Origin of the sequence: Rhizobium sp. RU36D (assembly GCF_900176345.1) — a bacterium.
Lineage (GTDB): Bacteria > Pseudomonadota > Alphaproteobacteria > Rhizobiales > Rhizobiaceae > Allorhizobium.
This window is the reverse complement of sequence record NZ_FWXU01000025.1, coordinates 1-90,958: the sequence shown is the minus strand read 5'-3', so window position 1 is coordinate 90,958 and position 90,958 is coordinate 1. Positions and strand designations below refer to the sequence as shown.

The following is a 90,958-nucleotide window of genomic DNA, read 5'->3' as shown; positions in this document are numbered from 1 at the left end:
AACACCCCAAATGCCCGGCAAAACAACAGCCGGGCCACAGAACCGCCGTCTGCAAAAACCAAAATCCCAAAAACTCGGCTTTATGCAACGGTCCCTCAAGGGGGGAGATCAGATTGGGGAAGCCGCTCGTCTTCTCGAAACGACATAGAAGCTCCATAATTGAGCGAGGGTTTAGCCTGAGAAGTTGGCGCCTTTGCACCATCCGAATTATGTGTTGAACGGCCGCCCCCAGCCGATCTCCCCCCTTGAGGGGGGTGAGGCATGGTCGGCGTAGCCGAGCAATCGATCCAGTGAATCGATTGCAATGCCGAACGTCCGGCAGGACAGAGGGGTAACATCCGCACTGTGCCCTACAGCTAGAGCCGCAACACGCTCAGTTCCGCAACCGTCCCTCCGCGAGGTCGAGCACAGAGCGCGCGGCGTCCATGACATTGGTGCCGGGGCCGAAGACGGCGGAGACGCCGTGCTCCAGCAGGTAGTCGTAATCCTGCCGCGGAATGACGCCGCCGACGACGACGATGATGTCGTCGGCGCCCTTGGCCTTCAGTGCCTCTACGAGCTGCGGCGCCAGCGTCTTGTGGCCGGCGGCGAGCGACGACATGCCGACGATCTGCACCTTGGATTTGATCGCCAGATCGGCAGCCTCATCAGGCGTCTGGAACAGCGGGCCGGCCACCACATCGAAGCCGATATCGCCGAAGGCGGAAGCGATCACCTTGGCGCCGCGGTCGTGCCCATCCTGGCCGAGTTTGGCCACGAGAATGCGCGGGGCGGCGCCCTTCGCCTGCTGATATTGCTTCAGCCGGTCTGATAGCGTCGCCATCTCCGGGTCGCCCTCATAGGCCTTGCCGTAAATGTCCGTCACGACCTGCGGCACAGCCACATGGTCGCCGAACACGGCGCGCATGGCATCGGAGATCTCGCCGACCGTCGCGCGCGCACGTGCCGCTTCGACGGCAGCGGCCAGCAGATTGCCGTCACCGCTGCGGGCGATCTCGGTGATGCGGGCAAGCGTTGTCTCGACCGTTTTCGGGTCGCGCTGGCGCCGGATCTGCTCCAGCCGCTTGACCTGGGAGGCACGCACGGCGGAATTGTCGATTTCGAGGATGTCGATCGGCTGCTCGTCATTGAGGCGGAACTTGTTGACGCCGACGATGATCTCCTCGCACTTGTCCACGGCGGCCTGGCGTCGGGTTGCGGCCTCCTCGATCAGCCGCTTGGGCAGGCCGGCATCAACAGCCTTGGTCATGCCGCCCATGGCCTCGACCTCCTCGATCAAGGCCCAGGCCTTGTCCGCCAATTCCTTGGTCAGGCTCTCCACATAATAGGAGCCGGCCAGCGGATCGACCACCTTGGTCACACCGGTCTCGTTCTGCAGGATGAGCTGGGTATTGCGGGCGATGCGCGCCGAGAAGTCGGTCGGCAGGGCGATCGCCTCATCAAGCGCATTGGTATGCAGCGACTGCGTGCCGCCAAGCGCGGCCGACAGCGCCTCATAGGCCGTGCGGATGACGTTGTTATAGGGGTCCTGCTCCTGCAGCGACACGCCGGAGGTCTGACAGTGGGTCCGGAGCATCAGCGAGGATGCCTGTTTCGGCTCGAACTCCTGCATGATGCGCGTCCAGAGCAGGCGGGCGGCGCGCAGCTTGGCGGCCTCCATGAAGAAATTCATGCCGATGGCGAAGAAGAAGGAGAGGCGCCCGGCGAAATCGTCGACATTCAGCCCCTTCTTCAGCGCCGCGCGCACATATTCGCGGCCGTCAGCCAGCGTGAAGGCCAGTTCCTGCACCAGCGTCGCGCCGGCTTCCTGCATGTGATAGCCGGAGATGGAGATCGAATTGAACTTCGGCATTTCCTTGGCCGTGCATTCGATGATGTCGGCGATGATCCGCATCGATGGTTCCGGCGGATAGATATAGGTATTGCGGACCATGAACTCCTTGAGGATGTCGTTCTGGATGGTGCCCGACAGCAGAGCGCGCGACACACCCTGTTCCTCTCCGGCGACGATAAAATTGGCGAGGATCGGGATCACAGCGCCGTTCATGGTCATCGACACCGAGATCTTGTCCAGCGGAATGCCGTCGAACAGGATCTTCATGTCCTCGACGCTGTCGATCGCCACGCCCGCCTTGCCGACATCGCCCTCTACGCGCGGATGGTCGCTGTCATAGCCGCGATGGGTGGCAAGGTCGAAGGCAACCGACACGCCCTGCTGCCCGGCGGCGAGGTTGCGCCGATAGAAGGCATTGCTCTCCTCGGCCGTCGAAAACCCCGCATATTGCCGGATCGTCCAGGGGCGGCCCGCATACATCGTTGCGCGCGGCCCACGGACAAAAGGCGCAAAGCCCGGCAGGCTGTCGAGATGCTCGATGCCCTCCAGATCCTTGGCCGTATAGAGCGGCTTGACAGCAATGCCCTCAGGCGTGTGCCAGGTCAGCGTCTCCGGCGAAGCCTTGATTTCCTTGCTCGCCAGAGATTCCCAGTCGGCGATGGTTTTGTTGGTCATCGGTGCGATCCTATCGTGAAGGCTGCGCTTTTCGGCGGTTCGCCGAGGGAGGTCTGTTAGACGGAGTTTCGGCCCCGCGCTATTCTTGAAGGCTCAATCGGAGCGCCTGGCCACAAAGAAGGCTCGGTATGGTCTGTAATCGCGGTACTCCTCTCTGTCCTGCCGGACATCTCCCCCACAAGGGGGGAGATCATTTCAGCGAAGCCGCTCGGCCCTACTCGCAAGGTTGAAAAAGAGGCAGGTGCTTGCCGCACATCGATCTCCCCCCTTTTGGGGGAGATGTCCGGCAGGACAGAGGGGGGCATCCACACACAAAACCCACCCGTGTATGTCGCCCGCACCCTCACCCCTCGAACTCCATGATCAACTCGTCCACCGCCAGGCTCTGCCCGGCCTTGGCGGCGATCTTTTTCACCACGCCGCGGCGTTCGGCCTTCAGGATATTCTCCATCTTCATCGCCTCGACGGTGGCCAGCGGCTGGCCGGCCTCGACAGTGTCGCCTTCCTTGACCGATACCGAGGTGATCACGCCCGGCATCGGGCAGAGCAGCATCTTCGAGGTATCCGGCGGCGCCTTCTGGGGCATGAGGCGGGCAAGCTCGGCGACGCGCGGACTGCGTACTCTTGCGGATGCGTCCATGCCGCGCCAGCGCAGCCGGATGGCCGCACCCTTCAAGTCAATCTTCACACCCACCGGCTGGCCGTCGACCGTGAACACGGCATGGCTCTGGCCCGGCAGCCAGCTGCCTGTCACGGAAAGCGCGCCATCATCGCCGAAGGAAACCTCAGCGCTATCGGTGCCTGACGTGAGTGTGGTCGCGAACTCCTGGCCGGCCAGCGCCACCACCCAGTCATGGCCGACCTTGCGGCGGTGGTTGTCGATCGTGCCGGATATCTTGACCGCCCGCTCCTGGATCACCTGGTTGATGACGGTGGCGATCGCCGCGAGCTTCCGGGCGTCCGCTTCTGTCGGCGCAACGCCGGTGAAGCCTTGCCTGAACTCCTCGGCAATATAGGCGGTCGTGATCTTGCCGGAACGGAAGCGGTCCTGGTTCATGACAGCCGACAGGAAAGGCAGGTTGTGGCCAATGCCCTCCACCTCGAAATTATCGAGCGCCGCACTCATGGCGTCGATTGCGGTCAAACGATCGGGAGCCCAGGTGCAGAGCTTGGCGATCATCGGGTCGTAATACATCGAGATTTCGCCACCCTCGAAAACGCCGGTATCGTTGCGCACCACGGTGCCGTCGTCGAGCGTGCCTTCGATGGGCGGACGGTAGCGGGTGAGGCGACCGATCGAGGGCAGGAAGTTGCGATAGGGGTCTTCGGCGTAAAGCCGGCTCTCGATCGCCCAGCCCTCAAGCTTGACGTCATCCTGGCCGAAGGAGAGCTTTTCGCCCGAGGCGACGCGGATCATCTGCTCGACCAGATCGAGCCCGGTGACCAGTTCCGTAACGGGATGTTCCACCTGCAGGCGGGTGTTCATCTCAAGGAAGTAGAACTTGTTCTGCTTGCCGTCGACGATGAACTCCACCGTGCCGGCGGAATGGTAGCCCACGGCTTTTGCCAGCGCGACGGCCTGCTCGCCCATGGCCCTTCGGGTCGCCGGGTCGAGGAAGGGCGAGGGGGCCTCCTCGATGACCTTCTGGTTGCGCCGCTGGATCGAACATTCGCGCTCGCCGAGATAGAGCGTGTTGCCGTGCTTGTCGCCCAACACCTGGATTTCGATATGGCGCGGCTCGGTGACGAATTTCTCGATGAAGATGCGGTCGTCGCCGAAGGAGTTCTTCGCCTCGTTGCGCGAGGACTGGAAGCCTTCCCGGGCTTCCTCCGCATTCCAGGCAATGCGCATGCCCTTGCCGCCGCCGCCGGCAGAGGCCTTGATCATCACGGGATAGCCGATCTGATCGGAAATCTTCACCGCCTCGTCGGCATCGGCAATCAGGCCCATATGGCCCGGAACGGTGGAAACACCGGCCTCGGCCGCCAGTTTCTTCGAGGTGATCTTGTCGCCCATGGCCTGGATCGCGCCAACCGGCGGGCCGATGAAGGTCACGCCGGCTTTTTCCAGGGCTTCGGCAAAGGCCGCATTTTCCGACAGGAAGCCATAGCCCGGATGGACAGCATCGGCGCCGGTCTGACGGATCGCATCCAGGATCTTGTCGATGACGATATAGGACTGGTTCGACGGCGCCGGCCCGATATGCACGGCCTCGTCCGCCATCGCCACATGCAGCGCGTTGCGGTCGGCATCGGAATAGACGGCAACCGTCTTGATGCCCATCTTCTTGGCCGTCTTGATGACCCGGCAGGCGATTTCGCCACGGTTGGCGATGAGGATTTTCTTGATCATCGGACGGCTGTTCCCCGGTATTGACGACGGTTTCTGAAGACATGGGCCACGATGGCCGCGTGAATGAAGAGGGCGCTGGCCAAGCCGAGCGCGTGGTGAGCCACGGTCACGCCAGGCGCGGCGGACACCGCAATCAGTGCCCAGATGCCGACGGGCAGGAAGAGGACGGCGGCAGTGACGAGGCCGGGATTGTACATCCGCATCCGGATGGCCGGGGCAAGGTGCACCAGAGCATTGACCAGCGTCAGATAGATGCCGATCAGTCCGAAGCCCGCGCCAAACAGGGCGGCGAGCCAGAGCGAGAGCGCATTGATACCCCAGACGCCAGGGACATTGATGACGAAGATGGCCGCGTCGGACAGGACGGTGTGGCCCTCGCCGATTTCTGAGTTGATAAACTGCCCGAAGCGCCCGGCGTCATGCTCCTCATATTGATGCAGCATATACACAGGTAGCTGAAGGAAGACCGCGATCATTGCCAGCGACCAGCCCGACAGCAGCAACGGCGTGAGGCAAAGCAGGAGAATGCCGGCAAGCATGCCGCCATACACCCAGTTGCCATAAAGCCGTTGCAGCATCGCTTGCCTCCCGCCCATCCTCTATCCCGCCAAAGCCTGTCGCGATCCTTCAGATGCGCTTTTCGCTTCAGTCCTTGTTTTTCTCGGCATGTCGTGATCGCAAACCTGCGACACACGTTTGCGCGACCCTATTCCCGCGCCTTCTTCTTCACGCCCTTCGCCACGCTCTGCTCGTCCTTCACCTCGCCAAAGGCTTCCGGGAAATTCTTGCGCGCCAGCGGTTCGTTGAGCTTCAGCTTGGCGAAATAGGATTGCGGATCAAATCCGCGTTCGGCGGCAATCACCTCGCGGCCGAACAGCCGGCAGAGGCGCTCGCCATCGAGATTGCCGCGCTCGAAGGGTTCGGTGCCGAAGAACTGCCAGAGCGCCTGGACAAAGCCGATATCGGCCAGCGCCACGCTCGGATCCATGGTGCGGTGACGCGGCCAGTTCGTCACCGGCGTCACCTTGGGATTGGCGCGGCGGATGGTATATTGCCACTGGGTTCCGGGAAGACCCAGGGGGAAGCCCTGGTGTTTGGGCATCAGCGGTTCCTTGGCCATCGCGTCAAACCTCGAACACGTCGTCGAAGGCATCCGGAAAATTCTTGCGCCCGACCTTCTCATCGATCCTCAGCAGCGCCTCGTAAGACGTCGGGTCGAAGGGATGCTCGGCCGGCACCACCTCGCGGCCGAACAGGAGGTTCAGTCGCCCTGCATCGAGATTGCCGCGTTCGAAGGGCTGGTCACCGAAATGGTGCCACAGCGCATGCAGGAAGGCCGCATCCACCTTGGCCTCAAGCGTGCCGGGGCGGGCGAGCCGGGTCAACGCCTTGAGCGGCGTTGCCCCTTTCTCGTTTGCACGACGGATGGTGAAGTGATGGCCATGGCCCGGCAATCCCGAGGGAAAGCCCTTGTGTTTCGTCATTTCGGGCGGTCTGGCCATCCCTTGGTCTCCTCAAGCCTTGGCGGCGATCTTGTCTTGCGTCTTCGTCTCGAAATCGGAGGCGTCGTGACGCTCATGCAGCTGTTCGGAGGGAGCTCCGTTGGCCTTGTTGACGATGATGCCGCGTTTCAGGGCAGGGCGCGCCGCCAATTCCTTGGCCCAGCGCAGAACGTTGGTATACTTGCCCGTCTGCAGGAAGGTGCCGGCATTGGGATAGGACTGATCCAGCGCCAGCTTGCCATACCAGGGCCAGATGGCCATGTCGGCGATGGTGTATTCATCGCCGGCCACGAACTGGCGGTCGGCCAGGTTGCGGTCCAGCACGTCAAGCTGGCGCTTGGTTTCCATGGCATAGCGATCGATCGCATATTGGATCTTGATCGGCGCATAGGCATAGAAATGGCCAAAACCGCCGCCGACGAAGGGAGCGGAGCCCATCTGCCAGAACAGCCAGTTCATCGCCTCGGCTCGGGCGCGCGCATCCGTCGGCAGGAAGGCGCCGAACTTCTCGGCCAGATAGGTAAGGATCGAACCGGATTCGAACAGCCGGATCGGCTCGCCGCCATCCTTTGGCGCATGGTCCATCATGGCCGGGATCTTGGAATTCGGGTTGACCCCGACGAAGCCGGAGCCGAACTGGTCGCCATCGCCGATCTTGATCAGCCAGGCATCATATTCCGCGCCGGTATGGCCCGCCGCCAGAAGCTCCTCCAGCATGATCGTGACCTTCTGGCCGTTTGGCGTGGCCAGCGAATAGAGCTGCAGCGGATGCTTGCCGACCGGCAATTCCTTGGTGGTCTGCGCGCCAGCGGTCGGCCTGTTGATGCTGGCGAACTGGCCGCCATTGCCGGCTTCCCAGGTCCAGACCTCGGGAGGCAGGTAGCCGGCGGGGAAGTTGTTCTCGGGGGATTTGTCGGTCATGAAAAACGTGTCCTTGGATCGTGAGGTTTAGCGCGCTTCGCGAGCACGTGACCCTAACATAGGTCGGTGATAGCGATTTACGCGTTTGCCACAATTCCTTTTGATGCAGCATTCAAAATTATTCAGCGGCCTCCGCCGGTGGCTTGGCGCCGGGGGAGGCTCCGCCAACGATGAGGGCCTTTGCGCTGATATACTCGTCGATGTCTTCCCAACCCACGGCATCGCCAAAGGGAAGGATTTCCCAGCGGCGGCGCTGCTCAGGTGATGCCGCATGAAGTCGCGGATACCACCACAAGGGCGCCTCGATCCGGCGACCGTCGGCCATTTTGAAGGTGATGGCGTGGTCGTCGACATCGACGCCGGACACCTGCAACTGCCTGTCATCAATGTCCAAAGTAGTCATGCCATGCCTCCAGAAACAATTGCCGGTTCTCGGCGACGACCTTCAGAATATCATTCACTTCGTGAGCGGCGAAGCCGGCCTTTCGAGCGACCCGCAAATCCGACAACCAGACCTTCAACTGCTTCCCGTCCTTCAGGACGTGGATATGCGGCGGTTCTCCGATTTCCTTGGAATAGAACAGGAACCGATGTCCCTTCCACAAAAGTAGGGTCGGCATGCCGCCCACTCCTCACAACGGTATCGTGTCGTGCTTCTTCCAGTGCGTTCCCACCTGCTTGTTCCGAAGGCTGGCAAAGGCGCGGGCGATCCGCCGGCGGGAGGAATGCGGCATGATCACCTCGTCGATGAAGCCCCGTTCGGCGGCCTTGAAGGGATTGGCGAAGTTCACCTCATATTCCCGCGTGCGGGCTGCGATCTTTTCCGCGTCGCCAAGCTCGGAGCGATAGAGGATTTCGGTCGCGCCCTTCGCGCCCATCACGGCGATTTCTGCCGTCGGCCAGGCATAGTTGATGTCGGCGCCGATATGTTTTGACGCCATCACGTCATAGGCGCCGCCATAGGCTTTGCGCGTGATGAGCGTCACCATCGGCACGGTCGCCTGGCTATAGGCGAACAAGAGCTTGGCGCCATGCTTGATGACGCCGCCATATTCCTGCGCCGTGCCGGGCAGGAAGCCGGGCACATCCACCAGCGTCAGGATCGGGATCGAGAAGGCATCGCAGAAGCGCACGAAACGGGCCGCTTTCCGCGACGAGTCGATGTCCAGGCAGCCGGCCAGCACCATCGGCTGGTTGGCCACCACGCCCACGGTCTGGCCTTCCATGCGGATGAAACCGGTGATGATGTTCTTGGCAAAGGCCTCCTGCAGCTCGAAGAAATCGCCTTCGTCGGCCAGGGCGTAGATCAGTTCCTTCATGTCATAGGGCTTGTTGGAACTGTCGGGGATCAGCGTATCCAGGCGGTTTTCGAGGCGCGCGGGATCGTCGTGGAACGGCCGCACCGGCGGCTTCTCCCGGTTGCTGAGCGGCAGGAAATCAAACAACAGCCGCACCTGCTCCAGCGCCTCGATGTCGTTCTCATAGGCGCCATCGGCGACAGAGGATTTCTTGGTGTGCGTGCCGGCGCCGCCCAGCTCTTCCGCGGTGACGATCTCGTTGGTCACGGTTTTCACCACGTCGGGGCCGGTGACGAACATGTAGGAGCTGTCTCGCACCATGAAGATGAAGTCGGTCATGGCCGGCGAATAGACAGCACCGCCGGCGCAGGGACCCATGATGACGGAGATTTGCGGCACGACGCCCGATGCATCGACATTGCGCTTGAACACATCGGCATAGCCGGCCAGCGAGGCGACACCTTCCTGGATGCGCGCGCCGCCAGAATCATTGAGGCCAATGACGGGGGCGCCGTTCTTCAGCGCCATGTCCATGATCTTGCAGATCTTCTGCGCATGGGTTTCCGACAGCGAGCCGCCGAGCACGGTGAAATCCTGGCTAAAGACATAGACCTGGCGACCATTGATCGTGCCCCAGCCTGTCACCACGCCGTCGCCGGCGATCTTCTGCTCCGCCATGCCGAAATCCACCGCCCGGTGGGTGACATACATGTCGTATTCCTCGAACGAGCCTTCATCCAGAAGCACGTCGATGCGCTCGCGCGCCGTCAGCTTGCCCTTGGCGTGCTGGGCGGCAATGCGCTTTTCGCCGCCGCCCATATGGGCTTCTCGGCGGCGTTCCGCGAGCTGGTCAAGTATCGTGTGCATGGGGCCTCCCCTGGCGGTCTTTCTCTGCTGACCCGAAACTGCCTTTAAACCCGACGACTTGCAAAGAAAATGATTGAACGCGCATGTTTGCGGATTTATAAAATTGCAAACTCGAAATTGCGAAAAAGCGAATGGCGACAGGCAAGCTCTTCATCGGCCGCAAGGTTCGCGATCTCAGGCTCGCGAGCCAGGCCACGCAGGCGCAATTTGCCGAGAAGATCGGCATCTCCACCAGCTATCTCAACCAGATCGAAAACAACCAGCGGCCGGTCTCGGCCGGGGTTCTGCTGGCGCTGGCGGAGAAATTCCAGATCGGCATAGCGGAGCTTTCCTCCGGCCAGAACGACCGGCTGCTGTCGGCGCTGACGGAGGCGCTGAGCGATCCCCTGTTTGAAAGCTATTCGCCGGGCCTGCAGGAACTCAAGCTGGTGACCCAGAACGCGCCCGGCATGGCGCTGGCGCTGATCCGCGCGCACGAAGCCTATCGCCGCAGCAATGAGCAGCTGGCAAGCTTCGACGACCGCATGGGCGGCACCACGCCGCTGGAGCCGACGCCCTATGAAGAAGTTCGCGACTTCTTCCACTTCGTCGACAACTACATCCACGACATTGACCGGGAGGCCGAAGCGCTGGCCGGCAGGCTCGGCATCGGCGATGGGGAAAACCATCAAGCGCTGACAGGCTATCTGGAAAAGACCCACGGTGTGAGGGTGGTCAGGGGTGATCCGGCCGACGATGCCGTCAGGCGCTTCGATCCGAAGGCCCGCATCCTCACGCTGAGCCGCTATGCCTCCGCGCCGACGCGAGATTTCCAGATCGCCCTGCAGATTGCCCAACTGCATGCGGGAACTCTCGTCGACAAGCTGGCCAGGGGTGCCGGGTTCCGCTCGGAGGAAGCCTATGAGATCTGTCGCATCGGCCTGCACAACTATTTCGCAGGGGCGCTGATCCTTCCCTACGGCATCTTCCAGCAGACGGCACGCGAGCTGCGCCATGACCTGGAGCTGCTGGCGGCCCGTTTCGGCGCCTCGCTGGAACAGGTCTGCCACCGCTTGTCGACCCTGCAGCGGCCGGGCCAGAAGGGCGTTCCGATCTTCTTTGCCCGCATCGACCGGGCCGGCAACATCACCAAGCGCCACAGCGCCGCGCGGCTGCAATTTGCCCGTTTCGGCGCTGCCTGTCCGCTGTGGAATGCGCACCAGGCCTTTGAAATGCCCGGCCGGATCATCCGGCAGCTGGCTGAAACGCCCGATGGCGTGCGCTATCTCTGCCTCGCCACCCAGGTCAACAAGGGCGTTGGCGGCTTCCGCACAGCCCAGCCGAGCTATGCCCTGGCCGTAGGCTGCGAGATCTCCTATGCCGACCAGTTCGTCTATGCCGATGGCCTGGAACTGACCAACCGTGCGGCCTATGACCCGATTGGCATCTCCTGCCGCATCTGCGAGCGCCCCAACTGCGCCAGCCGCGCCATCCCGCCGCTGAAACGCAAGCTCGTGGTCAATCACGATATCCGCCGGGCGACCCCGTACCGGATCGAATAGCGGGCGGCCGTTTGCCCCGCATTTTCGACCGCAGTCAAAATCATTAGTATTGACTCATTGAATAGTCGACGCTAATGATTATCGCATGATTGAAACAACCGCCATCAATACCGTCATGCGCGCCCTGTCGGACCCCACCCGGCGCAGTCTCTACGAGCGCCTTGCCGGCGCCGAGGAGATGAGCGTGGTGGAACTGACCCGCGACAGCGGTGTGACCCAGGGCGCCGTGTCCCAGCACCTCAAGACCTTGAAACTGGCGGGTCTCGTGGCGGAGCGACCCGAAGGCCGCAACACATACTACCGCGTGCGTCCGGAAGGGCTTCAGCCCCTGTTCGACTGGATGAGCCATTACGGCATCTTCTGGCGCGAACGCTTCGGCAATCTCAGAGCAATCCTGAAGGATATCGATCCATGACAGAGACAGCAGTATCGATGGCAGCCCGCGAGATTGTGGTGGAAGAGGTATTTGCCCATGCGCCCGAGGTTATCTGGCGGGCGCTGACGACGGGCGTGATCATCTCGAGATGGTTGATGCAGCCAGAAGGTTTCGAGGCCGTGGTCGGGAACCGCTTTACCTACAAAACCAAACCCGCCGGAGCGTGGGATGGCACTATTCATTGCGAGGTGCTGGAGGTCGTGGAGAACCGCCGCTTTTCCTATGCCTGGCGTGGCGGAGACGTGGGCAACAGCGGCTATGGTTCGAGGCTCGACACGGTCGTGACCTTCACGTTGGAACCCGCCGGTGAGGGCACCCGCCTGCGCCTCGTCCATTCGGGCTTCGAACTTCCAAAGAACGAAATTGCCTTCACCAACATGGGCAATGGCTGGAAAGTCATCATGCCACGACTGGCTGGCGTGGTGGTCGAGACCGAGTAAATCCTGAAACGGAGAAGAATGCGATGTCGAAACCGTATCGCGGGGGCTGTGCCTGTGGAGCACTCCGTTACGAAGTAGGGGGCGAGCCGGTTGCCATGGTGGAGTGCCAATGCCGCCAATGCCAAAGGGACAGCGGAACTGGTCACGCCTCAAATCTTGCCTTCATGGGCGCTCAGGTGACCATAGATGGCCCGCGCAACACCTGGGACATGGTGGGGGATGGTGGCACCCGAAAGAGCCGCGCCTTTTGCCCGACCTGCGGCTCTCCCGTTTATACCGTCTTTCCTGACATGCCGAATTTCATTGCCGTCCGCGCAGCAAGCCTTGACGAGCCAGAACGCTATGCTCCGCAGATCGTGGTCTGGGCCGATGCCGCGCAACCGTGGGACCGCGTGGATGAAGCTCTGACCAAATTCGATCAAATGCCGCCCGCGATGGCCTGAGCGTCCGCAACCACACGAAACCGCACCGACTTTACAAAAACGTCGCGCGCTCCTCGCTGACGACCTCCTGCAGGAACTGCACCACGGTGCGCACCCTGAGCAACGCGCGGGCATTCTCGTGATAGGTTGTCCAGTAGGCGCGGGCGATGGAGATGTCGGGCAGCACGCGGATGAGTTCGGGGTGCTGTCGCGCGATATAGGTGTGCAGGATGCCGATGCCGCCGCCCGCCCGCACGGCTTCCGTCTGGCCGATCGCGCTGGAGATCTCGAAACCGGCATCCCAGTTCCGCATCACCTCGCCGGTATAGTTCAGTGAGGCCGAGAAGATCAGGTCCTCGACATAGCCGATGCGGCGATGGATGGCCAGCGCCTCGATCGTCTCGGGCAGGCCGAAGCGCTTGGCATAGTCCCGCGCGGCGTAGAGGCCGAGCCGATAGTCGGTGAGCTTGGCCGAGACCAGCCGGCCCTGTTCCGGCCGCTCGATGGTGATCGCGATATCCGCTTCACGTTGCGACAGCGAGAAGGCGCGGGGCACGGGCACGAGCTGGATCTTGAGGTCGGGAAATCGCTCGGTGAGACGACCCAGGCGTGACGCCAGGAAGGCCACGCCAAAGCCATCGGGCGCACCGATACGCACCGTGCCGGCCACGGCGCCATCGATCCGGCCAATCTGCGACTGGGCCGACAGCATTTCGGTTTCCATGCGCTCCGCCGCCGCCAGGAACACCTCACCCTCGGGCGTCAGCTCGCAGCCGCTGGTATGCCGCCGCAAAAGCGCGCTGCCGAGCGACTGCTCCAGCGCCGCCACCCGCCGCGACAGCGTCGCATGGTTCACCCCAAGCCGCCGCGCCGCGCCGAGAAACTGTCCGGCACGCGCGACGGCCAGAAACATGCGTACGTCATCCCAGTTCATGGCGCGGGTCTTTGCTTCATGGGAGCGCTCGGGCTTTGGTTTTGTGGCCGATTATCATTGCATGTTTCGAAATTTGCACAACGTGCGGCAAAAATGGCGGCAATTCACGATAGGATCAATGCCCCGGATGAACTAGCGCCGACATCCTCTGCTCGAAGTCGCTGGCGATATCCGACAGCCTGATCGCGCCGAAGCGCTGTAGCATCAGCGCTTCCGCTTCCATCCGGGTCTGTTCAAGCGCCGCATTGACGGCCTTTTCCACGAGACATTCGGCATGGTCGTCCGAGGGAACGAGGCAAAACATCGGTGGCCTGTCCAAGGCCTCGTAGACATCCAGCAGGCTGATCTGCTCCAGCGGCACGACAAGGCTCCAGCCGCCGCCATGGCCTTTTTCCGATTGCACATAGCCGCGGTCCCTTAGGCCCGCCATGGTGCGGCGAACCACGACCGGGTTGGTAGTCAAAATCGCGGCAATCGCCTCCGAGGTCATCACGGGGCTATGGCGACCCAGATGGATCAGCACATGCAGCATTCTCGACAGTCGGCTGTCTCCGCGCATCGATGGCACTCCTTGTTTTCCGCTGTATAGCCCTGATGTCATCACGCAACAAGTTAAGTTGCATGAGATTGACTCATCAGATATCGTAACTTAATAAGTTGCGAGACATAAAAGGAGTGATCTCATGGAATTTGACGTCGTGATCGTGGGCGGTAGCTTTGCCGGCTTGTCCGCAGCCATGCAGCTTGTACGCGGCCGTCGGCGCGTGCTTGTTGTCGATGCCGCCAAGCCGCGTAACCGCTTTGCCCACGCATCTCATGGATTTCTTGGGCAAGACGGCAGGCCGCCGGCCATGATCCGCCAGACGGGGATTGATCAGCTGCAACGCTATCCTGGTTTCGAACTGCGACAGGACGAAGTGCTTTCGGCAGAGCCGCTGGACAAGGGTTTCTCGGTGGCCTTGGCCTCCGGCGATAGGGTGACGGGCGCAAGGCTCATCCTTGCGGGAGGCGTAAAGGACTCACTGCCCGAGGTCGCCGGCCTGACGGAACGCTGGGGGCAGTCGGTGGCGCATTGCCCCTACTGCCACGGTTTCGAGATGGGTGGCGGTCCGCTCGGCATTCTTCTGACGAACAAGGTGGGGCTGCATCAGGCCCTGCTGTTGCCGGATTGGGGACCGACCACCCTGTTTCTCACAGAGGGGATGGATCTGGATGACGCCGAACGTGCTCGGCTGGTCAATCGCGGTGTTGCGGTGGAGACCACGGCGGTGGTTGAGCTCGTAGGGGAGGAGAGTGCGCTGAGCGCCGCGCGTCTGGCCGACGGTCGCCTGACGCCCATTGTCGGCCTGTTTGTCCAGCCGAAGACCAGTCTCTTTGGCACGCTGGCCGGCGATCTCGGTTTGGAGCTGGAGGATGGCCCGACAGGCGCATTTATTCGCGTCGATCAGATGGCGCAGACAAGCCGCCCGGGCGTGTTTGCGGCAGGAGATGCGGCTAGCGTCATGCACAATGCCACGCTGGCCAGCGGTTCTGGTGTCCGAGCCGCCAGCGGAGCGCATTTTTCGCTGATCCACGCTGAAGCCGAGGGCGAGCCAAGATTGTGCGCTCGCGCGTAGCAAAGGTTCGACAAACGGCAATCGTTGTTCGATTTCTGCACAACGGTTGCCAATCCCGCGACATTGCTTTGTCGCCGCCGTGGTGGGATTGTGCCTCCACCAATCAAAATCTGAGGAGGCACATCCATGCGTGAAATCGGCCATTTCATCGGCGGCAAGCAGGTCGCCGGCACCAGCGGGCGCACCGCCAATGTCTATAATCCCGCGACGGGCGAAGTCCAGGCGACGGTTGCTGTGGCAAGTGCTGCGGAACTCGACGCCGCCGTGCAGAACGCCAAGGCCGCGCAGCCGGCCTGGGCGGCGACCAATCCGCAGCGCCGCGCCCGCGTCTTCATGAAGTTCGTGCAGCTCTTGAACGACAACATGGCGGAACTCGCTGAAATGCTCTCCAGGGAGCATGGCAAGACCATTGAGGATTCCAAGGGCGATATCATCCGCGGGCTTGAAGTCTGCGAATTCGTCATCGGCATTCCGCACCTCTCCAAGAGCGAATTCACCGAAGGCGCCGGCCCCAATATCGACATGTATTCGATCCGCCAGCCCGTCGGCATCGGCGCCGGCATCACGCCGTTCAACTTTCCGGGCATGATCCCGATGTGGATGTTTGCCCCGGCGATCGCCTGCGGCAACGCCTTCATCCTGAAGCCGTCCGAGCGCGATCCGTCCCTGCCGATCCGGCTTGCCGAACTGATGATCGAGGCCGGCCTGCCGGCGGGCATCCTCAACGTCGTCAACGGCGACAAGGGCGCTGTCGATTCGATCCTGACGCATCCCGATATCGGCGCTGTTTCCTTCGTCGGCTCGACCCCGATCGCGCGCTATGTCTATGGCACGGCGGCGATGAACGGCAAGCGCGCCCAGTGCTTCGGCGGTGCCAAGAACCACATGATCATCATGCCTGATGCCGATCTCGACCAGGCCGCCCAGGCCCTGATCGGCGCTGGCTACGGCTCGGCCGGCGAGCGCTGCATGGCGATCTCGGTTGCCGTCCCGGTCGGCGAGGAGACCGCCAACCGTCTGATCGAGAAGCTGACGCCCATGGTCGAGGGTCTGCGCATCGGCCCCTATAATGACGAGAAGGCCGATCTCGGCCCCGTCGTCACCAAGGAAGCCAAGACCCGCATTCTCGGCCTGATCGATCGCGGTGTCGAGGAAGGCGCCAAGCTCGTGGTCGATGGCCGCAACTTCAAGCTCCAGGGCTATGAGGACGGCTATTTCGTCGGCGGCTGCCTGTTCGACAATGTCACGCCCGACATGGACATCTACAAGACCGAGATCTTCGGACCGGTTCTCTCGGTCGTGCGTGCCAAGAACTACGAGGATGCGCTCGCCCTGCCGATGAAGCATGAATACGGCAATGGCGTCGCGATCTATACCCGCGATGGCGATGCGGCCCGCGATTTCACCAGCCGCATCAATATCGGCATGGTCGGCGTCAACGTGCCGATCCCGGTTCCGCTCGCCTACCACTCCTTCGGTGGCTGGAAGGCTTCGTCCTTCGGCGATCTCAATCAGCATGGTCCCGATTCGATCAAGTTCTGGACCCGCACCAAGACGGTCACCAGCCGCTGGCCCTCGGGCATCAAGGACGGCGCCGAATTCGTCATCCCGACGATGAAGTGATCGACCAAGGTTCAGACGCAGATATTGGCGCCACCCTGTCGACAAGGCAGGGTGGCGTTGTCTTGTCTAACGTTCACGCTCTGCTAGGTTCGATCCTGGGGAGGGGCGAACATGGCGAAGCGCAAAATCCATACGGGTGGCTGCCTTTGTGGCGCCATTCGCTTCGAGGCCGATGCGCCGGCTGCGCGTCCGCACACCTGTTCCTGCAAGATGTGCCAACGCCACACGGGCAGCCTGACGGCGCCCTGGGTCGAATTCCCTAGGGATGCCGTCCGATGGGTTGGGCCGGCGGGCACCCCGTCAACCTGGCGCTCCTCCGATATCTCGTCGCGGGCGTTCTGCGGCACTTGCGGCTCCTCGCTCGGGGCCCTGGACGACCAGCCGACCATTGCGCTGCTCTTGGGCTGCTTTGACAAAAATAGCGCTGCAGATCTGAGGCCAACCTATCACTCCTATAAAGGCGGCAGGCCGAAATGGTGGTGCGTCGAAATCCGCGAGACCTGAAACCTTATTCACGGGAAATCTGCAAAGATACTTGAGCGGGTCACGGTCTCGTGATCACTATGTCTCTGCGCCCAGGGGGAAAAGCGACGCGCAGATTTGATTTCGTGAGGGATAGTGTATGCAACAGGATGTTTCGGAGCGTGGGGATCGTTTGTTCCGCGGTGAATTTCGCGGCAACGCCAAGGAATATTTCGGGATCTGGATCGTCAACGTGCTGCTGACCATCGTGACGGTCGGCATCTATTCGGCCTGGGCCAAGGTGCGGCGCAATCGCTATTTCTACGGCAATACCTTTGTCGCCGAACACTCTTTCGACTACCACGCCAAGGGCAAGCAGATCTTCATCGGCCGCGTCATCGTGTTCGGCCTGTTCTTCGCGGTCAACATCCTGACATCCATCGTTCCGCCGCTGGCCTTCGTCTTCCCGCTCATCATCCTCGCCGTGCTGCCCTGGCTGATCTCGCGGGGCCTGCGGTTTTCGGCGCGCGTCACCAGCTATCGCAATATTCGCTTCGATTTCGTCGGCAAACCCTGGGGCGCTTTCGTTGCTGTCATCCTCGGCGGATTGGTGGCCTTCATCAGCTTCGGCATCCTGGCGCCCTTCGCCAGCCGCTGGCTCTATCGCTACGTGTTCAACAACCTGCGCTATGGCGACCGTGCCTTCAGTCTCGATATCGCCGTTGGCCGCATCTATGCGGTCTGGATCCTGCCGGCCTTGATGGCCGTGGTGGGTGCCGTCATCGTCGGCATTGTCGGAGTGTTCATCTATGTCGCCAGCGCGCAGGGAATGCCCGAGGATCCCGGTGAAGAGGTCTTGGTTGCCTTGATGATAACCGGCATCTACGGCTTCCTGATCCTCGGTTTCATCGTCTATGCCGTCATCTCGATCTTCTACAAGATCGGCGTGCGCAACGTGGTCATGTGTGCAACGCTCCTGGACGGACGCCACCAGCTCTATTCCGACATGGGGCGGATGCGCTATTTCTGGATCGTGCTGTCCAACCTCGTGGTGACAATCCTGACGCTTGGCCTGATGCGCCCCTGGGCGGCGGTGCGCGAGCATCGCTACAAGGTCGAACATGCTGGCATCACAATCCAGGGCGATATGGGCGAGATCGTCGCATCGATGCAGGCGAGCGGCGCGGCGGCGACCGCCGAATATCTTGATATGGAAGGCTTCGACTTTGGCTTCTGAGGACGGCTCCATCGCGACAGGTCACTGGCACCCCCCAGGCTCCAGCCGAAGCCTGCCGGCCACCCTGGTCGCGTCGGGCCGCCGTCTCTCCGTCATGCTTGGCGACCAGCCGGAACCGGCGGTGGCGGGAGATCTAGCGCAGATCGAGGTTTCCGATCGCGTCGGGCGTATTCCCAGGCGCATCAGCTTTGCCGATGGCTCGATGTTCGAAACGCCTGATAACGATGCCGTGGACGCCTATCTCAAGGGTCACCGCGCCAACCGGATGGGCGTTATCCATGGGCTGGAGAAATTTCATCCCCGTCTCATCGGCTTCGCACTTGCGGTCTTCCTGCTGGCAGGGCTTATCTACCGCTATGCGGTGCCGGCGCTGGTCGAGGTCGCGATCTGGGTAACGCCGCCTGTCGCCACCGAGATGATGGCGTCCGGCACGCTCTCCTCCATGGATCAGGCGGTGTTTTCGCCCAGCAAGCTGCCTGAAGACAAACAGAGGGAACTGAAGACGAAGTTTCAGGAATTGGCCGCCAATGCCGAGCGCGGGCCGTTCGGCTATACGCTGAATTTCCGCAGCGGCGGCTTCATCGGTCCCAATGCCTTTGCCCTGCCAGACGGCACCCTTGTGATCACCGACGAACTGATCGAGATGGCTGATGGGGACACCGAGATGCTGCTCGGCGTGCTGGCCCATGAGATCGGCCACGTGGACCACGACCATTCGCTGCGGCAGCTCTATCGGGCGGCGGGAACGGCCGCTCTCATCATGCTGATCGCGGGCGATATCGGCTCGGCCGGCGAGGACATCCTGACCAACGGCGCGGCCCTCGTGTCGCTGTCCTATTCCCGCGATGCCGAAAGCGAGGCCGATAGGGCCTCGGTGGAACTGATGTCCAAGGCCGGTTACGATCCGACCGCGGTCGGTCGCTTCTTCGCGGTGCTGGAGAAAAAGCTGGGCGACAAGAGCGAGACCTCGATGTTCTCCACCCATCCGGGAACGCCGGAGCGCCGCAAGGCGATCGATGACTATGCGACGCTGCTGAAAGAGCGGCAGCAGGTGAAGTAGCACCGTCTTCGAAGATTGCCTCGGGAAGGTCACAGCCTGCGCCAAGCGACGCGAGCCGCCCGCCGGCAGTGTCTGCGAGTATTCAAATAAAATGTGATTATTTATACGCTCAATTAACTCAAAACGTCATAGTTTCTTGTTTGAAAGGCCGCCGGTTTCTTCCGGCGCTGCATGACGCTGTCGCCTTGCCCTGTTTCTGACATCCCGCCAGAACCGTTGTTCCATCGGCGCTTCGCGTTCTTCTCCAAGAAAGTTTTTCCATGTTGAGCCGCTTTTCCATCAAGGCCAAGATATTGTCCATGATCATGCTGCTGGGGTTCATTTCCCTGTGCGGCATGTCGCTCCTGGCCTATCGTTTCCATCAGGTCAATTCGGCCTATGCCAGCTTCATCCAGAACGAGACCCAGGCGGCCATTCTCGGCGCCCGCTCGTCTGCCGGTATGTGGACGGGCATCAACGCCATCTCCCGCGTCGCCGTGCTGGATGCGGCCTCGCCCGAATTCGAGACGCTGAGCGCCACCTTCGTGCGCAACTATGCCGGCGCCATGGAAAAGATGGTCGCCATCGGCAACATGGTACCCTCGCGCAAGCCGGCCGCGGCGGAAATCATCGCCAGCATGGAGAAGTTCAAGGCGATTTACGAAGAGATCGTCACCCTCAAGAAGGCCGGCAAGGACGCGGAAGCCCTTGAGGTGGCCAAGCGCATGGATACGCTCTCCGGCGACATCTCGTCCAAGTCAGGCGCCAACAACACGGCGATGATGGCGATGATCACCGAAGGCGGTCAGGCCCTGTCAGACCAGACCTCCTCGAATATTCAAAGCAGCCTGATCATGCTCGTCGCCGCGATCATCGCGGTCACCGCACTGGCCTTCTTCGTCGCCAGCGCCGGCATCACCAAGCCGATGGAGCGTCTGCGCCAGCGCATGCAGTCGCTGGCCAAGGGCGAAGCCCGGACCCCGGTGGAAGGCCTGGAGCGCCACGATGAGATCGGCACCATGGCCCAGACGGTTGAGATCTTCCGCAACAACGAAGTCGAGCGCGTTCGCCTGGCATCTGCCACCGAAAGCAGCCGCGAGCAGCGCGAGGCTGAGGTTGCGGCCGAAGAGGCCCGTCGCGCCGAAGAAGCCGCCCAGTTGCAGCAGGTGGTCACCGGTCTGGCCGGTGGTCTGCAGGCGCTGGCAGCGGGCGATCTATCCTACCGCATCGAAAAGCCCTTCGTTGCCAATCTCGATTCGCTGCGCAACGACTTCAACCACTCCGTCCAGAAGCTCTCTGAAGCCATGCGCGTGGTTGGCAACAACGCTTCGGCCATCAGCTCCGGTTCCAACGAGATCCGGTCGGCAAGCGATGACCTCGCCAAGCGCACCGAACAGCAGGCCGCGTCAGTGGAGGAAACGGCTGCCGCGCTTGAGGAAATCACCACCACGGTTCGCGACGCCGCCAAGCGCGCCGACGAGGCACGCCGCCTGGTTGTCGCCACCGGCGCTGACGCCAAGGGCTCGGGTGCGGTCGTTCACTCCGCAGTGGAAGCCATGCGGCAGATCGAAGGCTCCTCGGTCGAAATCTCCAACATCATCGGCGTCATCGACGATATCGCCTTCCAGACCAACTTGCTGGCACTGAATGCCGGTGTTGAAGCGGCTCGCGCCGGTGAAGCCGGCAAGGGCTTTGCCGTCGTCGCCCAGGAAGTGCGCGAACTGGCTCAGCGTTCGGCTAATGCAGCCAAGGAGATCAAGGCCCTGATCACCACATCGAGCGCCCAGGTCGAGGCCGGTGTGAGCCTGGTCGACAAAACAGGCAAGGCGCTGGAAGCGATCGTCTCCCAGGTGGCCCATATCAGCGACCACGTCCAGGCGATCGCCGAAGCCTATCGCGAACAGTCGCTCGGCCTGCAGGAGATCAACAACGCCGTCAACAGCATGGACCAGGGCACGCAGCAGAACGCCGCCATGGTCGAGCAGGCCACGGCAACCGCCCATAGCCTGGCCAGCGAAGCAGCCGAACTGATGCAGCTGCTCGGCCAATTCCGCCTGCCGGGCGACGCTCAGGCCGCACGCGGCTACTACGGCAGCGCCGCCCCCCGCTCGCGCGCGGCGTGATCCTGGGCCTGGTCCGAAACAAATAGCTGAAAGCAGAAAGGGCGCCGCGGGGCGCCCTTTCGTTTAATGACAAGGGATGCATTCTGCTCGAGTCATCCTCGGCCTTAAGCCGAGGATCCATAAATTTCAATGGGTTATGGATGGTCGGGTCAGACCATACCATGACGGAAGAGAGAGATTGCCGCACTTTTTCCAAAAGTCTGAGGGCGCCACGGGCTCCACTTTTTCAGGTTGATGACAAAGATCGGCTTTTTGGCGAGACCCTATTCAGCCGTCATTCCGGCGAAGGCCGGAATCCAGCCAAGGCGCGTCTGCGCCGTGAAAGGACTCATTCGCAATCAAGGACTTAATTGCGCTGGAAGCCGGATCGGCGGCCGGCATGACGGTGAGGTTTTCGGTCAAGACCAACGTCGAAAGAGTTTGAATGAGAGTTTGTCAGCAGCCTGCAAAAAGGGCGCCACCGGGGCGCCCTTTCTTCATTTTTTTCGCCAGATGATTACTGGCTCGGGCCGTCGTTGAGGCCGACCTTGTCCACCAGTTCGGAAGCCGTCTTGCGATTCTTCGCGATTTCGGCCAGCGGCAGGGTGTCTGGCTTGATCGCGCCGAAGGACGCGACGATCTCTGAGGGCTTGGCGCCGGGCATGACAGGATATTCGAACACCTTCTCGGCATAGATTTCCTGCGCCTTGCCGGAGGCGAGGAATTCCATCAGCTTGACGGCATTGTCCTTGTTCGGGCTGTTCTTGGCGAGCGCCATGCCGGAAATATTGACGTGGGTGCCGCGGTCGGTGACGTTCGGGAACAGCACCTTGGTGGCAGCGGCCCATTCTTTCTCTTCCGGATCCTTCTCGTTGGTCATCATCAGACCGACATAATAGGTATTGCCGAAAGCGATGTCGCATTCGCCTGCCATGATGGCCTTGGCCTGGCCGCGGTCATTGCCGTCGGGCTTGCGGGCGAGATTTGCCTTTATGCCCTTCAGCCAGTTCTCAGTATATTCGGCACCGTGATGGGCGACCATCGAAGCAAACAGGCCGATATTGTAGGAGTGCTGGGCATCGCGCATGCAAAGCCGGCCCTTCCACTTCGGGTCGGTCAGCTCTTCATAGGTGATCGCCGTTTCCGGCACGCGATCCTTTGAGGCGTAGATTACGCGCCCGCGGGTCGTGAGGCCAAACCACTGGCCATCAGGATCGCGATACTGGGCCGGGATGTCCTTGTTGATGATCTCGCTGGAAAGCGGCTGCGTCACGCCGCCATCCTTGGCTTCCATCAGGCGGGCGATGTCGATGGTCATGATGACGTCCGCGGGCGAGTTGGCGCCTTCAGCGGTGATTCGCTCAACCAGGCCCTTGTCCAGGAACAGCACATTGGTGGCGATGCCGGTTTCCTTGGTGAACTCGTCCAGCAGCGGCTTTATCAGTTCCGGCTGGCGGTAGGAATAGATGTTGACCTCGCCAGCGGCGAGCGCGCTGGTGGCCAGGAGAGCGGACATGGCCGAGCCGATCAGGGCTGCGGATACAAAGCGTTTCTTGAACATGGAATTCCCTCCTCTGGTAACTATATTAGTTGAGTGGGCTATTCATGAATTGTTGACATGTGTCAATGTCGCTTATGGGCGGTCACGGATTCGTGAGCTTGTGAACTTGAGTATTTTGGAATTGTTCAAAACTACGGAACGCGCTATATAAGGCTTAGCGACGATACAGGGAGTTCGGCATGCGCTTGACGAAACAGACGAATTACGCGGTACGCATGTTGATGTACTGCGCCGCGAACAACGAGCAGCTGAGCCGCATTCCCGAAATCGCCAAGGCCTATGGCGTCTCCGAACTCTTCCTGTTCAAGATTCTCCAGCCGCTCAACAAGGCCGGCCTGGTGGAAACGGTCCGCGGCCGCAATGGCGGGGTGCGGCTTGGCAAGCCGGCCAAGGATATCTCCCTGTTCGACGTGGTGCGCGTTACCGAGGACAGCTTCGCCATGGCCGAATGCTTCGAGGACGATGGTGAGGCCGACTGTCCGCTAATCGACAGCTGCGGCCTGAACTCGGCGCTGCGCAAGGCGCTCAACGCCTTCTTCGACGTGCTGGCGCAATATTCCATCGACGACCTGGTGAAGGCGCGCCCGCAGATCAACTTCCTGCTCGGCATCGACACCCTTGAGCCCCGCTTGCGCAACGCCGCAACCGGCGCGCCGGTCGCCCCGGCAGCCTGAGCCACTATTCAACGACCCTGGTTCGATAACCCGCCCGTGCTTTTGTGCCGGCGGGTTTTTTGTTGCGCCTTTGGCCGTACGTTCCGCGAAAAGGCCCTCTCTGGTCTGCCGACCATCTCCCCCACAAGGGGGGAGAAGACTCGCGGCGACGGCTCGGCTCAATCCGCTTTGGGTTCGGCCGGGTTAAGCCATCCCCCTTGTGGAGAGGGGGATTTTCACAGTCGTCATAGCTTACTGTTGCCTCTGATATGCCTTGGCTTGCCCCATGCGCCTCACTATGGTGCCGCCGCAAACGCAATCGGAGTGGACTGATGGACGAGACAGGGGCAGGACAGGCAATCATCGTGATGGGCGTGAGCGGCTGCGGAAAATCCTCCGTCGGCGCGCTGCTGGCGGAGCGGCTCAGTCTGCCCTTCATCGAAGGCGATGTGCTGCACCCAGAGTCCAACGTCAAGAAAATGGCCGAGGGCACGCCGCTGACGGATGAGGACCGCTGGCCTTGGCTTGATATTATCGGCCAGGAACTGAGCGCCGCATTGAGCCGCGGCGAGGGCATCATCATCTCCTGCTCGGCCTTGAAGAAGATCTACCGCGACCACCTGCGCAAGGCCGCCGGCGGCAGGCTCTCCTTCGTCTTCCTGGAAGGAACGCCGGAACTGCTGGCAGAACGCATGGGCGCCCGCAAGGGCCACTTCATGCCCACCTCGCTTCTGACCAGCCAATTGGCGACGCTGGAAGTGCCGACCGGAGAGCTCGGCGTGGTGACGGTGTCGATCGACCAGGCGCTGGAGGGGATTGTCGAGGATGCGATGCGGGGGATGGGGGAATTGCGGTAGGGAATTGCGAAGAGCGCTAGTCGGGGAGACCGAGCGCTTAGGACTATGCATCTTTTTTGCGTCGCCATGTCCTATGTTATTTTTACATCTCTGCATTGAATAAATGTCAGAACAATTTATTGATAAATAAACACCTAATTTCTCGTTCACCGAAATCCCCGCACAAGCCCTATCAGGTATAAGGTTCCGATGAGTGAAGCGTCTTTCTCTAAATTCGAATTGGTACGCCTGCTTCAGGATGATGGTACATGGCTGGATTTTGAAAGCGATTGGAGACAGCAGTGCGACGAAGTCGGGGAGGATTTTGACAACTACGCTGAAGCGACGTTGGGCGCGGTGCGCGATATCATTGAAAAAGAAGCAAAAAAAGCAGGCGTATTTGCCTTAACGATGAACGGGATTCACGTGGCGATGTGTCAGGTAAATTCTGCTATGCTTCCTGGGTATGATGGGCCAGTTGCACGAGTGCGTTTCATAACCCTTTCGCCAACACTGGATTATGCCGAAGGCGACATATCACAATATGCAGAGGTGATGATAAAGTTGCTTATGCATGTAATTAAACTTGCGCTCAATCACGACGAAATGCGTAGTAAGTATGTCAAATTTCATCTTCGCAGTCCGGCTGACACACAGTTTTTTCAGGCCGTCGGCAAAGGGCTGAATGACACAGAGCTTTTCGGTTCCGTTGCAATGCGAGGCTCATGGCTTTATATAGCTTTCAAGTAAACGGAACCTTCATTGGTTCCGTGCTGTTAAATAGGGTATCCACGGGAGGAAAAGGAGATCCATGATGAATATCGCGAAGCTTGAAGAGACAGTCACCAGAGCGGTGACAAACGCGATGAAAGAAGTTGGCATTGAAGGGTTCAAGAAAACGTCATTCTTCATGTCGAACTCCAAAATCGCCGCAGTCAAAGCTGCTTAGTATGTGGCAGGCAATTTAAACCCCCGCTTCTGAACTGACCTCCGAAGGTTGGGCCTCCAGATTTCGGAGGTCAGTTCAGAAGCGGGGTTTTTGTGTCAGTTTATTGATACTTGCATAAAGGCATATGAGCCTTCCGATCACCGGAACAAACCTCTCCTCCGTCGCATTCACCATCGACAGAGGAGAAACTCCATGAGCTACGTTCACAAACCCAGCACCACCCCCACCCCCGACGTTTCCGATCCCCATCCCGGCAGCGTGTCCGATGGAACCCGTCCGGATGCCGATGAGACCGGCGAGGTGCGTAAGGATGGCGCGGGTGTTGAGGATAAGGTCAAACGCGAGCAGGCCGTCGATCCGGCGCTTATGCCCGGTGGCGATCCGGCCGGCATGGCCTAGGGTTCACACCCCCAGCCTGTCCCGCAGGCCATACCACCACGCCCCCAGCACCGTGAACGGCACGCGAAACGTCTTGCCGCCGGGGAAGGGCAGGGCCGGCAGCGAGGCCCAGACGTCGAAGCGGCTGGCATGGCCTGAAACGGCTTCGCCCAGGATCTTGCCCAGGAGATGGGTGGTGGTCACGCCGTGGCCGCTGTCGCCATGGGAGAAATAGACATTGTCGGCCAGCTTACCGACATGGGGAATGCGCGTCAGCGTCAGGGCGAAGTTGCCGGACCAGGCATATTCGATCTTGGCACCCGCCAGTTGCGGGAAGGTTTTCAGCATGTTCGGGCGAATGACGCCCGTCAGGTTGGCCGGGTCTTGGCCCCCATAGCCGATGCCGCCGCCATAGAGCAGCCGGTTGTCCGCCGTGCGCCGGTAATAGTCGAGCACGTAATTGGCATCCTCGACGCAGTAATTGGCGGGCAGCAGGTCCTCGATCAGTTTCGCATCCAGCGGTTCAGTCGCCATCACCTGGCTGGAAACCGGCATCATCCGTTCGGTAATCCTAGGCAGCAGAGAGCCGAGATAGGCATTGCCGCAGACCAGCACATATTTGGCCCTGACCGAGCCCGCCGCCGTGTGCACCACGGGGTTCGCCCCCATCGCCAGCGCCGTCACCCGCGAGTTTTCAAAGATGCGGGCATCTAGGCTTTCCGCGGCCGCGGCCTCTCCCAGCACCAGGTTCAGCGGATGGATATGGCCCCCCAAGCGGTCGATCATGCCGCCGGCATAGCGATCGGTCTTTACATATCGGCCGACGTCGGATTTCGACACCATCTCCAGCCCGGTATGACCGTGCTTTTGCCAGTTGGCCCTGACCTCGGCCATCTCGCGGATCTGCTTGTCTGTAAAGGCGGCGAAGAAGCCGCCGTCCACCAGGCCGCAATCGATGCCGTATTTCGCCACGCGCTCCCGGATGATCTGGCCGCCTTCCAGCGACATCTCGCCCAGTTTCGCTGCCTTTTCCGGCCCGTAGCGCCGGGCGATCACCTCAAGATCGCGGCTATAGCCATTGACGATCTGCCCGCCATTGCGGCCCGAAGCGCCGAAGCCGATGCGCTCGCCTTCCAGCACGACGACGGAAAATCCGTTCTCCGCGAGTTGCAGCGCTGCCGAAATGCCGGTGAAGCCGGCGCCGATCACGCAGACGTCTGCCTGGGTTTCTCCGGCAAGGCTCGGCCGCACGCGCTTGTCATTGGCCGACGCCGCATACCAGGAGGGCGCATGGCCGGGATTGCTGCTGGAGGTTCTGTTCTTGTCGCTCATCTCAAACCGTCCTGATATAGGCGTCATATTCGACATCGGTCACGCGCTGGGCAAACTCCGCCAGTTCCTGCCGCTTGCAGGCGGTGTAGAGGCCGCGATACTGCGCCCCGAGCGCGGCATAGGCGAAGCTCGATTTGGAGAAACGCTGCAAGGCGTAGTCCCAGTTGGTCGGCAACGGTTCATGGGTGATGGCGTGGTCGTCGCCGCTGATGGCGCCGCCGGGTGCCGTCTTCTCGCGCATGCCTGCCAGCGCCGCTGACAGGATCATCGCCAGCACGAGATAGGGATTGGTATCGGCACCAGCGACGCGATGCTCGATCCGGGTTGCCGGTTTCGAGGCGGTGATGACGCGCACGGCCGCCGACCGGTTGTCGAAGCCCCAAGAGGCATAGGTCGGCGCGTGCTCGGAAGGGGCAAGCCGTCGATAGGAATTGGCATGGGGCGCAAAGACGGCCATGCTCTCGCCCATGGCCTCCAGCAGCCCGCCGACGGAATGCATCAGCGTTTCCGCCGGGCCGTCCTCGCCGACGAAGATGTTGCGGCCATGCTCGTCCAAAATGGAGAAATGCACATGCATGCCGCTTCCGGCCTGTGTGCCATAGGGCTTGGCCATGAAGGTAGCATCGAGGTCGTTGCACCGGGCCACGCCCTTGACGATGCGCTTCAGCAGGACGGCGTAATCGGCAGCCGCCAGCGCATCCGGCACATGGTTGAGATTGATCTCGTACTGGCCGGGACCATTCTCGCGCAGGGTCGTGTCCGCCGGCACGCCTTGGGCGCGCGCGGCGGTCGAGATGCCGTGAAACACCTCCTCGAAATCCTGCAATTCGGAAATCGACAGCACCTGGGTCTGGCCGGTATGCCAGCGTCCGTCACGGGTGTTCGGCGGTCGCACCGGGTCGAGCGCCGAACGCACCGGATCGATCAGGTAGAATTCCAGTTCGGTCGCCACGACGGGCGTCAGCTTCGCTTTTCTATAGCGCTCCAGAACCTGGGCCAGCACCTGGCGCGGGTCGGCATAATAGCCTGTTCCGTCTGGCCCCTGCATCTGCAGCAGAACCTGCGCTGTGGGACGCGACAGCCAGGTCACGCGCGACAGTGTGCCCGGCACGGGAAAACATAGACCGTCGGGATCGCCGGTGCCCTGCGCCAGACCGGCGGCATTGACATCCCGGCCCCAGACATCGAGCGCATAGACGGAGCGGGGAATGGCCATGCCCTTGGTCAGCACGTCAAGCGCCCGTTCGCGCGGGATCCACTTGCCGCGCGGCACGCCGTTCACGTCAATGACAAAGGCTTCAAGAACTTCAATATCGGGATTTTGCGCCAGGAAGGCCTGCGCCTGTTCGGCAATGTCCATGGGTCACCATGCTGGTTGCTGTCTGCTTGATCTGCAAAGTCACTGTCGTCGCACGGTCCAGGACCGCTAACGATAGACGCTCTTTGCGTTATAGATCAGAAACCGCACCATGAAGGCCTGCCTCGTGCCCTGACATCACGATTGCAACGCAGGATTTTACAAATCCAAAATCGCCACAACCAAATGACCAATAATTTGATCAAATTCCAGATACGTGTAGCAGGTTGCCGCGGCAAAGGCTAGCCCGCCGCAGCACCAGTCCTGGGCATAGCCTGGATTCAGGGGTTGAACCGCTCCGGCCGATAGGGGCTGATGTCGAGGAACGGCTTTTCGCCGGCCATGGCATCGGCGATCAGCCGCCCGGTCACGGGGCCGAGCGTCAGCCCGTGATGGGCATGGCCGAAGGCGAACCACAGGGTCTTGTGGCGCGGCGCCTCGCCGATGATCGGCATCATATCCGTGGTGCAGGGGCGCGATCCCATCCATGGCTCGGCATCCAGCCGTTCCCCCAGCGGGAAGATGCTGCGCGCAACCTTTTCCGCACGCTCGACCTGCACCGGGTTCTTCGGCTCGTCGCGCAGGGCAAATTGCGCGCCGGTCGTCAGCCGGATGCCCTGGTTCATCGGCGCCAGGAAATAGCCGCGCTCCTTGTCCATGGTCCAATGGTTCAGCGTGGCATTGCCCTTGGTGCCGTAATGCATGTGGTAGCCGCGCTTGACGCCCATGACGAAGCGATAGCCGAGCTTCTTCGTCACGTCTTCCGACCACGGCCCCATGGCGATGACCGCCTGCTCGGCCTCGACAGGGCCTTCGTCGGTCTGCACCCGCCAGCCCTTGCCCGACGGAAGCTGGGTCAGCGTCGTGGCGTCACCGCGCACGAACTTGCCGCCCAGGCTTTCGAACAGCTTGAGATAGGCCATTGTCAGGCCCTTGGGGTCGAGCACCGACCACGGGTCTTCCCAATGCAGGCCGCCAATGAACTCGGTGGACAGATGCGGTTCGCGCGCCTGCAGGTCAGCCGGCGTCAGCTTCTTGTAGGAAATGCCATATTCCCGCGCCAGCCGGTCGGCTTCCTTGAATTCCTCGTCACGCTTGGCCTCGGTGCGGAAGGCCTCCGTCCAGCCGTCCTTGCGGATCAGGTGTTCGGCGCCCGCCTCGCGGATGAGATCGGCATGCTCGCTCACCGAGTTTTCGATCAGCGGCGCATAGGACCGCGCGATCACCTCATGCCGGCGGGCATTGGAGTGCCACCAGTATTGCGCCAGGAATTTTGCCACGAAGGGCAGCGCGCGGGCGTGATAATGCGCGTCGATATTGTTGTTCAGGCCATAGCGGATGAGCAGGCCCAACTCCTGCGGAAAACCATAGGGCACGACGCCTTCGCGCTGGATCAGGCCGGCATTGCCATAGGATGTCTCTTCGCCGGCGCCGCGGCGATCCACCAGCACCACAGAACGGCCGCGTCTCGCCAGCTGCAGAGCTGTGGAGACGCCGATAATACCCGCACCGAGCACGATGGCACTTTGAGACATTTGACTTGTATTCCGTTTCAGACTGCGATGCCCAAGGATGCTATCGGACCTGCTGCGGCGCAAACGAAAAATGGACGCATGCTTGCAAATCCATCAATGCAAGCCAGAAACCTGGGGATCGCGGCCTTGCCGTCAGGCGGCGGAAAGCGCGCGCGCCTGCCGGAAGGAGATGAGGCGCTGGTTGGCCTCGTCCCAGAGCACGAGCTTCACGCAGCGGAAGCTTTCCATGATGGTGATGCGGCCGATATCAGCCAGTTCCGGATGGTCGCGCAGCACCTCCGACAGCCTGTAATAGGGCACGCGGCTCGAGAGGTGATGCACGTGGTGGATGCCGATATTGGCCGAGATCCAGCGCAGCGGCGCCGGCAGCACATAATGGGACGAGCCGTGCAGCGCCGCATTCTGGAACTTCCATTCCGGCGGCTTCGACCAATGGGTCTCCTCGAACTGGTGCTGCACATAGAACAGCCAGATGCCGGCCGTTGCCGCCAGCAAGACCACGGGCAGGTAGACGACGAGGAAGGTCGTGGCACCCAGCCACCAGATCAGCCCGCCCACAAGGCAGGCGATCGCGAGATTGGTCGCCATGGTCGAGACCCAGGGTTCAGCGCCGGAGCGCATCATGCCGAAGGGCAGGCGCTGCTTGAAGATGAAGAGGAACATCGGCCCGATGCCGAACATGACGAGCGGATGCCGGTACAGCCGGTAGGAGAGGCGGCCCCAGAAGCCGCGCGACCGGTATTCCTCGACCGTCAGCGTGGTGATGTCACCAACACCGCGTTCATCCAGGTTTCCGGCGGTGGCGTGATGGGCGGCATGGGCCCGGCGCCAGTAGTCATAGGGGGTCAGCGTCAGCACCCCGATCACGCGGCCGGTCCAGTCATCGAGCCGGCGATTGGCGAAGAAGGAGCCATGGCCGCAATCATGCTGGATCATGAACAGGCGCAGCAGGAAGCCACCGGCGGGAATGACGAGAAGCAGGCCGAGCCACACATCATTGTGCACCAGGAACCAGGCCGCCGCGCAGAGAGCAATGAGGGGAACCACGGTGACCGCCAGTTCGAAGATGCTGCGCGCCCGGTTCGGTTCGCGGTATCCAGCCAGCAGTTTCAGCCAAGCTTTTTCCTGGGTGGCTTGCGCTTGGATGAGGCCAGGTGCCATGTTCATGTGCAGATCGTCGCTTTCGGAATGGAGGTGCGTCTTGGGCAAGGCCAGCTTGTCATAGGTCTTGCGAGCAACGGCGCATCGCGCCTTGCCCGGAGCTTTTGATGTATCGGTGGGCCCTTGTCATGTTTGCGGCACCCATCGCACAGCCACATCGGGAAGACAATGCGACAATACGCACGATCGTGTGTGCATGGCTGAAAAGCCCTGTGCGGGCTGACAATCGTCAGGTCGAAGCGCCGCCGGGAACACCCGGCCATGCAAAACGTTGTGCAGGGCGCCCGTTCGCCGGTCACAGCCGCATCAAGGATATCAAATGAAGATTCGCGCAGGCTTTTCGCTCACCTATGAATGCCCACAGCCGACGCCAATGCTGCTGGTCCTGAATATCCATCCCTCGCGCCGCATCGACCTCCTGACCGAGCAGACGCTGGTGTTCGACCGGCCGATCGAGGCCTGGGGCTATATCGACGGTTTTGGCAATGCCTGCGCCCGCATCGTCGCGCCAGCGGGTTTGACCACGATTTCCACCGACTTCGAGATCTATGATGGCGGCCTTCCGGACGTGGTTCCGGTCGATGCGGTTCAGCACGAGATCAAGGACCTGCCGGACGATGTTTTGGTGTTCCTGCTCGGCAGCCGCTATTGCGATACCGACCGGCTGGCGGACTTCGCCTGGTCCACCTTCCACACCACGCCGCCGGGCTGGCCGCGCGTGAAAGCCATCCTGGATTTCGTGCACAATCACATTGCCTTCGATTATATGAAGGCGGATTCGACCCGCTCGGCCCATGACGGTTTTCTCGGGCGCACAGGCGTGTGCCGCGACTTTGCCCATCTGGCCATCACGCTGTGCCGCTGCATGAACATCCCGGCGCGCTATTGCACCGGCTATCTCGGCGATATCGGCGTGCCTGCCGATCCCAATCCCATGGATTTCAGCGCCTGGTTCGAAGTCTATCTCGGCGGACGCTGGTATACCTGCGATGCCCGGCACAACCATCCGCGCATTGGCCGGATCCTGATGGCGACGGGACGGGATGCTACCGATGTCGCGCTCACCACCTCATTTGGACCGAACGTGCTGAAAGGCTTCGAGGTCACCACTTACGAACTGCCGATGGAAGGCGTGGAGAACGCCTGACGGCCCACGGGCTTCATCGAATAATCATTTCCATTATTCGTGAATTGTGGATATATCGATGGCGGCCGCGTGACGGCGCGGCAAAGCCGTCGATTGAGAAAGCATGATTGCGCCATGAGCCACCAGACCGACATCGTCATCTACCACAATCCCGATTGCGGAACCTCCCGCAACACTCTGGCAATGATCCGCAATGCCGGCATCGAACCGCATGTGGTCGAATATCTGAAGACGCCGCCGAGCCGCGCGCTGCTGCAGCAATTGATCGCTCGCATGGGCGTTTCGGTGCGCGACGTCATCCGCGAGAAGGGCACGCCCTACGAGGAGTTGGGGCTGTCCAATCCCGCTTTGTCGGATGACCAACTTCTCGATGCGATGATGGAACACCCTGTTCTAATCAACCGCCCGATCGTCGTCTCCCCCCTCGGCGTCAGGCTCTGCCGGCCCTCCGAAGCCGTTCTGGACCTCCTGCCGACACAGCAGCAGGGCGCGTTTTCCAAGGAGGACGGCGAGGTGGTGATTGATGCAGCGGGTCAGCGGGTGGTCTAAAACGCCTCCGCTATCTCCAAAAGTCTTGGTTCACAAGCACCGCTTTCTCGACGCGAACCTGCGGGTCATCGACGCTGACCGAGACCTGCAACTCGCGGAAGCGCATCTGGGAAGCCAGGTCGGGGCCGGTGCTAAGATCTTTGATCAACTTCACATGGCCCTTTTTGGCTTGAGAGATCTGATCAACTCCGTCGCTGATGAATTCGGCCTTTATCAAAAACGCGTGCAGATCTGTCCTGCCGAGATGCGTCCACGAGGCACTGACGAGCGCGGTTACATCGGTCTGCAGCTTTTTCGAGCCGACCAGTATGTCCTCTATCCCGTCGTTGAACTTGGACAGCGGAGCCTGACGTGGATCCGTGGTGTAGATGAGGGCTGAGATGCCCACCAGCACTCCCAGGAATGCACTCCATACGGACATGCGCCGATGCGAAGTTCCAACAGCCACGACTTGCCGTCCCATATTATCTGCTCTGAATTGCTGTCAGACTACAGACAAACCCGCCTTATGTCGCGCGAAAAACCGGTCGAGTTCCCGCGGCTCGGCTGTTGTCCCGGTGAAGATCGAGACGTAGTCCGGGATGCGCTGGAAGCGCAAGGCGAGGTCTTCGCGGGTCTGCATCGAGATATAGCCGATCTGCACGAGGTAGAGCGTGCGCGCCCGAACGTCTGCATTGACAGGCTGATAGCCGAAGCGTTCGAACATCCTGGCAAGCGCGGTTAGACGCTGTAGATCGGCGGATTGCACCTCGGCAAGAATGTCGGGGGATTGCAGCGCCCAGCTGCGCACGGCGAATTCGAACTTTGAATCGAACAGGTCGATGTCGAGCCAGCAGTCGAAGACGTTCAGTGTAGCCTCGGCGATGGTCTCGGCATAGGCTTCCGTCTGCCGGATCAGGTTGCCGGTGTTCTTGTCGCGCCAGCGCGCCACGAGTGCGGCCAGAAGCTCCTCCCGATCCCTGAAGAACCAATAGAAGCTGGTGCGTGAGAGATTGAGTTGTTTGGCAAGCGGCAGGATCTTCACCGCATCGACGCCCCCCTCCAGCAGCGCGTCATAGGCGGCCTGCAGCCAGCCTTCGCTCGATCCCCGCCAGCCGCTGTCGCTCGGTGTCTGTTCCATCCGTTTTTCCTAGTGCAGCTAGGCTCGCTTCGCAATCCGGCGGAGCGGTCAGTACACATGCGTCATTGAAATTGACATCAGTGTACATTTTGCCATAGTGGCGCGATCCCCTCTCTCCGATGGAGCAGTGTCATGTCCAATGATCCCTTGCTGCAACCCTTCCAGCTCAAGCATCTGACCTTGAGAAACCGGATCATCGTCACCTCGCACGAGCCGGCCTATCCGGAAGACGGCATGCCGAAGGCGCGCTACCGCGCCTATACCGTCGAGCGGGCACGGGGCGGGGTGGCGCTGACGATGACGGCAGGCTCTGCGGCGGTATCGAAGGACAGCCCGCCCGTCTTCAACAACCTGCTGGCCTACAAGGACGAGATCGTGCCATGGGTGCGCGAGATGACCGATGCCGTGCACGAGGCGGGGGCTGCGATCATGATCCAGCTCACCCATCTTGGCCGCCGCACGCGCTGGGACAAGGGCGACTGGCTACCGGTGGTGGCGCCCAGCCACCGGCGCGAGCCTGCCCACCGTGCCTATCCCAAGAAGATCGAGGACTGGGACATCGAGCGCATCATCAGGGATTTTGCCGATGCCGCCGAGCGCATGAAGGCGGGCGGCATGGATGGCGTCGAGCTGGAGGCCTATGGCCACCTGATCGACCAGTTCGTCTCCCCCTATACCAACGAACTCGACGCGCCCTATGGCGGCTCGCTCGAAAACCGGCTGAAATTCTGTCTCGACGTCTTCACTGCCATCCGAAAACGGGTGGGCGAGGATTTCATCCTCGGCGTTCGCTATACGGCGGACGAGCAGCTTGCGGGCGGCACGACGAAGGCCGAGGGCCTGGAAATCTCGCGCCGCCTGCGCGACAGCGGCCTCATCGACTATTTGAACGTCGTGCGCGGTCATATCGATACGGATCCCGGCCTCACCAACCTCATTCCGATCCAGGGCATGGCCAATTCGCCGCATCTCGATTTCGCCGGTGAAATCCGCGCCGCGACCCGCTTCCCGACCTTCCATGCGGCGAAGATCCCTGATGTCGCCACGGCACGCCACGCCATTGCCGCCGGCAAGGTGGACATGGTCGGCATGACCCGGGCGCACATGACCGACCCGCATATCGTTCGCAAGATCATGGAAAAGCGCGAGGAGGACATCCGCCCCTGCGTCGGCGCCAACTATTGTCTCGACCGCATCTACCAGGGCGGTGCCGCCTTCTGCATCCACAATGCTGCGACCGGTCGCGAACTGACCCTGCCGCATGTCACGCCCAAGGCAGACCGGCGTCGCAAGATCGTTATTGTCGGCACAGGCCCGGCGGGCATGGAGGCCGCCCGGGTGGCTGGCGAGCGCGGCCATGAGGTCACGGTCTTTGAGGCGGCAGACAAGCCGGGCGGCCAGATCAGGCTGACCACCCAGAGCCCCCGGCGTCGCGATATGATCAGCATCATCGACTGGCGCATGGCCCAGGCCCAAAAGCACGGCGTTTCCTTCCACTTCAACACCTGGGCCGATGCCGATATCGTGCTTTCCGAAAAGCCTGATGTCGTGATCGTCGCGACCGGCGGCATCGCGCATACCGAGGTGCTGGAGAGCGGCAACGACCTCGTCGTCTCCGCCTGGGACATTCTCTCGGGCGATGTGAAGCCGGGCTCCAACGTCCTGATCTTCGACGATGCCGGCGATCATGCGGCTTTGCAGGCGGCCGAGATCATTGCCGCGACGGGGGCAAAGGTCGAGATCATGACCCCGGACCGTTCCTTTTCACCCGAGGTCATGGCGATGAACCTCGTGCCCTATATGCGCTCGCTGCAAAGCAAGGACGTGACCTTCACGGTCACCTTCCGCCTTCAGTCCATCGCGCGCGAGGGCAACGGCCTCACGGCACGGGTGGGCAGCGACTACGGCGGCGTGGACCAGACACGCCATGTGGATCAGGTGGTAGTCAACAACGGCACGGTGCCGCTGGACGACCTCTATTTCGAGCTGAAGCCGCTGTCATCCAATGGCGGCGAGGTCTCCTATGACGACCTGATCGCCGGCCTGCGGCAGCAGGTGGTGCGCAATCCGGAAGGGCGCTTCCAGCTGTTCCGCATCGGCGATGCCGTTTCGGCCCGCAACACCCATGCGGCGATCCACGACGCCCTGCGGCTGGTCAAGGATCTCTGATCAGTCGGATAGATCAGCGATCGATCACCAGGTCGCTGAGGGGCTTGGAACAGCAGGGCAGGAAAAAGCCGGTATCGATTTCCCGCTGCCGGATGCCGCCCTCGTGCTTCATGTCCACGGCGCCGCTCACGAGTTTCGACTTGCAGGTGCCGCAGATGCCATTGGCGCAGGACGAGGGCAGCCGCACGCCTGATTTCTTCGCCTGCGACAGCACGGTCTGCTCCGAGGAGACGTCGATCACCTTTCCCTGCTTGGCGAACTGTACCTTGTAGCTTTGCGATGCCGGTGCGCTCTCGACAGGCGCCGGCAGGTCGTCGATGACCGCCGTGTCGAAGCTTTCCTCGCGATAGCGGTCGGCCGGCACGCCAAGCGCAGACGTGATCTGGCGAGCCGCCGCCATGAACGGGGCAGGCCCGCAGCACATCACCGTCCGCTCGGCAAGGTCAGGTACGGCAAGTGCCAGCAACTCCCGGGAGATACGCCCGGCCAAGCCCGGCCAGGCCGGATCCCCATTCAGCGTTTCCGGCAGCAACAGCAGGCGCAGACCCTTCATGCGCCGGGCGAGCAGAGTGAGTTCGTCGCGAAAGATCAGGTCGCGCGGGGAGCGTCCGGCATGCAGGAAAACCACGTCGACCGGCATCGCCCGATCCGCCATCTCCCGGACCATCGACATCACGGGCGTGATGCCGGAGCCGCCCGAAAGGAACAGATATTTTGGCGCATCAGGGCGAAGGAATTTGCCGAGCGGCCCGGTCGCGCGCACTGCCATGCCGGGTTTCATGTTGTCGTGCAGCCAGTTCGATACTTTGCCGCCCGCGACGCGCTTGACCGTGACCGAAACCGCGTTTTCCCGACGCGGCGACGAGGAGATGCTGTAGCAGCGGCCGTCATCCTCATTGTCGATCCCGAGATCGAACAGGAAATACTGTCCGGCCTGGAAGGCGATTTTCTTGCCTTCCGGAGAGGCGAAGGTGAAGGTTCTGACGTCATGCGTCTCCTCGTGCACATCAAGGCAGACCAGCTGATCATCCGTCTCCGGGTTCCAGTACCCCGCGCCCCCGGCCGGGGAGCCGACCTTGAGCTCAGTAGCCATGGGCGCGCATCCGGTCCACATACCAGGTGGCGAAGTCGTCCAGCGCGCGTTCGCTGAAGGGCGAATAGACGCCGGGCTCATAGGCCGGGTCCATCACGCCGGCATGGGAGCGCGCCACGAGCTCGGCATCTTGGTTGGTGGTCTCGATCCACACATGGGTGAGCTTGTGCAGGTCGTAATCCACGCCCTCGACGGCATCCTTGTGCACCAGCCATTTGGTGCGCACCAGCGTCTTGTCTGCCGAGAGCGGGATGACCATGGACGTGACGGCGTGGTCGCCCATGAAATGGTTCCAACTGTTGTGGCCCCACAAATGCACGTCGCCGAGATCCTTGCGGGTCATCTGCCCCAACAGCTTCGACGAGGCCGCCGTCGCGTCCTCCGTCTGGGATTCGCCGGCGCCTGCAATGATCAGGCGCTGGGTGCGGAAATTGGTCTCGCAATTGCGCACCTGCTCCACCGTGGCAGAGGGAAAGCCGTCGGCCTCCCAGCGCTCGGTGCGCTCGGCATACATGGCGAAATGCGCCTCCGCCTGTTCGCGATCCTCGGCGCTCAGGCTGTCCGGATCGAAGCCGAAATCGAGATCGACGAAGGAGACGCAGAGTTCAGGATGATTGGCCGAGCAGTGATAACACTCCCGGTTATTCTCCATCGTCAGCTTCCAGTTGCCCTCCTCGATGACATCGACCTGGTGGGCGACCTTGGCATTGCGGATATCATAGGGCGCCAGGCGCGGCAGCATGACCGCCTCGAGATTGTCGATATCCTCGGGCGGAGTGTCGGCGAGACAGATATAGATCAGCCCGCCGATCGACCGGAAATGCACAGGCTTCAACCCGCGACAGCTCTTGTCGAAATCCTTGCCCATATGCGGCGCATAGGCCAGTTCGCCGGTCAGTTCATAGGTCCACTGGTGGTAGGGACAGACGAGCTTGGAGATGACGGTGGAGCCGGCATCCAAGATGCGCGAGCCGCGGTGCCGACAGACATTGCGCACCACGCGGATCTCATTGTCGTCGTCGCGCAGGATGATGACGCTGATCTTGCCGATATCCAGAACCACGGCATCGCCGGCTTCCGGCACCTCGCATTCCAGGCCGGCATAGACCCAGTGGCGGGAAAAGAAAACGTCGAGATCGGCCTCGAATACGTCGTCTCTGACATAGAGACCGGCCGGCAGCGAATGACCCTGCGCCCTGATGTCGAGCAGCGCTGAGATGGAAGAGGCGAACTTGTTGAGCATGACGCACCCTTATTGGAAATCATGAGATGATCGCAGGCTCCACAGGGGTTTCAACCGCATAAATGCGATGGCTTGACATTACCTCAGGTAATGTGATGGTGCGACTGCTGCAGGACGAGGACGCGATGAAAAGCCTGAGACGCCAGCTACCCCCGATGACCGCGCTAACGGCGTTCGAAGCGGCGGCGCGCCTTTCGAGCTTCACCCGGGCGGCGCAGGAGCTTGGCGTGACCCAGGCGGCCGTGAGCCGGCAGATCCATGCGCTTGAGGAGGAGTTCGGGGTGTCGCTCTTTGCCCGCTCCCATCGCAAGGTGACGCTGACGCCGCAGGGGCGAACGCTGGCGGCAGCGGCCAGTGCCGCCTTCAGCCTGATCGCGGAAGCATCCTCCGAGTTGAAGCGGGAAAGCGCCGGCGACGACCTGACCATCTCCGCTACGGTGGCCTTCTCGCACTTCTGGCTGCTGCCGCGCATTTCGGAATTCTCAAGGCTCTATCCGGATATCCGCCTGCGCATCGTCAGCCAGGACACCATGCCCATTCTCGACCAGGGGGAGGTCGACGTGGCCATTCGTTTCGGCGATGGCAACTGGCCGCGCTGTCGCGTGGAGAAACTGTTTGACGACGAGGTCTTCCCGGTCTGCAGCGCGGAGTTCGCCGCAGCTAAGGCGACGTCTCTCTCGCCGGCGGACATCGTATCTCTTCCCCTGATCTCGAATGAGGCCGAGGATCCCATGTGGATCGGCTGGGATGACTGGCTGGCGAGCTTCGGTGCCAGCCGGTCGGGCCGGCGTCCAGGCCTGCGGTGCAGCTTCTATACCGAGGCCATCTATGCCGCCCTGAACGGCCAAGGCGTCGCACTCGGCTGGAACCGGCTGGTCGACGAACTCCTGGCACAGCGGCGCCTCGTGCGCTTGGGCGATGCGGCCCTCGTGCCGCCAGGCGCCTATTTCGTGGTGGTGCCCACGGGCCGAGCGGAGAAAAGCGCCGTGCTTCGGTTCACGACATGGCTCACCGCCAGGCCGCAGCAAGCCGGCGCCGCCTGAAGCCTTTGCCGTCAATTCGTCTTGGCAAGAGTCACAAGCTGCTTCGACCGATGCGGCCTTCATCCCTCTGACAGCCGGATCGCGTCGTGGCGGCCGACCTGTGGGGCAAGTCGAGGGCCCTTGGTGGAGGTAATGTGGCACATAGTGGAAGATGGGGCGGTGCCGCCGGGGCTGGAAGGAAGCAGGCCATCCATGCCTGGAATGGTGCCGTCGGCGGATGATGCTGCGGGCAGGCGAACAGCAACGTCCCGGCCATCCCCGGTTCCCGGAGAGCAAAGCGGGCCAAATTCGGTCGTGGGCCTTTCGGTCTTGGCCGGTGGAAAGATGTCACGGCGAAGCTCCTCGAACGGAGGAAGGCTTGCCAGCGCGCCAATGCCGCTGCATAGAGCGACCGGGATCGTAAGCAGCAACGTCCGCATGGGTCTGTTCCTTTCTTGGATTTATTGAGAGGGGGGAGCCGGGAACGCCAATAGGGAAGGCGGTTCCCGCTTGGCGTTCCGGGCAGATCTTGTTGGCCGGGCTATCACGTCCGGCCAACGGCTATCCTCGTAGAACGAGGATCTCGGATCACGTATCGCTGGAGACGCTGCGCTCGACCAGCGTCAACGTCTTGTCATTGTTGACGCGATAGGTCTCGTTGACCTTGGTGCCGTCATCGGCAAGGAAGCTGTGCGGAAAGCTGGAGCCGGCAGGAGCCTTCTGCAGGCGGGCCTCCGGATTTTCATAGGTGATGGAGCCCGGGATCGGTTCCACGCGGGCAAAGGCGGTGGAACCGGCGACGAGGGCGAGAAGGGCTGCGGCAAAGATGGTTTTCATGGCTGCTTTTCCTTGTGAGGTTGGTTGAAGGCCGCCTTGGCGGGCCGAGTTGCGGGTCATGATGCTGGGGTCGTCGAACCCCATCGAGCGCTGATCTTGGCGTGCCAGAAGCGGCTGCGGTTTGCCTTGATCAGTGGTCACAGATTGTCAGGACGGATGCCGCCGATCTATTGAACCTGGGTTTGAATTGTCTCAGACCTACGTATGATTTTTTGAGACTTATGTTTTGAATTTGAAGTTCGCCTCGGGCGGATTTTGATTTGCGTATGTTTTAGGCGTTGATTTATTGGGAAAATATCTAGTCGAGTGGCCATGATTGACATGGTGCATACTTCGGTATGGTCGTGATATACATTCATATTGTTTCACCCGTAGGCGCGCTGCCGTAACCTCTCGGGCGGCCGGTAGAAAGGTTCTGTCCGGCACGCGGTTCATTTGGAACAGGAGAGAGACTATGGATTCCCATGCTGCAAAAGCGCGACGGAAGGCTCCGCTCGCAACGCCGGCGGGCTTTGCCTCCGAAGCGGTTCAGGACATCGCCGGCGCACTGAAGGTGCTTCTTGCCGACTGCTTCGCGCTCTACATCAAGACCAAGAACTTCCACTGGCATATGAGCGGACCGAATTTCCGCGACTATCATCTGCTGCTGGATGAACAGGCCGACCAGGTCTTTGCCATGACGGACGCAGTGGCGGAGCGGTCACGCAAGGTCGGCGGCACCACCATCCGCTCCATCGCCGATATCGGCCGGCTGCAACGCATCCTCGACAATGACGCCGACTTTGTTACTCCCCAGGACATGCTTGCGGAACTGCGGGACGACAATGAACGCCTTGCCACCTTCATGCGCCAGGCCCACGAGGTCTGCGCCACCTATAACGATGTCGCAACGACGAGCCTGATCGAGCAGTGGATCGACGAGACTGAAAATCGGGTCTGGTTCCTCTTTGAAACCACGCGCAATAGAAACTAGAATTCCGACAGTTGCCCATTTCAGGCGGTCGCAAGCGGATTGCGGCCGCCTTTTTCGTTTCTCAGTTGGTCCGCGATGGTGCATGGCCTGAACGTACGGCAGCAGGCGCCTCGCAGCCGCTTTGGGGCTACGGGACCGCCTGCTTGTCGGTCGTTGTGAAAGATGGTCTCAATCCCGTGTGATCCACGGTTCTTCAAGCGGAAGTCCAAGCAGTTCGCTCATGGCTCATGAGGTTCGGCATGTGCGTCGCCATGCCGCCGGCGTAGTGCCGGTTACCCTTCGGAAGACCCGCGACAGATGGGACTGGTCGGCAAAGCCGCTATCGAGTGCGATTTCGCAGAGAGGAGCTTCGGTCTCCATCATCAGGCGTTTTGCCAGGTCCACCCGGCACCGGCAGACGAAATCGTGCGGTGAGGTACCGAAGCTCGCCCTGAAGGCCGCGCAAAAATAACTGGGGCTGAGCCGCGTCAGTTTTGCCAGATCATCGATGCTGATCCGTCCCGCAAGATTGTCTTCGATGAAGCGCCGGGACCGCTTGACCTGCCATGGCGCAAGGCCACCCGGCGCATGCAAGGGGATTGTGTCATGACGCTCGGCGAAGGGCTGCTCGTTTGCAGCAAGAGCAGAGGCGCGGCGCATGAAATCGATGGCAGTCGATGCGTCATGGCCGACCAGAGACATGGCCTGCAGCAGCAATTGCGTCACCTGGTTGTCGGCAGGGACCGGAGTCCCCATCGGCTGCGCTGGCGCTTGGCGGTTGTTTTCGAGTGACTGAGCGATCATTATGGACATTGAATTTCCCATCCCTCTGATGTCTTCGGATGGTATTTTCGGTCGATCGTCGCTGCGGCGAAATTGTACTGTGATTGGTCGTTGCCAAACGACAGTGCTAGCCTTGCATACACAGGTATAGTTGCCGCTGGTCTGCGTCGGACGGTATGGAAACCTGACTGTCAATTATCGGGATATCGCAGCATGCCGCCCAATCCCCTTGTTCTTGTTGTCGATGATGAACCACTCGTTCGCACGTCGGTCGACAGCCTGCTGCGTTCGGTCGGCTATCGTGTGAAGAGCTTTGGCGCCACGCGCGAACTGTGTGACGACAAGGCTAGCCTGCAGGAGGCCGACTGCCTCATTCTCGATGTTCGTCTGCCCTTTACCAGCGGTCTCGATTTCCAGCAAAAGCTGACCGAGATGGGATGCGAGATCCCGGTCGTCTTCGTCACCGGACATGGTGACATTCCCATGTCGGTGCGGGCGATGAAGGCCGGTGCGGCCGACTTCCTGCCGAAACCGTTTCGCGATCAGGACATGCTCGATGCGGTCGCCGCCGCCTGCGAAAGGCGCACAGCCGCCAGGGGCGAGGACAAACTGGACGGGGAATTGCGCGAACGCTTTCTGTCCTTGTCGGCGCGAGAGCGGCAGGTCATGGAAATGGCGACAAGCGGGCTGATGAACAAGCAGATTGCCGGTCAGCTCGCGCTCAGCGAAATCACGGTCAAGATCCACCGCGGCAAGATCATGCGCAAGATGAAGGCCAAGACCTTCGCCGACCTGGTGAAGATGGCCGATGCCATCGCCCGTTCCAACGGTATTTCTGATAGCCGACAAACCTAGGTATAGTCGAAAGAGAGCCGGAAAGAGCCTATGTAAGGGGCATGGTGAAACCGGCACGACCGGAGATTGGCAGATCAAGGTGCATGCTTCCCGGCTCATTTCAGTGATCGACGACGAGGCCGAAGTCCTTCGCGCCACGAGCAGCCTCCTGCGGTCCTGTGGTTTCGATGTCGCGACCTTCTCGTCTGCCGAGGATTTTCTGCACTCATCAAGCAACGGCCGCTCCGCCTGTCTGATTACCGATGTCCAGATGCCCGGCATGAGCGGGATCGAGCTTTTCGCAACGTTGAGGGCCAAGGCGGATCAAGTCCCTGTCATTTTCATCACCGCCTTTGCCGAAGCGCCGGTGCGCCAGCATATCGAAGCACCCGTCTGCGTATTGCAGAAGCCCTATCAGGCGGAAGCACTGCTCGCCTGCATCGAGCGGGCGACCAACGTCCAGCCGCAAGCCTGAGGGGCGCCGCAGCGCCCCCGCCTCAGATTATCTCTCAAATCCGAGATTGCCCCGGAAGGGCGATGAGATGCCGTACCAGCGGCCGCTCATGACCCTGGTGAAAACCGATGAGCTGGCCGTGGACTTCCGCATCCGCATGGGATGCGCGCTCGTGCTGGCGCAGATGTTCCGCCCAGGATTCCACTAAGAACCATTCCACGATCTGCCCGGGCTTGGCCGCGTCCTCGCTCACGCCCCAGAGATAGGCGCCGTCTCTGCGCCGTGCTTCCGCATGCAGGTTGAGCACCCGGAGGAATGCTGCACGATCGTCCGCGGCAACGGTATACTCGACGAGCACGAGGACCGGGCCTTGGGCGTGGTCAACTGTATCGGCCACGATGGGCTCTGGCCAGTGGTGGGAAGCGGAGAGATCGTCCTCACCCAGCGGCAGTTTTACGAGATGTACCAGAAGTGCCGTCAGTGTCAGTCCAGCAGCGGCGATCAGCAGCGTCGTGGTCAGCCCCAGCGCTTCAGCCGTCTGGCCCCAAAAGATGCTGCCCGCCGTCATGGCTCCGTTGAAGACCGTCAGGTAGACCGCCAGGGCCCGCCCGCGCACCCAATTCGGCAGAACGGCCTGGGCTACGCCATTCAGCACCGTTAGCGCCGCAATCCAGGCGCTTCCCAGCACGAAGAGGCATGCCAATGCCGCCCATTGCGGCGGTGCGAGTGTCAGCACGACCATGACGCCGGCGCTGAGGACGGCAGATCCGAGAAGGATGGCGTCGGAACTCAGACGGTTGCGCAGTCTTGGCAGGACGGTTGCCCCGCCGATGGCGCCGGCCCCGACCGACCCGAGCAGCAGGCCGTAAAAGCTGGCGCCACCGCCGAGCAGATCCTTGGCGACGAGCGGGAGAAGCGCCCATGTCGCACTTGCAAAGATGAAATAGACGCCGGCCCTGAAAAGCACGACATGCAGCTTGCGGCTGGAGCGGGCATAGCGCAGTCCGGCGCGGAAGGCGCCGAGGAAATGTTCCGGGATATGGTTGTCCGCAGACCGCGGGCTGCTCCACCAGAGGAGTGCGCCGATTACGAAGAGATAGGTGGCGAGATCTGCTGCATAGGCAAAGGCTGCACCGAAAGCACCGAGAAGAATACCGCCGACCGCCGGGCCGATGGAGCGCGAGACATTGATGCCGACCGAATTCAGCGCGATCGCATTGCGCAACTGGGATCTCGGAACGAGATCCGGCACCATGGACTGCCAGGCCGGCCCCGCAATGGCCGCCGCCGTGCCGCCGATGAGCGTCAGGCCGATCAGGAGCTCTACGGTGATCAGCCCGCGCCAGGCAAGCAGCGTCAGGGCAAGGCTGACCGCAAGCAGCACCACCTGCATCCCCATCAGCAACTTACGCCGGTCGAGAATGTCGGCGAGCACGCCGGCCGGCAGCGCCAGCAGGAAGATCGGCAGTGTGCCGGCGGCCTGGATCAGCCCGACGGCACCCGGAGAGGCGGAGAGATCGGCGACGAGCCAGGCGCTCGCGACGTCGCGCATATAGGTGCCGGTATTGCCGATCACCGTTGCGCTCCAGAGCACGGCGAAGGCTGTATGGTGAAACGGAGCCAGTGCGCTGCCGGCCCCCGTCTTGTCAGGCTGCGTTTGGGTCATGACGGTCACCTCTTGAAAATTCGGTGCGAAGGGGAGCCCCTGCGGCCACAAGGGCAGGGCGCAGACACAAAAAGGCCGCCGCGGGTGAGGCGGCGGCCTGGTCAGCGTGATCCGGCTCAGCTCTTCACGAAGGCCAGGAGGTCCGGGTTGATGACGTCGGCATTGACGGTCAGCATGCCGTGCGAGAAGCCCTTGTAGACCTTGAGCGTGCCGTTCTTGAGCAGCTTCACCGAGATCTCGGCGGAAGCCGCGATCGGCACGATTTGGTCGTCGTCGCCATGCATCACCAGCGTCGGAACGGATATGTTCTTCAGGTCTTCCGTCTGGTCGGTTTCCGAAAAGGCCTTGATGCCGTCGTAATGGGCCTTGGCACCACCCATCATGCCCTGGCGCCACCAATTCTGGATCACGCCTTCATGCACGGTCGCACCATCCCGGTTGAAGCCGTAGAACGGGCCGGCCGGAACGTCGCGGAAGAACTGGGCGCGGTTGGCGGCAAGTGCCGAACGGAAGCCGTCGAACACTTCGATCGGCAGGCCGCCCGGATAGGCTTCCGTCTTCACCATGATCGGCGGGATGGCGGCGACCAGGACAGCTTTCGCCACACGGCCCTGCGGTTCGCCGAACTTGGCGACATAGCGTGCCACTTCGCCGCCACCGGTGGAGTGGCCGATATGGACAGAATTGCGCAGGTCGAGCTTTTCGAACACGGCCGAGGCATCGGCGGCATAGTGGTCGAGATCATGACCTTCGCTGACCTGCTGCGAGCGCCCGTGGCCACGGCGGTCATGAGCCACGACTCGGTAGCCGTTGAGGAGGAAGAACAGCATCTGCGCGTCCCAGTCATCTGATGACAGCGGCCAGCCGTGATGGAAGACGATCGGCTGCGCATCCTTCGGACCCCAGTCCTTGTAGAAGATGTCGACGCCGTCCTTGGTGGTCACATAGTTCTCGGTCATTGGTATCGTTCCTTCCTGTTGAAGTGCGTTGAGGGTTTCCGAGGCAAAGACCGGGAGCGTCGTTGCCAGCGAAAGGGTGGCGCCCGCGAGCAGTGCCTGCCGCCGGGACAAGAGAAATTCGTGTGTGTTATCCATCGCTTGGTTCCTGCTGATTGGATGATCTGAGGTTAGGGCGTGGCGACCGTTCGCTCTTGTCGCCTAGGCCGATTTTTTGGACGTTTGACCGCTCGCTTCCGTGCGGACGACAAAAAGAAAGGCCGCGACCAGGCCGATATGCTCGAAGAAGGCGTTGGTCGCGCCGGTGCGCTCTGGCCCTTCCGGCATCGTCCAGAACTGCAGCGCGATGAAGGTTGCGGCGAGCGTGAAGGCGGCAAGCGCCAGGGCTCCAACGCGGCGATAAAGGCCCGTGATGACCATGGTAGAGGTCGCCAGTTCGAAGGCGATCACGCCGGCCGCGAAAAGGGGCGCAGGCAACAGGCCGAAATGGGTCATTTCCTGGATGGCGCCGTTGAAATCAAAGAGTTTCGTGAGCGCACCCTGGATATAGGCCGAGCAAAGGGCGCTCAGCATCAGAACCTTTGCCGTGGAGCCGTTCAGGGCGTTCCACCGCGTGCTTGCGGCAGGTTGGTCAAAGCGTGTGATATGGGTCATCGTCTTCTCTCCTAAACGGCCCAGCAGGAGCAGCCGAGCGCACCGAAAAATCCCTTGAGATCGCTGATGGGAAGGCTGGAGGTCCAGGCTCCCGCGTGGTCATGGCCATGCAGGCCGCAGTCGTTGGCGCAGCCGCAAGACGAGATCGCGTGACGGCGCAGCGAGTTCTTGCCGGCACCTTGCGGTTCGCCCCAGGCGGCATAACCTCCGAAGGTCCTGACCGGCGACCACTCGGGCATGGCGGGCGGAAGCCGCGGACTATCGATGCCGCTGAACTCGCCGGCGCCGTACACGACCTTGCCGCCAACGATGGTGAGATCGGAGGTCAGGAAGGAAATCTCGTCTTCCGGACAAGAGAAGTAATCCTTGCTCGGCACGATCAGATCGGCGAACTGGCCGGCCTCAATCCGGCCCTTGCGCCCTTCTTCATTGCTGAACCACTGGACCTTTTCGGTCCACATGCGCAGCGCCGTTTCGCGATCGAGGCAGTTCTGCCGCGGATACAGATACGTGCCGCCCACGGTCTTGCCCGTGATCATCCAGGAGAGCGAGACCCAAGGGTTGTAGGAGGCCACACGGGTCGCATCGGTGCCGGCCGAGACATGCACGCCGCGATCCAGCATCTTGGCAATCGGCGGCGTTGCTTCGGCGGCGCCATGACCATATCGCTCGACGAAATACTCGCCCTGATAGGCCATGCGGTGCTGCACCGCGATGCCGCCGCCAAGGGCGGCCACGCGGTCGATCGACCGGTCTGAAATGGTTTCCGCATGGTCGAAGAACCAGTTGATCCCGGTGAGTGGCGTATCGCGATTGACCTTCTCGAAGACATCGAGCGCCCGCGAGATCGTCTCGTCATAGGTCGCATGCAGGCGCCAGGGCCAACGGTTCTGGGCAAGCACCCGAACCACCTCTTCGAGATCGCCCTCCATCTCGGGCGGCATATCAGGGCGTGGCTGCCGAAAATCCTCGAAATCCGCCGCGGAGAAGACCAGCATCTCGCCGGCGCCGTTGTGGCGGAAATAGTCGGTGCCCTGCTTGTAGGTCACCGAGGAGGTCCAGCGGAGGAAATCCTCCTTCTCTTCTTTCGGCTTCTGGGTGAAGAGATTATAGGCGAGCCGGACCGTTAGCAGGTCCTCGTCCGCCAGTTTCTGGATCACGGCATAGTCATCCGGATAGTTTTGAAAACCGCCACCGGCATCGATCACCGCGGTAACGCCCAGGCGGTTGAGCTCGCGCATGAAATGACGGGTCGAGTTCACCTGATAGTCGAAGGGAAGCTTCGGCCCCTTGGCGAGCGTGGCATAGAGAATGCCGGCATTTGGTTTGGCCAGCAGCAGGCCGGTCGGATTGCCGGCGGCATCGCGCGTGATTTCGCCACCCGGCGGATCCTTGGTATCCCTGGTAAAGCCGACAGCGCGAACGGCAGCGGCATTCAGCAGCGCGCGATCATAGAGGTGTAGCAGGAAGACGGGCGTATCCGGTGCGATCGCATTGATTTCTTCGATCGTCGGCAGGCGCTTCTCGACGAACTGCTGCTCCGTGAAGCCACCGATCACCCGAACCCATTGCGGCGCCGGTGTAATCGCCACCTGGCGGCGCAGCATGTCCATGGCATCGGCCAGCGAGCGAACGCCATCCCAGCGCAGTTCCATGTTGAAGTTCAGCCCGCCACGGACGACATGGGTGTGATTGTCATTGAGCCCGGGCAGGACGCGCTTGCCGCGCAGGTCGACGGTCTTCGTCTGGGGGCCGGCATGTTTCATGATCTCGGCATCGCTGCCGACAGCGAGAAACTTGCCGTCCTTGATCGCAATCGCCGTGGCCGACGGATTGGAGCGATCGAGCGTGGTCACGAGTCCGTGGTAGAGGATGAGGTCAGCATCCACAGCAGTGTTCCTTCTAAACGAGGGGAAAAGGAGGTGTCCGGTCCAGGTCCGATCGGTGAGTGGCCTCAGCCGCGACGCTCCGACGGTCCGGGGCCTTTGCCCACGGTCAGCGCAGCGCGCGGTTCGGCGCGCTCGGTGGCGGCCGAGACGGAGGGGCGACCGAGCGCAGCTTTCGCCAACGGAACGATCTGTTCTCCGATGAGAATTCCAAGCAGGCCGACCAGAGCGATGACCGGCGGGGCAGGGGAGCGAACGTTCAGGACGCCGTAGATCACGCCCACGAGCAGCCCTGCTGCGAGAGAGATGAGATAGAGTTTCATCATCGTTTCCTTCTTGTGCGCGCGAAATGGATAGGGGTGTCGTCCACCGGCGCCTGGCGCGGGAGGGGCGCCGCGCCAGGCTCAGGTGGTCGTTCCGGTTGGGAGGCAGGACGCGGAACGACCGGCGGGACGCATCAGTGGCCTTCGGCCGCGTTGAACATCGTCTTGGCGTAGGTGACGCCGAGGCCGTAGGCGCCGCCGAGCTTCTTGGCGATGCCGGTGGTCGCCTCATAGGTCTCGCCGCGGGCCCAGTCGCGCTGCAGTTCCAGGAGATACTGCAGCGAGGTCATCGGCTGGGCGCCGGCCTGCACCATGCGGTCCATGGCCCGGTCATGCGCTTCGGTGCTGACATCGCCGCAGGCATCGGCGATGACATAGACCTCGAAGCCCTGGTCGAGCGCCGAAAGGGCAGGGCCGACGATGCACACGCTCGTCCACAGGCCGCACAGCACGATCCGCTTCTTGGCGATGCGGTTGACATCGGCGATCACGGCCTGATCTTCCCAGGTGTTCATCGACGTGCGGTCGAGCATGGCCTGGCCGGCGAAGGTGCTGGTGATCTCGTCAAACATCGGACCGGAGAAGCTCTTCTCGGCAACGGTGGTCAGGATGGTCGAGACGTTGAAGGTCTTGGCGGCATTGGCGACAAGGGCTGCATTGGTGCGCAGGTTGACGGCATCGATGCTCTTGGTGGCAAAGGCCATCTGGGACTGAAAGTCGATCATGATCAACGTGTGATCGCCGGCATTCAGGAGGCGGGTGCCGGGAGCGGCTTTGGCTTGAATGGTCATTTCTCGTTTCCTCGGTGCTTGGGAGAAGCAGTGACGAGGAGAGAATGCCTTGGGGTGCTATCGGTCTCTTGTCGGTTAGTCAGCCGTTTTGGACGTTTCGCCGATCTTCATGCGGATGGTGGCATCGGTTGGCTACGACAGACGCCGCGCCCTCATGCCCTGAGGCGTCGATAGTCGCCAGGCGACATGCCGGTATATCGGCGAAACGCGCGCCCGAAGGCTGCTTGCGAGGAGAAACGGCAGCGGAAGGCTATTTCCGACAGCGAGAGTGTCGGATCCTCAAGGAGCTTCCGCCCGAGCAGCAGCCTTCGATTTGCCACGTAGTCGGAGGGTGTTTGCCCGAGAGCTGCCTTGAAGGATCGGGCGAAATGATAGCGGCTGAGACAGGCGACTTCCGCAAGCTCCGCCACGGTCAGATCGGCTTCCAGGTTTTCCTCGACATAATCGATCACCCGGTTTCGTCTGGCCGGGCTCAATGCACCGCTTTGATCGCCAGATGATACCGCAAGCCTGTTTCCGGAGTAACGTGACAGAAGATGCAGAGTGAGCGTCATCGAAAGCTGTTCGACGAGCAGGTCTCCGGCGGCCGTTTCATGCCGCATCTCCTGCAGAACGCGCATGCAGATCTGTCGAACGAATTCATCGGCTACGTCGGCCAGATATGCGATGTCACCCGATGCAACGGGCTGCGAGGTCAGTTCGCCCACCGTCGCAAACTGGTGCTCGGGCAGATAGAGATGCAGAATTTCGGGCAGCGGCTCGGTTATCCGGATCGAATCCTCCTGGACCCCGATCGGACAAAACCATAGCGTCCCGGAGCGGACAGCCGTCGATTGAAAACGGCCGTCACCTCGGCGATGGACGACGCCCGATGGCGTCCCCTTGAGGGCGAGAGTAATCTCCATCTGGGTGCTGCAGATGTCGGGTATCTCGCAGGCAGGATGCGCGCGCACTTCGGCGCCCAGATTGCGCCACCGCCGGTCCGCAGAAGAGTTAATGACACCCGCCTGAGGGAATTTAAATATGCCATGGTCGTGGAGTGACGACATGCGCTTTTGCCCCTCTATAAGTTCGCACCATAGAACTCCGGTGTGATCTCCGCAACGGCTGGATTTCGCAATTGCAGCAAATTCGGACTGAATCACAGCACATGGGGCAAAGACAGTTTTGGGCGGGCGGTGCTATGGCTATGCCGAGATCCTGTTTTAGGTAAAGACATGCTGCACGTGGCCAGAAACAGCGAAGTGTTCGATCGAGCGTGGCTTCGGGCCTGCGAGCATACACTTGTCTGGCAGTCAGCCGGCGCGAGCTTCTATCGGTTGTCGAACAATGATGGCGGCTGGGATGCGGTCTTTCTTCCCCGTTCCAGGGAAAGCGTGCGATCGCCACAGGCCGAGCCATCCTTGCGCCGCTATGCGAATTCCGACCTCTGGCTCGATACCCCGACCGCCATCCTGGAAGAAGACGAATACCGGGTGATGGTCTTCGATACCACAAGCATCGTCCTCGGACTGTTGTCGCCTTCGCCTGCCTCGCTGCAGGAGTTCCTGCCAAGAGCGCTCTCGATGGTTCGTGCGCTGGCGGCAGCCCATGCCGATGGCGCACAACTCGGCTCTCTGCATCCGATCGATTTTGCTGTGGACCAACAGGGGATTGTCCGCCTGCGAATGCTCCCCGCCACCGCCACCACAGGCGCCCAGACCCTCGGTGTGATCGACGAGATCATCTGCCGGGCGCCGGAGCAATTGCGACCGGTCGCACCACAATGCGACAACAGGAGCGACCTTTACGCGCTCGGCATGATCCTCTTCAGGCATCTGACCGGCATCTTCCCGCTGGCGGCCAACTCACCGGTCGAATGGCGCCATGCCCATCTTGCGCTGGCGCCCATGGATGCTAGCAGCATGTTTCCAGACCTGCCGCCCGTCATGGGGCGGATACTCAAGCGCCTGCTGGCCAAGGAACCGGCTGGCCGATACCAGTCGGCTCTGGCACTTGAATTCGATTTGGCGCGTTGCGAGCAGGAACTCAGCGAAAACGGCGCGATCAGCGACTTCGAGATCGGGCGTGTCGACGCACCCTTCGCGCAGCTTTGGACCTCTGCGCTTTTTGGCCGTGGCGAGGAAGAAGAGATCCTCGGCAATGTGCTCGGCCGATTTCTGGATCACGGCAAGCCATCCATGATTTCGGTCCATGGTCAGCCTGGGGTGGGCAAGTCCAGCCTTGTCAAGAGCGTCGCCAGAATGGCCGCCGAAAGGGCTCTCTTCATTCAAGGCAAGAGCGACCAGCACCAGTCGGAGGTGCCCTATGGTCCGATCGTACAGGCGATCAGCGCCTTCATTGATGAGGCCGTCCGTGTCGATCACGAAACCCTTGCTTCGCTTCGGAAGGCTCTTGCCCGCGAGCTTCAGGGAAATGCGTCGCTGCTGATTGATCTCATGCCGGCCATCGAAATCTTGACGGGTCCCCAGGCCAGCCGTATTGACGTGCCGGGGCCCATGGTCCAGCTTCGCCTGCAGCGGGCCCTGCGCGCGCTTCTGTCCGTGGTCGCGGCGACCATCAGCCCTCTCGTGCTGTTTCTGGACGACGTGCAATGGGCTGATGAGGCCACCCGCGCCTTTCTCTCGGTGCTGGTCAATGAACCGGTCAGGGGACTGCTTCTGATTGTTGCCCGGCGCGAACAGTTGGGCGAGGCGCAGGCCCTGTGCGAGCGGCTGATTGCCGACGCGCGCGTTTCCCTGGCCGAAGTGGCCGAGTTGCACCTGCGCCCGCTGACGCTCCAATCCACCCGCCAGATGCTCGGATCCATATTCTCGGATGCACCGGAGGGCTTGGGCGAACTGGCGGAAACCCTGCATGAGAAGACGGGTGGAAATCCGTTTTATCTGCGCAGACTGCTGCAGGCCCTGGTCCAGGACGGCGTGGTCTACTTTTCCCCGAGCGACAAAACCTGGATGTGCCGGGTGGAGGATGTCTCGCGCTATCCCGCGAGCGAAAACATCATTTCCTTCGTTGCGGCCCGGCTTGAGAAAGAAGGACCCGAGGCATTGGGCCTGCTGCAGACGATGGCCTGCATTGGCCCGGAGGCGGATAAGGCCGTGCTGGCAAGCGCGCTCGGCCTCACCGAAGACACCCTTCAGCAGCTTGCCGCCCCTCTGGCTCGTTCGGGCTTCGTCGTGCTGTCGCCTGCCAAACTCAGCTTTGCTCATGACCGCATCCAGGAGGCCGCCTATTCGCTGATGGACGCGGCGACACGACGCGATCGCCATCGCCATCTGATCGACGTGATGATGCGGGTCTGGGATAGCGGCACCAATGCCGCCGCCTTCGCCATCGCCAATCAGATCGAGCAATGTCCGGCCGACGACCTGCCGCTTGAAAAGCGGAAGCTGTTCATCGAGGCGCTATTGGCCGCGCTTGCCCATGCCAGGCGCTCTGCCGCTTTCGGTCAGGCGGTCCGCTACGGCGAAACCGCGGTCGGCCTGATCCAGGACGACCTTTGGGTAGACGACTACGCGTTGGCGTTCCGTGCCCATATCCTCCTGTGCGAGGCGCTGCTGGGAGCCGCCTCGCTCGAAGCTGCAGAGAGCCGACTTAACGATTTGTTGCAGTATGCCCGATCGGCTCTCGACAGGAGCGCCGTCTTCCGCCTTCGCGCCAACCTGCTGACGCTGAAATCCGATTATGAAGGCTCGATCGACGAGGCGCTGCTGGGTCTCGGCGAACTCGGCGTCAAGCTCGCGCGCGGCTCCAGCGAAGCGGAGCAGGACGAGGTCTATCGCGCTATCCGGCGACGATTGGACGGCAGACGGATTTCCGATCTGGAACACATGCCCCTCATGGACGATCCGCGTATTCGGGCAGCCATGTCGCTACTAGCGCCGCTCATCTCGTCGGTCTTCACGACGGACGGCCTGCGCTTCCTCCACCTCGCCAAGATGGTGGAACTCACGCTCGATCATGGGGCAAGTCCCGAATCCACCCATGGCCTTGCCTGGTTCGGGGCCATCATCTCCGACAAATACGATGCCTATGTCGATGGTCTGGACTTCTGCCTCGCAGCCCGTGCGCTCGTTGATAAATACGGCTTCGAGGAGCATCGGACCTCGGTCCTGCTGGCCGTCGATCAGGTCTCACCCTGGACCCGCTCTTTGCCTTACGCCCTGGAGCGCGTCCGCGAAGCCCTCGATGCCGCCCATGCGGCCGGCGATGTCGGATGGATGTGTTATGCGCGCAACCACCTGGTTTCCGATCTCATTGCCATGGGGGAGGAGATCCCCAACATCAGGCGCGAGGCGGAAGAATCGATCGCGGTGACCCGGCGCTTCGGTTATACCGACATCGAGCATATTCTGGCAGCGCAGCTCCGTCTGGTCGTCAACCTCGCCGAAGGGAAGCGCGATGGTCAGTCATCTGCGAACCTGACGCAGACTGCTCCCGTCGTCTCGGCGACGACCGCTTTCTGGGTGGCCTTCTATGACGGAACCTCGCTCTACTATAACGGCGCCTACGCTGCCGCGGTCGAGAAGCTGCTCGCCGCCGACGCCTTGAGCATCTTCCTGCTAGCCCATATCGATACGGGTCTTTGCAAGTTCTATCTCGGCCTCGCGCTTGCCGCATTGAAGAGAGACGCGTCCGCCGAAAATGTCGCCGATCGCCGTCTTCAGGACGTCCGCGCCCGCCTTGCCCTTTGGGCAGACCTGAACCCGCTGAACTTCGCCGACAAGCTGCTGCTCCTTGATGCTGAAATCGCCCGCCGGAACCGGAATTACGCCGAGGCCCTTGTCTTCTACGAAAAGGCCGCGACCGCTGCCCGATCCTCCCGTTTCGAGCATGAGCATGCGCTGGCGCTGGAGCGTGCAGGGGTTTGTTGCCTGGAAATGGGCAACCGGATCAGTGCCAACGCCTATCTGTCACTGGCATCAGAAGCCTATGAGCGCTGGGGTGCAGGGCACAAGGCTAGAAGCCTCAGGACGTCCCTGACCTCGGATGCGACCCGCCGCCCGTCTGCTGCGCAAGGCCTTGCCTCTGCCGCCGGCGACCTTGATACCGTCCTTGGAACATCGCTGGCTCTGTCGGAGGAGATCGTCCTTGACCGGGTGATCGAAACCCTGATGACGCGCATGCTCGTACACGCAGGGGCCAATCGCGGGCTGCTGCTGAAGATCGCCGATGGCAGGCTGGAGGCAGAGGCGTCTGCCTGGATCGAGGGCGATAGCGTTCGTGTCAGCACCATCGATCCGGATCGCCATGGTTTGAGCCCACCCTATTCGGTGATCGATCGCGCCCTGCAGACCCGCATGCCCTTCGTCATCTCCGGCTCCGATTTCGGCTCCTGGGCCGCCGACAAGGTGTCTGCTGCGGGCCGCTCGATCCTCTGTGTGCCGCTTTTGCGCCGCGGCGAACTGACCGGCCTGCTCTGTCTCCAGAACGACTATCTGGAAGGCGTCTTCGCCGCTGATACCGTGGCTCTGTTGAAGCTCCTGGCCTCGCAGGCGGCGATTTCGCTTGAGAATGCCAGGCTCTACACCAAGCTTCTGCAGGAAAACGACCTGCGCGCCCGAAGCGAGCAGGCGCTGGCCGGCGCCAGAGCCGAACTGGAAAAGAATGCGCGCCTGACCCTGCTCGGCGGCATCGCCGCATCCGTTACGCATGAGCTTGGTCAACCCTTGTCCGCTATCGCCTCCAATGCCGGCGCCGGCCTGCGCTGGCTCCGCCGCGCCGAACCGGATATCGCGGAAACGCTGAGCGTGCTGACCGAAATCGAGACCAGCGTTTCGCGCGCCCATGACATCATCCGCGCCTTGCGGGCCCTCTCGAAACAAGCGCCGAAGGTCGAGGAGATCGTCGACGTCAACGAAGTCATTCTGGAAGTACTGTGCATTGCACGCTCCGAGATCGAACGTCATGGCACCGAAATCCACCTTGATTTGTCTGCGGCCGAGGCCACTGTGCTCGGCGATGCCACGCAGTTGAAGCAGGTGGTGCTCAATCTCCTGCACAACGGCATGGAGGCGATGACCGATCTTCCCGCGCAAAGACGAAAAATCGAGATCGGCACGAGACGAAGCGGGACCGAGATCGTGGTAAGCGTGCGCGACTTCGGCAGCGGCATTCCCCCGGAGATCGCATCGCAGATCTTCGAGCCGATGTTCACGACCAAAACCTCAGGCATGGGTATGGGCCTTGCGATCTGCAAATCGATCATCGACGCGCATCAGGGCGTCCTGACCGTTGTCGCCGAGCCCATGGGGACCAAGTTCACGTTCTCGATCCCGCTGAGTTCGGGAGGTAACGGCTGAGCTTCGCGCGCGTTCCTGATCCTCACGGCAGCAACCTGAGGGCTGGCTTGATTAATCAGGCCTAAGGGCGGCGCCCGAGCCTGGCCGCGACCTCGCGACGGTCCTCCGCAGTGAGTGCTGCAAGCCGGTCGACCAGGGCGGACTGCAGCACGCTTTCGGCGGTCTTCATGCGTTCGGACTTTTCCGACAACAGTCGTTCGAGAGCGGCCGGATCGAAGGGGTCGGCCGTAAGGACGGCCCGAAGATCGGCGATATTGGTCTCGGCGAGATCCCGGAAACTCGGGTCTTTGCGCAGCAATTCGGCGACCTGCTGCCGGGCTTCCGCCGGAAGCGCATCGAACAGCATGTTACGGGACACCTCGACCGCGCGCAGGGGCTGTGGCGGATGGATGAACAGCGCATCGCCGATCATGAAGCCGATGATCAGGGCGTTAAGGCTCAGCGAGCCCAAGAAGATCCGGCGATGCATGCGTGAGGGGATAGCCTCGACAAGCCGTGTTGACCGTCCGTTGCTCATGTCGTGCTCCGTTTCATCATCTGCTGTCTCATGCTTCAGGGTCAAACTCTATCCTGGTTGAGTTATGACCCTAGGGTGCCGTGATGAGCGCCAAGGGGTTTTCGGGCAAGTCGAAAGTCAGTGTCGGTCGCTCAAGACCGGGCAAGAGCATCGCCGGATCGATGCCAGCCGCACCAAGCCATAGGCCACAGCACAGGGATGCCGCCATGCCGAGCGCCGGGCGCCAGCCGCCAATGATCCCAATCAGGTCTTCGATGGCAAGCCGCAGCGAAAAAACGGCGGGCCGCTCCGCCATGGTGTCGCGCGCTACTGCCAGCGCGTCAGCCTCACGCCGCGCATCGGCGAGCAGCCGTGCGGTCAGCGCGTCCGAAGGCGTGGCCTCGATGCGGCGGATCTCGGCGAAGAGATCGTGCATACGGTCGTCATTCATCGGCATAGCCCAAGGCCTCCTTTTGCGATGACAGTGCGCTGCTGAGCGCACGTTTTCCTCGCGCGGTGAGCGATTCCACTGCTTCCACCCCGATGCCCATGATCGCGGCGATCTCGGGATTGCCTAGTCCTTCGAGAAAACGCAAGGACACGGCAAGCGCCTGGCGTTCGGGAAGCTCGGCCAGCGCGCGGCGCAGGGCATTAAGCCGTGCTTCCTGCTGCAGCCGCGCGATGATGGTCGGATCGGTAGCGCCAATCTCGCCCGAAACCCCGTCGATGGGAACGGAATGGCGGCGGGCGCGCAGGCGGTCCAGGCAGAGATTGGCTGTCACCCGATAGAGCCAGGTGCTGACTTTCGCCCGGGTTTCCCACGTCGGAGCCGCCCGCCAGAGCCGGAGCATGGCTTCTTGCGTGATGTCCTCCGCTTCCGATCTGTTGCCCAGGAGACGCAGTGCCTGGGATAGAACTCTTGGTGACGAACGCTCGATGAGGCGTTGCGCGGCGCGGTCATCGCCTGCGGCAAAGGCTTCCAGCAGACATGTCTCTTCGTCCTGCAAGCGTGCGCGCGTCCTCTTCTCGGTCAATGTTCGCGCGAGCATCAGCCTCTCCAGCATGCCCGCGGGCCGTTGCAGGCAGGGCCATGCGGGTTTGATCGCGCCCGGCAGCATCGAGACTGTCACCCTAAGCTTTCCCCATGGTTCGCGACAAGGACTGTTGGGTTGAACGAGGCAAAATGCGGCTTCCGTCGCCACCAAACTTTTTCGCAGCGGCGGCGACGGAAATTGCATCCGGCGCCGTTCAACCCTGCATTCCATTCACGGCCGCGAAGGCCTCGTCTACGATCTGGAGCCACACATGAACAGACGCAGCTTTATCATCAGCCTTGCCGGCCTTGGCTTCGCCGCTGGCGCATCGAGGATTGCACTCGCCGTCGAGGGCGGCGCCGGCATCCAGGCGGTGATCGCCATCACCCAGGTCTTCGGCAACGGCCAGCGGCTAACGGCGCTGGCGCTGGATTATGGCACCGAGATCGATACGGACGGCCTGTCTGCGCTGGCGTTTATCGTCGCCGATCGCACGGTGACGCGCGTCTATGCCAACACGACGGCGGATCTCTCCGCCGAAGGCCGCAATGGCCGATTCGTCATCGTCGAGCTTTCGCCCGAGGATGCCGCAGCGCCGGCCTATATCCAGGTGAAGCGGGATGTGGTCCACAAGCCTGCCAAGGCGAGCGTCGTCCAGGCTGAAGCGGTCAAGACGGTGTCGGGTGACGAGATCGCCGCAAACGGCACGGCTGTTGCCAACACGGCCCAGAAGAACCTGATCGTCGACGAGTTCAAGCCGCTCGTCTACACCGACCCGGCAAGTGGCAAGACGCTTGCCTACAATCTCTTCATCCCGCGCGACTACGACCCCGCGAAGCGTTATCCGCTGGTCAACTTCATGCATGACGCGGGCGTGACCTCGACCGAAGTCGACCGCACGCTGGTGCAGGGGCTGGGCGCGGTCATCTGGGCCGATCCGGCGGAACAGGCAAAGCGCCCCTGCTTTGTCGTGGCGCCCCAGTTTCCCGAGCAGTTCGTCAACGACCAGTCGGAGGACTCGCCCTATCTCGACCTCGTCGTCGGGCTGGTAAACTCCGTTGCTGCCGAGTATTCGATTGACCCGAACCGCCTCTACACGACGGGACAATCGGGCGGCGGCATGCTGTCGATCGCCATCAACATCAAGCATCCTGACCTGTTCGCAGCCTCCTTCCTCGTCGCCTGCCAATGGGCGCCGGAACTCTGCAAGCCGCTCGCCAGCGACAAGATGTGGGTCGTGGTCAGCGCCGGTGACGTCAAGGCCTATCCCGGACAGAACGCCATCATGGAGGTTCTCGAAGCCGAAGGCGCCAAGGTCTCGCGAGCCGAGTGGAACGGTCGGGCTACGCCCGCAGAGCTTTCCGCTGCGGCAGCCGAGCTGGAGAAGACCGGTGGCACGCCGATCCTTTATGCGCATTTTGCCACTGGCACCGTGCATCTCGCGGGCCAGGAGGACAATCCCGGCTCCAACCACGTCAACACCTGGCGGATCGCCTACCAGATAGAGCATATCCGTGACTGGCTGTTCCGGCAGACCAAGGCCTGAACAGGCACCCTGTTCCTGCTTCGGAGGCATCACCGAATGCGACTGGTATCCGTTGGAAAGAGGATGAACTTGATGAAACCTTTATTGACAACCATGCGCGGCCTGTGGGGTGGGGTGAGCATAATGGTGAGTTTGACGGCGGGAGGTGCCATGGCGGAAGGTGCATTCGACAAGGCTCTGGGTCTCGACCCGTCACGCTATCAGGTCGTCAACGTCACGGTTGATGGCAAGCCCATGGCGTTGCGCCGCTATGACGCCGTCTATGTCGGTAAGCCCGTGACAATGGCAACAGAGCAGCCCGCCCGGCGCATGGGGCCGGGCGGAAGTCCCTCGGGCGCGGATACGCAAACCCTAACCGATCCGCTGACATACCAGAAGCTCAGCATCTTCGTCCCGGGAACGGCATCCGAGACCTCGGCAATCATCCTGAGTGTCAACAATGGCGGATGGTTCGCCAGCGAACTTCAGCCCGGTATCGAAGACGGCGGTGCCTACCGATCGGACAGCGATACGGACAAGGCCGGGGCAGCGCTCGCAGCCGGCTATGTCTATGTTGATCTCGGCAGTCGCGGACGCGGCATTGTCGCGGCCGATGTCAGCCTGCCGGGCAAGGCGCCGGCGGCCGTGATCGATGCCAAGGCCGCCATCCGTTATCTTAGGCTCAATGATGGGACGCTGCCGGGATCGGCAGAGCGGATTGTCATCACCGGAACGTCAGGCGGAGGTGGCCTGTCCTCTGTGGTTGCCGCCAGCGGCAACAGTCCGGACTATCTGCGCCAACTGGCCGAGATTGGTGCAGCCGGCGTTGCGGAGGACGGGACCAGCAGTCTCGATGATGACGTCTTCGCCGTCATTGCCTATTGCCCGATCACCGATCTTGGGAACGCCGACATGGCCTATGAATGGCTCTATAACGGCATCCGCACGACGCAAAACACCGCAGACAATCGCTGGAGCGAGCGGGCCAAGGCGGCGTCTGCCGAACTTGCTGCCGCCTATCCCGCCTATCTGGACGGTCTGAGCCTGACCCGCGCCGATGGTACGCCGCTGACATCTGCGACCATGAAGGCCGCGGTTGCCGACGAAGTCCGCAAGGAGGTCGAGCGCCATGCCGCAGCCGGCGGAACGATCCCGGCGCGCGGCGAAAACTTCGAGATTACCCTGCGACAGCGGGGCGGGGAGAGGAAGCTTGAGGTGCCCAACGACTGGGTCACGGTCGAGAACGGCTTGGTGACTGCATTCGACATCGATGCCTACCTCGGCTTTGTCGCAAAGACCGCTGCACTGAAGAACGTACCGGCTTTCGACCGTACGGCCAACACGGGCAACGAAGGGGTTGACGGAGAAAACTCCCTGTTTGGCGCCTCCACCCAGGCCTACTCGAATTTCAGCGCCTTCGGCTGGAACAACAACGACGTCAAAGGCGATGGATCCGGCCCTGATGATACCGGTCTGGATTGGGCAGGCTATACAAGCGGTGCGGGGGCAGCGCTTGCCGAGCAGGTCCGCTTGATCAATCCCATGGCCTATCTGCGCACCGAGGCGCAGGCGGCACCCTACTGGTACATCCGCCACGGCATGATCGACCGAGACACATCCTTCGCGGTCGAGCTCTCACTTGCCGCAGCAGCCCGCATGGACGACGACGTGAAATCCGTTGACTTCCGGCTACCGTGGATGACCCCGCACAGTGGCGACTACGATGTGCGGGAAGCCTATGCCTGGCTGGCAGGTGTCCTTGCGCGAGACGATGTCGCGCGACCCTGAAGCGCGAAAAAGAGACCGACTTCAAGGCGTGGAGCGGGCTTGCATCTGGCCGACACCCTTGTGGGTGTCGGCAGTGTTTGCTGATGCGGGAGAACTTTTTACGGTCTCCCAAGCGACTTGAGGTAGGCGATGATGTCAGCGCGCTCCTGCTCCCTGGACACGCTGATGGTCATGCGCGTTCCACGCACCAGGCGTGTCGGGCCCGCGAGGTATTTATCGAGCGTGTCCTCGGTCCAGGTGATGCCGGAATTCGCCAGCGCGGAGGAGTAGTCATAGCCTTCGACGCCAGCAGCCTTCCGGTCGATCACGCCGTTCAGTGCCGGTCCTGACTTGTTATCGCCCTGAATCGAATGGCAGGCGGAACAGCGGCTGAACAGCCGCTGCCCATTCGCCGGGTCGCCTGTTCCGGCTGCTGCGGCCTGGTCAGCAAGAGCAACCATGGCCAAAGACGAGATCAAACGCAGTGCCTTGCCCATGGTCATGCCTTCAAGTCCTCCGGATTGATGGGCAAGGTTCGGATGCGCTTGGCCGTCGCCGCAAAGATGGCGTTGGTCACGGCGGGGAAGACGGCGGATGTCGCGGCCTCGCCGATGCCGCCGGGCGCTTCGGCGCTTGGCACGATATGCGTTTCCACATGCGGTGCCTCGTCGATGCGTAGCGGCAAGTAGGTGTCGAAATTGCCTTGCTCGACGCGGCCGTCTGCGAATGTGATGGCGCCATGAAGCGCCGCCGTCAGGCCGTAAAGCGCGCCCCCTTCCATCTGGGCTGCGATCGTATCAGGATTGACCGTCAGGCCACAATCGACCGCCGTGAAGATGCGTGTCACCCGAACCGTTCCATCGGCCGCCACCGATACGTCGGCAACCATGGCCAGATAGGTGCCGAAGGCGAACTGGACCGCCACGCCGCGACCCTGCCGCTCGGGAAGTGCTTCGCCCCAGCCCGCCTTTTCCGCAACCAGCTGGAAGACTTTCAATGCGCGTGGGTTCTCCGAGAGGAGCCTCTTGCGATAGTCGACCGGATCCGTCTTTGCCGCCGCGGCCAGTTCGTCGATGAAGCTCTCGACCACGAAGATGTTGTGCGACGGTCCAACACCGCGCCACCAGCTCGTCAGCACGCCCTGCGGCTCCACCTGCTTGAACTCCACCTGGATGGCCGGAAGCTTGTAGGGAGGATGGGCGGCCCCTTCGACGCCATCGGGGTCGACGCCGCTCTGCATGACAGGCGGTGCAATCCGGGCGAAGATCGAGGATCCGGACACCCGGTGGCTCCAGGCAACGGGGTTTCCGTCGCTATCAATGCCGCCGGATATGCGGTCATAATAATAGGGTCTGTAGTAGCCGTGCTGGATGTCTTCCTCGCGGCTCCAGATCACCTTGACCGGACCCTTGACCTGCTTTGCTATCTTCACCGCATGGACAATGCCGTCGACTTCCAACCGGCGGCCGAAGCCGCCGCCCACGATGTGATTGTGGATAATGATCTTTTCCGGCGGCAGGACTGTCACCGCCGCGGTGGCCTGCTTGGCGGACGACATGTTCTGTGTGCCGACCCACAATTCGCAGGCATCGTCGCGCACATGAACGGTGCAGTTCATCGGCTCCATAGCCGTATGCGCCAGGAAGGGCAGTTGATAGACGGCGTCGATCCGCACTGCGGCGGCGGAAAGTGCGGCTGCCACATCTCCCTCGCTGCGCGCCACGGCGCCCGCCTGCTGCGACTGTTCGTCAAGCTGCCGGATGATATCGGCCTGGGACACGGTCCGGTTCGGACCGTCATCCCAGGTTATGGCCGCAGCTTCCAGGCCCTTCTTGGCGGCGCCCGTGTGGTCTGCAACCACGGCTACGGAATCATCTGTTACGACGACCTGCCGCACGCCTTTGATGGCCAAGGCCGCCGGCTCGTTCACCGACATCGGCTTGCCGCCCAAGACGGGCGATATCGCGATGGCGGCAATCCTGGTCCCGGCCGGAGAGGCGTCGATACCGTATTTCAGCGTTCCGTTGGTTTTCCCGCGCGTGTCGAGACGCTTGCGGGCGGTGCCGAGAAGCTTGAAGTCGGACGGCTGTTTCAGCGTGATGGCCTCGGCGGGAGGCTGCGGGAGAGAGGCGGCCCGATCGACCAGTTCGCCATAGGCCCGTCTGGTCTGTCCATCCGGATGCAGGACAAAGCCGTCTTGCGTGCGACACGACGCAACGTCGACATTCCATTCCGCGGCTGCGGCCTGCATCAGCAACTGTCGCGCCGTCGCACCGGCCGTTCGCAGGGGCGTCCAGAACGCGCGGATGGAGGTCGAGCCGCCTGTGGTCTGGCGGCGAAGCATGGGATGGCCATAGAGCGCCTCGTTGACAGGCGCAGGCTCGATCCTCACCTCGTCGAGCGACACATCCAGCTCCTCGGCAATCAGCATCGCCTGTGCGGTATAGATGCCTTGCCCCATTTCCACCTGCGGCATCACGAAGGTGACGAGACCCCGGCGGTCGATCCGGATGAAGGCGTTTGGTGCAAACTCTTCCGCCGCGAGGAGGGTATTGGGCGCAAATCCGAGGTTGACGACGAGACCGCCGCCGAGTGCTGCACTCGCCTTCAGGAAATTGCGTCGGTTCAAGCGGGGAGCGGATAAGGTGTTCGACATGATCTCTTCTCCGTTCAGGCGCTGGCGAGCTTGATGGCGGCACGAATGCGTTGATGGGTTCCGCAGCGACAGACGTTCCCGGACATGGCGCTGTCGATGTCGGCATCGGTTGGTTCCGGCGTTTCAGCCAGCAGTGCTGCGGCCGACATGAGCTGGCCCGACTGGCAATAGCCGCATTGCGGGACTTCCAGCTCTATCCAGGCGTTCTGCAGCGCCTTGCCATGCGGCAGGGTGTCCAGGGCTTCGATCGTCGTGACCTGGCTCTCGGCAATGCTGTCGATGGACGTGACGCAGGAGCGGGTCGGAATGCCGTCGACATGGACCGTGCAGGCGCCGCACAGCGCCTGGCCGCAACCGAACTTGGTTCCCGTCATGCCGATGACGTCGCGGATGACCCACAGCAGTGGTGTGTCGCCATCGACATCGACTGAATGGGTTTGCCCGTTGATCTTGATGGAAAAGGCCATGCGCATGCTCCGTTGAGGACCTGTCGTCCGGCGGAACATGACTGGATTATTGGCGTGGATAAACTGCCGTTTGCTGCACTCGTTATATAGTCTGGCTAAACAATTGGCACGGTGGACGAACCCGCTGATCTCAAGGTTCGGCCACGCTCCGCGCCGCTCAATCGGCCGATGCGCGTCTCAGTTCCGAGCAGGCATCAATGAAGGCACGCAGCTTCGGCTGTGTCTGGGCAGCCTTTGTGAAGTAGAGAAACAGTCCGTCCGTGCCGGGTGAATAGTCGAGCAGAACGGGCTCGAGCTGGCCGGAGGCAACCCGGTGGGATGCGTGATAGGTGGAGGAATAGATCAGCCCCTGGCCGCGCGCCGCGAGCCTTTGCATCAACTCGCCATCGTTGACGGTCACGGGACCGCTGGGCTCGATGCTGATGTTTTGTCCATTCTCCAGGAATTCCCAGCGATAGATATCGCCCTTCTCGGGGCGGCGAAACCTGATGCAATTATGCCTGGCAAGGTCCGCCGGAACCATGGGGCGGCCATGCTTGCGGAAATACTCCGGCGATCCGAAGACCGCCCAGTGAAAGTGCGGCGACAGCCTCACGGCGATCATGTCCTGGGCGATATAGGGGCCGATGATGATCCCGGCATCATAGCCACCCGCCACGAAATCATGATGCCGGTTGCTGACCGTGATATCCACCTTGACCTTCGGCCATGCCGCGCAGAAGTCGGGCAGGATCGGCTCGATCACAAACGGCACCGCAAGGCGCTCCACCAGCAGCTTCAGGGTGCCGGAGGGTTCGCTGGATGCACCCGAGGCCTGGTTCAGGCTCGCCTCGATCACCTCCGTCGCCGGTGCAATATCGGCCAGCAACGCTTCCCCGGCCTCCGTCAGCGCGATCCGTCGCGTGGTCCGGTGAAACAGCGGCGTACCCAATCGACGCTCGAGCTTCTGCAACGCCTGGCTAACCGCTCCCGGCGTCACCTCAAGGTCCAGGGCCGCCTTGCGAACGCTTTTGTTATTCGCGACCGCCAGGAATTCGGCCAATCCATCAAACGGGTTCTGGCGGGCCATGTTTCCCCATCGACTCCCCTGGGCATCACCTGTGGGCCACCGCTTCGAGCGTCAGGTCGCCAATGATGCCGCACACTATCCGGCAGGAGTGAGAAATCAAGGAATTAAGGGAATACTGAAGCCGCATCATGCCGTCCCGGTGTTTCGCGATCAGCCGTTTTCCACTGGAAGCTGAACGAACATTTCAATAAGGTGCAACCGCGCCCGTCGCGCATGGTGGAGTGAGTTGCGGTATGACCTGACAGTCTGGATCGCTTGTGCGGTTGCTGGCGGTTGCATGCTTTCGGGCGGGCCGCTGTTTGTGATCGTGCATGTCATCGCCTTGGATCTCACCCCGCATCCGCTTCGGCGGGCAAAGGTCTTTTTTGTGCTGGTCGCTGCTGTCAAGCAATGAGCCGCCTCGCTCAATACCAGCCACGCCCTCGTTCACGTCACGACACGATACGGCATCAAGGCGGCTGGGGCGCTGTTTGTGGGTGGAGATTATGGGGATTGAAGTGAGATATACTTTGAAATATTTGAGCTTTTTGTTCCTGATGTTTCTTTCGTATCCTCTGCATGGTCAGGATTTTGGAGTCTATAATGTTGGTGACTTGGGGTTATCATTTTTCGAAGATATAAAGACGAATGAGCTCGGGAGCGAAGTCGTGTTGTATTGCGACGATCCCCATGATGAACTGCCTCAGTCGATGGAACTCATACTTCCACTGAGAAATAGCGATTTAAATAACTTTTCATTTCCTAGAGCTCGTGAAGACAAGTCGTATTCCGGCTATGATAGATTTTACACATCTAGATTTCAATTGTACCTGTCGATATCAGGCGTTGACGATTTGAAAAAACATCCAATCGACCATCCCTACATAAGCAGTCTTGATAAAATGGTTTACTCTGTGGAGTCGGAGGGTGAGGAAGATGGCCCTGATGATTACTTATGGGGAGCGTATTTTCATTTTTCCAACAAAATTCCGGGGCAAGTTATCAAATATATCATTGAAAACGAAGATGTTTATATCAATTTGAACTCCTGGAACAGAATTATCAAAAGTATAAAAATCCCAAACGAGGGCAAGGCGCTAGCCTTTAAGAGGTATTTAACTTCGTGTTTTCAAGAAAAATAATTTAGCCTGATTTAATAGAAGAGGCACATGCCAGCGGGATTGCTTTGAACTAGGCGGCCCGATTTAGAATGGCGACACCTGGTTCTAGGCAGACGTCGGCTACGGAACTTGAGGCATTTTTAGTGTCTCGGTCCCAGCCATAGGCGGCGGTAGCAGGACGATGCGCATTCAGGCAAGGCTAGTGGCAAAGCGATTGGCCAGGGCTGCGAGACCGCCTACCGGCGGCGGCAGAACGCGCCGCCGCGATTGCCAGGCCACCGGATCTTGATCCGATGGCAGAGTTCCTTGCGATTCCGGTTGGTCTTGCGGGGCGCCAACTGGCAGCCGTTACAGTCGCAGCAGCGTCTTGATCGCACGCCTTTCGTCCATGGCGCGGTAGCCTTCGGCGACATCGGCGAGCGGAATCTCAAGGTCGAAGACGCGTCCCGGATTGATCTCTCGTTTGAGCACCATATCCATGAGGTAAGGCAGGTAGCGGCGCACGGGGGCAGGGCCGCCCATCAGGCTTTTCTGGGCGAAGAATAGGTCCTGACCCGCGATCTGGACGCCGTGTGGCACGCCGACAAAGCCGATATGCCCGCCAGGGCGCGCGCAACTGATCGCCTGGGACATGGATTCCTGCGTGCCGACGCATTCGAGCACGGATTCGGCGCCGACGCCGTCGGTGATCTCCTTGATCCGTTTCACACCGTCATCGCCGCGTTCTGAGACGATATGAGTGGCGCCGAATTCGAGCGCCAGATCCTGCCGGCTCTTGTGGCGGCTCATGGCGATGATCCTCTCGGCGCCCATCTGCTTGGCGGCCAGGACACCCATCAGTCCGACGGCGCCATCGCCAACGACAACCGCCGTCGAGCCTTCCGAAACGCGGGCCGCATCGGCGGCATACCATCCGGTGCCGAGCACGTCAGAGACGGCGAGCAGGCTCGGGATCAGGTCGTCATCGGGCATGTGCGGGGTGGCGACCAGCGTTCCGTCAGCGAGCGGGATCCGCGCATAGGGCGCCTGCGCACCCGTCATGAATTCCCGCTGCTCGCAGGAGGACTGGAAGCCGAAGCGGCAATGCGGGCAGGTATTGTCCGAGAGGCAGAACGAGCCGACGACAAACTGGCCGGGCTTTACTGTCTTCACGGCCTCACCGACCTCGACGACGACACCGCAATATTCATGGCCCATATTGGCAGGGCCATTCATCGGCTGCAGGCCACGATAGGGCCATAGATCCGAGCCGCAGACGCAGGACGCCGCAAGTTTGATAATGGCATCGGTGGGTTTGAGAATTCTGGGTTCAGCGACCTCTTCGCAGCGGATATCGCCTTTGCCATGGAGTACGGTTGCCAGCATGGGTCTTGTCCTTTCGCCGGGCTGTCAGGAAATACGGGTCATGCGCATCGGATAGGTGCCGCGCTCAAGCAGCGGCGTCACGCCTCCATCCAGGCGCCCGAGGCGGATCAGGTCTCGCGTGGAAATATAGTCGCCATGGAACAGGGCAAGATTTCCCCAGGGGATGTAGTAGCACAGATCCCCCGGAGCGGCATTCGGGAATGGACCGCGCGCTTCAGGATTGAGCTTGCGCGGCAGGTAGGCGATCTTCTCATTCGTTGAATAGTCAGACACCTCGACCTCGAGCGGCAACATGGAGGCGAAGTCGCGCGCCGATACGTTGTCAAACAGGGTGGCGGTGAAATTCTGGTCACTGAAGCTGAAACGCACGTTCATCAGGGCCTGCTCCTGCGCATGGGTGAATGGAGGTAGCAGAGGGCTCAGTGCCCCGGCCATTAGCAGTGTCCTGCGGGTCAGACGATAGTCCCCGTTCACTATGTATTCTCCCAATTGGAGCGCGCGGCCCAGGCGGTCAGCGAAGAGCCGAAGAGGAGACCGCTGCCAGCTTCGGCCTCGTCAAGGCAGAAACGGGAGAGCCACTGGGATTTCTGTGCGTCGCGATAGGTCAGCTCGGTCATGGCCTACATCATCCTTCGAAAGTGGCGACATGCCGTCTCTCGCGTCCTTTGTAGTCCGTTGCGATTGTCCCGATTAGCGGGGTCATATCGTATGGATTTATCGATAGGAGCCATCAATGAAGGATCTCCCGCCCAGTGGGGCAGAGCGGGAGATCGCGTCGCATGTTTTAGCAGGCACGGGTCAGCGCGTGGCGAGGAAGTCTATGATGGCCTTGCGCTCCTCGGCCTTGGCGAAGCGTTGCGTCATCCTCGTCCCCTTCACCAATCCTCCGGGATTGGTGAGGAAGGTATCAAGCTGTGCCGCATCCCAGGTGATGCCGGCGCCCTGCATGGCAGGCGAGTAGCGGAAGCCTTCCACGCTCCCGGATGCCCGGCCGATGACGCCTTGCAGATGCGGGCCGACGCCATTGCGCGTGCTGTCGATCTGGTGACAGGCACCGCAGCGCTGCTGGAACAGCTTCTGGCCGTCCGCCGCATCCTGGGCATGGACCTGCGGGACCAGCGCGGTGACAAGCACGACGGCCGCAATCTGCTTCGCAATGCCCAGCATCAAGCCTGCTTCTCCTGGAACGCCGTCTTGGAGAGTGGCAGGCTGCGCGGTCGCTCCGTCGCAAGCACGGCGACGGCATTGGCGATGGCAGGCGGCACGCCCGGCAGGCCCGGCTCCCCGATGCCGCCGATCGGTGCGCCGCTTTCGATGATGCGGACATGCACCTTGGGCATGCGGTCCGGCGTCAGGATCTGATAGCCATCATAGTTGCGGGCCTGGGGAACACCGTCGACATAGACGACTTCCTCCAGGAGTGCGGAGGACACGCCGAGCGCGACGGCCGAGTTGACCTGATGCTCGATCACCCGCGGATTGACCACCGTACCGGGGTCGATGGCGACCCAGACGTCGTGCACCACAACCTGGCCATCCCCGAGCGAGACTTCGGCGATCGTCGCCACTTCGCTTCCGAAGGGGGATGCCATCGCAACGCCCCGGGCGCGACGGCTGCCATCCTCTGCCGCAAACGGGCCGCGCTTCCAGCCGCCGGAGAGCTCGGCCACCGCCTGCAAAAGCGTATGATGACGCGGGCTGTTCTTCAGGAGCGCCAGACGCAGTTCATAGGGATCCTTGGCGCCGGCATCCGCCATTTCGTCGAAGAAGGTCTCCGAGAAGAAGTCGTTCATCGAATGGCCGACCGAGCGCCAGAAGCCTATGGTCGCTGGATCGTCGACATGGATCTGGGCAACGCGCTTGTTGGGGATCGCATAGACCTTGCCGGCAATGCCCTCCACAGTGGAACTATCGACCTTGTCGGGCTGGCGGCCAAACCAGCGTCCGGAGGGACCTTCGCCCAATGCCACAGCGGAGAATGCCGTGGGGTTACCATCCTGGTCCAGTCCCGCCCGGAAGCGAACAGCCGCCATGGGGCGCAGGGCGTCACGCAGGAACTCCTCCTCGCGGCTCCAGACGAGCTTGATCGGACGCCCGACAGCCTTGGACAAGAGGATGGCCTGCGGATACGGATTGGCGCTCTGGTAGAGGAAGTGGCGGCCGAAGAAGCCGCCCAGCATCGGCGAATGGATGATCACCTTCTCCGGCGCGATTCCGGCGACCTTGGCGGCATCACCCTGGAACATCTCTGGCGCCTGGTTCGGAACCCAGAGCTCGAGCGTGCCGTCCTCGTTCCAGCGGGCAACCGCGGAGGGCGGTTCCAACTGGCCATGGGCGAGATGCGGCGCATCATAGGTCGCTTCAACAACCTTGGCCGCTGCCGAAAGAGCAGCGCCCGCGTCCCCTTCTTCCTCGAAGGTCACGCCCTCGCCGGTGGTGGCCTTCAGCTTTTCCATATGGCCGGCGCTGGAAAAGTCCGCAGGCATCGCACGCGGCGTGCCGGCTGCGGCTTCAGTCCACGAGACCTGCAGCGCCTCGACTGCCATGCGCGCACGCCACCAACTGTCCGCGACGACTGCCACGGCTCCGGGAAGCGTGTGTACCGAATGCACGCCCGCACGTGCCTTGATCTCGGTTTCGTTTGCCAGAGCGCCCGGTTCCTGGCCCAGCCGCGGGCTGTGCTGGACCGCGGCGTAGAGCATTCCCTCAACCTTGGTGTCGATCGCATACTGCGCCTTGCCCGTCGACTTCGCCCTGACATCCAGGCGCTCGACCGGCTTTCCGATCCAGCGGAAATCCTTGGATTGGCGCAGCGTCACGGTTTCCGGAACCGGCAGACCCGCGGCGGCCTCGGCGATCTCGCCATAGGCGAGGCTGCGGCCAGATGCGGCATGCAACACGCGACCCGGCTCTGTCGAAAGCTCTGCCACCGGCACCGACAGCCTTTGGGCCGCCGCTTGCAACAGCATGCCACGCGCAGAGGCACCGAGCTTGCGCATGATGTCGTAGCTTGAGCGGACAGAGAAACTGCCGCCGGTGAAGCGGAGACCGCCCATGAGGCCGTAGTCCGGGCCGGGCGGTGCCGCCTCGACCACGAAGTTGGTGGGATCGACATCGAGCTCCTCACCGACGATCTGTGCCATGGCGGTGAAGATGCCCTGGCCGCCTTCGATGAAGGCGCTGCGGAAGAACACCGTGCTGTCGGGGCGGATCTCGATGAAGGCCGGAACGCGCGTTCCGGGAGCAGCCGTCGCGGCGGCCTGGGCCAGTGCCGGGCGGATCGTGCCGGGCAGGGTGACGCCCAGAACAAGGGCACCGGCGACCGTGCCGAGGAAACCGCGCCGCGAGACCTTGAACGGCATGTCATGGCTCGAGGCAACAAGGGCGGAGTCTTTGCTGATCTGGTTCATAGTGGTGATCCCTCCAATCAAGCCTGGGCCGCTTGGCGCACGGCGGCGGCGATCGCATTGTAGGTTCCGCAGCGACAGAGATTGACCATGGCAGAGGCAATATCGTCTTCGGTCGGCTGAGGGGTTTGCTTGAGCAGAGCGGTCGCGGCCATGACCTGGCCGGACTGACAGTAGCCGCATTGTGGCACCTGGTTCGCCACCCAGGCCTCGACCACCTTCTGGCCGACAGGATCCTCGGTGATCGCCTCGATGGTGGTGATCTGCATGCCGACCACGGTATCGATCGTGGTGACGCAGGAGCGGGTCGGCTGCCCATCGACAAGCACCGTGCAGGCACCGCATTGCGCCAGACCACAACCGTATTTGGTGCCGGTCATGCCCAGCGTATCGCGCAGCACCCAGAGCAGAGGGGTATCGGCTTCGACATCCACTTGCTGCGGTGTTCCGTTGATGTTGAGTTCCATGTGAGGTCCTTCGATCGGTTCGGGTGAGAAGGGGCGGGACCAGTCCGCGGACTATTCCATGGCACACACTATCAAGCGCATTTGATATGCATTAGTCGGCCCGGGTCGCTTAGATTTATCGACGACGACCATAAATGCCGAAATGTGAGGTTTGCGCGATGGCCCGGGAAGATTTCAACGACCTGCTCTGGTTCCTGGCGCTGGCAGAAGATCGCAGCTTCACCAAGGCGGCGGCCAAGCTTGGCATCACGCAATCGACGCTCAGCCACACGATCAAGCGTCTGGAAACCCGTCTTGGGCTACGACTTCTCACCCGCACAACGCGCAGCGTTTCGCTGACAGAGGCCGGGGAGCGCCTGTTCGACGCGATTTTGCCGCGCATCACGGCGATCCGCGGTGAGCTTGCGGCCCTGTCGGACCTGCGCGACAAGCCCGCTGGAACCGTTCGCATCACACTGTCGGATCACGCACTGGAAACGCTGGTCTGGCCGAAACTGCAGCCGATCCTGAAGGACTATCCCGACATTCGGGTCGAACTCAGCCGTGACAATGGCTTGCGCAACATTGTCGAGGATGGGTTTGATGCGGGGGTTCGCCTCGGCGAAAGCATCGAAAAGGACATGATCGCCGTTCGGATCGGCCCGGACTGGCGCATGCTGGTTGTCGCATCGCCTGCATATCTGGCGGACAGGCCGATGCCGCACCATCCGCAGGACCTGGTCGGCCATAACTGCATCAACATGCGCCAGGCGACGGGAGGTGGGCTCTATGCCTGGGAATTCGAGAAGGACGGACAGGAGTTGCGTGTCCGCGTGACAGGCCAACTGACTTTCAACACGACCTACCCGATGGTCGAAGCGGCCGTAAAAGGGCTGGGTGTCGCCTATGTTCCCGAAGACCTCGTCGCTGCCCAACTCGCCTCAGGCGCGCTCGTGACCCTTCTTGAGGAATGGACGCCACCTTTCCCGGGTTACTACCTGTATTACCCCAGCCGTCATCACAACGCGCCTGCGTTTCGGGTGATCGTCGATGGGTTGAAGCAGAAGTAGTCGCGCTTTTCGGCTTGGCAATCTGAAGGTGACGCTGTGGGCGCCCCAGCAGCAGTTGTTGCCACTTGCAAATACGTGGTGGGTAGCGCGCCAGGGTTCTCCCGACTTTGCTAGGCTGCTTCCCGCCATCGGCAAGTCCAACTCAGATGCTCCGGCGCAGCACGGCCGTTGGTTCGACCAAAACATGCTGTGCGTCTGCACGCCCCTCAATGCGGCTCAGCAGCAGCTCGCTTGCTCGCGCGCCGATTTCTGCCGGGCTCTGATCGATGCTTGAAAGATTCACAAGGGGCAGTTTGGCAACCGAACAGTCGTCATAGCCGATCACCGCCAGTTCCCCCGGCACGTCGATGCCGGCGTCGTGACAGGCGGAGAGAAGCCTCAGACCATCCAGATCCGACCATGCAAAAACAGCCCTCGGCCTGTCAGGCTGGGCAAGGAGGGCAGCGAGCTCTGTATCGCGTGGTTCGCTTGGATGCGGCAGGCGCAGCATCCGGGTCCATTGCTCCAGTCCCAGCCGCTGCATCGCGGCCCGATAGCCGGCTTCGCGTACGACGGCGACCACCGAGCCGGGATTGCCAGTGCGGTCATAGCTGAGCATCGCAATATCGCGGTGACCGCGCGCATAGAGCGCCTCCACCGCCACCTGTGCGCCGCGGAAGTCATCGGAATTGACGGTGTCGTAAAAGGCTGCCTGCGGCTCGTGATGCGCAATCGCCACGATCGGGATCTGCTTGGCATATTCGGCAATGACGGCGCCCGAAATCTGCGGTCCGATCAGGATCAAACCGTCCATGCGATTGTCGATCATCGATTCGATCATGGACGTCTCGATTTTCGAAGCGGCCCGGCCGACCCCGACCATCGCCTTGAAGTTGGCTTGCTCAAGGCCGGCATCAATGCCCTCCAGAAGCACGGGCACAAAGGGATTGGTGAGCTCCACCACGAGAATGCCGACTGTATGGGTTCGCCCGCGCATGGCGCGTGCGGCTGTCGAGGGGCGGTATTTCAAGAGGTCGATGGAGTTTTCCACCTTGCTGCGCAAGGCGTCCGAAACCCCGTAGGCATTGCGCAGCACTTTCGAGACTGCCGCGACGGAAACACCGGCATGCTCGGCAACATGGCGTATCGTCACCCGATCCGTTGGCAGCGCAAGCTTTTGTTTTTCCATCGATAATCCCGTCCGCGTGTCGTTCTCGCTATCACTATATGCAAAAAGCTCTTGCGCGGCAAACAAGTTTGTAGAATGATATACATAGAACGATACACAAAATGCCTTTTGCTGCGAATTCGGGTGCGGCAATCGGAGGAGAACGCCCTGATGGATAGATCGTCATTGTCCCCTGCCAGCCTGCCTTCCGGCAGCAAGAGCTTCGCAACCGCCAGAATGATTGCCCCTCGCACCGATGCCGGGCAGGGCACCGCAGGCAGCTTCGTCGCTACCACATGGCAGCTGTCCGAAGTTCCGGCGAAGGCAACGCTCAAAATCTCCGCGCTTGGTCTCTACCGCGCCTTCATCAATGGCAAGCGGGTGGGAGCGGACCTCCTGACGCCGGGCTGGACCTGCTATGACGACCGCATCGCCTTCCAGGTTTACGAGGTCGCGGATCTGCTGCAGGCTGGCGAAAACAGGCTCGAGATCTGGCTCGGCGACGGCTGGTATCGCAGCCAGCTTCTCTGGGCCTTGAACCCGATCTTCAACTGCTGGGGTGACCGTGTCGGCGCCATTGCCGAGCTCGAAGCGGATGGTACAGCCTTGCTATCGACGGACGCCACTTGGACAAGCGGCCTGACCCCGGTGACCCGCAACGGCATCTACTACGGTGAAGATTATGACGCCCGGATCCTGGCGCGTGCCGAAGCCGGCGTGGAGGTGCTTGATTTCGACAAGGGCCTGCTCGTCCAGCACGAAGCGGATGCCGTGAGGGAACTCGAACCGCTTCTGCCCATCGAGCAGTGGCAGGATGCCGAAGGCCGAAGCCTCTATGATTTCGGCCAGAATGCTGGCGCCTATATTCGGCTGCGGCTCAGCGGAACGGCGGGCGCCTCGGTCCGCGTCGAGCACTCCGAAATCCTGGGGCCAAACAAGGCCTTCGACAACCGGAACTATCGCAGCGCCCGCGCCGAGCTTCGCTACATCCTGTCTGGCGAGGGCGAGGAAATCTATGCCCCGCTCTTCACCTTCATGGGCTTCCGCTATGCCCGCATCACGCTTCAGGGTGATGTGAAGATCCTGTCCATCGAGATGGTGCCGATCAGCTCGGTGCCGGTCGCATCAGGGGGAATCTCCACGGGTGTCGCGGCGGTCAACCGCCTGGTCGAGAACACCATCTGGTCGCAGCGCTCGAATTTCATCGAGATCCCCACGGATTGCCCGCAGCGTGACGAGCGCCTGGGCTGGACGGGTGATGCGCAGGTCTTCGCCGGAGCCGCCTGCTGGCTTGCCGATAGCGAGCGCTTCCTCGCCAAATATCTGCGCGACGTGATGCATGATCAGCGGGCCAATGGCGCAATCCCGCATTTCTCGCCGGATCCGACCCGGCTGCATCCGATCGATACGCGCGGCGACTGGGCAGGCTCTACCGGCTGGGGTGATGCTATCGTCATCATCCCGTGGCAGCTCTATCTGCACTACGGAAACCGCGAGGTTCTGGCCGAGTGTTTTCCGGCCATGATCAAGTGGCTCGACTATCTCTGGGGCATCTCCGACGGGCCGATCATTCGTCCGCCGGCGGTGTGGGGCGAGCATGGCTTTACGTTCGGCGACTGGCTGCAGCCGGTCGGCGACAATCGCAAGCCGCGACCGACCGTGGCGGATGATTGCGCGGCCACCCTCTATCATTTCATTTCGACCGATCTCACCGCGCGCATCGCCCGCATCCTGGGGCATGAGGATGATGCCCGGCGGCTGGCGGATCGTGCCGAGGCGATCCGTGCCGCCTTCCGCACCGAGTTCTTTTCCCCGTCCGGCCGCATTGCCCATAATGACCAGACATCCTGGTCGCTGGCCTTCCTCCACGGTCTCGTTCCGGAGGACTATGAGGCGGCCGCCAAAACCTATTTCCGCCGCGTCGTCGAAGAGACTGATGGCGTGATCGGCACCGGTTTCATCGGCACGCCAGCCCTGCTTCCGGCGCTCACCCGGCTCGGCATGCTGGATCTCGCCGAGAAGGTGTTCCTGAACCGCAAGGTGCCGGGCTGGCTCTACCAGGTCGAGCGCGGCGCGACCTCGATCTGGGAGCGCTGGGACGCGATCGCAGAGGATGGCTCGATCTATGATCCCGACATGAACAGCTACAATCACTATGCCTATGGCGCGGTTTGCCAGTGGCTGTTCGAGGATGTCGCCGGCCTGAAGCCGACGGCGGAAGGGGCTGGTTTCACACAGATCGATGTCGACCCCGCCATCCTGCCGGCCCTCTCCCCCGTCAAGGCCTGGCACGGCAGCAAGAAGGGCCGCATCGAAGCGGAGTGGACCCTATCCGGTGAGCAGGTGACCTACCGCGTCGCGCTGCCGGAGGGCGTCAAGGGGCATTTCCATGCCACGCCGTCGCGACGCAATGTCGTCGTGGATGGCCGCGAGCTTGCCGCTGGAGCCAAGGCCGAGATCGGCGCAGGCGAGCACACCATCACCTTTCGCATATGATCCGATGTCGGGGGAAAGACCCCGGCACGGCGCGTGGTAAAGTGGTCAATAGAGGAGGAAACGACCATGACAATGAAAGCAGGAACTTTTCTCGCCGCGTCGCTCGCCAGTCTTCTGGCCAGCGCGGCCCATGCAGACGTAACGCTGACCTTGCTGGCAGACACCAACCCGGAATCGACCATTTTCCTGGATGTTCTGACCAAAGCTTACGCGGAAAAGCGACCTGACATCAGCTTCGATATCGAAAGTCGTCCCGGTGGAGCGGAAGGCGACAACATGATCAAGACCCGGCTGGCCACCGGCGAAATGGCGGATATCTTCCAGTATAATTCCGGCTCGCTGTTCAAGGCGCTGAAGCCGGAGCAGACGCTGGCCAATCTCTCCGATCTGTCGAATGTCGGCAATATCTCCGACAACTTCCGGCCGGTTGTCAGCGCCGCAGATGGAAGCGTCCGAGGCGTTCCCTTTGGTCCCGCCATGGGCGGCGGTATCTTCTACAACCGGAAGATCTACGCCGAGCTCGGGCTTTCGGTGCCCAAGACCTGGGCAGACTTCATTGCCAACAGCGAGAAGGTGAAGGCGGCCGGCAAGGTGGGCATTGCCCAGACCTATGGGGACACCTGGACGTCGCAGCTCTTCGTGCTCGCCGACTTCTATAACGTCAACGCTGCCGCACCCAATTTTGCCAAGGATTTCACCGAGAACAAGGCCAAGTTCGCCACCACCCCTGCGGCAACCAAGGGTTTCGAGCGCCTTGAGCAGACCGGCAAGGCAGGGCTCTTCAATGCCGATTTCGGTGCTGCGAAATTCGATGACGGCATGCGCATGGTCGCGACCGGCGAGGCGGCCCATTACCCGATGCTGACCTTCGGCATTGGCAATGTCCAGCAGAACTATGCCGCCAATCTCCCCGATCTCGGCTTTTTTGCCCAACCGGGGGATGATGCCGCCAAGAATGGCCTGACGGTCTGGATGCCCTCCGCGCTCTACGTGCCGGCAAGCGCCGAAAACGCCGAAGAAGCCAAGAAATTCCTCGACTGGATTGCTTCGAAGGAAGCCTGCGAACTGATGGCGAAGGCGGTTCCGTCAGGTCCCTATCTGATCAAGGATTGTCAGCTTCCGGCCGATGTTCCCCAGGCGGTGAAGGACATGCTCCCCTATTTCGAGACAGCGGGCAGCACCGCACCGGCGCTCGAATTCCTGTCTCCCGTCAAGGGCCCGGCTCTCGAGCAGATCACGGTTGAAGTCGGCTCCGGCATCCGTCCGGCCGCAGAAGCAGCGGCCCTCTATGACCAGGATGTCGAAAAGCAGGCCAAGCAACTCGGCCTGCCGAACTGGTAACCTCCCGCCAGTCGCCCCGTCCGGTCGTTGAAGTCCGGGCGGGGTCTGAACCGGAGAAGAGACATGGTTACACAGAAATCACCCTATCCCTACTGGTTCGTGCTGCCGGCGGCGATCGTGTTCACGGTCCTGTTCCTGGTGCCGACAGTCGCGTCCTTCTGGTTCAGCCTGACACGCTGGGACCTGTTTTCGGCCGAGTTCATCGGCCTTGAGAACTACCGTCAGTTTCTGCGCGAGCCTTTCCTGATCCAGGGAACGGTGAACACGCTGATCTATGCCATTGCCACCTCCGCCACGAAGACCGTGATCGGCCTTTTGCTCGCCGTGCTGTTGACGTCGGGGATCTGGGCTCAGGGCTTTCTGCGCACCGTCGTGTTCTTCCCGGTTCTGGTCTCGACCATCGGGATCGGGATCACCTTTGCCGTCCTGATGCATCCGACCAATGGCATGATCAACGTTGCCCTCGGCGCGGTCGGCCTGCCGGGGCCGGGCTGGCTCACCGACCCGTCGCTTGCTCTCTATTCGGTGATCCTTGTCGATCTCTGGAAAGGGGTCGGGCTGGCAACGCTCATCTACATCGCCGGTCTCGCCACCATCAGCCAGGACTACTACGAAGCTGCCAGGATCGATGGCGCCACCCGCAGGCAGATGTTCTTTCGCGTCACTGTGCCCCTGGTCCGCCCGGCAACCGTCACGGTCGTCACGCTCTCCCTTATCGGCGGCTTGAGAAGCTTCGATCTGATCTGGGCGATGACACGCGGTGGCCCCGGCTTCTCCTCCGACGTTCTCGCCAGCGTCATCTACAAGCAATACCAGGCCGGCTTTTATGGATTGTCCACCGCCGGCAATGTCATCCTTTTCCTGCTGATCGGGCTGATCATCCTGCCAATGACGGCCTGGTTCAATCGTCGGGAGGTGGACCTATGAGCCGCCGCCAGTTCTATACGGGCCTCGTCTCGCTGGCTCTCGCGTCCGTCATCTTCATCCTGCCCTTCGTCTTCATTTTCCTGACGGCGGCCAAGACGAGGCAAGATGCATCGCGCCTGACATTTTCCTGGCCGGTCGAGTGGCAATTGTGGGAAAACTTCCTGCAGGTCCTGCAGACGCGCAACTACCTGCTGCTGCTCGCCTATTTCAATTCGACCGTCATCACCGTCGCTGCCGTCACGCTGCTCGTGCTGTTCGGGGCCATGGTTGGCTATATCCTGCAGCGTCGCCCGTCCCGCTGGAACACGGTGATCTATGGTTTCGTGCTGGCTGGCCTGATGATCCCACCGGCAGTCGTTCCGACGATTTGGGTGCTGCAATCCATCGGTCTGTTCAAGACGATCACCGGCATGATCTTCATCCAGGTCGCCTATGGCCTGGCCTTCTCGGTGCTGCTGTTCCGCAGTTTCATCGCCACCATTCCGCGGGATCTGGACGAGGCGGCCCTGATCGACGGGGCAACGCCGCTGCAAATCTTCTTCCGGGTGATCCTGCCGTTGCTGAAGCCCGTGACGGTCACCGTCATCGTCGTGCAGTCGATTTCGATTTTCAACGATTTCACCAACCCGCTTTATTATCTGCCGGGCCGCGAGAATGTGACGGTCCAGCTCACCCTCTATAACTTCCAGGGCCAATTCCAGACGCAGTTCAACCTGCTGTTCATGAACATCCTGCTGGTCACCATCCCGCCGCTTATCGTCTACATCTTCTTCAACCGACAGATCGTGGCCGGCATGACCGCCGGCGCCGTCAAAGGATAGTCGCATGACCAGTGTCGTTCTCAAGGATATCCGCAAGAGCTTCGGCAGCCTTGACGTGATCAAGGGCATCGATCTGACCGTGGAGAAGGGTGAGTTCTGCGTCTTTGTCGGCCCGTCCGGTTGCGGCAAGTCCACGCTGCTCCGGATGATCTCTGGGCTCGAAACCTCAACGTCGGGGCAGATCATCATCGACGGCGAAGATGTGACCCATGCCGAGCCCTCCAAGCGCGGCATCGCCATGGTCTTCCAGTCCTATGCGCTCTACCCGCATCTGACGGTTCGCGACAATATCGGCTTCGGCCTTTCGCTGGCCGGCCTGCCCAAGAAAGAGATTGCCGCGAAGGTGGAGAAGACGGCCGAAAGCCTGCAGCTTTCCCATCTGCTCGATCGCAAGCCGAAGGCTCTGTCCGGCGGCCAGCGTCAACGGGTAGCGATCGGGCGCGCGATCATCCGCAATCCCAAGGTATTCCTGTTCGACGAGCCGCTTTCCAACCTGGACGCTGCATTGCGCTCGCAGATGCGGATGGAACTCACCGACCTGCACGCCAAGCTCGGCGCCACGATGATCTACGTCACCCACGACCAGGTCGAGGCGATGACCATGGCCGACAAGATCGTGGTCCTGAATGCTGGACGCATCGAACAAGTCGGCTCCCCGATGGACCTCTACAACAATCCTGCAAACCCCTTCGTTGCGGGCTTCATCGGATCGCCGAAAATGAACCTCTACGATGGCGAGGTTGCCGCCGCAGAAGGCTGCAAGACCTACGGCATTCGCCCGGAGCACCTTGTCCTGTCAAAGAGCGAAGGCAAATGGCAGGGCCGGGTCCGCCATATCGAACGGCTGGGTGCAGACACGGTCGTCTACCTCGACCACCCCATGCTGAAACAGATCGTTGCCCGCGTATCCGGTGATTTCGAGATTGCCTTGGTAGAGGTCATCTACGCGACGCCGATGGGTGGCAAGGAGCATCGGTTCGGAGGATAGGTTCAAGTCGCAAACCGCCACCGGAAGGGGTGTAGATCCGATTTATCTCCCCGAAGGGTTGCTTCTCCCGCTTTGTCGGTCACAATACGTGCGGGAGGCGGGGGATGGTATACTACGCGCATTCCGGCAAGGCCGCTGACAAAAGCGACTGGCAGGGGCTGAGAGACCACCTCCTGGCCTTGGCGGAACGCGCGACCGAGATGGCCAGGCCGTTTGGCCTGGAGCGTGCGGCCTATCTGGCAGGGCTGACGCACGATCTCGGCAAATATACCGTGGCATTTCAGCGCTATATCGAAGGACGCGGATCCAGCATTGACCACTCCACGGCAGGGGCATTTGCCATGCTGGGCGACCTGGCCACAGGTGTAGATCGAAGCATCGCGCAACTCATTGCCTATTGCATCGCCGGCCATCATGCCGGTCTGCCGGACTGGCTGGGTGAGACGGCTGCCTGCCTGACGCGCCGGCTGGAGGGCCAGCCCGCGCCGCTTGATCCGGTATGGCGCACGGAACTGCCCGTGGACGCGGGCGATCTCGTGCCGAAGGCGCTGATGGCGAATTTTTCCCGTGACCCCCAGCGCGCCGCGTTCCAGTTCTCGGTCATGACGCGAATGCTGTTTTCGTGCCTGGTGGATGCGGGGGCGTGGATCGAAACTGCGGCGATCAGGAAGGTAATGTGGCGGTTCCCGTCGCCTCTTCTCGGAGCCGTGGATCGAGACTTTACGAAAGGTGACGGCGCCACAGCGATAGAGGCTCGCCCATCACGGGACGTGGATACAAATGCTAGTATTGCGGTTTGGCGCCACGTATTCAAACGTCGGATAATTTGCAGACGATCTGTCAGCCCACAATGCTTTTGGGGAAAATTGGCTGGGGAACCTGGATTCTCACATTATTTCAAAGGCTTAACAAAATAGCCTTTGATTTTCCTCTGTTTTCCTGCCGCGAGCGACCGTGGATGCCATCTTTGTGCCCTGGCTTTGGGCCGACGTCAACTTGGCGGGAGAGCGGCAATTATTTCCGCTCGGGAGCGTCAAGCCTGAGGTGAGGTGAGCATTGTCGATGGGCAGCTAAGCGCCGTCGTTTCAGTCGCTCGCACTGCAAATAAAAACGCCCAAAAGCGGCCGTTCGAGATTGTACGCGAGATTCCTACATCCATAACAACGGCGGCGGACCAAATCTGATCCGCCGCGATCCGGCTTCGCTACGCGTCTTTGAATACGTCCTCTCGACCCCGCCGCATCGAGGGCGAGATTGCCACCACGAGTGCCATCATGCCAACCGCGAGTAGGGTGGCAGACAGCGGCGACTGGACGAAGGTCAGTGGGTTGCCGTCCGAGATGATCAGCGACTGCCGCAGCTTTTCCTCCAGCAACCGACCGAGTACGAAGCCCAGGGCCAGGGGCGCGGGTTCGAAGTCCAGCTTGTAGAGCGCATAGCCGATGAAGCCGAAGAAGGCGGCCATCATCACCTGGGCGGCATCATTGGCGATCGAGTAGAGGCCGATGCAGCAAAAGCAGACGATGGCGGGAAATAGCAGGCGATAGGGGACACGCAAAAGCTTCACCCAGAGCCCGATCAGCGGCAGGTTGATGATGACCAGCATCAGGTTGCCGATCCACATCGACGCAACCAGACCCCAGAAGAGTTCCGGATTGCGCTCGATGACCTGCGGGCCGGGCACGATCCCCTGGATCATCATCGCGCCGACCATCAGTGCCATGACCGCATTTGGCGGAAGACCGAGAGTGAGGAGCGGAATGAAGGAGGTCTGCGCGCCAGCGTTGTTGGCACTTTCCGGACCAGCGACGGCCGCAGGTGCCCCCTGGCCGAAGTCTTGCGGTCGCTTGGAAAGGCGCTTTTCGACAGCATAGCTTGCAAAGGGTCCAAGGATGGCGCCGTTGCCCGGCAATACCCCAAGGATCGAGCCAAGGAACGTGCCGCGCAGGATCGGCGCGAGGTTCTCGCGCAGTTCGCGCAGCGTCGGCCACAGGCGACCGATCTGGTTGCGCACGACATCGCGTGTTTCTGGATCCGCCAGGTTCTTGAAGATCTCTCCGAAGCCGAAGATGCCCATGGCAAGCACGACGAATTCGATGCCATCATGCAGCATTTCGAGATCGAAGGTCATGCGCTCTCGGCCCGTTTCCATGTCGGCACCGACACAGGACAGAAGGATGCCGGCGAGGATCATGGCAATCGCCTTGATCAGCGAGCCACGGGCAAGCACGACGGCGAACACCAGGCCCATGATCATCAGCGAGAAGTATTCGGCCGGGCCGAATAGCAGACCCATACGTGTCATCGGCACGCCGAGCGCTGCAATGACGATGGTGGCGACAGTCCCGGCAATGAACGAACCGATGGCGGCAAGACCGAGGGCGAGACCGGCCTGGCCCTTTTGCGCCATCTGATGTCCGTCGATCGCGGTAACCACCGCGGTTGCCTCGCCGGGAATGTTGACGAGGATCGCCGTTGTTGATCCGCCATACTGAGCGCCGTAATAAATGCCGGCGAGCATGATCAGCGATCCGGTCGGATCGAGCGACAGCGTCACCGGCAAGAGGATCGCGATCGTTGCGACCGGGCCGACCCCGGGCAAAACGCCGACCAGGGTGCCGATCAGACAGCCGATGAAGCAAAGCGCCACATTGTTGAGGGTGAGCGCCACGGACAGGCCGAGGCCCAGATTGGTGAAGACTTCGAACATCTCAGTATCCTAGCAGCCAGGGCGCAACGGGGACCGATAGGCCGAGCGCATAGCGGAACAACCCAATGCAGAAGGCCGTCAACATGACCGCAAAGACGAGCAGTTCCGGAAGGCGGGAATCGCGTGCGGCAAGGCCGGATGCGATGATGGCCAGCGGGCAGGCCACCGCCATCCCGAGGCTCGGGATAGCGATCGGCCCCAAGGGGTAACCGCGGATCGTGACGGCGAACAGGATGACACCAAGGACCACCGGGATCGTCTCGCGGATCGCCCAGTGACCGGTCGAAGGACCTGGATCCTTGAGGCTGAGGAAAATCTGGAGAGCGCCGAGGCCCAGGATCATCAGGGAGAGGATGCGAGGCATCAGCCCCGACCCCACACCGTCACTCGTCATGAAGGGCAGGTCTGCACCGCCCCAGAGGCCCAGTCCGCCAAGGGCCACCAGAACAAGACCGGCAATCCTCTCCCGCCCCTGCCAGCCGTTCGCAGCTGGTGGTTCGTTGTTCGTCGACACGTCCTGCATGTTATTCGACCTTGATGTCGGCGGCCTTGACCACCTCACCCCAACGGGCGCGCTCCGTTGCCATGAAGTCGGCAAAGGCCTGGGCACCCATGCTCGACGCAACCGCGCCATCGTTCTTCAGCTTGTCGAGAACCTCGGTATCCCCGAGCGTCTCTGCGGTTGCCTTTTCGAGCTTCGCCTTGACCTCCGCCGGCATGCCCTTAGGGCCGACAAGACCATACCATGCGGATGCTGTGTAGCCGGCCAAACCGGCTTCGATGGCGGTGGGAACATCGGGCAGCGTTTCAAAGCGCTTGTCGCCGGTGACGGCAAGTGCTTTCAGCGTACCGCTTTCGATCAGGCCGATGGCGGACGGAATGGTGGTGACCATGAAATCGATGTGACCGCCGACGAGATCGTTCACGGCCGGGCCAGCACCCTTGTAGGGAACATGCTTGACCTTGATCCCGGCCGTCTGACCAAGAAGCAGGGCGCCGAGATGGCTTGCCGAAGCATTGCCTGCCGAGCCGTACACAAGCTCCTTGGACTTCGCGGCCTCGATCAGTGCGCCGAGCGAGTTGACCTGCAGACGCGGGCCAACAACCACGACCAGCGAAGCATCGGCAATCATCGCGATGGGATCGAGCGCTTCAGCGGGATCTGCCTTCAGATTGAAGATGTGTGGATTGACCACCATCGGGCCCTGATTGCCGATGAGCAGCGTGTAGCCATCAGGATCTGCGGAGGCTGTCACTTCCGTCCCGATATTAGCAGCCGCGCCGGGGCGGTTTTCGACGATCACCCGGCCATCAAGCGCCTTTTCGAGGCGTGCTGCAAAGACACGGGCGATTGCGTCGGTGCCGCCTCCGGCGGCGTAGGATACGACCAAGGTGATCGGCTTGGATGGATAGGCGTCCTGAGCTAGGCCTGAGCCTGCGACGGAAAAAGCAAGTGCCGTGCTGCACAGCGAAAGCACGAGGCGGCGGGTCATTGTCATGGGCATTTCTGATCTCCTCCCGAGTCAAGTATGGCATTCACTTTGAAGCGACGCGATAGTTAGCAACCATCGGATCGCGTTTGCGGACAAGCGCCGCGCCTTCAAACAGCCGTCGGCTGGTTCTCATCACCGAGACCGTCGGACTGTTGTCTCCTTGAGCCTTCTCGATACGCACACGCAGAAGGCCTGTCGGATGTTCCCAAGCCAGCGAAACCGGCAAGGTCATGTTTGGAAAGTGCTCCCCCACAAGGCTCGTGGGGATCGTCGCGGCAAGCCCGAGGCTGACCGCGCCGGTGGTGGCAAGCGCCGTGTGGCAGCTCGCGGGCGTGAAGTAACGGACGGCGAGATCGCCGTGACCCAGTGATGGGCCGATCAAGAGCGGTTTCGGCAGAACGGACTGGCTGACGTCGCCGAGCCCCATCATGCGACCTGCCTCGCGTCTCACGCTTTCAAGCCGTGTCATGAAGGCGCTATTGCTATCCAGCAAAGCAGCCGGTTCAGACCCGGTGAAGCCGAAGTCGCAGGCGCGAAGGACCACCAGTGGCGTTGCTCCGTCAACAAGCGTTGCATCGACATCGAGCACCCGGTCGACTGCATGTCCAGTCGGCAGCAGCTTACCCGTCTTGGCACCGATGGCATTGCGGAAGGCCAGATAGACAGGCGCTGCGGTCCCGGGAACGCCGTCGATCTGCGCTTCGCCCTGATAGACCATATGGCCATCGGGAGTGCGGACCCGCGCTTCGATGATCTTGCCGGTGTTGACGTTGTGGACCCGGATGAGCGTTTCGCCGACTTCAGCCGCAATCAGTCCGGCCTCGATGGCAAAAGGGCCGACGGCTGAAAGCATGTTGCCGCAATTGGGGGCAGTATCGACGGATTGCTCCAGAACTTTCACCTGGGCGAAGAGATAATCGACGTCTGCTTCCGGGTGTGACGAGGGTCCGACGATCGCCACCTTGCTGCTCAGCGGATTGCCACCGCCGATACCATCGATCTGCAACGGGTGACCCGATCCCATGATCTCCAAAAGCAGGCGATCGCGTTCTTCCGGATCCACCGGAAGGTCGCGGGACAGGAAAAACGGTCCCTTCGACGTTCCGCCGCGCATCATTACGCAGGGTATCCTGATCAGGTCGTCCATTCGGCATCATCCTCCAGGCCGGTCTCTGCCGGCTGCGAGAGGAGAGTTCTCATGTCGGAAATCAGTTGTGAAATGCAAAGAATTGCGTGATTATTTCGAAATGCGGAATAATTTCGAATTTCTCGACCTGAAGGCATTTCTCGCCGTCCTTGATCTGGGCTCGTTCAATGAAGCAGCCCGACAACTGAATCTGTCACAACCTGCGCTTTCAAGGCGCATTAAAGGATTGGAAGAGGCGGTTGGCGCGCAGCTCATCGAAAGAACCACGCGACATGTCGCGCCTACCCAGATCGGACGGGAGCTCTTGCCGCTGGTTCGGCGACTTGTGGATGAATTCGAAGATTCCATCCTGTCGATCAGCGATCTCGGCGGCCGTCATCGCGCGCAGGTGACGATCGCATCGGTCCCGACGGCTGCCTTCTACTTTCTTCCCAGGGTTGTGCAGTCGTTCAACGAAAAATTCCCGGGCATTCGATTTCGGATTCTCGATTTGTCGGCAAACGAAGGCCTGGACGCCGTGGCGAACGGTGAGGTCGAATTCGGCATCAACATCACCGGTGCAGCGCGCGCCGATCTGAACTTTACCCCCTTGATCGAGGATCCGTTCGTGCTTGCCTGCCGCCGTGATCATCCGCTCGCCACGGCCAAGACGCTCACTTGGGCAGATCTCGCCGGGCATCCGCTGATTGGAGTGAGCAAGACAAGCGGTAACCGCGCCGTGCTCGATCGAGCACTGACGACCGCCCAGGTGCAGCTCAACTGGTTCTACGAAGTAAACCATTTGTCAACATCTCTCGGATTGGTGGAAGCCGGGCTGGGGATCTCCGTGATGCCTAAACTTGCGACGCCGCAGGTGGAGCATCCCGTGATTGCTACGGTGCCGCTGACTGGGCCTTTGGTCAGCCGCACGATCGGTCTTGTCGAACGTCGGGGAGGGCGCTTGTCGCCGGCTGCAATCCGGTTCCGGGAGATGCTGATCCAAGAATGGACGGACTGCTAGAGTGCTATGGAGTGCAAATCATTCCCTGATGAGATGAAGTCACCGTCGCACCCATAATATGGAGATTGTAAGAGCCATAACGATCGTTTTGACTGCAAGCTGATCGACAGCTCCTTGTGCGAAGTCGAATCCGAAGGCGCTGACTTGGACGATGAGCAACGCGACTGCCGAGACTGTGACAAGCCTGCCAGGTAGCCGAGTCAATCCGGGCAGGATCAATCCGACTGCGGCAAGGGCCTCAACAAGGGCTATGCCTCTGACCAGCCAGAGTGGCGCGCCGGGGATCCAGACGAGATCCATGGTGACGAGATCGGCAGGGCTGGAAAGCCCTTCTAGCCACGCAGCAATCACGAACGGAACGGCGACGAGTATTCGTGCAGCCCAATCCGCAATGACCAAGGCCTTCATTCTTGGTGAAGTCGGCAGAGCACCATCGGTCATCTGCGTTCACTTTCTCAGCGCCGGTATCATCCGCGCCAAAGTTCCATCCTTGCGAACGAACTGGTTGAAGATCGCAGCGCCGGCATGCAGGACGATCAGCACGAACATCGCAACATTGATGAAGAAATGCAGGTCGCCGAGATTTGCCACACCGGAGCGGGTCAGCATTCCGGTTATCCCCATGGCGAGGAGGCAGGCGTAAAGCGCGTTATGAACGAGGCTGGCAATGGCCGCCTGGACGGACGAAGTTCCCTGCGCGTGGCCGGGAGCACCGTAGCGGAAGCGTAGCCACAGCCGGACCAGGACAGCCACGAAGACAAGCGTGCCGATCAGCCCGTGCATCATGGCGAGTGTCGCGTCGGAAGGGTCCGGTGCAACGCCTCTATACTGTGCGGTTGTCTCACGCACCATCGGTTCATGGATGGCAATCTGGACGATCACGCCCACCATAACGAACCAGTGGAGGGCAATCTGGGCCGGGCGATAGGCCGGTAAGTTGGAGTGGGTCATGCAGCAGTCCTTTCGGTTCGAGCGACGGGAGTGAGTGCAAGCGTCAGCGTGGCCCCTGTCGGATCGGTTCCTGACAGGTTGCCGGCGGCGTCCCAGCGAAGGTGCATGCTGGTCTGTTTGAAGAGTGCAACGTCCGAGGTTGTCAGGTGGTAGCGAATGAGCCGCGCCGAGTGGGTTGGCGGCGGTGGCGCACCCCGTCCCGCCCAGATATTGAGAGCGAGCCGGTGCGTGTAGGCGGCACCCGCTCCCATATCCGCCATGCCCATCGACGGCAGCAGCAGGTTGCGGGCAAAGCCAAGCGCCTCGAACCAGTCCAATCCCTGTTCGAGCGCCGGCACGTGGAGGTGAAGGTGCGCGGTGACGGTCTCGGCAGCGATGGGCTCTGCAATATTCGCTCCGGCTGCCGCTGCTCGCTCCGCCGGCAGGTTCAGCGGATCTCGACCGCTCCTGAACCGTCCCTCGCTGTCAATCATGGCAAAGCTAGAGCTCGAGCTGTCGAAACGTGCAAAGCGCTCCGGGGTCTCGAGCGCGATCTCAATGCCGTGTCCGTCGGGATCGTTGAGGTAGATCGCCTTTGACATGGTGTGATCGACAGGTGCGATCGGCACCTGAAGGTGCGTGAACCGGTTCAGGAGCCGCGAGAATTCCCTCTGTGAAGGAACAGCAAAAGCCACGTGGTACATGCCGGCCACATTCTGAAGAGCGGGTGTGGAGGCTCCTGGTTGCAGGATGACAAGGGTGCGTTCGGTTGTTCCGACTGCCACGCCTTGGCCTATCCCCGGGTGCAATCGCACAATAAAGCCAAGTGTTTCGGTCCAGAACCGAACAGCGCGATGAAGGTCGGTGACCGATAATTCCACGGCGCCCCAGTTCAGCCGTTCGGGAAGACCGCAGGCCTTCAGGCTGCGAGCCAGTTTCAGGGCATCCGTATCCATGTCGTTCACCTCCTTCGTCGATGCCTTTAGCGCGGCAGGATCGGCGCTTTGCGTGAGCGGCCCCAGATGACCAGCACAGTGAGTGCGACGTAGATCAGGTTGAACGGAAGCGGTGCGAACTCGCCGCGGATGGCATGAAAGGGAATCGCCAGCGCCTGGATAGCCAGAAGCCCGGTCGCGGCCAGAACCGTGAGACGCGGTTTGATCCGCGTTGCGGCGGGTAGGATCAATCCGATGACACCGAGGAGTTCCATCACCCCGATAAAGCGTACGAGGGTAAGTGGGGCCTCTGACATCCAGACGGCGCCCATGGCCGCAGCTTCTGCCGGCGACATCAGGAGGTGGATCCAGACACCCATGAGATAGAGGGCGGCGAGTGCAATCTGGGCGGCCCAGAGGCCGATGTTCCAGCGGGGGCTTGAGGGTGTAGCTGTTGCGGCGATAGTCGACATTTTGAACCATGCTCCATGGGTCTGCCGCCTTCTTGGAAACAGCGGCAAGGTTGATCATGGACAGGATGCTATGACTTTCGTACGGTTTGATCATCGGCACCTGCATTGATGGTGCGTTTCCTCTGAGGAGATGATCGTGGACACGCTTGTTGGTCTTCGGGTATTTGCAGCCGTCGCTGAATTGCGCAGTTTTTCTGCCGCCGCCGAACGCCTTGGGCTCTCTGCGGCCATGACGAGTAAACACGTCCAAAATGTTGAAGCACGCGTGGGCGCAAGACTGCTGAATCGAACCAGCCGCAGTGTGAGCCTGACCGAATCCGGTACGCTCTATCTGGCGACCGTTCGCACTCTCCTTGAAGGGCTGGAGCAGGCAGAGGCGCAACTGTCGCACACGACAGTTTCACCAAAAGGAACGCTCAAGGTCAGCTTGCCCGTCTGGATGGCAAATCCAGCGTTTGCGCGGCTGCTGGCGGCTTTTCGTGAGCGGTACCCGGCGGTGACGCTGGATCTCGATCTCTCCGGACGCAAGGTCAATCTCGTCGAGGAGGGGTTCGATCTGGCCCTCCGTGTCACGCCGACTCTGGACGAAGCCCTCATTGCACGCCGTTTGGCGACAATCCGCTTTGTTCTTGTTGGAACGCCCGACCTTCTCGATCGTCTTGGGCGCACCAGGGATCCAGAGGCTCTGAACGGCGGACCTTTCCTTGCCTATAGCGCAGTTGCTGCGGATGGGCACGTGCGCCTCGGAAGCGGACCAGAGGCACGAGAACTGCATCTCACGCCCGTGCTCCTGAGCGGCAATGAGACACTGCTCTATCTGGCAACTCGGGAGGGCTTGGGCCTGTCCATGATGCCTCACTGGTTGGTCCAAGAGGATCTGGCGAAAGGATTGTTGGAAGCCGTGCTCGATACGGACCTTTGGCCATCCGTCACTTTACACGCCGTCTATCCGAACCGCAGCTATCTGCCGGCGAAGACACGCGCTTTTCTTGACTTCCTGACCGGCCCCGACGGCATTGGAGACCTCCAAAACTGATGCCCATCATCTACAGAAAAGAAATGGAGCGTCAATATTCAGGCCGATGATGCGCCCTGAGGAGATCGATAGCCTCCTTCCACGTCCAGCCCAGACTGATTGGCAGCCTGGTGCATCAAACCCGACGTGAAGAGGAGAATTGCAGACATGACCATCACCCGCCGTGCTTCCATCTTCCTTGCGGCCACCACGACCGCCATGATGCTGATAGCCAATTCGGCCGCCGCCGAGTCCGCACACAAGCAGAAGATCCGCCTCTTCTACGATACCTTTGTGACGGGCAATCCCGATCTTCTCGATCAGGTACTGGCTGAGGACTGGGTCAACGTTCCTACCAATCCGGGCCAGGGTCCTGGCCGCGCGGGCTTCAAGGCCATGATCCCCGGCATGTCAGCAACCTTCACCAATGGAATGTTTGTGCTCGAGGACATGATCGAAGAAGGCAACAAAGTCGTCGTTCGCTCGACCTACTCCGCCACCCAGGCCGGCCCGTTCGCAGGCTTCCCGTCGAAGGGTAAGGACTTCACGATCATGACCATCGACATCCACGAGTTCAACGATGAGGGGATGGTCGTCCGGACCTGGCATCTCGAGGACTGGCTCGGCGGCCTTTTCCAGATGGGTGCCTTTGACAAGTAGCCGTTGATCAACACTGTCCGCTCTTGACGTTGTTCCGTCAGGAGCGGCCAGCCTTCTGTCGGCCCCGTTGCAGACATCGCTTGCGGGTCCCCAGCCAGTTTTTTCGAGACCCGTTTCAGTACGACGTGTGGCCGAAAGAATAGGAGCCAGGATTGCTCAAGTTGTTGAGAAGGCGTCGCTTTTTTCTGTGAGAAACGGACGCCAATTTTCAGCGGAAAATCGACCGAAAACGGCTCGCCTGGAGAACCTGTATTCTCACATGATTTCAAAGTCTTAGAGAATTATCCTTTGATTTCCTCTGTTTTCCTGCCGTGAGCGACCGTGGATGCCATCTTTGTGCCCTGGATCTGGGCATCAGTCAACCGGGCGGGCGAGCGGCAATAATTTCCGCTCGGGAGTTCAGAGCCGAAGGTGAGGCGACTATTATCAAGTGACAGCTTCGATGCCTCTTTCAGGCATGGTGCTCCCACTGCCGCTTTATCCTTACGCAGGTGCCGAGTGCTCTGAATGAATTGTTGAGAAAGATAGTGCTCTGTAACCGGTGTTCTGCCCCCACATTGCCCGCCGTCGCCTGATCTGTGATCGAACATTCCGTGGATGAGCGACAAGGAGTTTCTCCATGGAGTCT

89 protein-coding genes are annotated in these 90,958 nt (G+C 61.4%); 36 read left to right on the top strand and 53 right to left on the bottom strand.

The features are described 5' to 3' along the window. Nucleotides 1-373: 373 nt before the first annotated feature. The 9 genes from scpA to B9A97_RS23725 form a co-directional block, all read right to left on the bottom strand. Complete coding sequence (gene scpA, locus B9A97_RS23765; RefSeq protein ID WP_084368302.1) at nucleotides 374-2,509, bottom strand: methylmalonyl-CoA mutase; 2,136 nt, start codon at nucleotides 2,507-2,509, stop codon at nucleotides 374-376. 343 nt (nucleotides 2,510-2,852) lie between these two features. After that, nucleotides 2,853-4,862 (bottom strand): acetyl-CoA carboxylase biotin carboxylase subunit, encoded by a 2,010-nt coding sequence (locus tag B9A97_RS23760; RefSeq protein WP_084368301.1) that lies wholly within the window; start codon nucleotides 4,860-4,862, stop codon nucleotides 2,853-2,855. Further along, nucleotides 4,859-5,440, bottom strand: coding sequence for an HXXEE domain-containing protein (locus B9A97_RS23755; RefSeq protein WP_084368300.1), 582 nt, complete (start codon nucleotides 5,438-5,440; stop codon nucleotides 4,859-4,861). The genes B9A97_RS23760 and B9A97_RS23755 overlap by 4 nt, the downstream gene beginning before the upstream one ends. A 128-nt stretch (nucleotides 5,441-5,568) precedes the next feature. Then, nucleotides 5,569-5,982, bottom strand: a complete 414-nt coding sequence (locus B9A97_RS23750; protein WP_084368299.1) for a hypothetical protein — start codon at nucleotides 5,980-5,982, stop codon at nucleotides 5,569-5,571. A gap of 4 nt (nucleotides 5,983-5,986) precedes the next feature. Next, on the bottom strand, nucleotides 5,987-6,364 hold the full coding sequence (locus B9A97_RS23745; protein ID WP_084368298.1) for a hypothetical protein: 378 nt from the start codon (nucleotides 6,362-6,364) through the stop codon (nucleotides 5,987-5,989). A gap of 12 nt (nucleotides 6,365-6,376) precedes the next feature. Continuing rightward, on the bottom strand, nucleotides 6,377-7,285 hold the full coding sequence (gene yghU / locus B9A97_RS23740; protein ID WP_084368297.1) for a glutathione-dependent disulfide-bond oxidoreductase: 909 nt from the start codon (nucleotides 7,283-7,285) through the stop codon (nucleotides 6,377-6,379). Nucleotides 7,286-7,403: 118 nt separating this feature from the next. After that, entirely contained in the window at nucleotides 7,404-7,688 is a 285-nt protein-coding gene (locus tag B9A97_RS23735; protein WP_084368296.1) for a DUF2442 domain-containing protein, read from the bottom strand. Further along, the gene (locus B9A97_RS23730) at nucleotides 7,669-7,905 is read right to left on the bottom strand and encodes a DUF4160 domain-containing protein (RefSeq protein ID WP_084368295.1); all 237 of its coding nucleotides are present in this window, start codon (nucleotides 7,903-7,905) and stop codon (nucleotides 7,669-7,671) included. The genes B9A97_RS23735 and B9A97_RS23730 overlap by 20 nt, the downstream gene beginning before the upstream one ends. 12 nt (nucleotides 7,906-7,917) lie before the next feature. Continuing rightward, on the bottom strand, nucleotides 7,918-9,450 hold the full coding sequence (locus tag B9A97_RS23725) for an acyl-CoA carboxylase subunit beta (RefSeq protein WP_084368294.1): 1,533 nt from the start codon (nucleotides 9,448-9,450) through the stop codon (nucleotides 7,918-7,920). Nucleotides 9,451-9,581: 131 nt separating this feature from the next. Between B9A97_RS23725 and B9A97_RS23720 the strand changes: the two genes are divergently transcribed. The 4 genes from B9A97_RS23720 (at nucleotide 9,582) to B9A97_RS23705 (ending at nucleotide 12,310) form a co-directional block, all read left to right on the top strand. Continuing rightward, a complete protein-coding gene (locus tag B9A97_RS23720; RefSeq protein ID WP_084368293.1) occupies nucleotides 9,582-10,991 on the top strand; it encodes a helix-turn-helix domain-containing protein in 1,410 nt (469 codons plus the stop codon). A gap of 85 nt (nucleotides 10,992-11,076) precedes the next feature. After that, nucleotides 11,077-11,406 (top strand): ArsR/SmtB family transcription factor, encoded by a 330-nt coding sequence (locus tag B9A97_RS23715; RefSeq protein ID WP_084368292.1) that lies wholly within the window; start codon nucleotides 11,077-11,079, stop codon nucleotides 11,404-11,406. After that, nucleotides 11,403-11,867 (top strand): SRPBCC family protein, encoded by a 465-nt coding sequence (locus tag B9A97_RS23710; protein ID WP_084368291.1) that lies wholly within the window; start codon nucleotides 11,403-11,405, stop codon nucleotides 11,865-11,867. The genes B9A97_RS23715 and B9A97_RS23710 overlap by 4 nt, the downstream gene beginning before the upstream one ends. A gap of 23 nt (nucleotides 11,868-11,890) precedes the next feature. Then, entirely contained in the window at nucleotides 11,891-12,310 is a 420-nt protein-coding gene (locus B9A97_RS23705; protein ID WP_084368290.1) for a GFA family protein, read from the top strand. Between the two features lie 31 nt (nucleotides 12,311-12,341). Here the strand turns inward: B9A97_RS23705 and B9A97_RS23700 are convergent, their stop codons facing one another. Both B9A97_RS23700 and B9A97_RS23695 read right to left on the bottom strand, forming a co-directional pair. After that, nucleotides 12,342-13,223 (bottom strand): LysR family transcriptional regulator, encoded by an 882-nt coding sequence (locus B9A97_RS23700; protein ID WP_084368289.1) that lies wholly within the window; start codon nucleotides 13,221-13,223, stop codon nucleotides 12,342-12,344. A 115-nt stretch (nucleotides 13,224-13,338) separates the two neighbouring features. Continuing rightward, nucleotides 13,339-13,782, bottom strand: a complete 444-nt coding sequence (locus B9A97_RS23695; protein ID WP_084368288.1) for an Rrf2 family transcriptional regulator — start codon at nucleotides 13,780-13,782, stop codon at nucleotides 13,339-13,341. A gap of 124 nt (nucleotides 13,783-13,906) precedes the next feature. On the opposite strand from B9A97_RS23695, the gene B9A97_RS23690 reads away from it, so the two are divergent. The 6 genes from B9A97_RS23690 to B9A97_RS23665 all read left to right on the top strand — a co-directional run bounded on the left by B9A97_RS23690 (nucleotide 13,907) and on the right by B9A97_RS23665 (nucleotide 21,323). After that, a complete protein-coding gene (locus B9A97_RS23690) occupies nucleotides 13,907-14,839 on the top strand; it encodes an NAD(P)/FAD-dependent oxidoreductase (RefSeq protein ID WP_084368287.1) in 933 nt (310 codons plus the stop codon). A gap of 126 nt (nucleotides 14,840-14,965) precedes the next feature. Next, complete coding sequence (locus B9A97_RS23685; RefSeq protein ID WP_084368286.1) at nucleotides 14,966-16,462, top strand: CoA-acylating methylmalonate-semialdehyde dehydrogenase; 1,497 nt, start codon at nucleotides 14,966-14,968, stop codon at nucleotides 16,460-16,462. A 111-nt stretch (nucleotides 16,463-16,573) separates the two neighbouring features. Beyond that, on the top strand, nucleotides 16,574-16,966 hold the full coding sequence (locus B9A97_RS23680) for a GFA family protein (protein ID WP_084368285.1): 393 nt from the start codon (nucleotides 16,574-16,576) through the stop codon (nucleotides 16,964-16,966). Between the two features lie 118 nt (nucleotides 16,967-17,084). Beyond that, a complete protein-coding gene (locus tag B9A97_RS23675) occupies nucleotides 17,085-18,161 on the top strand; it encodes a YjgN family protein (protein ID WP_084368284.1) in 1,077 nt (358 codons plus the stop codon). Continuing rightward, nucleotides 18,151-19,221 (top strand): M48 family metallopeptidase, encoded by a 1,071-nt coding sequence (locus B9A97_RS23670; protein ID WP_084368283.1) that lies wholly within the window; start codon nucleotides 18,151-18,153, stop codon nucleotides 19,219-19,221. Before B9A97_RS23675 ends, B9A97_RS23670 begins: the two co-directional genes overlap by 11 nt. A 260-nt stretch (nucleotides 19,222-19,481) precedes the next feature. Further along, nucleotides 19,482-21,323, top strand: coding sequence for a methyl-accepting chemotaxis protein (locus tag B9A97_RS23665; RefSeq protein ID WP_084368282.1), 1,842 nt, complete (start codon nucleotides 19,482-19,484; stop codon nucleotides 21,321-21,323). A gap of 496 nt (nucleotides 21,324-21,819) precedes the next feature. Here the strand turns inward: B9A97_RS23665 and B9A97_RS23660 are convergent, their stop codons facing one another. Beyond that, on the bottom strand, nucleotides 21,820-22,818 hold the full coding sequence (locus tag B9A97_RS23660) for a Fe(3+) ABC transporter substrate-binding protein (RefSeq protein WP_244564341.1): 999 nt from the start codon (nucleotides 22,816-22,818) through the stop codon (nucleotides 21,820-21,822). A gap of 224 nt (nucleotides 22,819-23,042) precedes the next feature. Here B9A97_RS23660 and rirA point away from each other — a divergent pair, with 224 nt between their 5' ends. The 5 genes from rirA (at nucleotide 23,043) to B9A97_RS23640 (ending at nucleotide 25,700) form a co-directional block, all read left to right on the top strand. Beyond that, the gene (gene rirA / locus B9A97_RS23655; protein WP_084368280.1) at nucleotides 23,043-23,537 is read left to right on the top strand and encodes an iron-responsive transcriptional regulator RirA; all 495 of its coding nucleotides are present in this window, start codon (nucleotides 23,043-23,045) and stop codon (nucleotides 23,535-23,537) included. Nucleotides 23,538-23,848: 311 nt separating this feature from the next. Beyond that, complete coding sequence (locus B9A97_RS23650) at nucleotides 23,849-24,373, top strand: gluconokinase (protein WP_084368279.1); 525 nt, start codon at nucleotides 23,849-23,851, stop codon at nucleotides 24,371-24,373. A 189-nt stretch (nucleotides 24,374-24,562) separates the two neighbouring features. Then, nucleotides 24,563-25,102 (top strand): hypothetical protein, encoded by a 540-nt coding sequence (locus B9A97_RS23645; RefSeq protein WP_084368278.1) that lies wholly within the window; start codon nucleotides 24,563-24,565, stop codon nucleotides 25,100-25,102. Nucleotides 25,103-25,163: 61 nt separating this feature from the next. Beyond that, a complete protein-coding gene (locus tag B9A97_RS29910; protein WP_179145381.1) occupies nucleotides 25,164-25,301 on the top strand; it encodes a hypothetical protein in 138 nt (45 codons plus the stop codon). 192 nt (nucleotides 25,302-25,493) lie between these two features. Further along, nucleotides 25,494-25,700: a hypothetical protein gene (locus tag B9A97_RS23640; protein WP_084368277.1), complete on the top strand. Its 207-nt coding sequence runs from the start codon at nucleotides 25,494-25,496 to the stop codon at nucleotides 25,698-25,700. 3 nt (nucleotides 25,701-25,703) lie between these two features. On the opposite strand, the gene B9A97_RS23635 is transcribed toward B9A97_RS23640, so the two are convergent. From B9A97_RS23635 to B9A97_RS23620, 4 genes are all read right to left on the bottom strand, one after another. Further along, on the bottom strand, nucleotides 25,704-27,011 hold the full coding sequence (locus tag B9A97_RS23635) for an NAD(P)/FAD-dependent oxidoreductase (protein WP_084368276.1): 1,308 nt from the start codon (nucleotides 27,009-27,011) through the stop codon (nucleotides 25,704-25,706). 1 nt (nucleotide 27,012) lies between these two features. Beyond that, nucleotides 27,013-28,371, bottom strand: coding sequence for a glutamine synthetase family protein (locus B9A97_RS23630; protein ID WP_084368275.1), 1,359 nt, complete (start codon nucleotides 28,369-28,371; stop codon nucleotides 27,013-27,015). Between the two features lie 278 nt (nucleotides 28,372-28,649). Further along, nucleotides 28,650-29,903, bottom strand: a complete 1,254-nt coding sequence (locus B9A97_RS23625; protein ID WP_084368274.1) for an NAD(P)/FAD-dependent oxidoreductase — start codon at nucleotides 29,901-29,903, stop codon at nucleotides 28,650-28,652. Nucleotides 29,904-30,035: 132 nt separating this feature from the next. Then, entirely contained in the window at nucleotides 30,036-31,070 is a 1,035-nt protein-coding gene (locus B9A97_RS23620; protein ID WP_084368311.1) for a fatty acid desaturase, read from the bottom strand. 313 nt (nucleotides 31,071-31,383) lie between these two features. Here B9A97_RS23620 and B9A97_RS23615 point away from each other — a divergent pair, with 313 nt between their 5' ends. Beyond that, nucleotides 31,384-32,211, top strand: a complete 828-nt coding sequence (locus B9A97_RS23615) for a transglutaminase-like domain-containing protein (RefSeq protein ID WP_084368273.1) — start codon at nucleotides 31,384-31,386, stop codon at nucleotides 32,209-32,211. A 114-nt stretch (nucleotides 32,212-32,325) separates the two neighbouring features. Beyond that, nucleotides 32,326-32,760, top strand: coding sequence for an arsenate reductase (glutaredoxin) (gene arsC, locus B9A97_RS23610; RefSeq protein WP_084368272.1), 435 nt, complete (start codon nucleotides 32,326-32,328; stop codon nucleotides 32,758-32,760). Nucleotides 32,761-32,770: 10 nt separating this feature from the next. On the opposite strand, the gene B9A97_RS23605 is transcribed toward arsC, so the two are convergent. Together B9A97_RS23605 and B9A97_RS23600 are read right to left on the bottom strand one after the other, a co-directional pair. Next, nucleotides 32,771-33,208 (bottom strand): hypothetical protein, encoded by a 438-nt coding sequence (locus tag B9A97_RS23605; protein WP_143530679.1) that lies wholly within the window; start codon nucleotides 33,206-33,208, stop codon nucleotides 32,771-32,773. 36 nt (nucleotides 33,209-33,244) lie between these two features. Next, nucleotides 33,245-33,880 (bottom strand): TetR/AcrR family transcriptional regulator, encoded by a 636-nt coding sequence (locus B9A97_RS23600; RefSeq protein WP_084368270.1) that lies wholly within the window; start codon nucleotides 33,878-33,880, stop codon nucleotides 33,245-33,247. 132 nt (nucleotides 33,881-34,012) lie between these two features. Here B9A97_RS23600 and B9A97_RS23595 point away from each other — a divergent pair, with 132 nt between their 5' ends. Further along, a complete protein-coding gene (locus B9A97_RS23595; protein ID WP_084368269.1) occupies nucleotides 34,013-36,049 on the top strand; it encodes an NADH:flavin oxidoreductase in 2,037 nt (678 codons plus the stop codon). A 13-nt stretch (nucleotides 36,050-36,062) separates the two neighbouring features. Here the strand turns inward: B9A97_RS23595 and B9A97_RS23590 are convergent, their stop codons facing one another. Beyond that, nucleotides 36,063-37,142, bottom strand: a complete 1,080-nt coding sequence (locus tag B9A97_RS23590) for an FAD-binding oxidoreductase (RefSeq protein ID WP_084368268.1) — start codon at nucleotides 37,140-37,142, stop codon at nucleotides 36,063-36,065. After that, nucleotides 37,132-38,385 (bottom strand): aromatic ring-hydroxylating oxygenase subunit alpha, encoded by a 1,254-nt coding sequence (locus tag B9A97_RS23585; protein WP_084368267.1) that lies wholly within the window; start codon nucleotides 38,383-38,385, stop codon nucleotides 37,132-37,134. The genes B9A97_RS23590 and B9A97_RS23585 overlap by 11 nt, the downstream gene beginning before the upstream one ends. 125 nt (nucleotides 38,386-38,510) lie before the next feature. On the opposite strand from B9A97_RS23585, the gene B9A97_RS23580 reads away from it, so the two are divergent. Beyond that, nucleotides 38,511-39,428: a LysR substrate-binding domain-containing protein gene (locus tag B9A97_RS23580; RefSeq protein WP_084368310.1), complete on the top strand. Its 918-nt coding sequence runs from the start codon at nucleotides 38,511-38,513 to the stop codon at nucleotides 39,426-39,428. A gap of 59 nt (nucleotides 39,429-39,487) precedes the next feature. On the opposite strand, the gene B9A97_RS23575 is transcribed toward B9A97_RS23580, so the two are convergent. Together B9A97_RS23575 and B9A97_RS23570 are read right to left on the bottom strand one after the other, a co-directional pair. After that, nucleotides 39,488-39,847: a hypothetical protein gene (locus B9A97_RS23575; protein WP_084368266.1), complete on the bottom strand. Its 360-nt coding sequence runs from the start codon at nucleotides 39,845-39,847 to the stop codon at nucleotides 39,488-39,490. A gap of 148 nt (nucleotides 39,848-39,995) precedes the next feature. Beyond that, nucleotides 39,996-40,244, bottom strand: coding sequence for a hypothetical protein (locus B9A97_RS23570; protein WP_084368265.1), 249 nt, complete (start codon nucleotides 40,242-40,244; stop codon nucleotides 39,996-39,998). 454 nt (nucleotides 40,245-40,698) lie between these two features. On the opposite strand from B9A97_RS23570, the gene B9A97_RS23565 reads away from it, so the two are divergent. Further along, on the top strand, nucleotides 40,699-41,217 hold the full coding sequence (locus B9A97_RS23565; RefSeq protein WP_084368264.1) for a Dps family protein: 519 nt from the start codon (nucleotides 40,699-40,701) through the stop codon (nucleotides 41,215-41,217). Nucleotides 41,218-41,442: 225 nt separating this feature from the next. Here the strand turns inward: B9A97_RS23565 and B9A97_RS23560 are convergent, their stop codons facing one another. After that, nucleotides 41,443-42,009, bottom strand: a complete 567-nt coding sequence (locus B9A97_RS23560) for a helix-turn-helix domain-containing protein (RefSeq protein ID WP_179145380.1) — start codon at nucleotides 42,007-42,009, stop codon at nucleotides 41,443-41,445. A gap of 183 nt (nucleotides 42,010-42,192) precedes the next feature. Between B9A97_RS23560 and B9A97_RS23555 the strand changes: the two genes are divergently transcribed. Together B9A97_RS23555 and B9A97_RS23550 are read left to right on the top strand one after the other, a co-directional pair. Beyond that, nucleotides 42,193-42,834 (top strand): response regulator transcription factor, encoded by a 642-nt coding sequence (locus B9A97_RS23555; protein WP_084368262.1) that lies wholly within the window; start codon nucleotides 42,193-42,195, stop codon nucleotides 42,832-42,834. A 79-nt stretch (nucleotides 42,835-42,913) separates the two neighbouring features. Beyond that, entirely contained in the window at nucleotides 42,914-43,288 is a 375-nt protein-coding gene (locus B9A97_RS23550; RefSeq protein WP_244564340.1) for a response regulator transcription factor, read from the top strand. A 34-nt stretch (nucleotides 43,289-43,322) separates the two neighbouring features. On the opposite strand, the gene B9A97_RS23545 is transcribed toward B9A97_RS23550, so the two are convergent. From B9A97_RS23545 to B9A97_RS23515, 7 genes are all read right to left on the bottom strand, one after another. Continuing rightward, a complete protein-coding gene (locus tag B9A97_RS23545) occupies nucleotides 43,323-44,933 on the bottom strand; it encodes an MFS transporter (protein ID WP_084368260.1) in 1,611 nt (536 codons plus the stop codon). Between the two features lie 116 nt (nucleotides 44,934-45,049). After that, nucleotides 45,050-46,027 carry an alpha/beta fold hydrolase gene (locus B9A97_RS23540; protein ID WP_084368259.1) on the bottom strand — a complete coding sequence of 326 codons (978 nt, stop codon included), beginning with the start codon at nucleotides 46,025-46,027 and terminating at the stop codon, nucleotides 45,050-45,052. Nucleotides 46,028-46,090: 63 nt separating this feature from the next. After that, nucleotides 46,091-46,543 carry a DoxX family protein gene (locus B9A97_RS23535; protein ID WP_084368258.1) on the bottom strand — a complete coding sequence of 151 codons (453 nt, stop codon included), beginning with the start codon at nucleotides 46,541-46,543 and terminating at the stop codon, nucleotides 46,091-46,093. Nucleotides 46,544-46,554: 11 nt separating this feature from the next. Further along, nucleotides 46,555-48,432 carry an amidohydrolase gene (locus B9A97_RS23530; RefSeq protein ID WP_084368257.1) on the bottom strand — a complete coding sequence of 626 codons (1,878 nt, stop codon included), beginning with the start codon at nucleotides 48,430-48,432 and terminating at the stop codon, nucleotides 46,555-46,557. Between the two features lie 65 nt (nucleotides 48,433-48,497). Then, nucleotides 48,498-48,752: a DUF1427 family protein gene (locus B9A97_RS23525; RefSeq protein ID WP_084368256.1), complete on the bottom strand. Its 255-nt coding sequence runs from the start codon at nucleotides 48,750-48,752 to the stop codon at nucleotides 48,498-48,500. A 134-nt stretch (nucleotides 48,753-48,886) separates the two neighbouring features. Continuing rightward, a complete protein-coding gene (locus tag B9A97_RS23520) occupies nucleotides 48,887-49,543 on the bottom strand; it encodes a hydrolase (protein ID WP_084368255.1) in 657 nt (218 codons plus the stop codon). A 152-nt stretch (nucleotides 49,544-49,695) separates the two neighbouring features. Continuing rightward, entirely contained in the window at nucleotides 49,696-50,448 is a 753-nt protein-coding gene (locus tag B9A97_RS23515; RefSeq protein ID WP_244564339.1) for a helix-turn-helix domain-containing protein, read from the bottom strand. Nucleotides 50,449-50,760: 312 nt separating this feature from the next. Between B9A97_RS23515 and B9A97_RS23510 the strand changes: the two genes are divergently transcribed. Next, entirely contained in the window at nucleotides 50,761-55,845 is a 5,085-nt protein-coding gene (locus B9A97_RS23510; RefSeq protein WP_084368253.1) for a trifunctional serine/threonine-protein kinase/ATP-binding protein/sensor histidine kinase, read from the top strand. A gap of 61 nt (nucleotides 55,846-55,906) precedes the next feature. Here B9A97_RS23510 and B9A97_RS23505 read toward each other — a convergent pair whose 3' ends face one another. The 3 genes from B9A97_RS23505 to B9A97_RS23495 all read right to left on the bottom strand — a co-directional run bounded on the left by B9A97_RS23505 (nucleotide 55,907) and on the right by B9A97_RS23495 (nucleotide 57,459). Continuing rightward, nucleotides 55,907-56,362 (bottom strand): periplasmic heavy metal sensor, encoded by a 456-nt coding sequence (locus tag B9A97_RS23505; protein WP_143530678.1) that lies wholly within the window; start codon nucleotides 56,360-56,362, stop codon nucleotides 55,907-55,909. A gap of 70 nt (nucleotides 56,363-56,432) precedes the next feature. Next, a complete protein-coding gene (locus B9A97_RS23500) occupies nucleotides 56,433-56,798 on the bottom strand; it encodes a hypothetical protein (protein WP_084368251.1) in 366 nt (121 codons plus the stop codon). Then, the gene (locus B9A97_RS23495) at nucleotides 56,785-57,459 is read right to left on the bottom strand and encodes a sigma-70 family RNA polymerase sigma factor (protein WP_210189728.1); all 675 of its coding nucleotides are present in this window, start codon (nucleotides 57,457-57,459) and stop codon (nucleotides 56,785-56,787) included. The genes B9A97_RS23500 and B9A97_RS23495 overlap by 14 nt, the downstream gene beginning before the upstream one ends. A 187-nt stretch (nucleotides 57,460-57,646) precedes the next feature. On the opposite strand from B9A97_RS23495, the gene B9A97_RS23490 reads away from it, so the two are divergent. Together B9A97_RS23490 and B9A97_RS23485 are read left to right on the top strand one after the other, a co-directional pair. After that, nucleotides 57,647-58,921 (top strand): prolyl oligopeptidase family serine peptidase, encoded by a 1,275-nt coding sequence (locus B9A97_RS23490; RefSeq protein ID WP_210189727.1) that lies wholly within the window; start codon nucleotides 57,647-57,649, stop codon nucleotides 58,919-58,921. A 150-nt stretch (nucleotides 58,922-59,071) separates the two neighbouring features. After that, on the top strand, nucleotides 59,072-60,688 hold the full coding sequence (locus tag B9A97_RS23485; RefSeq protein WP_179145379.1) for a subtype B tannase: 1,617 nt from the start codon (nucleotides 59,072-59,074) through the stop codon (nucleotides 60,686-60,688). Nucleotides 60,689-60,786: 98 nt separating this feature from the next. On the opposite strand, the gene B9A97_RS23480 is transcribed toward B9A97_RS23485, so the two are convergent. The 4 genes from B9A97_RS23480 to B9A97_RS23465 form a co-directional block, all read right to left on the bottom strand. Continuing rightward, entirely contained in the window at nucleotides 60,787-61,170 is a 384-nt protein-coding gene (locus B9A97_RS23480; protein WP_244564338.1) for a c-type cytochrome, read from the bottom strand. Beyond that, on the bottom strand, nucleotides 61,167-63,323 hold the full coding sequence (locus B9A97_RS23475) for a xanthine dehydrogenase family protein molybdopterin-binding subunit (protein WP_084368248.1): 2,157 nt from the start codon (nucleotides 63,321-63,323) through the stop codon (nucleotides 61,167-61,169). Before B9A97_RS23475 ends, B9A97_RS23480 begins: the two co-directional genes overlap by 4 nt. A 14-nt stretch (nucleotides 63,324-63,337) precedes the next feature. Next, nucleotides 63,338-63,790, bottom strand: coding sequence for a (2Fe-2S)-binding protein (locus tag B9A97_RS23470; RefSeq protein ID WP_084368247.1), 453 nt, complete (start codon nucleotides 63,788-63,790; stop codon nucleotides 63,338-63,340). A gap of 157 nt (nucleotides 63,791-63,947) precedes the next feature. After that, on the bottom strand, nucleotides 63,948-64,859 hold the full coding sequence (locus B9A97_RS23465; protein WP_084368246.1) for a LysR family transcriptional regulator: 912 nt from the start codon (nucleotides 64,857-64,859) through the stop codon (nucleotides 63,948-63,950). Nucleotides 64,860-65,344: 485 nt separating this feature from the next. On the opposite strand from B9A97_RS23465, the gene B9A97_RS23460 reads away from it, so the two are divergent. Next, the gene (locus B9A97_RS23460; RefSeq protein ID WP_084368245.1) at nucleotides 65,345-65,980 is read left to right on the top strand and encodes a hypothetical protein; all 636 of its coding nucleotides are present in this window, start codon (nucleotides 65,345-65,347) and stop codon (nucleotides 65,978-65,980) included. A 327-nt stretch (nucleotides 65,981-66,307) separates the two neighbouring features. Here the strand turns inward: B9A97_RS23460 and B9A97_RS23455 are convergent, their stop codons facing one another. From B9A97_RS23455 to B9A97_RS23435, 6 genes are all read right to left on the bottom strand, one after another. Further along, nucleotides 66,308-67,324, bottom strand: a complete 1,017-nt coding sequence (locus B9A97_RS23455) for a zinc-dependent alcohol dehydrogenase family protein (RefSeq protein ID WP_084368244.1) — start codon at nucleotides 67,322-67,324, stop codon at nucleotides 66,308-66,310. A gap of 24 nt (nucleotides 67,325-67,348) precedes the next feature. Next, nucleotides 67,349-67,759 (bottom strand): cyclophilin-like fold protein, encoded by a 411-nt coding sequence (locus tag B9A97_RS23450; RefSeq protein ID WP_244564337.1) that lies wholly within the window; start codon nucleotides 67,757-67,759, stop codon nucleotides 67,349-67,351. A 38-nt stretch (nucleotides 67,760-67,797) separates the two neighbouring features. After that, entirely contained in the window at nucleotides 67,798-67,941 is a 144-nt protein-coding gene (locus B9A97_RS29905; protein WP_179145378.1) for a hypothetical protein, read from the bottom strand. Between the two features lie 181 nt (nucleotides 67,942-68,122). Continuing rightward, a complete protein-coding gene (locus B9A97_RS23445) occupies nucleotides 68,123-68,491 on the bottom strand; it encodes a c-type cytochrome (RefSeq protein WP_084368242.1) in 369 nt (122 codons plus the stop codon). Continuing rightward, nucleotides 68,491-70,734, bottom strand: coding sequence for a xanthine dehydrogenase family protein molybdopterin-binding subunit (locus B9A97_RS23440; protein WP_084368241.1), 2,244 nt, complete (start codon nucleotides 70,732-70,734; stop codon nucleotides 68,491-68,493). The genes B9A97_RS23445 and B9A97_RS23440 overlap by 1 nt, the downstream gene beginning before the upstream one ends. Nucleotides 70,735-70,751: 17 nt before the next feature. Further along, a complete protein-coding gene (locus B9A97_RS23435) occupies nucleotides 70,752-71,198 on the bottom strand; it encodes a (2Fe-2S)-binding protein (protein WP_084368240.1) in 447 nt (148 codons plus the stop codon). A gap of 158 nt (nucleotides 71,199-71,356) precedes the next feature. Here B9A97_RS23435 and B9A97_RS23430 point away from each other — a divergent pair, with 158 nt between their 5' ends. After that, entirely contained in the window at nucleotides 71,357-72,247 is an 891-nt protein-coding gene (locus B9A97_RS23430) for a LysR family transcriptional regulator (RefSeq protein WP_084368239.1), read from the top strand. Nucleotides 72,248-72,389: 142 nt separating this feature from the next. On the opposite strand, the gene B9A97_RS23425 is transcribed toward B9A97_RS23430, so the two are convergent. Next, nucleotides 72,390-73,415 carry a LacI family DNA-binding transcriptional regulator gene (locus tag B9A97_RS23425; protein WP_084368238.1) on the bottom strand — a complete coding sequence of 342 codons (1,026 nt, stop codon included), beginning with the start codon at nucleotides 73,413-73,415 and terminating at the stop codon, nucleotides 72,390-72,392. Nucleotides 73,416-73,631: 216 nt separating this feature from the next. Here B9A97_RS23425 and B9A97_RS23420 point away from each other — a divergent pair, with 216 nt between their 5' ends. The 6 genes from B9A97_RS23420 (at nucleotide 73,632) to B9A97_RS23395 (ending at nucleotide 80,884) form a co-directional block, all read left to right on the top strand. Next, nucleotides 73,632-75,890, top strand: coding sequence for an alpha-L-rhamnosidase (locus tag B9A97_RS23420; protein ID WP_084368307.1), 2,259 nt, complete (start codon nucleotides 73,632-73,634; stop codon nucleotides 75,888-75,890). 66 nt (nucleotides 75,891-75,956) lie between these two features. Further along, on the top strand, nucleotides 75,957-77,231 hold the full coding sequence (locus tag B9A97_RS23415; RefSeq protein WP_084368237.1) for an ABC transporter substrate-binding protein: 1,275 nt from the start codon (nucleotides 75,957-75,959) through the stop codon (nucleotides 77,229-77,231). A gap of 63 nt (nucleotides 77,232-77,294) precedes the next feature. After that, the gene (locus tag B9A97_RS23410) at nucleotides 77,295-78,158 is read left to right on the top strand and encodes a carbohydrate ABC transporter permease (protein ID WP_084368236.1); all 864 of its coding nucleotides are present in this window, start codon (nucleotides 77,295-77,297) and stop codon (nucleotides 78,156-78,158) included. Next, nucleotides 78,155-78,979, top strand: coding sequence for a carbohydrate ABC transporter permease (locus B9A97_RS23405; RefSeq protein ID WP_084368235.1), 825 nt, complete (start codon nucleotides 78,155-78,157; stop codon nucleotides 78,977-78,979). Before B9A97_RS23410 ends, B9A97_RS23405 begins: the two co-directional genes overlap by 4 nt. 4 nt (nucleotides 78,980-78,983) lie before the next feature. Continuing rightward, entirely contained in the window at nucleotides 78,984-79,967 is a 984-nt protein-coding gene (locus tag B9A97_RS23400) for an ABC transporter ATP-binding protein (protein ID WP_084368234.1), read from the top strand. Between the two features lie 104 nt (nucleotides 79,968-80,071). Further along, on the top strand, nucleotides 80,072-80,884 hold the full coding sequence (locus B9A97_RS23395; RefSeq protein ID WP_210189726.1) for a CRISPR-associated endonuclease Cas3'': 813 nt from the start codon (nucleotides 80,072-80,074) through the stop codon (nucleotides 80,882-80,884). Nucleotides 80,885-81,171: 287 nt separating this feature from the next. Here B9A97_RS23395 and B9A97_RS23390 read toward each other — a convergent pair whose 3' ends face one another. Genes B9A97_RS23390 through B9A97_RS23375 form a run of 4 tightly spaced genes read right to left on the bottom strand, consistent with a single transcriptional unit; the run spans nucleotide 81,172 to nucleotide 85,317 of the window. After that, a complete protein-coding gene (locus B9A97_RS23390) occupies nucleotides 81,172-82,677 on the bottom strand; it encodes a tripartite tricarboxylate transporter permease (RefSeq protein ID WP_084368233.1) in 1,506 nt (501 codons plus the stop codon). 1 nt (nucleotide 82,678) lies between these two features. Next, nucleotides 82,679-83,200, bottom strand: a complete 522-nt coding sequence (locus B9A97_RS23385) for a tripartite tricarboxylate transporter TctB family protein (RefSeq protein WP_084368232.1) — start codon at nucleotides 83,198-83,200, stop codon at nucleotides 82,679-82,681. Between the two features lies 1 nt (nucleotide 83,201). Continuing rightward, nucleotides 83,202-84,182 carry a Bug family tripartite tricarboxylate transporter substrate binding protein gene (locus B9A97_RS23380; RefSeq protein WP_244564336.1) on the bottom strand — a complete coding sequence of 327 codons (981 nt, stop codon included), beginning with the start codon at nucleotides 84,180-84,182 and terminating at the stop codon, nucleotides 83,202-83,204. Between the two features lie 31 nt (nucleotides 84,183-84,213). Further along, nucleotides 84,214-85,317 (bottom strand): 4-oxalomesaconate tautomerase, encoded by a 1,104-nt coding sequence (locus B9A97_RS23375; protein WP_084368231.1) that lies wholly within the window; start codon nucleotides 85,315-85,317, stop codon nucleotides 84,214-84,216. A 100-nt stretch (nucleotides 85,318-85,417) separates the two neighbouring features. Here B9A97_RS23375 and B9A97_RS23370 point away from each other — a divergent pair, with 100 nt between their 5' ends. Beyond that, nucleotides 85,418-86,317, top strand: coding sequence for a LysR family transcriptional regulator (locus B9A97_RS23370; RefSeq protein ID WP_084368304.1), 900 nt, complete (start codon nucleotides 85,418-85,420; stop codon nucleotides 86,315-86,317). A 39-nt stretch (nucleotides 86,318-86,356) separates the two neighbouring features. Here the strand turns inward: B9A97_RS23370 and B9A97_RS23365 are convergent, their stop codons facing one another. From B9A97_RS23365 to B9A97_RS23350, 4 genes are read right to left on the bottom strand one after another with little or no spacing between them, the layout of a single operon-like run. Further along, entirely contained in the window at nucleotides 86,357-86,758 is a 402-nt protein-coding gene (locus B9A97_RS23365) for a DoxX family protein (protein WP_084368230.1), read from the bottom strand. A gap of 6 nt (nucleotides 86,759-86,764) precedes the next feature. Then, nucleotides 86,765-87,268 (bottom strand): cytochrome b, encoded by a 504-nt coding sequence (locus tag B9A97_RS23360; RefSeq protein WP_084368229.1) that lies wholly within the window; start codon nucleotides 87,266-87,268, stop codon nucleotides 86,765-86,767. Further along, nucleotides 87,265-88,203, bottom strand: coding sequence for a VOC family protein (locus B9A97_RS23355; RefSeq protein WP_084368228.1), 939 nt, complete (start codon nucleotides 88,201-88,203; stop codon nucleotides 87,265-87,267). Before B9A97_RS23355 ends, B9A97_RS23360 begins: the two co-directional genes overlap by 4 nt. A gap of 26 nt (nucleotides 88,204-88,229) precedes the next feature. Continuing rightward, nucleotides 88,230-88,655 (bottom strand): DoxX family protein, encoded by a 426-nt coding sequence (locus B9A97_RS23350; protein WP_084368227.1) that lies wholly within the window; start codon nucleotides 88,653-88,655, stop codon nucleotides 88,230-88,232. Nucleotides 88,656-88,791: 136 nt separating this feature from the next. On the opposite strand from B9A97_RS23350, the gene B9A97_RS23345 reads away from it, so the two are divergent. Further along, complete coding sequence (locus B9A97_RS23345) at nucleotides 88,792-89,691, top strand: LysR family transcriptional regulator (RefSeq protein WP_084368303.1); 900 nt, start codon at nucleotides 88,792-88,794, stop codon at nucleotides 89,689-89,691. 147 nt (nucleotides 89,692-89,838) lie between these two features. Continuing rightward, the gene (locus B9A97_RS23340; protein WP_084368226.1) at nucleotides 89,839-90,330 is read left to right on the top strand and encodes an ester cyclase; all 492 of its coding nucleotides are present in this window, start codon (nucleotides 89,839-89,841) and stop codon (nucleotides 90,328-90,330) included. Nucleotides 90,331-90,611: 281 nt separating this feature from the next. On the opposite strand, the gene B9A97_RS30045 is transcribed toward B9A97_RS23340, so the two are convergent. Beyond that, on the bottom strand, nucleotides 90,612-90,958 hold a 347-nt coding region (locus B9A97_RS30045), incomplete at its 5' end, for a hypothetical protein (RefSeq protein WP_210189725.1).

Coding starts and splice junctions, on each gene's coding strand:
- B9A97_RS23665 (WP_084368282.1), top strand. CDS start 19,482: ATGTTGAGCCGCTTTTCCATCAAGGCCAAGATATTGTCCATGATCATG.
- B9A97_RS23625 (WP_084368274.1), bottom strand. CDS start 29,903: ATGTCTCAAAGTGCCATCGTGCTCGGTGCGGGTATTATCGGCGTCTCC.
- B9A97_RS23660 (WP_244564341.1), bottom strand. CDS start 22,818: ATGTCCGCTCTCCTGGCCACCAGCGCGCTCGCCGCTGGCGAGGTCAAC.
- B9A97_RS23475 (WP_084368248.1), bottom strand. CDS start 63,323: ATGTCGAACACCTTATCCGCTCCCCGCTTGAACCGACGCAATTTCCTG.
- B9A97_RS23390 (WP_084368233.1), bottom strand. CDS start 82,677: ATGTTCGAAGTCTTCACCAATCTGGGCCTCGGCCTGTCCGTGGCGCTC.
- B9A97_RS23580 (WP_084368310.1), top strand. CDS start 38,511: ATGAAAAGCCTGAGACGCCAGCTACCCCCGATGACCGCGCTAACGGCG.
- B9A97_RS23640 (WP_084368277.1), top strand. CDS start 25,494: ATGAGCTACGTTCACAAACCCAGCACCACCCCCACCCCCGACGTTTCC.
- B9A97_RS23555 (WP_084368262.1), top strand. CDS start 42,193: ATGCCGCCCAATCCCCTTGTTCTTGTTGTCGATGATGAACCACTCGTT.
- B9A97_RS23595 (WP_084368269.1), top strand. CDS start 34,013: ATGTCCAATGATCCCTTGCTGCAACCCTTCCAGCTCAAGCATCTGACC.
- B9A97_RS23755 (WP_084368300.1), bottom strand. CDS start 5,440: ATGCTGCAACGGCTTTATGGCAACTGGGTGTATGGCGGCATGCTTGCC.
- B9A97_RS23725 (WP_084368294.1), bottom strand. CDS start 9,450: ATGCACACGATACTTGACCAGCTCGCGGAACGCCGCCGAGAAGCCCAT.
- B9A97_RS23395 (WP_210189726.1), top strand. CDS start 80,072: ATGGTATACTACGCGCATTCCGGCAAGGCCGCTGACAAAAGCGACTGG.
- B9A97_RS23705 (WP_084368290.1), top strand. CDS start 11,891: ATGTCGAAACCGTATCGCGGGGGCTGTGCCTGTGGAGCACTCCGTTAC.
- B9A97_RS23455 (WP_084368244.1), bottom strand. CDS start 67,324: ATGCTGGCAACCGTACTCCATGGCAAAGGCGATATCCGCTGCGAAGAG.
- B9A97_RS23720 (WP_084368293.1), top strand. CDS start 9,582: ATGGCGACAGGCAAGCTCTTCATCGGCCGCAAGGTTCGCGATCTCAGG.
- B9A97_RS23460 (WP_084368245.1), top strand. CDS start 65,345: ATGGGGATTGAAGTGAGATATACTTTGAAATATTTGAGCTTTTTGTTC.
- B9A97_RS23450 (WP_244564337.1), bottom strand. CDS start 67,759: ATGGCCGGGGCACTGAGCCCTCTGCTACCTCCATTCACCCATGCGCAG.
- B9A97_RS23695 (WP_084368288.1), bottom strand. CDS start 13,782: ATGCGCGGAGACAGCCGACTGTCGAGAATGCTGCATGTGCTGATCCAT.
- B9A97_RS23675 (WP_084368284.1), top strand. CDS start 17,085: ATGCAACAGGATGTTTCGGAGCGTGGGGATCGTTTGTTCCGCGGTGAA.
- arsC (WP_084368272.1), top strand. CDS start 32,326: ATGAGCCACCAGACCGACATCGTCATCTACCACAATCCCGATTGCGGA.
- B9A97_RS23715 (WP_084368292.1), top strand. CDS start 11,077: ATGATTGAAACAACCGCCATCAATACCGTCATGCGCGCCCTGTCGGAC.
- B9A97_RS23485 (WP_179145379.1), top strand. CDS start 59,072: ATGGCGGAAGGTGCATTCGACAAGGCTCTGGGTCTCGACCCGTCACGC.
- B9A97_RS23565 (WP_084368264.1), top strand. CDS start 40,699: ATGGATTCCCATGCTGCAAAAGCGCGACGGAAGGCTCCGCTCGCAACG.
- B9A97_RS23520 (WP_084368255.1), bottom strand. CDS start 49,543: ATGACCATTCAAGCCAAAGCCGCTCCCGGCACCCGCCTCCTGAATGCC.
- B9A97_RS23685 (WP_084368286.1), top strand. CDS start 14,966: ATGCGTGAAATCGGCCATTTCATCGGCGGCAAGCAGGTCGCCGGCACC.
- B9A97_RS23650 (WP_084368279.1), top strand. CDS start 23,849: ATGGACGAGACAGGGGCAGGACAGGCAATCATCGTGATGGGCGTGAGC.
- B9A97_RS23410 (WP_084368236.1), top strand. CDS start 77,295: ATGGTTACACAGAAATCACCCTATCCCTACTGGTTCGTGCTGCCGGCG.
- B9A97_RS23615 (WP_084368273.1), top strand. CDS start 31,384: ATGAAGATTCGCGCAGGCTTTTCGCTCACCTATGAATGCCCACAGCCG.
- B9A97_RS23535 (WP_084368258.1), bottom strand. CDS start 46,543: ATGACCCATATCACACGCTTTGACCAACCTGCCGCAAGCACGCGGTGG.
- B9A97_RS23495 (WP_210189728.1), bottom strand. CDS start 57,459: ATGCTGCCGGGCGCGATCAAACCCGCATGGCCCTGCCTGCAACGGCCC.
- B9A97_RS23380 (WP_244564336.1), bottom strand. CDS start 84,182: ATGCCCATGACAATGACCCGCCGCCTCGTGCTTTCGCTGTGCAGCACG.
- B9A97_RS23340 (WP_084368226.1), top strand. CDS start 89,839: ATGACCATCACCCGCCGTGCTTCCATCTTCCTTGCGGCCACCACGACC.
- B9A97_RS23430 (WP_084368239.1), top strand. CDS start 71,357: ATGGCCCGGGAAGATTTCAACGACCTGCTCTGGTTCCTGGCGCTGGCA.
- B9A97_RS23470 (WP_084368247.1), bottom strand. CDS start 63,790: ATGGCCTTTTCCATCAAGATCAACGGGCAAACCCATTCAGTCGATGTC.
- B9A97_RS23750 (WP_084368299.1), bottom strand. CDS start 5,982: ATGGCCAAGGAACCGCTGATGCCCAAACACCAGGGCTTCCCCCTGGGT.
- B9A97_RS29905 (WP_179145378.1), bottom strand. CDS start 67,941: ATGACCGAGCTGACCTATCGCGACGCACAGAAATCCCAGTGGCTCTCC.
- B9A97_RS23375 (WP_084368231.1), bottom strand. CDS start 85,317: ATGGACGACCTGATCAGGATACCCTGCGTAATGATGCGCGGCGGAACG.
- B9A97_RS23590 (WP_084368268.1), bottom strand. CDS start 37,142: ATGGCTACTGAGCTCAAGGTCGGCTCCCCGGCCGGGGGCGCGGGGTAC.
- B9A97_RS23490 (WP_210189727.1), top strand. CDS start 57,647: ATGAACAGACGCAGCTTTATCATCAGCCTTGCCGGCCTTGGCTTCGCC.
- B9A97_RS23735 (WP_084368296.1), bottom strand. CDS start 7,688: ATGACTACTTTGGACATTGATGACAGGCAGTTGCAGGTGTCCGGCGTC.
- B9A97_RS23620 (WP_084368311.1), bottom strand. CDS start 31,070: ATGAACATGGCACCTGGCCTCATCCAAGCGCAAGCCACCCAGGAAAAA.
- B9A97_RS29910 (WP_179145381.1), top strand. CDS start 25,164: ATGATGAATATCGCGAAGCTTGAAGAGACAGTCACCAGAGCGGTGACA.
- B9A97_RS23515 (WP_244564339.1), bottom strand. CDS start 50,448: ATGGAGATTACTCTCGCCCTCAAGGGGACGCCATCGGGCGTCGTCCAT.
- B9A97_RS23760 (WP_084368301.1), bottom strand. CDS start 4,862: ATGATCAAGAAAATCCTCATCGCCAACCGTGGCGAAATCGCCTGCCGG.
- B9A97_RS23645 (WP_084368278.1), top strand. CDS start 24,563: ATGAGTGAAGCGTCTTTCTCTAAATTCGAATTGGTACGCCTGCTTCAG.
- B9A97_RS23385 (WP_084368232.1), bottom strand. CDS start 83,200: ATGCAGGACGTGTCGACGAACAACGAACCACCAGCTGCGAACGGCTGG.
- B9A97_RS23690 (WP_084368287.1), top strand. CDS start 13,907: ATGGAATTTGACGTCGTGATCGTGGGCGGTAGCTTTGCCGGCTTGTCC.
- B9A97_RS23560 (WP_179145380.1), bottom strand. CDS start 42,009: ATGTCCATAATGATCGCTCAGTCACTCGAAAACAACCGCCAAGCGCCA.
- B9A97_RS23600 (WP_084368270.1), bottom strand. CDS start 33,880: ATGGAACAGACACCGAGCGACAGCGGCTGGCGGGGATCGAGCGAAGGC.
- B9A97_RS23585 (WP_084368267.1), bottom strand. CDS start 38,385: ATGCTCAACAAGTTCGCCTCTTCCATCTCAGCGCTGCTCGACATCAGG.
- B9A97_RS23425 (WP_084368238.1), bottom strand. CDS start 73,415: ATGGAAAAACAAAAGCTTGCGCTGCCAACGGATCGGGTGACGATACGC.
- B9A97_RS23415 (WP_084368237.1), top strand. CDS start 75,957: ATGACAATGAAAGCAGGAACTTTTCTCGCCGCGTCGCTCGCCAGTCTT.
- B9A97_RS23540 (WP_084368259.1), bottom strand. CDS start 46,027: ATGGATAACACACACGAATTTCTCTTGTCCCGGCGGCAGGCACTGCTC.
- scpA (WP_084368302.1), bottom strand. CDS start 2,509: ATGACCAACAAAACCATCGCCGACTGGGAATCTCTGGCGAGCAAGGAA.
- B9A97_RS23480 (WP_244564338.1), bottom strand. CDS start 61,170: ATGACCATGGGCAAGGCACTGCGTTTGATCTCGTCTTTGGCCATGGTT.
- B9A97_RS23730 (WP_084368295.1), bottom strand. CDS start 7,905: ATGCCGACCCTACTTTTGTGGAAGGGACATCGGTTCCTGTTCTATTCC.
- B9A97_RS23365 (WP_084368230.1), bottom strand. CDS start 86,758: ATGACCGATGGTGCTCTGCCGACTTCACCAAGAATGAAGGCCTTGGTC.
- B9A97_RS23500 (WP_084368251.1), bottom strand. CDS start 56,798: ATGCCGATGAATGACGACCGTATGCACGATCTCTTCGCCGAGATCCGC.
- B9A97_RS23570 (WP_084368265.1), bottom strand. CDS start 40,244: ATGAAAACCATCTTTGCCGCAGCCCTTCTCGCCCTCGTCGCCGGTTCC.
- B9A97_RS23505 (WP_143530678.1), bottom strand. CDS start 56,362: ATGAGCAACGGACGGTCAACACGGCTTGTCGAGGCTATCCCCTCACGC.
- B9A97_RS23710 (WP_084368291.1), top strand. CDS start 11,403: ATGACAGAGACAGCAGTATCGATGGCAGCCCGCGAGATTGTGGTGGAA.
- yghU (WP_084368297.1), bottom strand. CDS start 7,285: ATGACCGACAAATCCCCCGAGAACAACTTCCCCGCCGGCTACCTGCCT.
- B9A97_RS23360 (WP_084368229.1), bottom strand. CDS start 87,268: ATGACCCACTCCAACTTACCGGCCTATCGCCCGGCCCAGATTGCCCTC.
- B9A97_RS23420 (WP_084368307.1), top strand. CDS start 73,632: ATGATTGCCCCTCGCACCGATGCCGGGCAGGGCACCGCAGGCAGCTTC.
- B9A97_RS23510 (WP_084368253.1), top strand. CDS start 50,761: ATGCTGCACGTGGCCAGAAACAGCGAAGTGTTCGATCGAGCGTGGCTT.
- B9A97_RS23445 (WP_084368242.1), bottom strand. CDS start 68,491: ATGCTGGGCATTGCGAAGCAGATTGCGGCCGTCGTGCTTGTCACCGCG.
- B9A97_RS23355 (WP_084368228.1), bottom strand. CDS start 88,203: ATGGATACGGATGCCCTGAAACTGGCTCGCAGCCTGAAGGCCTGCGGT.
- B9A97_RS23465 (WP_084368246.1), bottom strand. CDS start 64,859: ATGGCCCGCCAGAACCCGTTTGATGGATTGGCCGAATTCCTGGCGGTC.
- B9A97_RS23745 (WP_084368298.1), bottom strand. CDS start 6,364: ATGGCCAGACCGCCCGAAATGACGAAACACAAGGGCTTTCCCTCGGGA.
- B9A97_RS23405 (WP_084368235.1), top strand. CDS start 78,155: ATGAGCCGCCGCCAGTTCTATACGGGCCTCGTCTCGCTGGCTCTCGCG.
- B9A97_RS23350 (WP_084368227.1), bottom strand. CDS start 88,655: ATGTCGACTATCGCCGCAACAGCTACACCCTCAAGCCCCCGCTGGAAC.
- B9A97_RS23525 (WP_084368256.1), bottom strand. CDS start 48,752: ATGAAACTCTATCTCATCTCTCTCGCAGCAGGGCTGCTCGTGGGCGTG.
- B9A97_RS23635 (WP_084368276.1), bottom strand. CDS start 27,011: ATGAGCGACAAGAACAGAACCTCCAGCAGCAATCCCGGCCATGCGCCC.
- B9A97_RS23700 (WP_084368289.1), bottom strand. CDS start 13,223: ATGAACTGGGATGACGTACGCATGTTTCTGGCCGTCGCGCGTGCCGGA.
- B9A97_RS23440 (WP_084368241.1), bottom strand. CDS start 70,734: ATGAACCAGATCAGCAAAGACTCCGCCCTTGTTGCCTCGAGCCATGAC.
- B9A97_RS23435 (WP_084368240.1), bottom strand. CDS start 71,198: ATGGAACTCAACATCAACGGAACACCGCAGCAAGTGGATGTCGAAGCC.
- rirA (WP_084368280.1), top strand. CDS start 23,043: ATGCGCTTGACGAAACAGACGAATTACGCGGTACGCATGTTGATGTAC.
- B9A97_RS23680 (WP_084368285.1), top strand. CDS start 16,574: ATGGCGAAGCGCAAAATCCATACGGGTGGCTGCCTTTGTGGCGCCATT.
- B9A97_RS23370 (WP_084368304.1), top strand. CDS start 85,418: ATGCGGAATAATTTCGAATTTCTCGACCTGAAGGCATTTCTCGCCGTC.
- B9A97_RS23630 (WP_084368275.1), bottom strand. CDS start 28,371: ATGGACATTGCCGAACAGGCGCAGGCCTTCCTGGCGCAAAATCCCGAT.
- B9A97_RS23400 (WP_084368234.1), top strand. CDS start 78,984: ATGACCAGTGTCGTTCTCAAGGATATCCGCAAGAGCTTCGGCAGCCTT.
- B9A97_RS23575 (WP_084368266.1), bottom strand. CDS start 39,847: ATGCGGACGTTGCTGCTTACGATCCCGGTCGCTCTATGCAGCGGCATT.
- B9A97_RS23545 (WP_084368260.1), bottom strand. CDS start 44,933: ATGACCCAAACGCAGCCTGACAAGACGGGGGCCGGCAGCGCACTGGCT.